The organism is Terrabacter lapilli (genome assembly GCF_039531305.1).
Lineage (GTDB): Bacteria > Actinomycetota > Actinomycetes > Actinomycetales > Dermatophilaceae > Terrabacter > Terrabacter lapilli.
Window position 1 is genome coordinate 1 of the sequence record NZ_BAAAPU010000007.1, and the last position, 113,098, is coordinate 113,098.

At 72.6% G+C, this 113,098-nt stretch carries 104 protein-coding genes (1 of these 104 cut by a window edge); 49 read left to right on the top strand and 55 right to left on the bottom strand.

The features are described from left to right. Positions 1-86 precede the first annotated feature (86 nt). Positions 87-662, bottom strand: coding sequence for a dienelactone hydrolase family protein (locus ABD241_RS07860; protein ID WP_344060210.1), 576 nt, complete (start codon positions 660-662; stop codon positions 87-89). Positions 663-723: 61 nt separating this feature from the next. Between ABD241_RS07860 and ABD241_RS07865 the strand changes: the two genes are divergently transcribed. The 4 genes from ABD241_RS07865 (at position 724) to ABD241_RS07880 (ending at position 3,075) form a co-directional block, all read left to right on the top strand. Beyond that, positions 724-1,353, top strand: a complete 630-nt coding sequence (locus ABD241_RS07865) for an ArsR/SmtB family transcription factor (protein ID WP_344060211.1) — start codon at positions 724-726, stop codon at positions 1,351-1,353. 60 nt (positions 1,354-1,413) lie between these two features. Continuing rightward, positions 1,414-1,704 (top strand): DUF1905 domain-containing protein, encoded by a 291-nt coding sequence (locus ABD241_RS07870; protein ID WP_344060212.1) that lies wholly within the window; start codon positions 1,414-1,416, stop codon positions 1,702-1,704. A gap of 127 nt (positions 1,705-1,831) precedes the next feature. After that, a complete protein-coding gene (locus ABD241_RS07875; protein WP_344060213.1) occupies positions 1,832-2,338 on the top strand; it encodes a hypothetical protein in 507 nt (168 codons plus the stop codon). Next, positions 2,335-3,075 carry a hypothetical protein gene (locus ABD241_RS07880; protein WP_344060215.1) on the top strand — a complete coding sequence of 247 codons (741 nt, stop codon included), beginning with the start codon at positions 2,335-2,337 and terminating at the stop codon, positions 3,073-3,075. The genes ABD241_RS07875 and ABD241_RS07880 overlap by 4 nt, the downstream gene beginning before the upstream one ends. A 15-nt stretch (positions 3,076-3,090) precedes the next feature. On the opposite strand, the gene ABD241_RS07885 is transcribed toward ABD241_RS07880, so the two are convergent. The 4 genes from ABD241_RS07885 to ABD241_RS07900 are packed head-to-tail and all read right to left on the bottom strand — an operon-like array spanning position 3,091 to position 6,780. Beyond that, positions 3,091-3,531: an MOSC domain-containing protein gene (locus ABD241_RS07885; RefSeq protein ID WP_344060217.1), complete on the bottom strand. Its 441-nt coding sequence runs from the start codon at positions 3,529-3,531 to the stop codon at positions 3,091-3,093. Between the two features lie 10 nt (positions 3,532-3,541). Then, complete coding sequence (locus ABD241_RS07890; RefSeq protein WP_344060219.1) at positions 3,542-5,332, bottom strand: SulP family inorganic anion transporter; 1,791 nt, start codon at positions 5,330-5,332, stop codon at positions 3,542-3,544. A gap of 47 nt (positions 5,333-5,379) precedes the next feature. After that, the gene (locus tag ABD241_RS07895) at positions 5,380-6,324 is read right to left on the bottom strand and encodes a MerR family transcriptional regulator (RefSeq protein WP_344060221.1); all 945 of its coding nucleotides are present in this window, start codon (positions 6,322-6,324) and stop codon (positions 5,380-5,382) included. A 3-nt stretch (positions 6,325-6,327) separates the two neighbouring features. Next, entirely contained in the window at positions 6,328-6,780 is a 453-nt protein-coding gene (locus ABD241_RS07900) for an SRPBCC family protein (protein WP_142180277.1), read from the bottom strand. Positions 6,781-6,933: 153 nt separating this feature from the next. Here ABD241_RS07900 and ABD241_RS07905 point away from each other — a divergent pair, with 153 nt between their 5' ends. Genes ABD241_RS07905 through ABD241_RS07930 form a run of 6 tightly spaced genes read left to right on the top strand, consistent with a single transcriptional unit; the run spans position 6,934 to position 13,778 of the window. Further along, entirely contained in the window at positions 6,934-8,217 is a 1,284-nt protein-coding gene (locus ABD241_RS07905; protein WP_344060225.1) for an NAD(P)/FAD-dependent oxidoreductase, read from the top strand. Then, on the top strand, positions 8,214-8,969 hold the full coding sequence (locus ABD241_RS07910; RefSeq protein ID WP_344060227.1) for a DUF1365 domain-containing protein: 756 nt from the start codon (positions 8,214-8,216) through the stop codon (positions 8,967-8,969). Before ABD241_RS07905 ends, ABD241_RS07910 begins: the two co-directional genes overlap by 4 nt. After that, on the top strand, positions 8,966-10,240 hold the full coding sequence (locus tag ABD241_RS07915; RefSeq protein WP_344060229.1) for a class I SAM-dependent methyltransferase: 1,275 nt from the start codon (positions 8,966-8,968) through the stop codon (positions 10,238-10,240). Before ABD241_RS07910 ends, ABD241_RS07915 begins: the two co-directional genes overlap by 4 nt. After that, on the top strand, positions 10,240-11,619 hold the full coding sequence (locus tag ABD241_RS07920; RefSeq protein ID WP_344063447.1) for a cryptochrome/photolyase family protein: 1,380 nt from the start codon (positions 10,240-10,242) through the stop codon (positions 11,617-11,619). The genes ABD241_RS07915 and ABD241_RS07920 overlap by 1 nt, the downstream gene beginning before the upstream one ends. 16 nt (positions 11,620-11,635) lie before the next feature. Beyond that, the gene (locus tag ABD241_RS07925; protein WP_344060231.1) at positions 11,636-12,358 is read left to right on the top strand and encodes a CPBP family intramembrane glutamic endopeptidase; all 723 of its coding nucleotides are present in this window, start codon (positions 11,636-11,638) and stop codon (positions 12,356-12,358) included. Positions 12,359-12,362: 4 nt separating this feature from the next. Further along, positions 12,363-13,778, top strand: a complete 1,416-nt coding sequence (locus ABD241_RS07930) for a tryptophan-rich sensory protein (RefSeq protein ID WP_344060233.1) — start codon at positions 12,363-12,365, stop codon at positions 13,776-13,778. 96 nt (positions 13,779-13,874) lie between these two features. On the opposite strand, the gene ABD241_RS07935 is transcribed toward ABD241_RS07930, so the two are convergent. Continuing rightward, on the bottom strand, positions 13,875-14,837 hold the full coding sequence (locus ABD241_RS07935; RefSeq protein WP_344060235.1) for a GlxA family transcriptional regulator: 963 nt from the start codon (positions 14,835-14,837) through the stop codon (positions 13,875-13,877). A gap of 308 nt (positions 14,838-15,145) precedes the next feature. Here ABD241_RS07935 and ABD241_RS07940 point away from each other — a divergent pair, with 308 nt between their 5' ends. After that, positions 15,146-15,538 carry a VOC family protein gene (locus ABD241_RS07940; protein ID WP_344060237.1) on the top strand — a complete coding sequence of 131 codons (393 nt, stop codon included), beginning with the start codon at positions 15,146-15,148 and terminating at the stop codon, positions 15,536-15,538. Positions 15,539-15,577: 39 nt separating this feature from the next. Here the strand turns inward: ABD241_RS07940 and ABD241_RS07945 are convergent, their stop codons facing one another. Both ABD241_RS07945 and ABD241_RS07950 read right to left on the bottom strand, forming a co-directional pair. Next, entirely contained in the window at positions 15,578-17,131 is a 1,554-nt protein-coding gene (locus ABD241_RS07945) for an HNH endonuclease signature motif containing protein (protein ID WP_344060239.1), read from the bottom strand. Positions 17,132-17,239: 108 nt separating this feature from the next. Then, a complete protein-coding gene (locus ABD241_RS07950; protein WP_344060241.1) occupies positions 17,240-18,169 on the bottom strand; it encodes a DMT family transporter in 930 nt (309 codons plus the stop codon). Positions 18,170-18,403: 234 nt separating this feature from the next. Between ABD241_RS07950 and ABD241_RS07955 the strand changes: the two genes are divergently transcribed. Continuing rightward, entirely contained in the window at positions 18,404-18,901 is a 498-nt protein-coding gene (locus ABD241_RS07955) for a cysteine dioxygenase (RefSeq protein ID WP_344060243.1), read from the top strand. Continuing rightward, positions 18,898-19,284: a rhodanese-like domain-containing protein gene (locus tag ABD241_RS07960; protein ID WP_344060245.1), complete on the top strand. Its 387-nt coding sequence runs from the start codon at positions 18,898-18,900 to the stop codon at positions 19,282-19,284. The genes ABD241_RS07955 and ABD241_RS07960 overlap by 4 nt, the downstream gene beginning before the upstream one ends. A gap of 20 nt (positions 19,285-19,304) precedes the next feature. Here the strand turns inward: ABD241_RS07960 and gad are convergent, their stop codons facing one another. The 4 genes from gad to ABD241_RS07980 form a co-directional block, all read right to left on the bottom strand. Next, on the bottom strand, positions 19,305-20,690 hold the full coding sequence (gene gad, locus ABD241_RS07965; RefSeq protein ID WP_344060247.1) for a glutamate decarboxylase: 1,386 nt from the start codon (positions 20,688-20,690) through the stop codon (positions 19,305-19,307). Between the two features lie 4 nt (positions 20,691-20,694). After that, entirely contained in the window at positions 20,695-21,411 is a 717-nt protein-coding gene (locus ABD241_RS07970; protein ID WP_344060249.1) for a hypothetical protein, read from the bottom strand. A gap of 36 nt (positions 21,412-21,447) precedes the next feature. Next, positions 21,448-22,839 (bottom strand): chloride channel protein, encoded by a 1,392-nt coding sequence (locus ABD241_RS07975; RefSeq protein WP_344060251.1) that lies wholly within the window; start codon positions 22,837-22,839, stop codon positions 21,448-21,450. A 186-nt stretch (positions 22,840-23,025) separates the two neighbouring features. Continuing rightward, the gene (locus ABD241_RS07980) at positions 23,026-23,907 is read right to left on the bottom strand and encodes a LysR family transcriptional regulator ArgP (RefSeq protein WP_344060253.1); all 882 of its coding nucleotides are present in this window, start codon (positions 23,905-23,907) and stop codon (positions 23,026-23,028) included. Between the two features lie 70 nt (positions 23,908-23,977). On the opposite strand from ABD241_RS07980, the gene ABD241_RS07985 reads away from it, so the two are divergent. The 4 genes from ABD241_RS07985 (at position 23,978) to mgtA (ending at position 30,779) form a co-directional block, all read left to right on the top strand. Further along, entirely contained in the window at positions 23,978-24,574 is a 597-nt protein-coding gene (locus ABD241_RS07985) for a LysE family transporter (protein WP_185742391.1), read from the top strand. A 281-nt stretch (positions 24,575-24,855) separates the two neighbouring features. Continuing rightward, positions 24,856-25,014: a hypothetical protein gene (locus ABD241_RS07990; RefSeq protein ID WP_344060257.1), complete on the top strand. Its 159-nt coding sequence runs from the start codon at positions 24,856-24,858 to the stop codon at positions 25,012-25,014. Beyond that, positions 25,011-28,040: a helix-turn-helix transcriptional regulator gene (locus tag ABD241_RS07995; protein WP_344060258.1), complete on the top strand. Its 3,030-nt coding sequence runs from the start codon at positions 25,011-25,013 to the stop codon at positions 28,038-28,040. The genes ABD241_RS07990 and ABD241_RS07995 overlap by 4 nt, the downstream gene beginning before the upstream one ends. Before the next feature lie 60 nt (positions 28,041-28,100). Continuing rightward, on the top strand, positions 28,101-30,779 hold the full coding sequence (gene mgtA, locus ABD241_RS08000; protein WP_344060260.1) for a magnesium-translocating P-type ATPase: 2,679 nt from the start codon (positions 28,101-28,103) through the stop codon (positions 30,777-30,779). Here the strand turns inward: mgtA and ABD241_RS08005 are convergent. Beyond that, positions 30,709-31,926: an MFS transporter gene (locus ABD241_RS08005; protein ID WP_344060262.1), complete on the bottom strand. Its 1,218-nt coding sequence runs from the start codon at positions 31,924-31,926 to the stop codon at positions 30,709-30,711. The two genes, mgtA and ABD241_RS08005, sit on opposite strands and share 71 nt — an antisense overlap. Positions 31,927-31,985: 59 nt before the next feature. On the opposite strand from ABD241_RS08005, the gene ABD241_RS08010 reads away from it, so the two are divergent. The 3 genes from ABD241_RS08010 to ABD241_RS08020 all read left to right on the top strand — a co-directional run bounded on the left by ABD241_RS08010 (position 31,986) and on the right by ABD241_RS08020 (position 34,572). Continuing rightward, a complete protein-coding gene (locus ABD241_RS08010) occupies positions 31,986-32,981 on the top strand; it encodes an ArsR/SmtB family transcription factor (protein WP_344060264.1) in 996 nt (331 codons plus the stop codon). A gap of 104 nt (positions 32,982-33,085) precedes the next feature. Next, on the top strand, positions 33,086-34,138 hold the full coding sequence (locus ABD241_RS08015) for a peptidoglycan-binding protein (protein ID WP_344060266.1): 1,053 nt from the start codon (positions 33,086-33,088) through the stop codon (positions 34,136-34,138). Positions 34,139-34,251: 113 nt separating this feature from the next. Beyond that, on the top strand, positions 34,252-34,572 hold the full coding sequence (locus ABD241_RS08020; protein WP_344060268.1) for a DUF2853 family protein: 321 nt from the start codon (positions 34,252-34,254) through the stop codon (positions 34,570-34,572). Between the two features lie 58 nt (positions 34,573-34,630). Here ABD241_RS08020 and ABD241_RS08025 read toward each other — a convergent pair whose 3' ends face one another. Beyond that, positions 34,631-35,668 carry a DUF3800 domain-containing protein gene (locus ABD241_RS08025; protein WP_344060271.1) on the bottom strand — a complete coding sequence of 346 codons (1,038 nt, stop codon included), beginning with the start codon at positions 35,666-35,668 and terminating at the stop codon, positions 34,631-34,633. A gap of 143 nt (positions 35,669-35,811) precedes the next feature. Between ABD241_RS08025 and ABD241_RS08030 the strand changes: the two genes are divergently transcribed. Beyond that, the gene (locus ABD241_RS08030) at positions 35,812-36,489 is read left to right on the top strand and encodes a cobalamin B12-binding domain-containing protein (protein ID WP_344060274.1); all 678 of its coding nucleotides are present in this window, start codon (positions 35,812-35,814) and stop codon (positions 36,487-36,489) included. A 44-nt stretch (positions 36,490-36,533) separates the two neighbouring features. After that, positions 36,534-37,769: an MFS transporter gene (locus ABD241_RS08035; protein ID WP_344060276.1), complete on the top strand. Its 1,236-nt coding sequence runs from the start codon at positions 36,534-36,536 to the stop codon at positions 37,767-37,769. On the opposite strand, the gene ABD241_RS08040 is transcribed toward ABD241_RS08035, so the two are convergent. Then, complete coding sequence (locus ABD241_RS08040) at positions 37,759-38,463, bottom strand: SDR family NAD(P)-dependent oxidoreductase (protein WP_344060279.1); 705 nt, start codon at positions 38,461-38,463, stop codon at positions 37,759-37,761. The two genes, ABD241_RS08035 and ABD241_RS08040, sit on opposite strands and share 11 nt — an antisense overlap. Positions 38,464-38,585: 122 nt before the next feature. Here ABD241_RS08040 and ABD241_RS08045 point away from each other — a divergent pair, with 122 nt between their 5' ends. From ABD241_RS08045 to ABD241_RS08075, 7 genes are all read left to right on the top strand, one after another. Next, the gene (locus tag ABD241_RS08045; protein ID WP_344060283.1) at positions 38,586-39,902 is read left to right on the top strand and encodes an SWIM zinc finger family protein; all 1,317 of its coding nucleotides are present in this window, start codon (positions 38,586-38,588) and stop codon (positions 39,900-39,902) included. A gap of 41 nt (positions 39,903-39,943) precedes the next feature. Beyond that, a complete protein-coding gene (locus tag ABD241_RS08050; protein ID WP_344060286.1) occupies positions 39,944-41,464 on the top strand; it encodes a DUF5691 domain-containing protein in 1,521 nt (506 codons plus the stop codon). Next, complete coding sequence (locus ABD241_RS08055; protein ID WP_344060289.1) at positions 41,461-42,558, top strand: ATP-binding protein; 1,098 nt, start codon at positions 41,461-41,463, stop codon at positions 42,556-42,558. The genes ABD241_RS08050 and ABD241_RS08055 overlap by 4 nt, the downstream gene beginning before the upstream one ends. 2 nt (positions 42,559-42,560) lie before the next feature. Then, on the top strand, positions 42,561-44,804 hold the full coding sequence (locus ABD241_RS08060) for a DUF5682 family protein (protein ID WP_344060292.1): 2,244 nt from the start codon (positions 42,561-42,563) through the stop codon (positions 44,802-44,804). Further along, complete coding sequence (locus tag ABD241_RS08065; RefSeq protein WP_344060295.1) at positions 44,801-45,961, top strand: VWA domain-containing protein; 1,161 nt, start codon at positions 44,801-44,803, stop codon at positions 45,959-45,961. The genes ABD241_RS08060 and ABD241_RS08065 overlap by 4 nt, the downstream gene beginning before the upstream one ends. A 94-nt stretch (positions 45,962-46,055) precedes the next feature. Next, entirely contained in the window at positions 46,056-46,556 is a 501-nt protein-coding gene (locus ABD241_RS08070) for a SigE family RNA polymerase sigma factor (protein WP_344060298.1), read from the top strand. Further along, positions 46,553-47,767, top strand: a complete 1,215-nt coding sequence (locus ABD241_RS08075) for a hypothetical protein (protein ID WP_344060300.1) — start codon at positions 46,553-46,555, stop codon at positions 47,765-47,767. Before ABD241_RS08070 ends, ABD241_RS08075 begins: the two co-directional genes overlap by 4 nt. A gap of 9 nt (positions 47,768-47,776) precedes the next feature. Here ABD241_RS08075 and ABD241_RS08080 read toward each other — a convergent pair whose 3' ends face one another. Next, positions 47,777-48,385: a peptidoglycan-binding domain-containing protein gene (locus tag ABD241_RS08080; RefSeq protein WP_344060302.1), complete on the bottom strand. Its 609-nt coding sequence runs from the start codon at positions 48,383-48,385 to the stop codon at positions 47,777-47,779. A gap of 147 nt (positions 48,386-48,532) precedes the next feature. Here ABD241_RS08080 and ABD241_RS08085 point away from each other — a divergent pair, with 147 nt between their 5' ends. Next, positions 48,533-49,186 (top strand): uridine kinase family protein, encoded by a 654-nt coding sequence (locus tag ABD241_RS08085; RefSeq protein WP_344060305.1) that lies wholly within the window; start codon positions 48,533-48,535, stop codon positions 49,184-49,186. A gap of 52 nt (positions 49,187-49,238) precedes the next feature. Here ABD241_RS08085 and ABD241_RS08090 read toward each other — a convergent pair whose 3' ends face one another. Together ABD241_RS08090 and ABD241_RS08095 are read right to left on the bottom strand one after the other, a co-directional pair. Beyond that, positions 49,239-49,844, bottom strand: a complete 606-nt coding sequence (locus tag ABD241_RS08090; protein ID WP_344060308.1) for a thymidine kinase — start codon at positions 49,842-49,844, stop codon at positions 49,239-49,241. A 75-nt stretch (positions 49,845-49,919) separates the two neighbouring features. Beyond that, a complete protein-coding gene (locus tag ABD241_RS08095; RefSeq protein WP_344060311.1) occupies positions 49,920-50,261 on the bottom strand; it encodes a hypothetical protein in 342 nt (113 codons plus the stop codon). 113 nt (positions 50,262-50,374) lie between these two features. Between ABD241_RS08095 and ABD241_RS08100 the strand changes: the two genes are divergently transcribed. After that, a complete protein-coding gene (locus ABD241_RS08100) occupies positions 50,375-51,289 on the top strand; it encodes an aminoglycoside phosphotransferase family protein (RefSeq protein ID WP_344063450.1) in 915 nt (304 codons plus the stop codon). A 124-nt stretch (positions 51,290-51,413) separates the two neighbouring features. Next, a complete protein-coding gene (locus tag ABD241_RS08105; protein WP_344060314.1) occupies positions 51,414-56,951 on the top strand; it encodes an ATP-binding protein in 5,538 nt (1,845 codons plus the stop codon). 85 nt (positions 56,952-57,036) lie between these two features. Here the strand turns inward: ABD241_RS08105 and ABD241_RS08110 are convergent, their stop codons facing one another. The 7 genes from ABD241_RS08110 to ABD241_RS08140 form a co-directional block, all read right to left on the bottom strand. Beyond that, positions 57,037-57,819, bottom strand: a complete 783-nt coding sequence (locus tag ABD241_RS08110) for a hypothetical protein (protein WP_344060317.1) — start codon at positions 57,817-57,819, stop codon at positions 57,037-57,039. Positions 57,820-57,979: 160 nt separating this feature from the next. Further along, the gene (locus tag ABD241_RS08115; protein ID WP_344060320.1) at positions 57,980-58,648 is read right to left on the bottom strand and encodes a hypothetical protein; all 669 of its coding nucleotides are present in this window, start codon (positions 58,646-58,648) and stop codon (positions 57,980-57,982) included. Between the two features lie 176 nt (positions 58,649-58,824). Continuing rightward, positions 58,825-59,403: an RNA polymerase sigma factor gene (locus tag ABD241_RS08120; RefSeq protein WP_344060323.1), complete on the bottom strand. Its 579-nt coding sequence runs from the start codon at positions 59,401-59,403 to the stop codon at positions 58,825-58,827. A gap of 60 nt (positions 59,404-59,463) precedes the next feature. Continuing rightward, positions 59,464-59,796 (bottom strand): DUF6510 family protein, encoded by a 333-nt coding sequence (locus ABD241_RS08125; protein WP_344060330.1) that lies wholly within the window; start codon positions 59,794-59,796, stop codon positions 59,464-59,466. A gap of 10 nt (positions 59,797-59,806) precedes the next feature. Then, complete coding sequence (locus tag ABD241_RS08130) at positions 59,807-60,577, bottom strand: ferredoxin reductase (RefSeq protein ID WP_344060333.1); 771 nt, start codon at positions 60,575-60,577, stop codon at positions 59,807-59,809. Then, positions 60,547-61,146 (bottom strand): sulfite oxidase-like oxidoreductase, encoded by a 600-nt coding sequence (locus ABD241_RS08135; protein WP_344060336.1) that lies wholly within the window; start codon positions 61,144-61,146, stop codon positions 60,547-60,549. Before ABD241_RS08135 ends, ABD241_RS08130 begins: the two co-directional genes overlap by 31 nt. Before the next feature lie 26 nt (positions 61,147-61,172). Further along, positions 61,173-62,207, bottom strand: coding sequence for a YdcF family protein (locus ABD241_RS08140; protein ID WP_344060339.1), 1,035 nt, complete (start codon positions 62,205-62,207; stop codon positions 61,173-61,175). Between the two features lie 77 nt (positions 62,208-62,284). Here ABD241_RS08140 and ABD241_RS08145 point away from each other — a divergent pair, with 77 nt between their 5' ends. Then, a complete protein-coding gene (locus ABD241_RS08145) occupies positions 62,285-63,697 on the top strand; it encodes an alanine--tRNA ligase-related protein (RefSeq protein WP_344060342.1) in 1,413 nt (470 codons plus the stop codon). Between the two features lie 90 nt (positions 63,698-63,787). Here ABD241_RS08145 and ABD241_RS08150 read toward each other — a convergent pair whose 3' ends face one another. The 5 genes from ABD241_RS08150 to pdxY form a co-directional block, all read right to left on the bottom strand. Next, on the bottom strand, positions 63,788-64,144 hold the full coding sequence (locus ABD241_RS08150; RefSeq protein WP_344060345.1) for a YciI family protein: 357 nt from the start codon (positions 64,142-64,144) through the stop codon (positions 63,788-63,790). A gap of 98 nt (positions 64,145-64,242) precedes the next feature. Beyond that, positions 64,243-65,007, bottom strand: coding sequence for an HNH endonuclease family protein (locus tag ABD241_RS08155; protein ID WP_344060348.1), 765 nt, complete (start codon positions 65,005-65,007; stop codon positions 64,243-64,245). An 89-nt stretch (positions 65,008-65,096) separates the two neighbouring features. Then, positions 65,097-65,489, bottom strand: a complete 393-nt coding sequence (locus ABD241_RS08160; protein ID WP_344060351.1) for a VOC family protein — start codon at positions 65,487-65,489, stop codon at positions 65,097-65,099. Positions 65,490-65,497: 8 nt separating this feature from the next. Beyond that, complete coding sequence (locus ABD241_RS08165) at positions 65,498-66,766, bottom strand: ATP-binding protein (RefSeq protein ID WP_344060354.1); 1,269 nt, start codon at positions 66,764-66,766, stop codon at positions 65,498-65,500. A 231-nt stretch (positions 66,767-66,997) separates the two neighbouring features. Next, positions 66,998-67,846 (bottom strand): pyridoxal kinase PdxY, encoded by an 849-nt coding sequence (pdxY, locus tag ABD241_RS08170; protein WP_344060357.1) that lies wholly within the window; start codon positions 67,844-67,846, stop codon positions 66,998-67,000. 96 nt (positions 67,847-67,942) lie between these two features. Between pdxY and ABD241_RS08175 the strand changes: the two genes are divergently transcribed. Continuing rightward, positions 67,943-68,266 carry a rhodanese-like domain-containing protein gene (locus ABD241_RS08175; RefSeq protein ID WP_344060360.1) on the top strand — a complete coding sequence of 108 codons (324 nt, stop codon included), beginning with the start codon at positions 67,943-67,945 and terminating at the stop codon, positions 68,264-68,266. 5 nt (positions 68,267-68,271) lie between these two features. Continuing rightward, positions 68,272-68,841, top strand: coding sequence for a CD225/dispanin family protein (locus ABD241_RS08180; protein WP_344060363.1), 570 nt, complete (start codon positions 68,272-68,274; stop codon positions 68,839-68,841). A 19-nt stretch (positions 68,842-68,860) separates the two neighbouring features. On the opposite strand, the gene ABD241_RS08185 is transcribed toward ABD241_RS08180, so the two are convergent. After that, positions 68,861-69,667 carry a hypothetical protein gene (locus tag ABD241_RS08185; RefSeq protein WP_344060366.1) on the bottom strand — a complete coding sequence of 269 codons (807 nt, stop codon included), beginning with the start codon at positions 69,665-69,667 and terminating at the stop codon, positions 68,861-68,863. A 232-nt stretch (positions 69,668-69,899) separates the two neighbouring features. On the opposite strand from ABD241_RS08185, the gene ABD241_RS08190 reads away from it, so the two are divergent. Next, the gene (locus ABD241_RS08190) at positions 69,900-71,573 is read left to right on the top strand and encodes a phospholipase C (protein WP_344060369.1); all 1,674 of its coding nucleotides are present in this window, start codon (positions 69,900-69,902) and stop codon (positions 71,571-71,573) included. A gap of 67 nt (positions 71,574-71,640) precedes the next feature. On the opposite strand, the gene ABD241_RS08195 is transcribed toward ABD241_RS08190, so the two are convergent. After that, entirely contained in the window at positions 71,641-72,501 is an 861-nt protein-coding gene (locus ABD241_RS08195) for an Fpg/Nei family DNA glycosylase (protein ID WP_344060372.1), read from the bottom strand. Between the two features lie 23 nt (positions 72,502-72,524). After that, positions 72,525-73,649 carry an App1 family protein phosphatidate phosphatase gene (locus ABD241_RS08200; protein WP_344060374.1) on the bottom strand — a complete coding sequence of 375 codons (1,125 nt, stop codon included), beginning with the start codon at positions 73,647-73,649 and terminating at the stop codon, positions 72,525-72,527. Between the two features lie 66 nt (positions 73,650-73,715). On the opposite strand from ABD241_RS08200, the gene ABD241_RS08205 reads away from it, so the two are divergent. Together ABD241_RS08205 and ABD241_RS08210 are read left to right on the top strand one after the other, a co-directional pair. Next, entirely contained in the window at positions 73,716-74,396 is a 681-nt protein-coding gene (locus ABD241_RS08205) for an N-acetyltransferase (RefSeq protein WP_344060377.1), read from the top strand. Between the two features lie 94 nt (positions 74,397-74,490). Then, a complete protein-coding gene (locus ABD241_RS08210; protein WP_344060380.1) occupies positions 74,491-76,416 on the top strand; it encodes a penicillin-binding transpeptidase domain-containing protein in 1,926 nt (641 codons plus the stop codon). Positions 76,417-76,620: 204 nt separating this feature from the next. Here the strand turns inward: ABD241_RS08210 and ABD241_RS08215 are convergent, their stop codons facing one another. After that, positions 76,621-78,555: an N-acetylmuramoyl-L-alanine amidase gene (locus ABD241_RS08215; protein WP_344060383.1), complete on the bottom strand. Its 1,935-nt coding sequence runs from the start codon at positions 78,553-78,555 to the stop codon at positions 76,621-76,623. A gap of 275 nt (positions 78,556-78,830) precedes the next feature. Between ABD241_RS08215 and ABD241_RS08220 the strand changes: the two genes are divergently transcribed. Beyond that, a complete protein-coding gene (locus ABD241_RS08220) occupies positions 78,831-79,448 on the top strand; it encodes a hypothetical protein (protein WP_344060386.1) in 618 nt (205 codons plus the stop codon). A 130-nt stretch (positions 79,449-79,578) separates the two neighbouring features. Here the strand turns inward: ABD241_RS08220 and ABD241_RS08225 are convergent, their stop codons facing one another. Next, complete coding sequence (locus ABD241_RS08225) at positions 79,579-81,636, bottom strand: M4 family metallopeptidase (protein WP_344060390.1); 2,058 nt, start codon at positions 81,634-81,636, stop codon at positions 79,579-79,581. A 208-nt stretch (positions 81,637-81,844) separates the two neighbouring features. Continuing rightward, positions 81,845-82,564, bottom strand: coding sequence for a molybdenum cofactor guanylyltransferase (mobA, locus tag ABD241_RS08230; protein WP_344060393.1), 720 nt, complete (start codon positions 82,562-82,564; stop codon positions 81,845-81,847). A 38-nt stretch (positions 82,565-82,602) separates the two neighbouring features. On the opposite strand from mobA, the gene fdhD reads away from it, so the two are divergent. The 3 genes from fdhD to ABD241_RS08245 all read left to right on the top strand — a co-directional run bounded on the left by fdhD (position 82,603) and on the right by ABD241_RS08245 (position 84,293). Next, complete coding sequence (gene fdhD / locus ABD241_RS08235) at positions 82,603-83,451, top strand: formate dehydrogenase accessory sulfurtransferase FdhD (RefSeq protein ID WP_344060396.1); 849 nt, start codon at positions 82,603-82,605, stop codon at positions 83,449-83,451. Positions 83,452-83,526: 75 nt separating this feature from the next. Next, a complete protein-coding gene (locus ABD241_RS08240) occupies positions 83,527-83,865 on the top strand; it encodes a YciI family protein (RefSeq protein ID WP_344060399.1) in 339 nt (112 codons plus the stop codon). A 14-nt stretch (positions 83,866-83,879) separates the two neighbouring features. Further along, positions 83,880-84,293 carry a VOC family protein gene (locus tag ABD241_RS08245; RefSeq protein ID WP_344060402.1) on the top strand — a complete coding sequence of 138 codons (414 nt, stop codon included), beginning with the start codon at positions 83,880-83,882 and terminating at the stop codon, positions 84,291-84,293. A gap of 27 nt (positions 84,294-84,320) precedes the next feature. Here ABD241_RS08245 and ABD241_RS08250 read toward each other — a convergent pair whose 3' ends face one another. Continuing rightward, positions 84,321-85,958 (bottom strand): ABC-F family ATP-binding cassette domain-containing protein, encoded by a 1,638-nt coding sequence (locus ABD241_RS08250; RefSeq protein ID WP_344060405.1) that lies wholly within the window; start codon positions 85,956-85,958, stop codon positions 84,321-84,323. A 35-nt stretch (positions 85,959-85,993) separates the two neighbouring features. After that, positions 85,994-87,187 (bottom strand): molybdopterin molybdotransferase MoeA, encoded by a 1,194-nt coding sequence (locus ABD241_RS08255; RefSeq protein ID WP_344060408.1) that lies wholly within the window; start codon positions 87,185-87,187, stop codon positions 85,994-85,996. A 99-nt stretch (positions 87,188-87,286) separates the two neighbouring features. On the opposite strand from ABD241_RS08255, the gene ABD241_RS08260 reads away from it, so the two are divergent. Beyond that, the gene (locus tag ABD241_RS08260) at positions 87,287-87,712 is read left to right on the top strand and encodes a DUF3237 domain-containing protein (RefSeq protein WP_344060411.1); all 426 of its coding nucleotides are present in this window, start codon (positions 87,287-87,289) and stop codon (positions 87,710-87,712) included. On the opposite strand, the gene ABD241_RS08265 is transcribed toward ABD241_RS08260, so the two are convergent. Further along, positions 87,699-89,072, bottom strand: coding sequence for an L-serine ammonia-lyase (locus tag ABD241_RS08265; RefSeq protein WP_344060414.1), 1,374 nt, complete (start codon positions 89,070-89,072; stop codon positions 87,699-87,701). The genes ABD241_RS08260 and ABD241_RS08265 overlap by 14 nt on opposite strands. A 361-nt stretch (positions 89,073-89,433) precedes the next feature. Here ABD241_RS08265 and ABD241_RS08270 point away from each other — a divergent pair, with 361 nt between their 5' ends. From ABD241_RS08270 to ABD241_RS08285, 4 genes are all read left to right on the top strand, one after another. Next, the gene (locus tag ABD241_RS08270; RefSeq protein WP_344060417.1) at positions 89,434-90,105 is read left to right on the top strand and encodes a hypothetical protein; all 672 of its coding nucleotides are present in this window, start codon (positions 89,434-89,436) and stop codon (positions 90,103-90,105) included. A 102-nt stretch (positions 90,106-90,207) separates the two neighbouring features. Beyond that, positions 90,208-90,897 carry a class F sortase gene (locus tag ABD241_RS08275; protein ID WP_344060420.1) on the top strand — a complete coding sequence of 230 codons (690 nt, stop codon included), beginning with the start codon at positions 90,208-90,210 and terminating at the stop codon, positions 90,895-90,897. 311 nt (positions 90,898-91,208) lie between these two features. Continuing rightward, the gene (locus ABD241_RS08280; protein WP_344060423.1) at positions 91,209-92,021 is read left to right on the top strand and encodes a hypothetical protein; all 813 of its coding nucleotides are present in this window, start codon (positions 91,209-91,211) and stop codon (positions 92,019-92,021) included. Between the two features lie 121 nt (positions 92,022-92,142). Beyond that, entirely contained in the window at positions 92,143-92,910 is a 768-nt protein-coding gene (locus ABD241_RS08285) for a class F sortase (protein ID WP_344060426.1), read from the top strand. On the opposite strand, the gene ABD241_RS08290 is transcribed toward ABD241_RS08285, so the two are convergent. From ABD241_RS08290 to ABD241_RS08310, 5 genes are all read right to left on the bottom strand, one after another. Continuing rightward, complete coding sequence (locus ABD241_RS08290; protein ID WP_344060429.1) at positions 92,897-93,550, bottom strand: NAD(P)H-binding protein; 654 nt, start codon at positions 93,548-93,550, stop codon at positions 92,897-92,899. The two genes, ABD241_RS08285 and ABD241_RS08290, sit on opposite strands and share 14 nt — an antisense overlap. Before the next feature lie 159 nt (positions 93,551-93,709). After that, positions 93,710-94,528: an SRPBCC family protein gene (locus ABD241_RS08295; protein ID WP_344060432.1), complete on the bottom strand. Its 819-nt coding sequence runs from the start codon at positions 94,526-94,528 to the stop codon at positions 93,710-93,712. Positions 94,529-94,535: 7 nt separating this feature from the next. Further along, positions 94,536-95,393 carry an FAD binding domain-containing protein gene (locus ABD241_RS08300; RefSeq protein ID WP_344060435.1) on the bottom strand — a complete coding sequence of 286 codons (858 nt, stop codon included), beginning with the start codon at positions 95,391-95,393 and terminating at the stop codon, positions 94,536-94,538. Then, positions 95,390-97,939, bottom strand: coding sequence for a xanthine dehydrogenase family protein molybdopterin-binding subunit (locus ABD241_RS08305; protein ID WP_344060438.1), 2,550 nt, complete (start codon positions 97,937-97,939; stop codon positions 95,390-95,392). Before ABD241_RS08305 ends, ABD241_RS08300 begins: the two co-directional genes overlap by 4 nt. Then, positions 97,936-98,418 carry a (2Fe-2S)-binding protein gene (locus tag ABD241_RS08310; protein ID WP_344060441.1) on the bottom strand — a complete coding sequence of 161 codons (483 nt, stop codon included), beginning with the start codon at positions 98,416-98,418 and terminating at the stop codon, positions 97,936-97,938. The genes ABD241_RS08305 and ABD241_RS08310 overlap by 4 nt, the downstream gene beginning before the upstream one ends. A 179-nt stretch (positions 98,419-98,597) precedes the next feature. Between ABD241_RS08310 and mgrA the strand changes: the two genes are divergently transcribed. Further along, positions 98,598-99,641 carry an L-glyceraldehyde 3-phosphate reductase gene (gene mgrA, locus ABD241_RS08315; protein ID WP_344060444.1) on the top strand — a complete coding sequence of 348 codons (1,044 nt, stop codon included), beginning with the start codon at positions 98,598-98,600 and terminating at the stop codon, positions 99,639-99,641. Between the two features lie 13 nt (positions 99,642-99,654). Further along, a complete protein-coding gene (locus ABD241_RS08320; RefSeq protein ID WP_344060448.1) occupies positions 99,655-100,284 on the top strand; it encodes a class I SAM-dependent methyltransferase in 630 nt (209 codons plus the stop codon). Between the two features lie 168 nt (positions 100,285-100,452). Here the strand turns inward: ABD241_RS08320 and ABD241_RS08325 are convergent, their stop codons facing one another. From ABD241_RS08325 to ABD241_RS08375, 11 genes are all read right to left on the bottom strand, one after another. Further along, positions 100,453-101,619, bottom strand: a complete 1,167-nt coding sequence (locus ABD241_RS08325) for an XdhC family protein (protein ID WP_344060451.1) — start codon at positions 101,617-101,619, stop codon at positions 100,453-100,455. Continuing rightward, complete coding sequence (locus ABD241_RS08330) at positions 101,612-102,769, bottom strand: vWA domain-containing protein (protein WP_344060454.1); 1,158 nt, start codon at positions 102,767-102,769, stop codon at positions 101,612-101,614. Before ABD241_RS08330 ends, ABD241_RS08325 begins: the two co-directional genes overlap by 8 nt. After that, the gene (locus tag ABD241_RS08335; protein WP_344060457.1) at positions 102,766-103,668 is read right to left on the bottom strand and encodes an AAA family ATPase; all 903 of its coding nucleotides are present in this window, start codon (positions 103,666-103,668) and stop codon (positions 102,766-102,768) included. The genes ABD241_RS08330 and ABD241_RS08335 overlap by 4 nt, the downstream gene beginning before the upstream one ends. A gap of 121 nt (positions 103,669-103,789) precedes the next feature. Then, positions 103,790-104,533, bottom strand: coding sequence for a nucleotidyltransferase family protein (locus ABD241_RS08340; RefSeq protein ID WP_344060460.1), 744 nt, complete (start codon positions 104,531-104,533; stop codon positions 103,790-103,792). 60 nt (positions 104,534-104,593) lie between these two features. Then, the gene (locus ABD241_RS08345; RefSeq protein WP_344060463.1) at positions 104,594-105,526 is read right to left on the bottom strand and encodes an NAD-dependent epimerase/dehydratase family protein; all 933 of its coding nucleotides are present in this window, start codon (positions 105,524-105,526) and stop codon (positions 104,594-104,596) included. 288 nt (positions 105,527-105,814) lie between these two features. Then, on the bottom strand, positions 105,815-109,201 hold the full coding sequence (locus ABD241_RS08350; protein ID WP_344060466.1) for an NACHT domain-containing protein: 3,387 nt from the start codon (positions 109,199-109,201) through the stop codon (positions 105,815-105,817). A 787-nt stretch (positions 109,202-109,988) separates the two neighbouring features. Then, a complete protein-coding gene (locus ABD241_RS08355) occupies positions 109,989-110,414 on the bottom strand; it encodes a hypothetical protein (RefSeq protein WP_344060469.1) in 426 nt (141 codons plus the stop codon). Positions 110,415-110,700: 286 nt separating this feature from the next. Further along, complete coding sequence (locus tag ABD241_RS08360; protein ID WP_344060472.1) at positions 110,701-111,333, bottom strand: hypothetical protein; 633 nt, start codon at positions 111,331-111,333, stop codon at positions 110,701-110,703. 164 nt (positions 111,334-111,497) lie between these two features. After that, on the bottom strand, positions 111,498-111,683 hold the full coding sequence (locus ABD241_RS08365) for a hypothetical protein (RefSeq protein ID WP_344060476.1): 186 nt from the start codon (positions 111,681-111,683) through the stop codon (positions 111,498-111,500). 348 nt (positions 111,684-112,031) lie between these two features. Then, entirely contained in the window at positions 112,032-112,814 is a 783-nt protein-coding gene (locus tag ABD241_RS08370) for an alpha/beta fold hydrolase (RefSeq protein ID WP_344060479.1), read from the bottom strand. Positions 112,815-112,918: 104 nt separating this feature from the next. After that, positions 112,919-113,098 carry the 3' portion of a hypothetical protein gene (locus ABD241_RS08375; protein ID WP_344060482.1) on the bottom strand. Its footprint extends 138 nt past the window's final position, so 180 of the gene's 318 nt are visible here — the last part of the coding sequence; the start codon falls outside the window, past its right edge — the gene reads right to left on this strand; its stop codon occupies positions 112,919-112,921.

The window sequence follows — 113,098 nt, forward strand, 5'->3', positions numbered from 1 at the left end:
AACGCCGCCACAGCGCCCTGCGAGGTCACCCACCCGTCAGCCGACTGCAACCAACCTGATGGCTGGGTACACCTAGGCGCGTCGGCCTACACGCGAGCCAGGAACTCCAGGACGCGCTGCTGCACGAGGCCTGCGGCCTCCGCGTCGTATGCCGCCGTGCTGGCGTCGGTGAACAGGTGTCCACAGCCGGGATAGGTGAAGAGCTCACCGTCGCCCGCGGCTGCCACGATCGCGCGGGCCGCGTCGACGTCGCCCTCGTCCATGAAGAACTCGTCCGCCTCGCCCCCGTGGACCTGGACCGGGACGCCTGCCGGCCAGTCCGGCGCGAACTCGCCGAGCGGGATGGCCGAGTCGAGCAGGATCGCCGCGCGGGCGCCGGGGCGGGTCTGGGCCAGCCGCTGGGCGGCCATGACCCCGAGCGAGAAGCCGGCGTAGACGACGTCTCCCGGGAGTCCGTCGGCTGCCGCGACGCCCTCTTCCAGGAGTGTGTCGAAGCCGATCGACCGCGCCTTGGCCATCCCCTCGTCGAGGGTCGGGAAGCTCTCGCCGCCGTAGAGGTCGGGCGTGTGGACCGTGTGGCCCTCGGCGCGCAAGGCGTCGGCGAAGGCGAGGAAGCCGGGGGTCTGGCCCTGGGCGTGGTGGAAGACGAGGACGTCGGCCATGCTTGCTCCTGTGCTGGACGGGTACCGCGCTGATGATCGAACAATCTAGACTGATCCAATCATGTCGATCAATAGCGCGCAGCAGCCGGACTACGACCTCCCCGACACGGTGGAGCTGACGACGCCTGCCCAGCTGCGCGCCATCGCCGACCCCCTCCGCTCCTCGCTGCTCGACCTCGTGCTCGAGCGGGCGGCCACCGTCTCGGAGCTGGCCACCGCTGTCGGGCGCCCCAAGAGCACCGTGGCGCACCACGTCGGCGTCCTGGTCGACGCCGGCATGCTGCGGGTCGTGCGGACCCGCCGGGTGCGGGCCATCGACGAGCGCTACTACGGGCGCACCGGCCGCACCATCGCCATCGGCGTGGCCCGCAGGCCCGGTGACACGACGACCCCCGTGTGTGTGAACGGCCTCTCGGTGGCCGCCGCCGAGTCGGTCCCGGCCCACGAGGAGGACACGCTCTACAGCACCCTGCGGCACGTGCGGATCCCGAGGGAGGCCGCTTCGCAGTTCTGGCAGCGGGTCGAGGGGCTCGTGCGCGAGTTCACGTCCCTGCCCCGCTCGGGCGACACGGTCTACGGCCTCGCCGTCGGCCTCTACCCCACCGACCAGCCCGTCCTCCCCGAGGCCACGGCGACCGAGGACCGAGGACCGCTGACCGAGGACCGTCGACCGACGACCGACGACCGGTGACCGAGGACCGCCGCCGCGCCGACCCCCCCACCTCGCCGCGCGAGTGCCATGCTTGCGGCCATGGAGCTGGAGTTCAGCGGCGAGGTCTGGCAGTGGCGCGGGCCGGCGCCCTACTACTTCGTCACCGTGCCCGAGGACGAGTCCTTGGCCCTGCACGACGTCGCCCACGTCAGCTACGGCTGGGGGATGATCCCGGTCACCGCCCGCCTGGGTGACACGGAGTGGACCACGTCGCTGTGGCCGAAGGACGGCGGCTACGTCGTGCCGCTCAAGGACGCCGTCCGTCGCGCCGAGGACGTCCAGGAGGGAGACACCGTGTCGGTCGGCCTCGACGTGCGCGCCGACGACTGAGGCGCGCACCTTGAGGAATTCGTTATGACCGTTCCGCTCCGATACGTCCGATTCGGCCCCATGATGTGTATCGCACGCCGTCGGGGGACCGCGGGCGTCAGAGACGCGTACAGGGGAGGAACACCGGATGACTGATGTCTGCGCGCAGGCGGGGCGCGACCCGATGCCCGGCAGCACCACGATGACGGCACACGGCGGCCGCGTGTCGTTCGACGTGCCGGTCGGCTGGAACGCCATCGAGCGCGCCCCCGGCGAGCTGGTCGCGGCGGTCGAGCCGGACGACGCCGATCGCTTCCGCACCAACGTCGTGGTGACCCTGACGCCGGTCGAGGGCTCACTGCTCGACTGGGACCGTGAGACCTCGCTGCGCGACGCGGCGGAGCTCGACGGCTACCTGCTCCTCGACCGCGAGGACGTCGAGGTCGGCGGTCACCCGGGCACGCGCCGGCTCGCCACGCACTCGACCCCCGCCGGCGAGTCGGTGACGACCGAGTGCTGGTCCACCGTCGTCGACGGCACCGCCATCACCCTGGCCCTCCGGGTGGCCACCCTGCGGGTGCCCGAGATGGCCCCCCTCCTGGACGCGCTCGCGGCCAGCCTCGTCGTGCGGACCGAGCGGCTGGTCGCGGCGTGAGCGTCGCGTTCGACGCGACGACCGGCCACCTGCAGCTCGACCCGGAAGCCTTCGTCGGGCTCGTCGACTACGCGAGCGAGCCCGCGAGCGTCGGCGACGACGTCGTGGCGCGGCTCCGGGAGGCCGGAGCCGTCGTCGACGGCGCCCCGCACCCCCGCCTCCGAGGCGCACTGGCCGCGGTGACGAGCTCGGTCGGCTCGCTCCAGGTCCTCCGGAGCGACGCGGTCGACGTGTCGCTGCACCAGACCTGGGTGGCCTTCGTCAGCGCCATGCTCACCGACCTGGGCGACGGCACCTACGACTTCGCCGCGGTGAGCACCGACTTCCTGCCCACCGAGGTGGCCCGGTTCACCGGGCTCGCGCCACGTCCCCGGCTGGAGCCCGCCGAGGCCGTCGTGGACGAGTCGCTGCTCGATGCCCTCTCCGCCGGCTCGGCGCAGACCCGCGGCGCGGGCAGCGCGGCGCTCGCCGACACCCTGGCGCCGTGGCCTGATGCCGCGGCCGCGGTGCGTGCCGGGCGCTGGGGCCTGGCCGTCGTCGACGTCGCCTTCCCCGCCCCGGCCGGCACCGTGGTGCGTCGCCTCGCCTGGGTCGACACCGAGGCCGGCATGCTGCGCGTCGAGGCGGACGACCGCGGTCCCGTGCTCGTGCCCACGACGTCGACGGCCCTGTGGGAGGCCGTCGTCGCGCTGCTGCCGACCGACGCCGAGACGGGGGCCTTCCGCCGGTCGGCGTGAGAGGCCTCTCGGGGCTCAGGCAGGGTCCAGCGTCACCTCGTCGCCGACCCGGATCGTGCCGGAGGTGAGCAGCCGGAAGACCGTGCCGGCCCGCGCGTGCAGCGCCCGGGCCGCCCCCGGCCCGAGCTCGTCGTCGAGCAGGCGGCAGGGCGCTGCGACGCGCACCACTTCGAGCTCGACCTCACCCACCCGTACGCGGGTGCCGGGCCTGGTCGGGATGTCGCCGCCCGAGATGGTGAGGTTCCGACGGGTCAGGCCGGGGTCGACCGGGCGTCCGAGGTCCGCGGCAGCGGCCTCGAGGTCGGGCAGCGACTGGATCGTGACGTGCCGGTGCCTGCTGCCGTGGTAGCGGTCGCCGACCAGGCCCGCTCCCGCTTCGGCCTCGACGCTCTGCACGGAGCGGGTCGGCAGGCGCCGGCCCTTGGCGACGTGGATCGCGACGACGGTCGGCCTCATGCGGCCGAGACTAGGCGTCCGGCTCGGGCTCCGGCTGGGCGGGTACCGGTGGGATGCGCAGCCCGGGAGGGCTGGAGCCGTGCTCGCGCTCGTACCACGCGGCATACGCGGCCACAGCCGTCGGCAGCGTGGGGAAGATGAGGTCGGCGCCGACCTTCTCGACGAAGCCGGCCGCCTCGAGGGAGAGCCGCATGTCCTCCTTGACCCGGGCCAGGGCGAACCGGATGCCCCGGTCGGCGAGGGTGGACCGCAGCGTCTCGAGGGCGTCGACGGCGGTGAGGTCGACCTCGGTGTTGGCCTCCGCGTTGAGCAGGAACCACTCGACGCCCTCCCGCTGCGACGCCTCGCCGACGACCTCCAGCGCCCGCTTGACGAAGTCGTCGGCGTTGGCGAAGAAGAGCGGGGAGTCGTAGCGGTAGACCACCAGCCCGGGCACCTGCACGGCGTTCGGGTGGTCGTCGATGTCGTGCATGCCCGCCATCCCGGGCACGTAGCCGAGGACGCCGTCGTGCGGGTGGACGATCCGCCGGAGCAGGTCCACGAGCGACAGCCCGACGGCGACGCCGATGCCGGGCAGCACGCCGAGCACCAGCACCGCCGTGGTCGTGGCGATCGCGAGGACGAGCTCGCTGCGCCGGAAGGCCGCGATGCGCCGCAGCTCGGCCACGTCGACGAGCCGGACGGCGGCGAAGACGACGACCGCGCCCAGGGCCGCGGTCGGGAAGGCTGCGATGACGGGCCCCAGCCAGAGCAGGGTCGCGACGACGAGCAGCAGCGACACGAGCGAGTGCAGCTGGGTCCGGGCGCCCATGTTGTCGGCGATCACGGTGCGGCTGCCGCTCGAGCTGATCGGGAATCCCTGGAGCAGCCCGGCCCCGACGTTGGCACCGCCGAGCGCGAGGAACTCCTGGTTGCTGTCGATGCGCCCGCCGTGGCGGCCGCTGAAGGCGCGACCGGTGAGGACGTTGTCGGAGTAGCCCACCATGGCCACCCCGAGCGCCGCGGGCAGCAGCGCGCGCAGGTCGACGTCGGCCGGGTTGGGCACCGCCAGCGACGGCAGGCCCTGCGGGACCGGGCCCACCACCGCGACGCCCGCGCGGCCGACCAGGCCGAGCACCCAGACGAGGGCGGTCGCGCCGAGCATCGCGAGCAGGGGGCCGGGCCAGGCGGGCAGCCAGCGGTGGAACCCCACCAGCGCGGCCAGCACTCCGAGGGAGAGCCACAGCGTGGGGAGGTGGACCTCGCCGAGGTGCGTGACGGCATACGCGACCTCCTGGAGGAAGGAGCCGCCCTGCACGCGGACCCCGGTCACCTTCCCGATCTGGCTGACGACCATGAGGACGGCGACGCCGGCCAGGTAGCCGACGAGCACGGGTTTGGAGAGCAGCTCCGCGAGGAAGCCGAGGCGCGCGACGAAGCCGACCAGGCAGATGAGGCCGACGGCGATCGCGAGGAGGGCGGCGACCTCCATGCGCCTCGCCGTGCCACCGGCCGCGGTGACGAGGGCGCCGACACCTGCGGCGGTCATGAGTGCGGTCGTCGACTCCGGACCCACCGACAGCTCGCGTGACGACCCGAGCAGCGCGTAGACGAGCAGCCCGGGCCCGACGGCCCAGAGTCCTGTGACGGCGGGCAGGCCGGCGACCTCGGCGTACGCCATGACCTGGGGCACGAGGTAGGCGGCCACCGTGACGCCGCCGAGGACGTCGCCGCGCAGCCAGACGCGGTCGTAGCGGCGCAGCACGGCGACCCCGGGGAGCAGCCGCTCCCACCTCGCCCGCTCGCGCGGCTCCGCGGTCACGCCACGAACGTACGCGACGGCGTATGCCGTCCGGCCGGTTTTGCGGGTCAGGCGGGGATGCGCAGGCGGCGGGTCATCTCGCCGACGGCGACGGTGATGGAGTGACCGAGGTGGACGCAGGGGCCGTTGATCTCGTTCTGCTGGCTGCCGCCGAGGCCGATGACGACCTCGGGGTGGGTGCGACCGATGGTGTCGACGATGTCCTGGGCGGCGGTGATGTCGATGTCGCGCGGGACGGCCATGACGATCCCGGCGGCGCGGCGCGCCTCGATGGCGCGGACCCAGTCGTCGGCGGGCAGGTCGGCCCCGACGTAGACGGTGGCGAAGCCGGCGCGCCGGGCGGCGACGGCGAAGGCGAGCAGCCCGAGCTCGTGGCGCGAGCCCGGCGGCAGGCCGATGAGCAGGGTGGGGCCGTCGACCCGACCGGAAGCGGCCTCGTAGGCGGCGGCGAGACGGCGCTGGACGGCATACGACACGAGGTGCTCGCCCGCGACGGTGAGGCGGCCGTGGGCCCACTCCTCGCCGACGAGCTTGAGGGTCGGCATGAGCCAGTCGTCGACGACGTGCTCGAAGGTGCCGAGGGCGAAGCGGGCGTCGAGCACCGCGGTGGCCGAGGCGGAGTCGAGCCGCTCGGCCGCGCGGACGAAGGCCTCGGCGTCCTCGGACTGGTAGCGGGCACCGGGGCGCAGTGGCGCGACCCTGCTCCCCCGGCCGTCGCGGCTGTCCCTGCCGTCCCGGCCGAACGACACCTCGCGGCCGCCCGAGTCGCGGCCCGAGAGGCGGCGCAGCGTCTCGGCGGCGGCCTCACGCGCCGACCAGCCCTCGTTGACGAGGGAGTTCATGATGGCGAGCGCCCGCACGTCCTCGGGGCCGTAGAGGCGGTAGCCGCCGTCGGAACGCTGCGGGCTGACGACGCCGTAGCGACGCTCCCAGGCGCGCAGGGTGGCGACGCTGATGCCGGTCAGCTCCGCCGCACGCTTGATCGTGTACATCTCTTACTCCAACTGGCCCAGAGCCTCGCGCATGCCCTGCTCGGCGTCGTCCCCGAGCTTCTTGAAAGCCGGGGACAACAGCGGGGCGACCAGCTTGGCGAGGCCCTTGAACTCGAACTCGGCACGATAGGTGACCGTCGTGCCCTCACCTGCGGTAGTACCCGACCCCGCCCGGCGCACGAACGTCATGGTGTCGTGGGCGACGAGCGTGGCGTTCTCACCGCGGAGCGCGAGCCGCTGGTCCGGCTCGTGCTCGACGACAAGGTAGTCCAGCTCGGTCTCGCGTCCGAGGAACTTCGAGATGTTGCGGTACCGCGTGCCCACGCCGCCCTCGCCCGAGACGCGCTCGGTGCGCACGGTCCCGGGGTCCCAGTCGGTGGTCGTGGTGAAGTCACTGAGGTAGGCGAAGACGCGGTCGACCGGTTGGTCCACCGTGACGGTGCGTTCGATCTCCATGCGCGCTCTCCAAACCTTTGACAGACCTTGGACACGAACTCTACGGTGAGCGCCAGCGAATGGGCAACGTGTCCATCTGCACACCACCTGTCACCAATCCGCCCGGGCCCCGGCCCCGAATCCCACGGGACCACATCAGCCAGGAGGCCCTCGGTGACCCGACCGAACGCGACACCCAGCACGAGCCGTCCCACGGCAGCCGTCATCGGAGCAGGAGTCTCCGGCCTGACCGCCGCGCACGTGCTCAGCCGGACGCACGACGTCACGCTCTTCGAGGGCGACAGCCGCTTCGGCGGCCATGCCCACACCCACGAGGTCGCCGGCCGAACCGGGAGCCTGCGCATCGACAGCGGGTTCATCGTGCACAACGAGCGCACCTACCCCCACCTGCTGCGCCTCTTCCGCGAGCTCGACGTGCCCACGCAGCCCACCGAGATGAGCATGAGCATCACCTGCTCGGGCTGCGGGCTGTCGTACGCCGGTGGGCGCGGCCCCAAGGGCATGTTCGCCCAGCGCCGCCGCCTCGCCGACCCGCGCTTCGTCAAGATGCTCAGCGACGTGCCGCGCTTCCACAAGGCGGCCCGTGCGCTGCTCGCGGACGGCTCGCAGGACCTGACCTGGGGCGAGTTCCTGGCGCAGCAGCGCTTCTCCGACTACTTCGTGCGCCACTTCGCGATCCCGCTCGTGGCCTGCGTCTGGTCGTGCGGCGACCTCGACGCGTCGTCCTACCCGGCGCGTCACCTGTTCCGGTTCCTCGACCACCACGGCATGCTCACCGTGACGGGCTCGCCCACCTGGCGCACCGTCACCGGCGGCTCGGCCACCTACGTCGACCGGCTCGTCGAGCGGCTGCCCGACGTGCGCACGCAGAGCCCGGTGACCGCCGTGACGCGGCACGACGACGGCGTGGACGTGCGGGTGCGCGACGGGCACACGGTGACCTTCGACCGGGCGGTCGTGGCGACCCACGCCGACCAGGCGCTCGACCTGCTCGCCGACGCGACGCCCGACGAGAAGCGTGACCTGGCGGCGATCCGCTACTCCCGCAACGAGACCTGGCTGCACCGCGACTCCTCGGTCCTGCCGAAGCCGCGTGAGGCCAAGGCGTCCTGGAACTACCGGATGCGCGGCTGCGACACCGCCGCGCCCGACGTCACCGTCAGCTACTGGATGAACCGCCTCCACGGGATCGACGACGTCGACGACCACGTCGTGACCCTCAACCCCGCGGGCATCGTGGACGAGTCGCTCGTGACGGCGCGGATGTCCTACGAGCACCCGATCTTCACCGGCGAGGCCGTCGAGGCTGCCGCCCGGCTGCGCGAGGCGGGTGGCGAGCGCCTCGCCTTCGCCGGGGCGCACCTGGGCTGGGGCTTCCACGAGGACGGCTGCCGGTCGGGGGTGGAGGCAGCAGAGTCCTTCGGGGTCCGCTGGTGACGGCCGGCCTGACGCCACCGCCGCTGCCGGCCCTCGTCGACGGCACCGTCTCGCACTCCCGCCGGACGCCGCTGCGCCACAGCTTCACCTACGGCCACTACCAGTGGCTCGTGGACGTGGACGACCTTCCCCGCCTGGCCTGGCCGGCGGGCCTCTTCGCCCGGTTCGACGCGCGGGACCACCTCGACGAGGGCCGCCTGGGCGGCGGCATCCGGGGCGACGTGGAGCGCTTCCTCGCCGCCCGGGGTGTGACGCTCGCGCCCGACGACCGGGTGCTGATGCTCGCCAACGCCCGGGTCCTCGGCCACACGTTCGACCCGCTCTCCGTCTTCTGGTGCCTGCGCCCCGACGGCTCGCTCCTCGCCGTCGTCTTCGAGGTGCACAACACGTACGGCGAGCGGCACGCCTACCTCCTCGACGTCGCCGACGACGGGACCGCGACGGTCGGCAAGGCCTTCTACGTGTCCCCCTTCAACGACACCCGCGGGGAGTATGCCGTCCGCCTCGTCCTGCAGCCCGACGCCGTCGCCGTGACGGTCGCCCTCGAGCGGGACGGTGAGCGCGTCCTGACCGCCGTGACCCGGGGCACGCCCGAGCCGGCGACGAGCCGGGCCCTGCTGCGGCTCGTGCGCCGCCACGGCCTGATGACGCAGCGGGTCACGACCCTCATCCGCGTCCACGGCATACGGCTCTGGCTGCGCCGACTGCCCGTCCTGCCCCGCCCCTCACACCCCAAGGAGGCCGTCCGATGACCGCCCAGCCCTCCATCGCGCAGCCCCTGTGCCTGCGCCGCCCGGCCCTGCGGGCCCTGTGCCTGCGGGCGCGCCTGGCCCGCAGCATCCTCGCGCAGGTCGCCCAGCGGGTACCGGTCGACGTCGTGCTGCCGGACGGCACCCTCCTCGGCGGCGGGGCTCCCGCGGCCGGCCGGCCCGCCCTGGAGATCGTGCGCCCGCACGACCTCTTCGAGCGGCTCGCGCACCACCCGAAGATCGGGATCGGTGAGGCCTACATGGCGGGTGACTGGCGGGCCGCCGAGGGCACCGACCTCGCGGAGCTGCTCGTGCCGTTCGCCGAACGGATGACGACCGCCGTGCCGGCCGGCTGGCTTCGGCTGCGTGGCTTCGTCGACCGGCGCGTCCCGAGCATCCAGAACAACTCCCTGCTCGGGTCGCGGCGCAACATCGAGGCGCACTACGACCTGTCCAACGACCTCTTCGCGACGTTCCTCGACGAGACGATGAGCTACAGCTCGGCCATCTTCGACGAGGACCAGCCGCTGCGCACCCAGTCCTTCGAGCAGGCGCAGCTGCGCAAGGTCCACGCGATCCTCGACCTGGCCAAGGTCGGCCAGGACACGCGGCTGCTCGAGATCGGCACCGGCTGGGGGACGCTCGCCCTCGAGGCGGCGCGGCGCGGCGCCAACGTCACGAGCGTGACGCTCTCGAAGGAGCAGGCCGCGCTGGCGCGCGAGCGGGTGGCGGCCGCCGGGTACGCCGACACCGTGGACATCCGCATCCAGGACTACCGCGAGGTCGAGGGCGTCTACGACGCCGTCGTCAGCGTCGAGATGATCGAGGCGGTCGGCGAGGAGTACTGGCCGGCCTACTTCCGCACCATCGACGAGCGCCTCGCCCCCGGCGGCATCGCGGCGGTGCAGGCCATCCTCATGTCGCACGAGCGGCTCATGGCGACGAAGCACTCCTACGGCTGGATCCAGAAGCACATCTTCCCCGGCGGGCTCATCCCGAGCCTGCAGGCGATGAGCGAGACGGCGGAGGACGCGACGTCGCTGCGCATGACCGCCGTCGAGCCGTTCGGCGCCGACTACGCCGAGACCCTGCGCCGCTGGCGGGAGACCTTCCTCGCGCGCTGGCCCGAGGTGCAGGCGCTCGGGTTCGACGAGACCTTCCGCCGGAAGTGGGAGTTCTACCTCGCCTACTGCGAGGCCGGCTTCGACACCGGCTACCTCGACGTCGCCCAGGTGCGCTTCGAGCGGGAGGGCGCCGCACCCGCGGCCGCGTGATGGCATCGTCGAAGAGCTCGGGGAGCACGTCGGTCCTGTGGTTCCGGCGCGACCTGCGCCTCACCGACCACCCGGCCCTGCTCGCGGCCGTCGAGGCCGGGGCCCACGTGCTGCCGGTCTTCGTGCTCGACCCGAGGCTGCTCGACACCGACACCCCCCGCTCGCGCCGGCTGCTCGCGTCCGTCGCGGCGCTGCAGAAGGACACCCGGGGCGCGCTCGTCATCCGCCACGGCGACCCCGTCGAGGTCATCCCCCGGCTCGCCAAGGAGGTCGGCGCGGAGCAGGTGCACGTCTCGCGCGAGACGACCCCCTACGGGCGCCGCCGCGACGAGGCCGTCGAGAAGGCCCTGGCCGAGGACGGTCGCGAGCTCGTCGCCACCGGGACGCCGTATGCCGTGGGGCCCGGTCGCATCCTCAACGGGTCGGGCGCGCCCTACAAGGTGTTCACGCCGTTCGCCCGGGCGTGGCACCAGCACGGCCGACCCGCCCCGGCGGAGCGGCCGAAGCGGATCCCGTGGCTGCGCGACGACGTGCACAGCGACGACCTGCCGAAGGTCGACGGGCTCGAGGGCATCGAGGCCGGCGAGGCTGCCGCGCGGAAGCGGTGGGAGGCGTTCCTCGAGAGCGGGCTCACGGCATACGACACCGAACGGGACCGGCCCGACCTCGACTCGACGAGCCGGCTGTCGGCGCCGCTGAAGTACGGCGAGATCCACCCGCGCACGATCCTCGCCGACATCGCCGCCCACTCGGCGGGGCGCTCGAAGGCGGCCACGACGTACGTCACCGAGATCGTCTGGCGCGAGTTCTACGCCGACGTCCTGTGGCACAACCCCGAGTCGGCGTGGCACGACCTGCGCCCGGAGCTGTCGAAGCTGCCCTACGACTCGGGACCGGAGACCGACCGGCTGGTCGACGCGTGGCGCGAGGGCCGCACCGGCTACCCGATCGTCGACGCCGGGATGCGGCAGCTGCTCGCCAAGGGCTGGATGCACAACCGGCTGCGGATGATCACGGCGAGCTTCCTCACCAAGGACCTGCACGTCTACTGGACGGTCGGCGCGCGGCACTTCCTCGACCACCTCGTCGACGGCGACATCGCCTCGAACAACCACGGCTGGCAGTGGGTGGCGGGCACCGGCACCGACGCCTCCCCGTACTTCCGCGTCTTCAACCCGGTGACGCAGGGCCGTAAGTTCGACCCCGACGGCGAGTACGTCCGGCGTTGGGTGCCGGAGCTGCGCCACCTCACCGGCGCGGCCGCGCACGAGCCGTGGAAGCACGACAACGGGTACGACCACGACTACGTGCAGCCGATCGTCGACCACGACGAGGAGCGCAAGGAGAGCCTCGCGCGCTACGAGCGGGCGCGTCGCTGAACCGGGAGGAGAGCAGGTGAGAGGGCCGATCGCCGAGCTGCGGGCGTTCCTCGACGCCGCGCTGCTCGAGCCCGTCAAGGGCCAGCACCCCGACCCGCCGCAGGCTCGGACGCGGCGCAGGGTCGTCGTCGCGGTCACCTTCGTCATCGGCTCCGTGGTGCTCGGCTGGGCGCTGCGCATCAAACCGGGCGACCCGCTCTTCTACGCCGGCTCGTTGGCGCTGGCCGCGGTCTGGGCGCTCGGCGCGCTCGCCTCGGGGCCGCTGCACTTCGGGCGCGGGCACACCCGCTCGGGCCAGCGCGAGTCGAGACCGGTCGTGCAGTCGCTCGCCCTCGGCGCCCTCGTGCTCGTCGTCTTCCTCGTCGGCTCGCTGGTCGTGGCGCGCATCCCGTTCCTGCGCGAGCCGGTCGACGCCCTGCTCGACCACGCGCGCTTCGGCTCACTGCCCGCCGTGCTCGCCATCACCGTGCTCAACGGGATCGCCGAGGAGCTCTACTTCCGCGGCGCCCTGTATGCCGCCCTCCCGTCCCACGCTGTCGCCGTCACGACCGTGCTCTACGCCCTGACCACCGTCGGCAGCGGCATCCCCCTGCTCGTGCTCGCCGCGGCCGTCGTCGGGCTCGTCACCGCACTGCAGCGACGGGTCACCGGCGGCATCCTCGGGCCGATCATCACCCACGTGACGTGGTCGACCGGCATGCTCCTGCTCCTCCCGCCCGCCCTCGAGCTCACCAGGTGACCCGATGACCTCTGCGTCCCCTGCACCCGCCGGCCGCACCGCCCTCGTGACGGGCGCCTCCGGCTACATCGGCGGCCACGTCGTGCCCCGGCTGCTCGACGAGGGCTGGGACGTGCGGGTGCTGACCCGCCGCCAGGGATCGCTCGACGACCGCCCGTGGGTCGGCCGCGTCGAGGTCGTCCTGGGCGACGTCGGGTCGGTCGAGGACATGCGCCGGGCCCTCACCGGAGTGGACGCGGCGTGGTACCTCGTGCACTCGATGGACGACAAGCCGGACTTCCAGGAGCGCGACCGGGCCGCGGCCACGCACTTCGCGCAGGCCGCCGAGGAGGCCGGCGTCTCGCGGATCGTCTACCTCGGCGGCCTGCACCCCGACGACGAGGAGCTCTCGCCGCACCTGGCTTCGCGGGTCGAGGTCGGCCGCACCTTCCTCGACTCCGGGGTGCCCACGGCGGTGCTGCAGGCGGCTGTGGTCCTCGGCGACGGGTCGGCCTCGTTCGACATGCTGCGCTACCTGACGACCCGGCTGCCGGCCATGGTCGCCCCGAAGTGGCTCGACAACAAGATCCAGCCGATCGCCATCGACGACGTCGTCACGCTGCTCGTCGGCGCGGGAAGCCTGCCGACCGAGGTGAACCGCACCTTCGACATCGGTGGTCCGGAGGTGCTGACCTACCGCGAGATGATCGGGCGGTTCTCCGACGCCACCGGTCGACGGCGGCCGGTCGTGGTCACCGTCCCCGTGCTGACGCCCCGCCTCGCGAGCCACTGGGTCGGCCTCGTGACCCCCATCTCGGCCGGGCTGGCCAAGCCCCTCGTCGGCAGCCTCGTGCACGAGGTCGTCGCCAAGGAGAGCGACCTGCTCGAGTACGTCGACGTGCCCGGCGGGTTCACCGACTTCGACACGGCAGTGCGCTCGGCGATGCAGACGGCCGAGCCCGACACCGCGATGCGCAACCTGGCCCTGACGAGCGCCGCGACGGTGGCGAGCGTCGTGGTGGGCTCGCTCGCGACCAAGCCCGACTCGCAGTGGTACCGGTCCCTCGACCTGCCCGACTGGCAGCCGCCGCCCGTGGCGTTCCCGGTGGTGTGGACCGCGCTCTACGCGGACATCGCGGGCAGCTCGGCGGCGGTGCTCAACGCCTACGACAAGGCCGGTGACCGCGACGGCCGCCGCCGCTACCTCACGGCCTTCGGCACGAACCTCGCGCTCAACGCCGCGTGGAGCGTCGTCTTCTGGCGCTCCCGCCGGCCGTGGGCGGCGGCAGCCCAGGCGGCCCTGCTGACGGCGAGCTCGGCCGACCTCGCGCGGCGTGCCGGATCGGTCAGCAAGGGGGCCGGCACCGCCCTGTCGCCGTATGCCGCGTGGTGCGGTTTCGCGACCGTCCTGTCCGCCGCGATCGCCCGCCGCAACCGCTGAGGGCCCCGCGTCCCAGGGGGTCTGCGGGAGTCTGTCATTGTCTAGGACGTTTGCGATACAGCGGCAGACAGCGCTCGCGAGTGGCGATCGCGGGACTCAGGCGGACGCCGGCTGCTTCGTGAAGGCGCGGCGGTAGGCGATCGGCGGGACGCCGATCTCCCTCTGGAAGTGGTGGCGCAGGACGGCCGCCGTGCCGAAGCCGCTCTCGCGGGCGATGCGCTCGATGTCGAGGTCGGTCGTCTCGAGCAGGTGTCGGGCTCGCAACACCCGCTGGCTCGTCAGCCACCGGTGCGGGGTCGTGCCGACCTCCGCCGTGAAGCGGCGGGCGAAGGTGCGCTCGGACATGGCAGCGCGCGAAGCCAGGCTCGGGATGGAGTGCTCCTGGTCGAGGTGCTCGGCAACCCATTCGAGGACGTCCTGCAGGCTCTCGCAGGGCTCGGCGGGCAGCGGCGTCTCGACGAACTGCCGCTGTCCGCCGGACCGGTGCGGCGGGACGACCATGCGTCGGGCGATGCGGGTGGCCACCTCGGATCCGAGCTCCGTGCGCACGAGGTGGAGGCACGCGTCGATGCCGGCGGCCGTGCCGGCGCTCGTCAGGACCGGGCCGTCCTCGACATAGAGGACGTCGAGGTCCACGCGGGCGCTCGGGTGGTCGTCGGCGAGCTTGGCGGCATACCTCCAGTGGGTGGCGCAGCGGCGCCCGTCCAGCAGCCCGGCGGCAGCGAGCTGGAAGGCGCCGGAGCAGACGGACAGGACGCGGCCCCCGCTGCTCGCGGTGTCGCGCAGGATGTCGAGCACCTCGCGGTCGTAGGGGCCGTCGACCGGCCCGCCCGGGATGGCGACGAGGTCGGCCCCGCGCGCCGCCTCGAGCGAGAAGGGGGCGACGACGGCCATGCCGCTCGTCGTCCGCAGCACCTCGCCGGGACGGGCGGAGCAGACGCGGAAGTCGAAGGCGGGCACGCCGTCGTCGGTGCGGTCGATGCCGAAGACCTCGCAGAGGACACCGAGCTCGAACATGGCCACCGGCTCCTGGGCGATCACAGCGATGGTGCGCAGCATCGGTCCAGCATGACACCGTTGGCAGGATCTTGTCGAACAACGACAGATCCGCCACTCGTGGCGGGATCATGACGCGCGCAGACTTTCTGCCATGGACATCATCTTCTTCATCGCCATGTTCGTCCTTCTCCTCGCCGCCCTCCGGCCGCACCACCGGCGCACCTTCTCGCTGCCGCGCGCCCCGTTCGGCGCCGACGGTCACGTCGACCGCGACCTCGACCGCGTGCTCCATGACGTTCCGATCTCAGATGTGACGGCGCCCGCCGCGGCGTCGCCCCGGCGTCACCGGCCCATGCCAAGGTGGGCGCGTGACGACCACTCCTCGGACCGCGATCGGTCGACTGGCTTCCATCTCCTTCGACTGCCCTGACCCCTCGGTGCTCGCCGACTTCTACGGGGCGGTCCTCGGGCTACGGCGGGCCTACGAGAGCGCCGACGGTGGCGTCGTCTCCCTGTCCGATGGACGGCTCGCCGTCACGATGATGCGAACGCCGGACCATGTCGCACCGTCGTGGCCGAGCTCGCGCCAGCAGCAGCAGGTGCACCTCGACATCCTGGTCGAGGATCTGGACGAAGCCGTCGCACGCGCAGTGGCCCTCGGCGCATCCGAAGCGGCACACCAGCCCGCACCGAGCGCCTGGCGGGTCCTGCTCGACCCGGCCGGACACCCCTTCTGCCTCACCACCGTCACCGGCGACTGAGGAAGGGCGCGACCGTCCATCGCCGGCCCAGCCGGTCGGTCAGAAGGGCGGCGGGTCGTCGTCCGGGGTCTGCGACGAGCCGTGCGGCGGGTCGCCCACCGACGGCACTGGCCCTGGCGACCGACCCTCCGTCATCACCTCGAGCTCGGGTGACTCGGAGCCGGGGTCACTGAGGGCTTCGCGCCAGTCCTTCGGGTAGGTGACGTAGTCGCGCCCCGCGGGCGTGGTCCAGGAGATGCCCTGGTCGGCCACCCGCTCCACCCGCCAGGCGCCGGCGGTCTTGCCGTTGTGGCAGCCCCGACTGAGGGAGTCGCCGTTGGAGACGCGGGTCGGGCCGTGCGGCCACGGGACCAGGTGGTCCCAGTCGCAGCGTTCGGCAGGCACCTGGCAGCCGGGGGCACGGCAGACGCCGTCGACCGCCCTGACGTGCTCGACCATCTCGGCGGTGGGCCGATAGCGGTCGGTCGACAGCCCGAGGGCGCGGCCCGTCTCCCCGTCGACCGCCAGGCGCTGCCAGACCGACCCCGGGGCGGTCATGATCTGGCGCGCGTGGGCCGCCGTGACCCAGCCGTGGCCGGGCAGCTCGCATGCGGCGTCGGACGAACCGGCCGCCACCTCGAAGGGGACGACGATGCGGACCACGGCCGGCGGCGCGCCGGCCAGGAGGCCGGCAGATGCACTGCCAGGGACGCTGCCAGGGTCACCGCCCGGGGAGGCTGCGGCTGCTCCAGCCGAAGAGGCGACCGGCCCGCGGCCGGCGGGCGGGACGACGCCGAAGAGCACCAGGTCGCACAGGAAGTCGCTGCGGAGCTGGTCGAGGGTGCGCTCGTCGCCGGCGGCGCGAGCGGCTCGGGCCAGCGCGTCCACGCGGTCGAGGACGCCGACCACCCGCTCGGCCGGCGCGACGACCGTGAAGGTGCCCATCCCGTCCTCACAGACCCGGCCATGGACGCCGCGCCGCAGCGCGGCGGACCGGCGTCGCTCCTCGTGCGAGCGCCCCTCCGCCGATCGAACGCACCGCTGCAGGCGCGAGGCGAAGAGGCGCTGGGAGGCGACGGACCCGTCGGGCGCCGGCGCCAGCACGGTGGCCTCGAGGTCCGGGATGACGTCGTCGTCCAGCGTGCGGGTCTCGGCGACGATGCGCAGTGCGCGGTAGAGGCTGACGCCTCCGGCGCGGAGCCGCTCGCGCAGCACGCGGTGGCGCCTGGGCGCGGTGGCGAGCTCGAGCCGGCGGCTGACCTCGCCGGCACCCACCCCGGTGGCCCAGCTGATCTCCTGCGCAGCCACCTGGTCGGCACTCAGAGGCACCGGCGAGCGCGTCGGCGTCTGCGCGAGATGCCGCTCCTCGATCGAGTGGAGGGCCGCGTACGCGTCGACCAGCTCGCCCTCGAGACGCGCCTTGCGGATCTCGAGCCGCTCGATCTGCGACAGCACCGCATCAGCCGCGTCGTGCAGCGACGCGGGCTCCCTGCGACGCCCCTCGGCTGCGGCAGCGCGAGCCCCGTTGGACTCCAGGATCCAGCGGATCCGCTCGAGCGCTCGGTCGTCGGAACCAGACTCCGATGGCGGACGCCCGGTGTCGAGGAATGGCACGAACTCACTCCTCCCACCCGGGTCGTCTCCCCTCAATTAGAACATATGTTCGAACAGGGCGGAAGGGTTCCAGCGCGGGAAGACGGCGCCGGATCAGGGCGCCCCCGGTCAGTCGGAAGGCAGCGGACGCGGCCTGGGCCTCCGCCGCGTCAGGAGGACCCCGGCGATGCACAGGGCGCCGCCGACGTACGTGAGGACGGGCGGCACCTCGGACAGCAGCGCCCAGGCGATCAGCGTCGCGATGAACGGCACGAGGAACGTCGTCAGCGTCAACGTGCCGGCGTCGCTGCGCGCCAGGACGAAGGCCCAGGTCGAGAAGGCGATGGCGGTCGGGAAGACTCCCAGATAGGCGATCCACCCGAGCGTCGCCACGTCGCCGTGTCGGACCACCGAGACGAGCTCACCGGACCAGGGCAGGCAAACGACGGCGCCGATGACGCAGGCCAGCCACGTCACCTCCGGGCCCGGGAGCCGCCCGAGGAGGGGCTTCTGCGCGAGCACGCCGACGGCATACGTCACGGCGGCGAGGATGGCGAGCCACACGCCGACCACGTCTCCCGAGCTGCCGGAGGAGGAGCCGCGGGCGATGACGACCACCCCGGCGAACCCCACGGCCATGCCGATGAGCAGCCAGCGGGTCATCCTCTCGCCGAGGAAGACGGTGGCGAGCATGGCGACGATGATCGGACCGACCTGGACGACCAGCGCGGACGTGCCGGCGTCGATGCGCCGCTCGGCCGCATTGAGGGCCAGGTTGTAGACGCCGAACCAGCCGATACCGCACACCAGCAGGAGGGGCCAGTCGCGCCTGGCGGGCCAGGTGCGAGGGCGCCGGAAGACGAGCACGCCGAGCGCGACCGACGCCACGAGCAGTCGGCCGAGCGAGAGCGCCCCGGGCGGGACGTCACGACCCAGGTGCCGGATGGCGACGAAGGCGGACGCCCACAGCAGGAGCGTCACGGCGACGGCCAGCCCGACGCGCCACCGCGCTCGGCGACCGGTCACGTCCTGGGTTGCCCTACGCGAGTGGACGGCCACCCGACGACCGTACTCGCCGCCCCGGACAGCCCGGCCACCGAGCGCGCCGGCCCTCCGCTTGCCCCTGCTCTAGGCATTAGCTAGTGTTTCTTACATGCAAATGCATGGTTATGTCTCGATGCGGCGGGGAAGCTGTCCCCCGCTCGGGAGTCCGCACGCGCCCTGAGCGCTGAGCCGTACGCCGCGGTCCTCCCGAGCGCCCCAACCCCACTCCTCGGACCGAAAGGCACGACCATGACCCGCGGTGCCCTCCGCACCTCCGTCGACCTCGCCGACACCGCCCGACGCCTCGCCCGGCAGCGGACCATCTGGCAGGGACTCGTCGACTTCGACCCCGTCACCCGCTACTACGCCAGGCTGCTCGCCGACCGCGACCACGAGGCCTGGCTGCTGACGTGGCTACCCGGCCAGGGCACGCCGTGGCACGACCACGGCGGCAGCGCCGGCTCCTTCGTCGTCCTGCAGGGAGTTCTCACCGAGGAGGTGGCGGGCTACCGCAACGCCGTCGAGCTCGGCGACGTGCGACGCGTGGAGGGGCCGGGCGTCCTGCTCAGCCCGGGCGACCAGCGGACCTTCGGCACCCGCCACCTGCACCGGGTGACCAACGCCGGCTCCGACCCGGCCGTGAGCCTGCACGTGTACTCCCCGAGACTGACTGCCATGACGAACTACACGGCCGTCGACGGGCTGCTCGAGGCCGACGCACGAGCCGAGGCCGGGGTGGACTGGTGACCCGGCCCCGCCCCCGGACGATCGACGAGGTGCTGGAGGAGGCCCGGAGCCGCCTCCGCCGCCTCACCCCGGAGCAGGCGCAGGCGGCACACGAGGCCGGTGCGCTGGTCGTCGACATCCGTCCCGAGGCCCAGCGGGCGATCGAGGGCGAGCTCGCGTTCGCGACGCCCATCGAGCGCAACGTCCTCGAGTGGCGTCTCGACCCGTCGAGCGATGCCGCGCTGCCCGTCGCCGACCACGACCTCGAGGTCGTCGTCCTCTGCCAGGAGGGCTACACCTCGAGCCTGGCGGCAGCCGCCCTCCAGGAGCTCGGCATCCACCGCGCCACCGACGTCATCGGGGGGTATGCCGCGTGGCGCGCCTGGCGGGACGGGCGCGCGTAGGCGCGCACACGGCATACGGCTCAGTGACCCGGGCCGGTGACGATCTTCGCCCGCTCGGACTCGTGCGCCCCGCCCTTGGCGTCGAGCGTCCGGCAGGCCTCCTCGATGTCACGGGCCAGCGTGTCGACGTGCTCGCGGCTCATCGTCTCCTTGACGAGGGCCCGCATGATCGTGACGTCCTGCGCGTTGGGGGGCAACGTGTAGGCCGGCACCATCCACCCTCGCTCGGCGGAGAGCTGCCAGGCGAGGTCGAACTCGTCGAAGCCCTGCTCGCCGGAGAGCCGGAAGGCCACGAGCGGGAGCTGCTCCTCGTAGCGGTCGATGAGCTCGAAGCGCCCCATCTTCTCGAGCTCGTCGCCGAGCATCCGGGCGTTCTCCTCCATGTTGCGCATGATGTAGGTGTAGCCCTGCCGGCCGAAGCGCACGAAGTTGTAGTACTGCGCCAGGACCATGGACGAGCCCGTGGAGAAGTTCAGGGTGAAGGTCGAGTCGGTCTTGCCGAGGTAGTTCTCCTCGAAGACGAGGTCGGGGGCGAGGTCGCTGGTCTCACGGAAGACGAGCCAGCCGATGCCGGGGTAGACGAGGCCGAACTTGTGGCCCGAGACGTTGATCGAGCGCACCTGCTCGAGCCGGAAGTCCCACGGCGAGTCCGGGTAGAGGAACGGCCAGACGAAACCGCCGCTCGCGCCGTCGATGTGCAGGGGCACGTCGAGGCCGCGCTCCTGCTTGAGCGCCACCAGCAGGTCGTTGATCCCGACGATGTCGTCCTTGTGCCCGGTGAAGGTGGTGCCCAGGACGGCGGCGACGCCGATCGTGTTCTCGTCGACGTGCGGCGCGACGTCGTCGGGCCCGATCGTGTACTTGCCCGGTTGGAGCGGGACGATCCGCGGCTCGACGTCGAAGTAGCGGCAGAACTTCTCCCACACGACGTGCACGTCGCCGCCGAAGACGAGGTTCGGCCGTTCCGTGGAGCCGCCCTCCTGCTGGCGACGGGTGCGCCAGTTCCACTTCAGCGACAGCGCGCCCAGCATGATCGCCTCGGACGAGCCCTGGGTCCGCGCCCCGGTGGTCGGCCCGGGCGCGTGGAAGAGGTCGGCGAGCATCCGGATGCAGCGCTGCTCGATCTCGGCCGTGCGCGGGTACTCCGCGTGGTCGATGAAGTTGCGGTGCAGGTTCGCTGCGATGATCCGCTGCGCCTCCGGCTCCATCCACGTGGTCACGAACGTCGCGAGGTTGCGTGCCGGGTCACCCTCGATGGCCAGGTCCTCGGCGACGAGCCGCATGGCGTCGACCGCGCTCATGCCCCCGGTCGGGAACTCGCGGCTCGGCACCTCCTGGGTGAGGAAACGGTTGCCGTAGAGCGCCGCGACCGCGTCGAGCTCGGATGGTGGGGTCTGTGAGGCCATGCTTCTACTCCTTGAACTGGTGTGGCGTGGAGCCACGGGGACGCGTCGGCACGGCACGTCGCCAGGCCGGCAGCATGAGGGCGGCGCCCACGAGGAAGCACAGGGCGCCGAGGAACGTCCCGGCCACGGCGACGCGCGTGTTCAGCGCGGCGTCTGTGCTCGGGACGACGTAGCTGGCGAGCGCGGAGGCCATGAAGAGGACCGAGCCGACCAGGTTGAGCCAGGCGATCCGCCAGGGGAACGACCGGGGACGGAAGGCGAGGAAGCGCTGCGAGACGGCGAGGACGGCATACGTGCTCGAGGCGAGGAAGAGCACCGAGCCGTACAGGTCAGGGCGCCACACGTAGCGGTTGGCCTCGGCGGCCGTCGCGTTGTGGGTCAGGGCGGCGACGGTGCTGACGTTGAAGCAGAGGGTGCCGGGGAACTGCAGGGCCGCGGCGAGCCAGTTGCGGTCGTGCGGTGCCCACCCCAGCAGGCGCACCGGAGCCCGCCGGTGCTGGCTGTCCGCGTCGACCGCCGTCATCGCCGGCGTCTGCGCCTGGACGAGCTGGCCGAAGGAGGCGCTCGTGAAGAAGATCGACCCGATGACGTAGGTGACGCCATCGACGGGGCCGCCCACGGCGTCGAGGTAGGCGGGCACCGAGCCCAGCACGAAGCAGGCGGACCCGAGCATGAAGAGCCACGCGACGGTCGCGTTGAGCCGTTCCGGTCGGGCCTCCATGGGGCTGGCCTCCTCGCTCGAAGCTCGGTGCCTCGACTATCGACCAGCAGAGGGTCTCGGCGACTCCCCCTTTTCGGGTGAGTGCGCGCTCCCGGCCGGCTCCGCCGCGGGCGCGACCGTCGGCAGCGGCAGCACCGCCGAGACGACGAACGAGACCACCACGGCGACCACCACCTGCGGGATCACCGTCAACCCGTCGGTGCCCATGAGCAGCGTGGCGAGCAGCACGGAGGTCAGCGGCAGCCGGAGCATGGCGCAGCACACTGCCCCGATCCCGGTCCCGATGCCGGCGGCCAGCTCCATGCCCGGCAGGGGGCTGAGGGCGATGCCCAGCACCGCACCGATGAACATCGCGGGGAACACGGGGCCGCCGCGGAAGGCCGAGAGCGAGACGCCGTAGGCGACCGACTTGAGCAGCCCGAGCAGCACGAGCACCCAGACGGAGTAGCCGGCCGCGCCCGCCACGAGCCCGGGCAGCGCGCTCTGCCCCGAGAACAGCACCTCGTCGAAGGGGCGCCCGGTGGTGAGCTGGTAGACGGTCGCGCACAGGCCGACGACCAGGCCCAGGCCCACGGTGACGGTCACGCGGTTGCGGTGCACGTGGGGCCGCAGGCCGAGCCCGAGCCGGCGGACGGCCCAGCCGAGGAGGGCGCCCAGGACGCCGACCGGAACCGACCACAGCAGGGACGCGACCGTGGGCTGCACCCCGGGCGGGACGGAGGTCAGGGCGAGCGAGAAGGTGCCGAGACCGGTCCAGTTGTCGAGGCCCACGAAGACGAGGGCGCCGATGCCCGAGGCGAGCAGGCCCGGCAGCGCGACGAGGCTGAGGGTCGCCCCCGCGATGCCGGCCGCCTCCATGATGAGGAAGGCACCGAGCAGCGGCGAGCCCAGGAGCGTGCTCACTGCGGCGAAGCTGCCGGCGGACGCCATCATCGTCGCGGCCATGGGTGGAGCGTCGCGCTTGGCGAGCCGCACGGTCAGGGCCCCGAGGCCCCCACCGATCGCGATGAGCGGCGCCTCCGGTCCCAGGACCGCCCCGAGGCCGAGGGTGAGGAGGGCGGCGATCACGATGCCGGGCAGGTCGCGCCCGGCCGGGGGACCGCCACCGGCGTTGAAGCCCAAGGCCGGCGAGTGCCCGGCGGTCCCGGGCAGGTGACGGATCGTGAGGGCGACGAGCAGCCCGCACAGCATCAGCCACGGGAGCGGCCACCAGGCGGGCCGGGACCCGTCGAAGAGGTGCGAGGGCAGGTCGGTGAAGAGGTACTTCTGCATGGCGGACACGAGCGCCAGGAAGCCGTACGCGATCGCCGACACGGGGATGCCGAGCAGCGCGGCGAGCACGAGCGCCGAGAGGTAGGACCGGGAGCGCACGGTGCGCGCGACGTCGAGCGGGGCCGTGGCCCCGGGCGGAGCGGCTGCGTCGGTCACCTCGGTCTGCCTCCTCGGGAGAGCGAGGGCATTCGCGCTCCGAGCGGGAGATGCTTGCCAGCCCAACGTAGCCGCGCCGCCCGGCGTCCCGTGGACGATTCGCGAGTCCGGTCGTCTTGTCGGGATTGTCGGCGGGCAGTCCGCATGCCGTCCCGTATGCCGTCCCGAATGCCGTCCGAGACGTCCTCAGGAGCGGCGCCCGGCTCGCCCCGCTTCCCGTCGGACCAGCTCGCTGAGACGGTCGAGGTGGGCCGACGGGAGCCGCCACCGCTGCCAGTAGAGGGGCACGTCGACGTGGTCGCGCGACCCGAGGCGCACGAGCTCGCCCGACTCGAGGAGCGGGGCGAGCTGGCTGGTCAGCACGGCTCCCCAGCCCAGCCCGGCTCGCACGGCGGTGACGAAGCCGGCGCCGTCGGGCACCTCGTGGATCGGCGGGTCGCTCGTGACGGCGTGCCGGGCGAGGATGCGGTGCTGGAGGTCGTCCTTGTCGTTGAAGCGCACCAGCGGCATGGCACTCCAGTCGATCCGGCGCCCGAGCCGATGGCGCTCGACGAGGGCGGGCGCGGCTGCGGGCACGTAGCGCAGCGTCACCAGCGGCTCGGTCGAGCACCCCTGCACCGGGGTGGAGTCGGACGTCACGGCCGCGAGCACCTCCCCGGCCCGCAGCAGCCGGGCCGAGTGGTCCTGGTCCTCCACCCGCAGCCGCAGGGTCACCCCGTCCCATGCCGAGACCTCGCGGAGCACGCCCCCGAACCACGTCGACAGGGAGTCGGCATTGACGACGACGGGTAGGTCGGTGCGCCCCCGGTCGCCGGGTGCGAGCGCGGCCAGGGTCTCCGACTCGAGCAGGCTCTGCTGGCGAGCCAGCCTCAGCAGCGTCTCGCCCGCCGGGGTGGCGTGGCACGGCGCGGTCCGGACGAGGAGCACCTGTCCCACCTCGGCCTCGAGCGCCTTGACGCGCTGGCTCACGGCCGAGGGCGTCACCCGCAGCCGTCGGGCGGCAGCCTCGAACGTCCCCGTGTCGACGATGGCGAGCAGCGTGGCGAGGTGCTCGGGTGGCAGACGCATGAAGCAATGCTAATGATGCTGCAGATTCCTTCGCTTCACTGAAGACCGCCGTCCACGTACGGTCGAGTGCGTGACCTCGTTCCTGCCCGGCTTCCTCACCATGGCGTCCCTCATCGTGGCGATCGGCGCCCAGAACGCCTACGTGCTCCGCACCGGCCTGGCTCGCCACCATGTCGGACTGGTCGTCGCGGTGTGCGCGGTCAGCGACGCGGTCCTCGTGCTGGCGGGTGTCCTCGGCATCGGTGGTCTGGTCACGGCCCACCCGGGACTGCTGACGGTCGTGCGGTGGGTGGGGGCGGCATACCTCGTCGGTTTCGGCGTGCTCAGCCTGCGCAACGCGCGCCACCCGAAGGCGCTCGACGCGGACGAGGCCGTGCCGTCGCGCAACGGCGTCCTCGCCACCGTGCTGGCGCTCACGTGGCTGAACCCGCACGTCTACCTCGACACGGTGCTCCTCGTCGGGTCGCTCGCCAATCAGCACGGTCCCGGCGGACGCTGGTGGTTCGCCGGCGGCGCCGCCGCGGCGAGCCTCGCCTGGTTCACGGCCCTCGGCTACGGCGCACGCCTGGTCGCGCCGCTCTTCGCCCGGCCGGCGACGTGGCGCGTGCTCGACGTCGCCATCGCGCTGGTCATGTTCACCATCGCCGCCACTCTCGTCCTGGGCTGAACCGGACTGCGCCCCAACGACTTCAGCAGCTCGTCTCCGAGCCGACCACCCGCGCGGTCGAACCGCCTGTCGTCGACGTGGCGTCGGTGCGCGCCCGGCTGTCGCGGGCCTTCCCGCCCGCCTGACGCGAGGCGTAGGGGTACCTCAGGCGCCCCCACCCGGCACACGCCCTCGGATCTGAGGTAGCGCGCGCTCCGGGATAGGGAGGTCGTCCGATGTGGGCGTCTACCTCAGCCGCCGAGTCTGGAGATGTCCAGAAAGGCACCAGCAGAGGAAAGACCATGAACACCCAGTACGCCGACTTCCGCACCATCCAGTACGCGATCGAGTCCCGCTACCCGCAGCGTCACCGCACTCGTCGCGACTCGTCGCTCGAGATCATCCGCCGCACCATGGCGCGGCGCTCGCACCAGGAGAACAACCCGGTCCGCGACCGGTGACCACGGCAACGGACGCCGTGACGGCAAGCACGCCGCCGCTGTCGGCGGAGTACGCGATGATGCCGCGTATGCCGATGCGCACCGGCCCGCTGATCGGGCGGGACACCGACCTGTCCCGGCTCGCCGACGCCGTCGGGCTGCACCCCGATGGGGGTGCCGGGCCCGGCGGTGTCGTCGTGCTGTCCGGCGACGCGGGCATCGGCAAGTCGCGGATCGTGAGCCGGCTCGTCGCCGATGCGACCGATTCCGGCTGGTTCACCGCAGTCGGGCACTGCGTGGGCCAGGCCGGCAGCAACCTCGCCTACCTGCCCTTCGTCGAGCTCGTGGGTGCCGTCGACGCGGGGCACCCGGAGGTCGTCGAGCGGGTGCTCGCCGGGCACCCTGCCCTCGGGCACCTGCTGCCGGGACGCGTCGACGCCCCCGGTGCCGTGCCCACACCAGCCCCGGCGCAGGCCACGGACCCCGGCCAGGTCGCCGAGGCCGTCCACGCGCTGCTGAGTGCGCTCGGCGCCGAGCAGCCGTCGCTCGTGGTCGTCGAGGACGTCCACTGGGCCGACCACTCCTCCCGCGACCTCGTCACCCTCCTGCTCACGCGCGGCTTCCCCACTGCCGTGGGCCTCGTCGTCACCTACCGCTCCGACGACCTCCACCGCCGCCACCCCCTGCACGACACGCTCGCCGTCTGGGCGCGCATCGCGGGGCTCGAGCACGTCGAGCTCGCCCCGCTGCCCGACGCCGCGGTCCGCGAGCTGGTGGCCGCCCTCGACGGCCCGTCCGCCGACGGCCCGTCCCTCGACGCCGAGACGGCCGGCGAGATCGCCCGCCGCTCCGAGGGCAACCCGTTCTTCGCCGAGGAGCTCGTCGCCAGCGCCGCGGCCGGCCAGTCGCTGACCGGCGGCCTGGGGCGCGTGCTCCGGGCGCGCGTGGAGCAGCTCGACGACACCGCGCAGCGCGTGCTCCACGCCGCCGCCCTCAAGGGCGGCCAGCTCATCGGCCACGAGCTGCTCTCCCGCGTCACCGGACTGCCCGACGAGACCCTCGAGGCCGCGCTCGCCGCGGCCGTCGAGCACCACGTCCTCGAGGCGTGCTGGCCACCTGCCTACACCTTCCGCCACGCCCTGCTCGGCGAGGCGGTCGCCGACGGCCTCCTCCCCGGCGAGCGCCTGCGCCTGCACCGGGCGTATGCCGCCGTGCTGGCCGAGCATCCCGACCTGGCCCCCGCGTCCGAGCTCGCGCGCCACGCCGCCGCCGTGGGCGACCTGCAGACGGCGGTCCGGGCCAGCCGGGCCGCAGCCGAGGCCGCGATGACGGTCGGTGGACCGCAGGAGGCGCTGCTGCACCTCGAGCGGGCCCTCTCGTGGCTCGGCGAGGACGACCCCCAGCGCGACGAGGTCACCCTCCTCGCCTCCCGCGCCGCCATGGTCGCCGGCGAGCCGATCCGCGCCGTGGACCTGCTGCGCGACCGCCTCGACCACCCCGGGTCGGGCCAGCAGCCGGGCGCACGCGCCGACCTGCTCGCCACCCTCGTCATCCGCTCGCGCATGCTCGACCTGCCGGTCGACTCGATCGCGCTCACCGACGAGGCGCTCTCGCTGCTCGGCGACGAGGCCGAAGAACGCCGCGTCCGCGTGCTCGTCGCCCGGGTCCAGGCCCTCGTCGACACCGGCTCGTTCTTGGAGGCTGCCGTCGTCGGCAACGAGGCGTCGATGCTCGCCGAGCGTCTCGGGCTGACCGCCACCCTCGCCGAGCTGCGCACCATCCTGGCCCGCGTCCTCGAGGCGCAGCAGGACCTCGACGCCGTGGAGGCGCACCTCAGGTCCGTCGTGCGAGACCTCGCCCCCGACGACCCGCTGCTGCTGCGCGCCCTGCACCAGCTGGCCTCGCTGGCGCACCGCCGCGGCGACCTGCCGGGGTCGCTGGCGCTCTACGACCAGGGCGCGGAGGCAGCCCGTCGCCTGCATCGCGAGTGGGCACCCTGGGGACAGGAGTGCCGCCTCCTCGGCGGCCTCACGGCATACGAGCTCGGCGACTGGGACGGTTCGGCCCGCCGTCTCGACCTCACGGGGCGGCCCGCGCCCCAGCCCGGTCGCGCGATCTTCACCGCAGCCGCCCTCTCGGTCAGGGCCGGGCGCGGCGAGCCGGTCGGGAGCGAGGTCATCGAGGAGCTGCGGCGGTGGTGGGCGGTCGACAGCCTGTGCGTCGTGCAGACGGTCATGCCGGCGATCGACCTGCTCGGTCAGGCGGGCGACCTCGAGGGCCTGCTCGACCTGGTCGAGGCCGGGGTGCGGGTGCTCGACGCCGCGTGGGGCGACTACCACGCCCTCGCCCGCATGGCCGCGCTCGTCGCGGGGCAGGCGGCCGCGCTCGCGCCGCCCGCCGACCCGGCGCTGCGCAGCCGCGCGCTGTCCCTCGTCGACGAGCTCGCCGACCGAGCCCGACTGATCGGCGGGCTCCGCCCGGCGGTGGAGAAGGCCAGCCGACCTGTGTTCGAGCGCTCGACGCCCGGCCCGCTGGAGGACACCAGCCGGGAGACCTGGGCGTGGCTGGTTCGCCTGGAGGCCGAGCTCCTGCGGCTCCAGCGCGTCGCGGGCACGGTGGACCCTCCGCCCGTCGAGGAGCTCGTCGACGCGTGGCGCGGGAGCGTCGCGGCCTTCGAGCGCTACGGCCACGTCTTCGAGGTCGCGCGTTCCCGCGCACGGCTCGCGGAGGCCCTGCGGGCCGCCGGCGACGACGCCGGGTCGCGGCAGGTGGCCGAGCAGGCCCGTGCGGTCGCCGAACGGCTCGGGGCCCGGCCGCTGCTCGGCGAGCTCGACCTGCTCGGCGGAGTGCGCCAGGCGGAGCTGACGCCGCGCGAGCTCGAGGTGCTTCGGCTGCTCGCCGAGGGCCGCACCAACGGCCAGATCGGCCGGCAGCTCTACATCAGCACCAAGACCGTCAGCGTGCACGTCTCCAACCTGCTCGCCAAGCTCGGCGCCTCCGGTCGCACCGAGGCGGCGGCCATCGCCCGGCGACGCGGGCTCGCGTGACGTCCCGCCGGTTCGTCACGAAGCGGTCGTCGCAGGTCGCGTGAGGAGCACGATGAGGGTGTGACCTCCGGGGTGCTGGCACCCAGCGATGCGGCCGCGTCGATCCGCGCAGCCGCGGGCCGAGCCACACCCGAGGTGCTCGGGTCCCTCGGCGTGGACGTCAGGACCGGTCTCGACCCGGACGAGGTCGAGCGCCGGCGCGCCGCCTTCGGGCCCAACGCGATCGCGACGCACCACGCGCGCGTCCTCACCGTCCTGTGGCACCAGCTCGACTCGCCCCTGCTCGGACTGCTCCTCGTCGCGGCGACCGCGTCCTACTTCGTCGGGGAACGGAGCGATGCCGTCATCATCGGCATCATCGTCGTCGTCTCCGTGGGCCTCGGGTTCGTCAACGAGTACCGCGCCGAGCAGGCCGCCGCATCGCTGCACTCCCAGGTCAGCCACGAGGCAGTCGTCCTGCGCGGCGGTGCGTTCGGCCGCGTCGACGTGACCTCGCTCGTGCCGGGCGACGTCGTCGAGCTCGGTCTCGGCGAGATCGTGCCGGCCGACCTCCGCCTCGTCTCTGCGGTCCGGCTCGAGTGCGACGAGTCGGTGCTCACCGGCGAGTCGCAGCCGGTGGAGAAGACCACGGACACGGTGGACAGGACGGCCACGCTCGCCGAGCTCTCCGGCTGCGCCCTCATGGGAACCGTCGTGCACGCCGGCAGCGGGCGCGGGGTCGTCGTCGCCACGGGCCCCAGGACCGAGTTCGGGGCCATCGCCACCGGCCTCAGCACCCACCAGGCCGACACGGAGTTCCAGGTGGGCCTGCGGCAGTTCTCGATGCTGCTCGTCAAGGTCGCCGGCGCCCTGACCACGTCGATCTTCGTCATCAACGTCCTGCTCCACAAGCCGTTCCTCGACGCCCTGCTCTTCTCGCTCGCCATCGCCGTCGGCATCACCCCGCAGCTGCTGCCGGCCGTCGTCTCGACGAGCCTGGCCGCCGGGTCACGCCAGCTGAGCCGGCGCAAGGTGCTGGTCAAGCGCCTCGTCTGCATCGAGGACCTCGGCGACATCGACCTGCTCTTCACCGACAAGACCGGGACCCTCACCGCCGGCCGGATCGACTACGCGCGAGCCGTCCCCGTGGACGGGCAACGCTCCGAGGACGTCCTGCGGTGGGGGCTGCTCTGCACCGAGAACGCGCCGGGCGGAGCCGCCGCCGTCGGCACCAACCCGCTCGACCAGGCCCTCTGGGACACGCCCGCCACCGAACCCATGCGGGAGAGGCTGACCGGCCACGAGGTGGTCGGCGTCCTGCCCTTCGACCACGAGCGCCGGATGCTGTCGGTGACGATCCGCGACCACGACGGCGCGCTGCACCTCGTCACGAAGGGTGCCCCCGAGACCGTCCTCGAACGCTGCGCCGACGTGGCGCCTGCGACGCGCGCGGCCCTGGACGCCGAGTTCGCCGCGGGGAACCGGGTGGTGGCCGTCGCCACCCGTCCCGTCGTCGAGGCGCGTGCGCCGGTACCGGCCGACGAGCACGACCTGCGGCTGCGCGGCCTGCTCGTCTTCCTCGACCCGCCGAAGCCCGATGCGGCGACCGCCCTCGGCCGGCTCGCGCAGCTGGGCATCAGCGTCAAGGTGGTCACGGGCGACAACGCCGTCGTGGCGGCCAAGGTGTGCCGCGACCTCGGGCTGCCGGGCGACGCCGTGCTCACCGGCGCCGACCTCGATGCCCTCGACGACGAGCACCTCATCGACGCCGTCACGGCCACGACCGTCTTCGCCCGGGTCAGCCCGGAGCACAAGGCCCGGATCGTGCGGGCCCACCGGCACGGGGGCGGTGGCGTCGCCTTCCTCGGTGACGGCGTCAACGACGCCCTGGCCCTGCACGCGGCCGACGTCGGGATCTCCGTCGACTCGGGCACCGACGTCGCCAAGGACGCCGCCGACGTGATCCTCCTCGAGAAGAGCCTGGACGTGCTCGCCGACGGGGTCGTCGAGGGGCGCCGCATCTTCGCCAACACCCTCAAGTACGTCCTCATGGGGACGTCGAGCAACTTCGGCAACATGGCCTCCGCCGCCGGGGCCTCGCTCTTCCTGCCGTTCCTGCCGATGCTGCCGTCGCAGATCCTGCTCAACAACCTGCTCTACGACACCAGCCAGCTGGCGATCCCGACCGACAACGTCGACCCGGAGCAGCTGAGACGTCCCTCGCACTGGGACATCGCCTTCATCCGGCGCTTCATGCTGCTGTTCGGTCCCCTCAGCTCGGTCTTCGACTTCGTCACCTTCGGCGTCATGCTGTGGGGCTTCCACGCGGGACCGGACCTCTTCCGCTCGGGGTGGTTCGTCGAGTCGCTCGCCACGCAGACGCTCGTCATCTTCGCGATCCGTACGCGCAAGGTGCCCTTCTTCCGCAGCCGCCCGAGCCTGCCGCTGGCGCTCGCAGCCCTCGCCGTCGTCACCGTCGCCGCGGTCCTCCCGGCCACTCCCCTGGCCGCGCCACTCGGCTTCGCGCCGCTGCCCGGGGCCTTCTACGCCGCCCTTGCCGTGATGGTCCTCGCCTACCTCGCGCTCGTCGAGGCCGGGAAGCTGTGGTTCTACCGTGCGGCCGGGGCGCAGCCCGAGGGCGGCCCCACCGATCTCGGCAACCGCTACGTCCGGCGGCGGGCCGCCCGCTTCAGCGTGCCGCGGCTGTCGCGGCCTCGCACACCTCGGCGCCCGGGCGCGACCGGCGCAGACCGGGCGTGAGGGCGAGCGAGACGAGCACCGACCCGACGGCCATGACACCCATCGCCTGCGCGGCCCCGGCCGGTCCCACGCCCAGGGCGCTGGCGACCGTGCCGCCGAGCAGCGCACCCACGGCCTGGCCGGCCATCAGGCCGGTGCCCTGCAGGCCGAAGACCTGACCGCGCGCCTGGCCGTCCGTGTGGGTCACGAGCCGTTCCTGCAGGGGCAGCCCCGACGAGTAGCCCACGGACGCCACGAAGGCCAGCGCGGCGGCATACGGCAGCGACGGGACGAGGAAGAAGGCGAGGTAGGGCACGGCGAGCAGGAGGCGCAGCGGGGTGATGAGCCGGTCGCGGACCGGGACGGCGAGGAAGCGGCCCACGACGACGTCACCGAGGAGCATCCCGGCCGCGGTCACGGCGAAGAGGTAGCCGGCGCGTGCGCCGGCGAACGGCACGAACAGCGCCTCGCAGCCGACGATGAGGCCGTTGGGCACCCACAGCGTCAGGTAGATCGGCCGCGTGACGCGTGAGCCGAGCAGCGCCCGGTTGACCTCACGGGTCCGCTTCACGACGGACTCGCCGGTGTGGCGCGGCGGGTGGTCGGAGAGGCCGAGTCGCAGCAGGAGCACGGCGACGACAAGGGCTGCGGCGGCGCCGAGGAAGAGCTGGGTCGTCGTGAACGTGACGAGCAGCAGGCCGCCGATGCCGTAGCCGACGATCTGCATGCCACCGACCGCGATGTTCATCGTGGCGCGGCCGAGGATGAAGCCGTCGGGCGGCAGGATGTCGGAGACCAGCGCGATCATGCTGCCACCGAGCGCCGAGGTGACGAGCGGTCCGACCGCCAGCAGCACGAAGCGCCAGCCCCACGCGAGGCCCGGTAGCGCCTGCAGCAGGTCGGTGACCATCGTCGTCGTCGCGACGAGAACGAGAGCGGTGCGGGGGCGCACGAGGTCCGAGCCCGAGCCGAAGAGCGCCTGGCCGACGATCCGCATCAGCGGCGCCCCGAACATCGCGAGCGCCGTCAGCACCGGGGACCCGGTCGCCGTGAACGTGATCGTCCCGAGCGCGAGGGACGCGACGGCATACGACCCGATGTTGAGGCACTGGACCAGGAAGAGCACCCGGAACTCGGGGACGGCGAAGAGCTGGCGGTAGGTCGTCACGCTGTCCACCCTGACCACCGCAGGCCGCCCGGCGCTAATGTTTCGGCAGGAGGCGAAACATGGGAACGTGGCAGATCTCCGCCGACCTGCTCGCCCGGAGCCGCTTCGTCGTCTCCCCGCGCATCGAGACGGCCGGCGCCCTCAACGACCTCGTACGCCCGTCGGACCCCGAGGGGCGCGCCCTCGCCGCCGCCCACGGCGAGGCGTTTCGGGGGATGCTCGAGGCCCACCCGGTGCGCCGGGCGGTGCTCGACCACAGCTGGCGCAAGGGCTGGATCTCCGACTGGCTGTGCCTGCCGCCCGCGGCGGGCGGGCGCACCTTCGAGGAGGAGCTCGGCGACGTGCGTGCGCTCGGCGACGACCTCGTGCGCGTGCAGCTCGCGGAGAGCTCGTCGACCGGCCGCCTCCCCGAGGTGCTGGGCAGGGACGGCGTCGCCGAGGAGGCCGCGCAGCTGCTGCAGTGGGTGTGGACGCACGTGCTCGCGACCGACTGGGCCCGACGCGAACGCATCCTGCGCGCCGACGTCGTGTCGCGGACCTCCCGGCTCGCCACGCACGGCTGGGCCGCCGTGCTGCGCGACCTCGGCCGCGACCGCGAGTGGGTCGGCAAGGGGCACCTGCGGATCAACAACTACGACCTGCCCTCCCGCGTGCTCCCTGACGACGCCGACCTGCTCTTCGTGCCCGTCAACCACCGGGCCCGCTGGGTGGGCTGGCTGCTCCCGAGCAGGTATGCCGTCTACTACCCCGTCGCCGGAGCGCTGGCTCCCGTCTCCGGCGGCGCCGCAGACGGGCTCGAGCGCCTGGTCGGCCGGTCCCGTGCCCGCCTCCTCTCAGCCCTCGAGACCCCTTGCAGCACAAGCGGGCTCGTCGCCACGACGGGTATGCCGCTGGGCTCGGTCGGGGACCACCTGAAGGTCCTGCTCGCGGCCGGTGTGGTGCTGCGCCGCCGGTCGGGGCGCGAGGTGCTCTACTGGCGCACCGCGCTCGGGGACGCCCTCGTCGCGTCGGGGACGGGCGCGGGTTCGGGCACCGAGCCGCGCTCGTCGGGGTGAGCCGCTGGGGAGTGCTCCCCATGTACGGCAACGCTGCTCGCCCCTAGCGTCGGCGCTGCCGACGCGCCCGCGCCGGAGCACCGCCACTCACCACAGGGGTCAGCATGTGTGAGCTCCACGAAACCGCCAGCACCGTCAGCACCGGCAGCACCGCCAGCACTGCCAGCACGGCGAACACCACCGTCGGCCGCCGCACCCTGCTCCGCGGCGCGGGCGGCCTCCTCCTCACGGGCGGCGTCGTCGCCGCGACGGCGACGGCCGCGCAGGCCGCCACCTCGCAGAACGGATGGCCCGCGGGCTCGTCGTCGGCCGTCCCGCTCAGCCCGCTCGCCGTGGGCGCCGCGACCTTCCCGGCCGGCGTGCGCCGCGGCGACGTGCACGTGGTCCTCGGCTACGTCGCCCGCCGCTTCGACCGCGAGGTCGAGGCGCTCGTCAAGGGCTGGTGCTGGGGGCACAGCTACCGCGCGATCTCGGGCAGCACCACGTTGTCGAACCACTCGAGCGGCACCGCGATCGACCTCAATGCCCCGCGGCACCCGCTCGGGAGGTCGGGCACCTTCACGGCGACGCAGCGCTCGCACATCCGCTCGATCCTCGACGCGTGCAACGGTGTCGTGCGCTGGGGCGGCGACTACTCGGGGCGCAAGGACGAGATGCACTTCGAGATCAACGTCCGTCCCGGTGACGCACGCCTCGCCGCCCTGGCGAAGCGGCTCGGCGGGGGCGGTGGCGGTGGCGGAACACCGGCGCCCGCGCCGGTCACGTGGACGACGGTCCGTCGCGGCGCGACCGGCTTCCGGGTCAGGGCGGTCCAGCACCTGCTGCGCCGGCACGGGCTCAGCCTCACGGTCGACGGCTCGTTCGGGCCCACGACGCAGAGCCGCGTCGTCTCCTTCCAGCGGTCCGAGGACCTCGTGGCCGACGGGATCGTCGGCCCGAGGACGTGGTCGGCGCTGGTCGTCACGGTCCGGCGCGGCTCTCGCGGACAGGCCGTCGTGGCCGCGCAGGAGCTGCTGACCCACCGCGGCTACCGGCTCACGGCGGACGGGGTCTTCGGTTCGATGACGGCCACGAAGACGCAGGCATTCCAGCAGTCGATCGGGCTCACGGCCGACGGCGTCGTCGGCGCTCGCACCTGGGCTGCACTGACCGCATGAGGGCACCGGTCGAGCGGCACTGAACCTGCTCGGCCGCTTCCCCACACGGGCTGGGTCGTTTGCGTCTAGCGTCCGTCGTGTTCCATCCGACCGGAAGTAGAGGGGCACGACGCATGGCAGAAGACTGGGCAGCAGACGTCCGCACGTACTCGCCAGACGCCGACGACGCCGCCATCAAAGGCATCGTCCGGCACTGCGGGATCGCACTGCAGAAGCGTGACTCGGCTCTCGTGTCGTTCAGCGACAAGAGCGAGCTCGACCGGGTGCGAGACGGTTTTATGAAGAAGAAGCTCGGGCTCACCGAGTCGGACGCCGAGCTGGACGCCTCGCTGGCCGAGGTCGGGCAGACCCTGAAGGGGGATCGGACCAAGAACCGCGTCACGGTCTACTACCTGCTCGCGGAGAAGTACGGCAAGCTCGACCTCTTCCGCTGACCCCCGGCATCGACCCGCCAGACGCCCCGGCCCGGACCCCACGCGGGTCCGGGCCGGGTCACGTGCGGGCCGCGGCACTCTCCCCTTCCGACCCGTGTCGCCGAGCGGCACCCCCGGCGCGTGAGCCCGGGTCCCGGAGCCACGGTCCGAGCCAGGTCGAGCGCTCACTCACGTAGGGGGCGACGAGCTCGACGAGCCCCGCGTCGGCCTCACCGGCGAGCACCTGCGAGGCGATGCGCCGCACGGCCCCGGCAAGGAAGTCGGCGAGCTGGACCCGCGGGTCGTCGTGCGAGTCGACGAAGCTGACACCACGGAGGACGGCGGAGGTCACGCTGCCGCTGCGGGCGACGGCCCGCTCGACGGCCGCATCGGTCAGGGCGGACTGCACGTCGTGGACGACCCAGAGCGGGCGGCCGGCCGCCGACCAGTGGCGCAGGGCGTCCGCCAGCGCCGGGACGATCGGGTCGAGCGTGCCCCGCCCGCGGGCCACGAGCCGCAGCACCCCGTCGGGATCGACCGGCACCTGGAGGAGACCGGCAGGCAGCAGGCCGTCGAGCCCGGACAGCCTGCACGCCAGGCTCGACGCGCCGGCCGCCGCCTGCGCCGGGGACGCGGCTCGCACCAGGTCGTTGAACTCGGAGAGCACCGAGAGCCAGCCCTCCCGCCCGAGCCGCTCCGACGCCGCCCGGTGCACCGTGCACGCCCGTGCGAGGGCGTCCGGGCCGGCCACCTCCGGCTCCCCCTCCGGCTCCGGCTCCGGCAGCAGGTGCAGCATGCGCTCCGTCAGGTGCAGGGCCTTGTCGGTGAGGTGGACGTGCGCGTGCCCGAGCAGCGGACCGTCGTCGCCGAGCAGCCACTCGAGCAGCCTTCGGTTCTGCGGCCGCAGCACGACGCCGGCCTTGACCTCGGTGGCCGGCGACCGCGCCTGCACCCGGACCCGCTCGATCGTGGCGACGGCCGCGGCCGGTGCCACCTCGACGCTGGCGTGCGCGAACGTGTCGGTGCTGCCGCGGACGAGCTTCTCCCCCTCCGAGCCGGACTCGTCGCACGCCACCTCGAGGAGGGGGCCGGCGAGCGGCGCGGCAGCGGACGGCATACGCCCATCCTGTTCGCGGCACCGCCGGACGCAACCGACTTTTCCCGCAGTGGGTGTTCGCAAACGCGACCGAGCGGGTACGTGGCGCTAGTTCGGGCTAGGGACGCTCCCCGCCCGCCGGCGCAGACGTGAGGAGCTCACCCATGACCAGCCCAGGCCGCACCAGCCCGCTCGAGTGGCGCGCACGCCTGCAGGACACGCTCGAGGTCTTCGACGAGACCGGTGGCCACCGGGTCCTCGGCGAGGTCTTCGACACCCTCGGCGTCGAGGACGCGCTGTCCCTCGTCGTGCTGCCCTACCTCCACGACGTCGGCGAACGCTGGTCCAACGGCTCCATCGGGGTCGGCCAGGAACACTTCGCGAGCAACGTCATCCGGCTGCGACTGTCGGTCCTCATGGGAGCCGACGAAGCGACCGACGGCCCGCTCGCGGTCCTCGCCTGCCTGCCCGGCGAGCGCCACGAGTTCGGGCTCATGGCCACGAGCATCGCGCTCTCGCGCCTCGGCTGGCGCACCTGCTACCTCGGCGCGAGCACCCCGACGAGCGAGCTCGTCCACACCTGCCGGACCCTCGAGCCCGAGGTGCTCGTGCTCTCCGCCCACCGAAGTACCGCCTTCGCGGCGCAGGCCCCGGCCCTGCGGCGCCTCGCCGAGACGACTACCGTCCTCCTCGCAGCCCGAGGAGCGACGGAGGAGGTGGCCGACCTGTGCCACGCCTCGGTCCTGCGCGGCGACCCGGTCGAGGCCGCCCGGACGCTCGAGGCCCAGCTCGGCCACTCCGGCCGGTCGAGCGGGGCCGCCGACGAGTCGACCGCCGTCTGAGCGCCGCAACCGACGACCGCGTCGAGTCGGGTGCGGGTGAGTCGATGACCTGGGACGGCCACCTCCCCGCGAGCCGGGAGTACCGCCGCATCCTCGTGGGCCTCGGCGCCGCGGGGCTCGCGACCTTCGCGCAGCTCTACTCCCCGCAGGGCCTGCTGCCGACCCTGGCCCGCGGCCTGCACGTCAGTCCCGCCGACGCCGCCCTGTCCGTCTCGCTCGCGACGCTCGGCGTGGCCCTCGCCGTGCTCCCGTGGTCGTGGGTGGCCGACCGGGTCGGCCGGCTGCGGGCCATGCAGGTCGCGATCGTGACCTCCGCCGTGCTGGGCGTCCTCGTCGCCCTGTCACCGAACCTCGGGGTGCTGCTCGGGCTGCGGCTCGTCGAGGGGATGGCCCTCGGCGGGATCCCGGCGCTCGCCGTGACCTACCTCCACGACGAGGTGCACGCCGGCCACACCGCCGCGGCTGCGGCCGCCTACATCTCGGGCACGACCATCGGCGGCGCCGCCGGGCGCCTCATCGCCGGGCCGCTCGCCGGGCTCGTCGGCTGGCGGCCCGCGCTGCTCACGGTGGCAGCCGTCTGCGCCGCCGCGTCCGTCGTCTTCCTGCGGCTCATGCCCCGGCCGCGCGGCTACCGGCCCACGAGCGCGGCGAGCGCACGGACCGTCGCGGACGGCATACGCACCAGCCTCCGGGACCCCGCGCTGCTGGCGCTCTACGCGCAGGGCGCGCTGCTCATGGGCGGCTTCGTCGCGGTCTACAACTACCTCGCCTTCCGGCTCGAGGGCCCCGAGTTCGCGCTGCCCGCCACGGTCGGGTCGCTCATCTTCGCCGCGTATGCCGCCGGCACCGTCAGCTCGCGGCTGACCGGCCGATGGGTGCCGCGCTTCGGGCGGCGCCGGGTGCTGCTCGCGGGGACGGTGACGATGGCGGCCGGGGCGCTCCTGACACTCGCCTCCGCGCTGGCGGTCGTCGTACTCGGGCTGCTCGTGCTGACGGCCGGCTTCTTCGCCGCGCACGCCACGGCCTCGGCATGTGTCGGCGCCCGGGCGACGACGGGGCGGGCGCAGGCCACCGCGCTCTACAACGTCGCCTACTACGGCGGGTCGGCCCTCGTGGGCTGGCTGCTCGGGTATGCGTGGTCGGGGCCCGGGTGGGCGGCGGTCGTCGGCGCCGTGGTGGCCCTGGCCACCGTGGCGCTGGTCCTGGCGCTCGCGGCGCTGCCCGGCCGGCGCCATCCCGCCGCCGCCCCCGAGCGGTCCGCGCGCGACGTCAGGCGGTGAAGGCCGACGACGGGAGGTCGCGCTCGTCGCCGGCGAGGGCCTGCACGACGCGGGCCGCGACCGCATCGGGGTCGAGGCCCTGCGGCAGCCGGGGCGCCTCCCCGGCGACCGGACGCGCGGCCAGACCGGTCTCGGTGTGCGGCGGGCGCGCGTCGAGCACGCGGATGCGGCGGCGACGCAGCTCGGTCGCGAGCGCGGCGTCGAAGGCCGTCAGCCCGGCCTTCGCCGCGCTGTAGGCGGCCATGCCCGGCATCGCCTTCTCGGCGACGACCGCGCTGACCTGCGCCAGGAAGCCGCCCTCGGGGAGGACGCCGATTGCGGCGCGGGCGAGGCGGATCGGGGCGACGAGGTCGAGCAGGAGCACCTCGTCGAGCGTGTCGTCGTCGAGGTCCTCGACCGTGCCGAACGCGACGACGCCGGCCGCGTTAACCACCCCGGTCAGCGGCGCGGCGTCGTGGGCGGCGCGCACGACAGAGCTGGGGCCGTCGGGCCTCGTGAGGTCGGCAGCCACCGTCGTGACCACCGCGTCGGGGCCCACCTCACCGAGCTGGGCAGCGAGCGACCGCAGGCGGTCCTCGTCCCGGCCCGACAGCGTCAGCCGGGCGCCCGACGCCGCGAGCCTCCTGGCGATGGCACCCCCGAGGCCTCCGGTGGCTCCGAGGACGAGGACGTGGGCAGAGCCGAGGTCGGTCACCGCGCCATCATCACCCGGCCGGGCGGGCCCCGGAAGGGGCGCCCTGTCCGGGCGCTCCGTCCGCTACCTGCAGCGCGCGATCGGCCCCCGCTGTGGGAGGTGTCGGTCATGATGTGCGAGTCATGACGCGAGCGACCCGATGGACCGCAGCCCAGGTGGCCGGCCTGGCCCCCGACGCCTCGTCGCTGGCCGCTGCCCGGAGGCTGGCTCGTCCCGGCCCGTGGTCCGACACCGGCTCGACCGACACCCTGCTCTGGGGCAAGTGCCAGGGCTCCGGCAAGACGCCCTACCAGGTGAGCATCGACCTGACCGGGCCGGCGTTCCGCTGCACGTGCCCGAGCCGCAAGTTCCCCTGCAAGCACGGCCTCGCCCTGCTGCTGCTCTGGGTGGAGGGGTCCGGCGCGGTGGCCGACGCCGCCGAGGCCGCCGGCTTCGCGCAGGACTGGGCGGCCGAGCGCTCGGCCCGGGCGGAGGCGAGGGCTGCGGGCGAGGCGGCCCGCCCGACGCGTACCCCCGACCCCGCCGCGGCGGCGAAGCGCCTGGAGGAGCGGCTCGCCCTCATGGACGGCGGGATGGACGACTTCGCCCGCTGGCTCACCGACCTCGTGCGCAGCGGCACGGCGTCGGCGCGGCAGCAGTCCTACGCGTGGTGGGACGGCACGGCGGCGCGGCTCGTCGACGCGCAGCTGCCCGGGCTCGCCGATGACGTGCGCTCGGTCGGCGGCGCGGTGAGCGGCCGGCCCGACTGGGCGGAGCGGCTGCTGGTGGCGGTCGGGCGCTGGTGGACCGCGACGCGAGCGTGGGCGGCGCGCGAGTCGCTCGACGAGGCGCAGCTCGGCGACCTGCGGGCCTATCTCGGCTGGGCCACGAGCAGCGAGTCGGTCCGGCGCACCGACGCGGTCACCGACCGCTGGCTCGTCCTCGGCGCGCACCGCACCGACGACGGGCGGCTGCAGCAGCAGCGGACCTGGCTGCGCGGCGCCGCCACCGGCGAGACCGTGCAGGTGCTCGACTTCGCCGCCGGCGGGCAGGTGCTGCCCGTCGCCCGGGTCGTCGGCTCCGCCCTCGACGCCACGATCGCCCGCTACCCCGGCGCCGCGGTGAGGCGGGCGCTCTTCGTCGACGAGCCCACCGTCGCCGACGACAGCGTGCGTATGCCGTCCGGATCCACCCTCGAGGACGCCCGGTCGGCGGCCGCCGAGGCGTGGGGGCTCAACCCCTGGGCGCGTCGCGTGCCGGTGGTCGTGGCCGATGCCCGGGTCGGGACCGACCGGGTCGTCGACGCCGAGGGCGCCACCGTGTCGTTGACCGACGACGCCGCGGTGTGGCCGCTGCTGGCGCTGACCGGTGGTCGTCCGGCCCGGCTCTTCGGCGAGCTCGAGGAGTCGCGCCTGCGACCGCTGTCGGTCGTCGTGGGTGACGAGGTGATGGCCCTGTGAGCTCCGGGAGCGCTGCGGGGGCAGTGGCCACCGAGAGAGCCGTGAGCGACGTCGACGCGTGGTGGCGCGAGGTCGGCAACGCCGCGCTCGTCGGCACGGCGCGACGGCCGGTGCCGCCCCTGCCCGACCTGGGCCCGGCAGGGGTGCGACCGCGCGCGGAGGGGGCGCCCCGTGAGGAGGCGCTGCTCGACGCGGCGGCGCTCGGTAGTGCCGCGCTGCGAGCCGGCCGGCTCCTGGACCGGGCCGAGGCTCCCGAGGCAGCCGCCGACGACCGCCGGCCGGTCGCCCCACGGCGCGCCGTCCAGCTGCTCGAGCTCGTCCTGACGCAGCCCCCGGCCGGTGCCGCGCAGCGGACCGGCCTGCTCGTCCACTGGCTCCGTGCCGCCGACGACGCCGCCCGCCGGGTGCCGCACGCGCTGCTGCCCACCCTCCTCGAGCTCGCCACCGGCAACCGCGAGCTGCGCCGCCCGACAGCCGCCGTGGTCGACGAGCGGGGACGGTGGCTCGCCGGGCTGCGGCCGGACTGGTCGTGGGTCGCCGAGGCCGCCGCCGGGGCCGAGGCCCACACGGCCTCGCGGGTCTCCGAGGCGGTCCCGCAGTCGGACGACTGGGCCCGGCTGCCGTCCGCCGACCGCGTGGGCGTGCTGGCCGCCGTCCGCGCGCACCACCCCGCCGAGGGGCGAACCCTCGTCGCTTCGACGTGGGACACCGACTCCGCCCGCGACCGGCGTGCCCACCTCGACGCCCTGCGCATCGGCCTCGGGCCGGACGACGAGGCCCTGCTCGAGACCGCCTTGGACGACCGTGCCGGCACCGTGCGCGAGGCCGCCGCCGAGCTGCTCGACGCCCTGCCTACCTCCGCTCGCGCCGCCCGGATGGCGCAGCGGCTCCGGCCCCTCGTGCGCCGCACCGGCCTGCTCGGCCGGGGCCTGGAGGTCCTGCTGCCCGACGAGCCCGATGCCGCCGGCGTGCGCGACGGCCTCGGCAAGCCGCCGCCCCGGCGCTCGGCGCGCGGGTGGTGGCTCGAGCAGATCTGTGCCGGCGCCCCGCTCGAGGTCTGGGCCGAGCTGACCGGGGCCGCGCCGGCCGTGGCGGTGGGGCGCCTCACCGACGCGCAGGCGACGGACGTCCTTGCCGGCATACGCCGTGCCGTGCTCGCCCGACGCCAACTCGACTGGGCGACAGTGCTGCTCGAGCGGGGCTGGGACCCGGCGCTCGTGCCCCTCCTCCCCCGCGAGCTCCGCGAGCGCGCCGTCCTGGCCCGCGTCGACGCCACGAGCAGCAAGCCGCACCATGCCGCCTCGGTCATCGCGGCCGTCGAGGCGCCGTGGTCGCCGGACTTCAGCGTCGCGCTGGTGTCGCGACTGCGGGCCGCACAGCTCGGCTCCGCGATCGTCGTCGCGACGATGCCGCACCTGCTCGCCGGGCTGCACCCTGCCGCCCTGGACCCGCTCGAGCGCTGGCTCGAGTCCACCGGCGCCGACCAGACCCTGACGACCAACCTGCGCAACCTGCTCCAGTTCCACTCCGTCAAGCGATCGATCACCGAGGCCTTCAGATGAGCGAGTCCCCCTCTCCCACCACGGTCCTGCGCGCCCATGCCGAGGACGCGTATGCCGCCGAGCTCGTCGCGCTCCAGGCCACCGACGACCGCCCCAGACCGCCGCGGTGGCGGCTCTCGCCGTGGGCCGTGACGACCTACCTGCTGGGCGGCACGCTCGAGGACGGCACCGAGATCACGCCGAAGTACCTCGGGTCCCGCCGGCTCATGGAGGTCGCGGTCGCTTCGCTCGCGACCGACCGGGCCCTGCTGCTCCTCGGCGTCCCCGGCACCGCGAAGACCTGGGTCAGCGAGCACCTCGCCGCGGCGATCAGCGGCTCGTCGACGCTCGTCGTCCAGGGGACGGCCGGCACGCCGGAGGAGTCGCTGCGCTACGGCTGGAACTACGCCCGGCTGCTCGCCGAGGGACCCACCCGTGCTGCGCTCGTGCCGAGCCCGGTCATGCGGGCGATGGAGACGGGTGCGCTCGTCCGCGTGGAGGAGCTGACCCGCATCCCCGCCGACGTGCAGGACGCGCTCATCACGATCCTGTCGGAGAAGCACCTGCCGATCCCCGAGCTGGACTCGGAGGTGCAGGCGCAGCAGGGCTTCAACGTCATCGCCACCGCCAACAACCGCGACAAGGGCGTCAACGACCTGTCCTCGGCGCTCAAGCGCCGTTTCAACACCGTCGTGCTGCCGCTGCCCGACTCGCTCGACCGGGAGGTCGAGATCGTCCGCACGCGCGTCGACTCCCTCGGGAAGTCGCTCGAGCTGCCGCCGGGCCTGGAGTCGCTGGCCGAGATCGAGCGCGTCGTCACGATCTTCCGCGAGCTGCGCTCCGGGGTCACCGCCGACCAGCGCACGACGGTGAAGTCCCCGTCGGCGACGCTGTCGACGGCCGAGGCGATCTCGGTCATGACGAACGGCCTGTCCCTGGCCGCGCACTTCGGCGACGGCGTCGTCCGCGCCGACGACGTCGCCGCCGGGCTGGTCGGGGCCGTGGTCAAGGACCCGGTGCAGGACCGGATCGTGTGGCAGGAGTACCTCGAGACGGTCGTCAAGGACCGCAGCGAGTGGACCGACCTCTACCGCGCGTGCCGGGAGCTGGGCTGAGCATGACCGGCCCCCGCGTCGAGGCGCGTGTCGAGGTCCTCGGTGTCCGGCACCACGGACCCGGCTCGGCGCGCTCGGTGGAGCACGCCCTCGAGGAGCTGCGGCCCGACGTCGTGGTCATCGAGGGGCCGCCCGAGCTCGACGCGCTCGTGCCCCTGGCTGCCGACCCCGACCTCGTGCCGCCCGTGGCGGGGCTCGTCTACGTCGCCGACGAGCCGCGACGGGCGGCCTTCTACCCGTTCGCCTCCTTCTCCCCCGAGTGGGTCGCGCTGCGGTGGGCCCTCGCCCACGGCGTCGACGTCCGCTTCGCCGACCTGCCGGCCACCCACGCCCTCGCGGGCGCCGAGGACGCCCCGGGCGCTGCGGGCGCCGAGGCCCCGCGCCGCCGCCCGAGGGAGCGGGTCGACCCCCTCACCGCGCTGGCCCGCGCCGCCGGCTACGACGACCCGGAGCGCTGGTGGGAGGACGCCGTCGAGCACCGGCGCACCTCGTCGCTCGCCCACTTCGCCGCGCTGCGCGAGGCGATGGAAGGCGTCCGAGGCACGCTCGAGGGCGACGACGACGAGCGGCGGGAAGCCTTCATGCGCAAGGTGATCCGCACCGAGATGCGTGCCGGTCGCGAGCGCATCGCGGTCGTCTGCGGCGCCTACCACGCCCCCGTCCTGGACCCGTCCTCCTTCCCGCCGGCCAGCCACGACAACGCCCTGCTGAGCAAGCTGCCCAAGGTCAAGGTCGCGGCCACATGGGCGCCGTGGAGCTCGCAGCGGCTGTCGTACGCCAGTGGCTACGGCGCCGGCGTCCGGTCGCCGGGCTGGTACCACCACCTCTTCGTCACCCCGGACGACGAGGTCGTGCCGTCGTGGTTCGTCCGCGTCGCCCGGACCCTGCGCGACGAGAACCTCGACGCGTCGACCGCGTCCGTCGTCGAGGCGACGCGCCTGGCCGGGGCCCTGGCCGCGGTGCGCGGGCGGCCTTCGGTCGGCCTCGCCGAGCTGACCGACGCGGCCCGGGCGGTGCTCACCGAGGGCGCCGACCAGCCGCTGCAGCTCATCGACCGCACCCTCGTCATCGGCGACGAGCTCGGCCACGTCCCTGAGTCGACGCCGACGGTGCCGCTCGCGAGCGACCTCGCGAGGCAGCAGAAGTCGTTGCGGCTCAAAGCCTCTGCGTCCTCGACGGTCGTGCAGCTCGACCTGCGCCGCGAGTCCCAGCTCGCGCGCTCGGTGCTGCTGCACCGCCTGCGCGTCCTCGACGTGCCGTGGGGCACCCCGGTCGAGGCCGGGCGCACCATGGGCACCTTCAAGGAGGCCTGGGAGCTCGAGTGGACGCCGGAGCTGGCGGTCGCCGTCATCGAGGCGAGCCTCTACGGCACCACCGTCCGCAGCGCGGCCGAGTCCCGCATCGCGGAGGCGGCCCGAGACGCCCCCGACCTCGGCGTCCTCGGCCGGCTCATCGAGGAGTGTCTGCTCGCCGACCTCCCGGAGGGGCTGCGGGCCGTGGTCGCGGCGCTCGCCGAGCGCACGGCCCGGCAGCACGACACCCGCGCCCTCCTCGAGACCATCGAGCCGCTCGCCCGCACCTGCCGCTACGGCGACGTGCGAGGGGTCGACGTCGCCGACGTCACGCACGTGCTCCAGACCGTCGTCGTCCGCGCGTCCGTCGGGCTGCGCGCGGCCTGCTCGAGCCTCGACGACGACGGCGCCGCGGCCATGCGCACGGCCGTCGAGGCGGCGCACCGCGGCATCGCCCTCGTCGACCGCAACGACCTGCGCGACCCGTGGACCGAGGCCCTCGTGGCCGTCGGACGCGACGAGAACATCCACGGCGCCGTCGCCGGCCGCGTCAACCGGCTGCTGCTCGACGGCGCGCTGCTCACCCACGCGGACGCCGCCGCGCGCCTGAGCCGCCGCCTCTCGCCGGGCACCCCGGCGCCCGCGGCAGCCGCCTGGCTCGACGGGTTCCTGACCGGTGAGGCCCTCCTGCTCATCCACGGCGACGACCTGCTCACCATCGTCGACGAGTGGCTGGCCGGAGCGACCGAGGAGACGTTCGAGGACCTGCTGCCGCTCGTGCGCCGCACGTTCTCGCGCTACCAGCCGGCGGAACGGCGCCTCATCGGGACGCACCTGCGCGACCTCGCGAGCGGCACGCGTACGCAGGCGACGACGGCGTCGATCGACCTCGACCGTGCGGCACCGGCGATCGCTGCCGTCGCCCGGCTGCTGGGGCTGGAGGTGGCCTCGTGACCGACCGCGACCGGCTGACCCGCTGGCGGCTCGTCCTCGGCGGTGAGCAGTCCGACGGCATCGGCGACGCCGCGAGCCTCGACGCCGACGACCTCAAGCGCGACGAGGCGCTGCGCGACCTCTACGACGGCGAGCGCCGCAGCGGCCTCGGCGCCTCCGCCCCGCGGGTCGCCCGCTGGCTCGGCGACATCCGCGGCTACTTCCCCTCCTCGGTCGTGCAGGTCATGCAGCACGACGCGATGGACCGGCTCGGCCTGACCCAGCTGCTCCTCGAGCCCGAGCTGATGGAGGCGGTGCAGCCCGACGTCGGCCTCGTCGCGACGCTCGTCGGCCTGAACCGCGTGATCCCCGAGCGGTCACGCCAGACCGCGCGGGCGGTGGTCCGCACGGTCACCGACGAGCTCGAGGAGCGCCTGCGCGCCGAGACCGTGCAGGCCGTCACCGGGGCGCTCAACCGGGCGGCTCGCACGCGACGGCCCAAGGCGGCCGACATCGACTGGCACCGCACCATCGCCGCCAACCTCAAGCACTACCAGCCCGAGCACCGCACCGTCGTGCCCGAGCGGCTCGTCGGCTACGCCCGGCGTGCCCGCCGGGTCGAGCGGCGGATCATCCTCTGCATCGACCAGTCCGGCTCGATGGCCGAGTCGGTCGTCTACTCCAGCGTCTTCGGTGCCGTGCTGGCCTCGCTGCGCTCGGTCGAGACCAGGCTCGTCGTCTTCGACACCGCTGTCGTCGACCTCACCGACGAGCTCGACGACCCCGTCGACGTGCTCTTCGGCGTGCAGCTCGGCGGCGGCACCGACATCAACTCGGCCCTGGCCTACTGCGAGGGGCTCATCGATCAGCCGGGCGAGACGATCCTCGTGCTCATCAGCGACCTCTACGAGGGTGGCATCGCCGAGGAGATGGTGCGCCGCGCCTCGTCGATCGTCGCCTCGGGCGCCACCATGGTGGCCCTGCTGGCGCTCAGCGACTCGGGACGCCCGAGCTTCGACGCCGACCACGCGGCCGCCCTCGCGGCGGTGGGCGTGCCGGCCTTCGCCTGCACCCCGAACCGTTTCCCCGACCTCATGGCCACCGCGATCGAGAAGCGCGACATCACCGCCTGGGCGGCCGCCAACGACATCGTCACGACCCACGAGGCCGACCCGTAGCGCCGAGGTCCGAAGAACCACGAGCACGCCCAGAGGCAACCTTCTGCCACCCTCGTGCGTCTGGAAGCGTCGACGCAGTCTCGGAAGGACAGGTGTGGACGACTCGGAGGACGACTTCGTGACGTGGGTGACCGCCCGCCAGGGCGGGCTGCTCCGTTTCGCCTACCTGCTCACGGGCGACCCCCACGCCACCGAGGACCTCGTGCAGACCGCCTTGGCCAAGGCCTACCTGCGCTGGGCCACGGTGCGCACGCAGGGCTCGAGGGGCGCGTGGCTTCGACGCATCATCGTCAACGAGCACGTCAGCGCCTGGCGCCGGCCGTGGCGGCGTCACGAGCTCGCCAGCACGCCGTACGTCGACCTGGCCGCCGACGCGGTGGGCGACGGCGGCCCGGAGGCGTTCGACCGCCACCTGTGGTCGATCGTGTGCGCCCTCCCACCGCGGCAGCGCGCCGCCGTGGTGCTCCGCTACTACGAGGAGCTCACCGAGCGCGAGACGGCCGAGATCCTCGGCTGCTCGGTGGGCACGGTCAAGAGCCAGACCCACCGGGCGCTGGCTGCGCTGCGCGTCAAGCTCGAGGAGGTGTCGGCATGAGCCCGGCCGAGGTCACACACCCCGACGACGGCGAGGACCGGGACGACCGGCTCGCCGAGCAGGTGACGCAGTCGTTCGCGCGGATCGCTCGAACCATGCCCGTCGAGGGTGGCGGCGTCGCCCTCGCAGCCGTCCGTGAGGCGCGCACGATCCGCCGACGCCGGTCGGTGGGCACCGTGGCGGCCGCGGCCGCGCTCGTCGCCGTCGCGGTACCGGTGTCGCTGCGCCTGGCTGCATCCCCGGCGCCGCCCGTCAGGCCGGCTGGGTCGAACACCGCGCCTGCTCGCCCGTCCCTCCCGAGCGCCGAGCACACGGCCACGCTCCCCACCAACGGTTCCCCCACCGGGCGGGTCGTGCGGCCGTATGCCGTCGACGGGACCTATCACGGCGCGTCCGGGTCTGCCCGGCTCGCCGCCACGGACGGCCTCTCCGCGGTGCTCAACCTCGACGGTGGGGCCAAGGTGCTTCTGCTGCGACCGAGCTCGGGGAAGGGCGAGGTCGTCCTGCAGGCACCGGACGGGGCGATCGCCCTGACCCTGCCGGGTGTCGACGGGCAGGCGGTGGCCGACGCCACCGGTAGGCGGTGGGCCCTGCTCGACGTGCGGACCGGCGTCCTCACCGTCCGCGACGCCCAGGGGACGGTCCGCGGGTCGACCGAGTCGGCCGGCCCCTCACCGATCCGGTCGGTCGTGGGGTTCAGCGGTGACCGCGTGCTCATGACCACGTCCACCGGAACGTCGTTGTGGGATCCCGCGACACGTCACCTGGACCAGGTGTCCGGGGATGCCGCGCTCGATGCGTCCGACGCGGCCCGGCGCGCGGTCTACGCAACGACCGACACGACGCTGGAACGAGCGGGCTCCATCTGCTGGCAGGTGCGGTCGACGACCGACCAGCGACCCGTGGCGGCACCGACCTGCGGCCCGGCCGGCACGGTGACCATGAGCGCCGACGGGCGCTACGTCGTCGTGCGGCAGGCATCCGGCGCAGCCGTCTGGGTCTATCGGGCCACCGGTGGCCGACCGGTTCTCCGGGTGGCGGTGCCTGCGGGGGTGACCGTCGAGGACACCAGCCTGCGGATCGGACTCGACGAGCTCGTCCTGGCGGCGAGCGATCGCGTCGGGCACCGGCTCGCGGGGTGCACGACGGAGGGCGTGTGCGAGGTGCTCACCACCACCTCGCCAACGCCCTACCTGCTCATCCGGGACTGAGGCGGTCGTTCAGTTGGCAAGGCGACCCGAGCCGCCGGAGTGCAGCGCGAAGAGGGTCGACGGACCGACGACCCCGTCAGGCGTGTTGCCGGTGGCCCGCTGGAAGGCCCGCACCACGGTCTGCGTCTGTGCGCCGAACCGGCCGTCGACGGTGATGGCCAAGCCTTGGGCGCGCAGGGCCCGCTGGAGGATCACGACGTCCGCACCGGTGGAGCCCTTGCGCAGCGTCCGGTCACTGAGGGCGGCGCTGATGAGCGTGACCCACATCGAGTTGTTCACCCGGCCGGAGGTGTCCGGCGCCCCCTCGGTCCCCTTGGCAGCGGCCACCACGGCGCGCTTCGTCTGCGGGCCGTAGGACCCGTCGACCGCGACGGGCCCGAGACCGGCGTCGTTGATCGTGCACTGGAGTGCGCCGACCGCCGGCCCCCTGTCGCCGGGCCTGAGGACCGGGTAGGCCGAGAGCGTGCGTTCGCAGGCGGCTGCCGCACGAGTCGGGGTGGCTGCCGCGCGAGCCGAGGTGGCCGGGCGGGCGCCGACGGGCGCGCCGCCCGTTCCGGCCGCGCACGCGGCCGGAACGGCGAGCCCGATGCCGACGGCGGCGACTCCGACTGAGGCCATGAAGCTCCTGCGCATGATGATCGTCCTTCCCCTGCGATGGACCAGAGGTCCGTTGGCCGCCACGACTGGCGGCACCGGCCGACGGCCGGCGACCCAAGACGCAGGGGTCGCTCGATAGGTTGCACGGCCGGACGGCATACTCCCCGCATGCGACTGCACCCCGAGGAGACCGAGGCGGGCCCGTGGCGCCACGTCGACGACGCCGAGCTGGCCGAGCTCCTGCGCCAGGTCCTCGGGGACGGGCGCAGCGTGCTGCTCGTCGACGGCCGCTCGGGCGGCGGCAAGACGACCTTCGCGGAGCGCGCGGCGCGGTTGCTCGACGGCGCCGTCGTGCACAGCGATGACCTGGCGTGGAACCACGACGCCGTCGCGTGGGACGAGCTCGCGATCACGCACGTCCTCGAGCCGTGGCGCCGTGGCGAGGACGTCGACTTCCGCCCGCCGGCGTGGGTCACGCACGGACGCGACGGTGCCGTGGCGGTGCCCGAGGGCGTACGCGTCCTCGTCCTCGAGGGGGTCGGCGCGGGACGCGCGTCGCTGGCGTCTCGGGCCGACGCGGTCGTGTGGGTGCAGTCGGACCGGCTCGAGGCGCGGGAACGCGGCCTGCGCCGGGACGTCGAGCTGGGCCGGACCCCCGAGGAGGCGAAGGAGTTCTGGGACGGCTGGATGGGCGCCGAGGAGCCGTTCCTCGCAGCGGACCGCCCGTGGGAGCGGGCTTCGCTGGTCGTCCGGACGCTCGAGGCGGACCGAGCGCGCGGGTGCACGACCGTGGCGACCGGGCCCCGCGCCGCGTCGTGGTGACCCGACGCGGCCCCGGTGCGTCGGGTCGCCAGGTGACCCGGACCGGGGCGCCTTACCGGGCGGGGCGGACGAAGCAGGAGCGGCAGCGCGCCTCGTAGCTGAAGGTGCCGTCGTCGGGCAGCGCCTCCGAGCCGCCCAGGTGCTCGAGGAACGGCTCACCCGAGCGGAGCACCTGGGTGTGCGTGGCGCTGAAGTCGCGGCACCGGTCGCAGACCGCGCGACGGTAGGAGACGGTGTCGGGCCCGAGCTCGAGCAGGGCACGCACGGTGGCGAAGAGCTCGCCACGGTGGTCGAGGTCGATCCCGGCCACCACCACGCGGGTGCCGCGCGCCAGCAGCTGCTCGATGACGGCCACGTCGTCGACGTCGAACATGTGCACCTCGTCGACCGCCACCACCTCGAGCGGCTCGGCCAGCGCCTCACGCAGCGAGGTGACCTTGGTCGTCACCAGCGCCCCACCGCTGCGCGAGGTGACGCCGGTGTCACGCACGTGCCGCTCGGACTGGTAGACCCGATGCCGCACCCGGGTGAACTGCAGCGGCGAGAGCATCGAGATCAGCGACAGGCTCTTGCCCGACTTCATCGGGCCGAGCACGACGTCGAGCGACACCCCCGGCACGGTGCGGACGGGCTGGCTCACGGCGTCGATCGTGGTCACGGGCGAGAACGCTATCGGGCGGTGGCGACAGTCCCGAGCAGGCGGGGGCGGCGCCGGTCGGCTGGTCCGGACCGGTCAGGGCCCGTCGCCGTTGACGCCCCGGATGGCGGCCTCGCTGCAGGTGTCGAGAACGCCCGAGGCGGACAGCTGTCCCGCCAGTGCCGCGCCGCGACCCGCGGCACGCGCCGAGGCGCCGATGAGCCAGCACAGCGCCGGGTCGCTCGTCGGCGTGGGCACCTGCGCGCTCGCCTGCGACACCTCGGACCGCAGCTGCTCCAGCTGGTCGTCCTGGTGCTGCACGAACCAGGCCCAGATCACGACGTTGACGAGGATGAGCAGTGCCAGCAAACCGGCCGTCGCGGGCCGACGCATCGCCCGCTCCGCCGCCGCGAGCGGTGACTCCGGCCCCTCGTCCATGACGGCTCCCCTGTCGTCGGGCACGCCCTTGCACGCGCCGGTGCCGCGACCGTACTGCGCGACAAAAGGGTTCGCGCGGCAAACGCACCGACTTCTAGCGTGACGGGGTGCCGATGCATGACGACGAGGTCCGCGCCACGCCCGAGCTGGTCCGCCGGCTGGTCGACGACCAGTGCCCGCAGTGGACCGACCTGCCGGTCACCGCGCTGCCCGACGACGTCGAGGGCACGGACAACGTGCTCTTCCGGCTCGGCGACGACCTCGTCGTCCGCATGCCGAAGATCGGGTGGGCCGCCGGACAGGCCGAGTCGGACGCCCGCTGGCTCCCGCGGCTCGCACCCCACGTGCCCGCAGCCGTCCCGGTGCCGGCGCACGTCGGCGAGCCGTCCGAGGCCTACCCGTGGCGCTGGTCCGTGGTGCCGTGGGTCGAGGGCACGACGCCGCCGCGGCTCGGCTCCGACGACGTGGCCCTGGCCCGCGACCTGGCCGCCTTCACGCTCTCCCTGCAGTCGGTCGACCCGGAGGGTGGACCCACGAAGCCTCCGGGGTCACGTGGCACGCCCCTGCACCACGTCGACCACCACGTCCGCGCCGCCCTCGAGAGCCTGCGCGGCCACGACGACGGCGTCGACCTCGACGCGGCCGAGCGCGCGTGGGAGATCTGCCTGGCCGCACCCGAGTGGGACCGCGCCCCCGTCTGGTTCCACGGCGACCTGCAGCCCGGCAACCTCGTCGTCGACGACGCGGGCCACCTCGCGGGCGTCATCGACTGGGGCGCCGTCGGCGTCGGCGACCCGGCCCCCGACCTCGCACCGGCCCTGTGGACCTTCACCGGCACCGCGCGCACGCTCTACCGCGAGGCCGTCGCGCCGGACGACGCCACCTGGGTGCGGGCGTGCGGCTGGGCCCTCGCGCCGTCGCTGACCGGGATCGGGTACTACCGCCACACGTTCCCCCGCATGGCCGAGCACGGCCGTCGCATGGTGCGCGCCGCTGTCGCCGAGCTGCTCGGCCGCGACGACGCCTGAGGCAGCCGCGGAGCCGGCCGAAAAGCAAGCCGGTCAGCGACTCGGCGCCTGTCTACTCGCCGGTCACCTCGACGGCGTGGAAGGCTGCGGGGTGCGACACCACCCCTCGTCGATAGGAGCCCCGATGATCTCTCGCATCGCCATCGTGAACCGCGGCGAGGCCGCCATGCGGCTCATCCACGCGGTGCGGGACCTCAACGCGGCAGCGGGGCCGGACGGCCACCGCATCGAGACGATCGCCCTGCACACCGAGGGCGAGCGGCGCGCGATGTTCGTCCGGGAGGCCGACCACGCGTACGACCTCGGGCCGGCGTCCGCGCGTCCCTACCTCGACTACGCCGTCCTCGAGCGCGCGCTGCGCGAGACGGGCGCCGACGCCGCGTGGGTCGGTTGGGGCTTCGTCGCCGAGCACCCCGCGTTCGCCGAGCTGTGCGAGCGCCTCGGCGTCACGTTCATCGGCCCGAGCGCCGAGGCGATGGTCAAGCTCGGCGACAAGATCGGCAGCAAGCTCATCGCCGAGGAGGTCGGCGTGCCCGTCGCGCCGTGGAGCCGAGGCGGCGTCGACACGCTCGAGGACGCCAAGGCAGCGGCCGCGCGCATCGGCTACCCCCTCATGCTCAAGGCCACGGCCGGCGGTGGTGGCCGCGGCATCCGCCGTGTCGACTCCGACGCCGACCTCACCGAGGCCTACGAGCGCACCCGGGACGAGGCGCAGCGCGCGTTCGGCTCCGGCGTCGTCTTCCTCGAGAAGCTCGTCACCGGGGCCCGGCACATCGAGGTGCAGGTCATCGCCGACACCCACGGCACGGCCTGGGCCGTCGGCGTGCGCGACTGCTCGGTGCAGCGCCGCAACCAGAAGGTCATCGAGGAGTCGGCCTCCCCGGTCCTGACCACCGAGCAGGCCGACGAGGTGCGCGTGAGCGCCGAGCGGCTCGCGGTCGCGGTCGGCTACGCCGGTGCCGGCACCGTGGAGTTCCTCTACCACCCGGGCGAGAAGTTCTTCGCCTTCCTCGAGGTCAACACCCGCCTGCAGGTCGAGCACCCCATCACCGAGGCCGTCACCGACACCGACCTCGTCAAGCTGCAGATCCACGTGGCCAACGGCGGCCGGCTCGACGAGCTCCCCGAGGGCCGGCCCACGCAGCGCGGCCACGCCGTCGAGGCGCGTCTCAACGCCGAGGACCCCGACCGCGACTTCGCCCCGTCCCCCGGCCGCATCAGCCTGCTCAACTTCCCCGCCGGCCCCGGCATCCGCGTGGACACCGGTGTGGGAGAAGGCGACTCGATCCCGGCTGACTTCGACTCGATGATCGCCAAGATCATCGCCTACGGCCGCGACCGCGACGAGGCCCTCGCCCGTCTGCGCCGCGCCATGTCCGAGACGACCGTCGTCATCGACGGCGGCGCGACGAACAAGAGCTTCATCCTCGAGCTGCTCGACCAGCCCGAGGTCATCGACGGTTCCGCCGACACCGGGTGGATCGACCGGGTGCGGGCCGAGGGCCGGCTCGTCTCCCACCGACACTCCGGCATCGCCCTCGTGGCCGCCGGCATCGAGGCCTACGAGGACGCCGAGGCCATCGAGCGCGCCCGCCTGCTCGAGTCCGCCCGCGGCGGGCGCCCGCAGGTGCAGCACACCGTCGGCCGCGCGATCGACCTCAAGCTGCGCGGGACGGCATACAAGGTCATGGTGCTGCGCACCGCGTCGCACCGCTACCGCGTCTCCGTCGTCAACGGCGGCGCCGAGCACGTCGTCGACGCGACGCTCGACCGGATCGACGAGTATGCCGGCCGCATCGTCGTCGAGGGACGCTCGCACCGCCTCGTCACCGCCACCCACGGACCCGTGCACCTCGTCGAGGTCGACGGCGTCACGCACCGCGTCACCCGCGACGAGGGCGGCGTCGTCCGCTCCCCCGCGCCCGCGCTCGTCGTCGCGACTCCGCTGCAGCCGGGCGACGAGGTCGCGGCCGGTGCACCGGTGCTCGTCCTCGAGTCGATGAAGATGGAGACGGTGCTGCCGGCGCCCTTCGCGGCCCGCGTGCGCGAGCTGCTCGTCTCGGTCGGCAGCCAGGTCGAGACCGGCGCGCCGCTCGTGCGCCTCGAGCCCACCGGTGACGAGGCCGAGGTGGTCGAGGCCGCGGGCGCCGACGTCGACCTCGACCTGCCCGACTCGAGCGCCGGGCAGGCGAGCCCGCGCGAGCGCGTCGACCGCGGCATCGAGGACCTCTCGGCGAGCCTCCTCGGCTTCGACGTCGAGCCCAACGGCGACAGCCGCACCCTGGGCGGCTACCTCGCGGCCCGCGAGGAGCTGGCCGCCGCCGGCACCGTCCCGCTCCCCGAGGAGATCGCCCTCCTCGAGCTGGTCACCGACGTCGCGGAGCTGAGCCGCAACCGCCCCGCGGCCGAGGAGCGCCACACCGAGCTGCTGGTCCACAGCCCCCGCGAGCACTTCCACTCCTACCTGCAGAGCCTCGACGTCGACCGGGCCGGCCTGTCGGCCGACTTCCGCGACAAGCTCGCCCGCGTGCTGCGGCACTACGGCATCACGGACTTCGAGCGCACGCCCGACCTGGAGGAGGCGGTCTTCCGCATCTTCCTCGCCCAGCAGCGCTCGGCCCCCGAGGTGCACCTGGCCACCTCGATCCTCCAGCGCTGGCTGGGCGAGCCGATCCCCGAGCCGCCGCTCGACGTCACCGTCCGCGACGCGCTCGACCGGCTCGTCGTGGCGACCCAGCTGCGCTTCCCGGTCATCGGCGACCTGGCGCGCAGCGTCCGCTTCCGCTGGTTCGACCAGCCGCTCGTCGACGAGGAGCGCGCGAGCGTCCTGGCCGGGGTGCGCGACAAGCTGGCCACCCTTGCGGCACAGCCGGACTCGCCCGACCACACGGCACGCGTCGACGAGCTGGCTGCCATCCCCGAGCAGATCGTGCGGTTCCTCGCCGAACGGCTGCACGACGGCGACACCCTGGCCCTCCCCGAGCACGAGCCGATGCTCGAGGTGCTGATCAAGCGGCACTACCGCGAGCACGAGCTGCACGGCCTGCACACCTTCACCGAGGGCGGCCGTCCCTTCGCCACCGCCGACTACACGCTCGACGGCCGTCACACGCACCTGACCTCGACAATCGGCAGCGTCGACGAGCTGGCCCCCGACAGCGCCCTCGACGCTGCCATCTCGAACGACGTGTGGGCCCGGCCCGAGGAACACCAGGCGGTCGTCGACCTCTACCTGCGCTGGGCCGAGGAGCCCGAGTCGCCCGACGAGGCCAGCGACCAGCTGGCCGAGCGGCTGCAGGGACTGCCCTTCGCCCAGGACGTACGCCGCGTGGCCGTCGCCGTGAGCGCCGGGCACGGTCGTGCCGTCGACTACTTCACCTTCCGCCCGGTCGAGGGCAGGCTCGTGGAGGACCGTCTCGTGCGCGGCGTGCACCCCATGGTCGGGCGCCGCCTCAACCTGTGGCGCCTCACCGCCTTCGACCTGACCCGCCTCGACGCCCCCGAGGACGTGCTGCTCTACGAGTGCGTTGCCCGCGACAACCCCGACGACCGCCGGCTGGTCGCGCTGGCCCAGGTGCGCCAGCTCGTCGTCGTGCGTGACGAGTCGGGGCAGGTGACCGGCCTGCCGCATGTCGAGCGTGCGATCACCAACTGCCTCGAGGCGATCCGCCGGGTCCGCACGAGCCGCGGCGCCAAGGGCTCCCGCCTCGACATGAACCACGTGTGGGTCCAGATCTGGCCGACCATCGACGCCGACCCCGGTCAGCTGACGACACTGCAGTCCAAGATCGCCCCGGTCACGGCAGGCGCCGGGATCGAGGAGGTGCTGATCCAGGCCACCGTCGCCGGCGCACCCGGCGAGGCCCCGCAGCCGATGGCGGGCCGCTTCTACTTCCAGCCCGGCTCCGGCGTCACCGGCACGCTCGGGGCCCCGCCCACCGAGCCGCTCAAGCCGCTCGACGACTACGCCTCCAAGGTCGTGCGGGCCCGCCGCCGCGGCCTCGTCTACCCCTACGAGCTGCAGTCGATGATCGCCGGCGAGGGCGGCTCGGTCGTCGAGCACGACCTCGACGACACCGGCGCCCTCGTCCCGGTCGACCGGCCGCAGGGCCTCAACAAGGCCGGCATCATCGTGGCCGTCGTCAGCTCGCCGACGGCCCGCCACCCCGAGGGCGTGACCCGGGTCGTGCTCTCCGGCGACCCGCTGCGCTCGCTCGGGTCAGTCGCTGAGGCCGAGTGCGCGCGCATCATCGCCGCGATCGACCTCGCCGAGCAGCTGCGCGTGCCGGTCGAGTGGTACTCCCTGTCCGCCGGCGCCCGCATCTCGATGGACTCCGGCACCGAGAACATGGACTGGGTGGCCCGCGCCCTCAAGCGCATCATCCAGTTCACCCAGGCCGGCGGCGAGATCAACATCGTCGTCGCCGGCATCAACGTCGGCGCCCAGCCCTACTGGAACGCCGAGGCGACGATGCTCATGCACACCAAGGGCATCCTCGTCATGACGCCCGACAGCGCCATGGTCCTGACCGGCAAGCAGTCGCTCGACTTCTCCGGTGGCGTCTCGGCCGAGGACAACTTCGGCATCGGCGGCTACGACCGCGTCATGGGCCCCAACGGCCAGGCGCAGTACTGGGCCAAGGACCTCGCCGGCGCCCGCGACATCCTCATGGCGCACTACGAGCACGCGTACATCCGCCCGGGCGAGGCCGGCCCGCGCCGCGTCTCGACGAGCGACCCGTCCGACCGTGACGTCACGGTCTACCCGCACGACCTGCCCGACTCCGGCTTCACGACGGTCGGCGACATCTTCAGCCCGCTGACCAACCCCGACCGCAAGAAGCCCTTCGACATCCGCACCCTGATGCGCGCGGTGTCCGACCAGGACCGTGAGCCGCTCGAGCGCTGGGCCGGCATGGCCGACGCCGAGACGGCGGTGGTCCAGGACGCGCACCTCGGCGGCATCCCGGTGTGCCTCATCGGCATCGAGTCCAAGTCGGTGCCACGCCGGGGCTTCCCGCCCACCGACGGCCCCGACACCTACACGGCCGGCACGCTCTTCCCGCGCTCGAGCAAGAAGGTGGCCCGCGCCATCAACGCGGCGAGCGGCAACCGGCCCGTCGTGGTCCTGGCCAACCTGTCCGGCTTCGACGGCTCACCCGAGTCGATGCGCAGCCTCCAGCTCGAGTACGGCGCCGAGATCGGCCGGGCCATCGTCAACTTCGACGGCCCGATCGTCTTCACCGTCGTCTCGCGCTACCACGGCGGCGCGTTCGTCGTCTTCTCCAAGACGCTCAACCCGCGCATGACGGTGCTCGCCATCGAGGGCTCGTTCGCGTCGGTCCTCGGCGGCGCGCCCGCCGCGGCCGTCGTCTTCTCGCGCGACGTCGACGCCCGCACCGCCTCCGACCCGCGCATCACCGACCTCGAGGCGCGCCTCGCCGCCGCCTCCGGTGTCGAGCGGGCCCGTCTCGTCACCGAGCTCGACGACCTCCGCACGTCGGTGCGTGCCGAGAAGCTCGGGCAGGTGGCCTCCGAGTTCGACACGGTGCACAGCATCCACCGGGCCGTCTCGGTCGGCTCGGTCGACGCCGTCATCGGCGCCGCCGAGATGCGCCCCCGCATCATCGCCGCCCTCGAGGAGGGCCTGACCGCCCGCTGACCACCCGCACCACACGAAGAGGGCGTATGCCGCCGGACCCGCCCCGCGGCATACGCCCTCTGGGTGGTGGCTGAAGGGTGGTGGCTCAGGGGATGGTCGTCGGGACCGGGGTGCCGGTGGACGAGTGGGGCGCGGTACCGGGCGTCCCGTGCGGCGCGGTGCCGGTCGCGTCGTCGGTCGGCCGCTCGCTCGGCTCCGCCGTCTCGCTGGGCTCGGTGGTCGAGTCGTCGGCGGCCTTGTCGGTGCCCTTGCCGGCCTTGGACTTCGTGGGCTCGTCGCTGGGCTTGCCGGTTCCCTTGCCCGTCGGCCTTCCCGCGCCGTTGCCGCCCTTCGTGCCCGAGGCTCCCGGAGCCGTGACGTCGGCGCAGAACGCGGCGAGCTTGCCGGCGCCACCGGCGGCCTCGACGAGGTTCTGGTACGCCACCGAGCCCTCGGCACCGGCCGACTGGTTGCCGTGCTTCGACCTGGCCTTCCAGGCGGTGCACAGCCCGTGCTTCGCGGGCCCGTTCGCGTCGGGACCCTTCGCCGTCGCCGTGGCGGTGGCGCCGGGCGTCGTCGTGCTGACGGCAGCGGGGCGCGCGGCGGGTGGCGCCGGTGCCCCTCCGGGGGTCGGCGGGCCACTCGCGGCGTGGGTCGACACGAGCACGACGGTCGTGACGCCGGCCAGCCCGGCCGCCACTCCACCCAGGGTGGCACCCAGCTTGGCGCCCAACGCCGTCGCGAACATCGTCTGCCTCCTCGGTCCGTTCCGCTGCTGGCCGACCTGGGCCCGGAAGGCGGCGAGAGCCGGTCCGATCCCGTCGAGCTCGCGCGCGGTCGGGGCCGCCCGCAGGGCGAGCACCACCCGGGCGAGGGACGGGTCGCGCATCGGGTCGCTCCCCGGCTCGCCCCGGTGGGTGCGACGCGATGAGCCGGGAGCGGCGTGACCGCGCTCCCGGCTCCTCTCGTCCCGCCGGTTCGTGCCCATGTCAGTCCCGAAGCGCTGCAACCTCACCCAGCGTTACAGCGCGAAGGCCGACGGCGGTGGCTCAGTGGCGCCCGGCGGGGTGGGACGTGTGGGTCGGCACGGCCTTCGGCCGGCCGGTCGAAGCGGTGTGCGGCCGCTTGGTCGTGGCGGTCTGCGGTCGTCCGGTCGACGCGGCGGCCGGCTTGCCGGAGGCCGTGGCGGGCTTGCCGGTGGCGCGCTGGCCGGAGCTGCCCGGCGCCGGCACCGTCGCGCAGTACGCCGCGACCTTGTCGGCACCGCCCGCCGCCTTCGCGAGGTTGGTGAAGGCGATGGAGTCCAGGGCCTTGCCCGTTCCGGCGCCGCGGCTCGTGAGGTTCTTCCACGCCGTGCAGAGGCCGTGGGCGGCGGGACCGGTGGCGTCGGGACCGACGGCGGTCGCGGTCGCGTCGGGGGTCTTGGTCGCGTCGGGGGTCTTGGTCGCGGCGGGGGTCTCCGTGGCGTCCGGCGTTTCGGTCTCCGTGGCGTCCGCCGTCTCGGTCTCGGTCGCCTCCGCGGTCTCGCTCGGGCCCGCGGTCTCGGCGGCGTCGGTGGTAGCCGAGGCGGCCGGGACCGTGGTGGGGCTCGCCGTGGAGTGCGTGCCGGACAGGGGGACGTTCGCTGACACGTAGACGACCGTGGCGGTGCCGCCGAGTCCTACGGCGATGCCGGCGATGGTGGCGCCGAGCTTGGCGCCTGCGAGGGTCGTGATCATGGATGGTCTCCGTCGTGGTGAGGGTGAGGGAACGGACGTGACCTGAGCGGTGCGCAGGGCCGCCAACGTGGGCGCGATCCCGTCCAGCTCCGAGGGGGTGGGCGGCGCTGTCAGCGCCGCCAGGAGCGGGGCGGGTGCGGCGTGGTCGGCCGGCGAGGGGTCTGGCGGTCGTGTGCTCATGTCACTTCACGAAGCGTCCGAAATGTCCCAGTCGTTACACCCGTCTCAGCGAGCATCGCGGACAGCGCCCGCAACCCGCGGTGGGCGGCCACGCGGACTGCGCCCGGACTGCGCCCGAGCAGGCCGGCCACCTCCTCGACGGAGAGCTCCGCGACGACGCGCAGCAGCACGACCTCGGCCTGCAGCGGCGGCAGGCGCCGCACCAGGGCGATGGCCTCGGCCGTGGTCAGCACCTGCTCGACCTCCTCGGCGCAGTCGGGCGCGAGCGGCGCGACCCAGGTCGTGGTCCGGATGCCGAGGCGAGACTCCCGGGCCCGCTTGCGGGCCGCGTCGACCGCGCGACGCCGGGCGGTGGTGAAGACCCAGGCGCGCCACGCCATCTCGTCACCCCTGAACGTGCGCAGGCCCTTGACGACGCCGAGCCACGTCTCGGCGGCCACCTCCTCGGGCGCCTGCTCCCCGAGGGCCAGGTAGCGCAGCAGCGCCGGGTTGAGGTCGCGCCACAGGCGCGCGAACGCGGCCTCGTCGCCCGCCCGCGCGTCGGCCAGGAGCGTCTCGAACTCCTGACCGATCACCGCACCAGTGTGGGCTCGGGGTCGTCGACCTGTCCGGGTTTCGCCCGGATGTGAGGTTGGTCAGGCCGGTGCGTCCGACGAGGCCGCCGGCACCGGCACCCGGAGCGAGACCGCCCCGCCGAGGTCCAGCCAGACCGCGTCGGGCGTGCGGACGACCCGCAGCAGCACGTCGTCGCAGCCCGGGCACCGACCGACGAGACCCGGCTCCGGGCCGTAGACCCGGAGCCGGGCCACCTCGTTGGCAGCGCCGCAGCCGCGGCAGCGCACGACAGCCGTCGTGACGTCGAGCGCGAACAGCTCGGAGAGTGGACCGGCCATGAGGTTGCCGTCCCAGTCCGCCGGCCGGCCTGGCGTCTCCGGATGCTGCTGCGGGTGCTGCTGTGGGTCGGTCATGGCTGCCTCCTCACGGGCCGCTGGGCCCGAATCTCTCCGTGCGGATGCGGTCGGGGGCGTGGCCCAGCCCGACGAGCAGGTTCGCCGCGCTCTCGACGAAGCCGGTCGGCCCGCAGACGTAGCAGGTGGGCTCCGCGGGTGCTCCCGCCGCACCGTCGCGGGACGGTGCGTCCAGGTCGGCGGCCCCCAGCCGCCCGGCCGGCCGGACCTCACCCTCGGGAGCCTTCCTGGTGTGCACGAGGTGGACCTCGACCCCGGGCGTCCCTGCCAGCGTCGCCAGATCCTCGCGGTAGAGCACGTCGTCGGAGCTGCGGACGGAGTAGACGAGCCGGAAGGGCGGCCCACCGGCAGCCGCTCGGGCGCGCAGCATCGACATCAGGGGGACGACCCCGGAGCCGCCGGCCACGAGCAGCACCGGGTCGGGCTGCCCGGGGCGCCAGACGAACCAGCCACCCACCGGGCCCCGCAGCCGCACGCCGTCGCCGACGGCGAGACCGTCGGCGAGGAACGGCGACACCTCGCCGTCCGGCACGCGCTGGACGGTGAGCTCGATCCGGTCGCCGTCCTGGGGCGCGGCGACCGAGTAGCTGCGCGTGGCGGTGTAGCCGTCCGCGGCCGTGAGCCGGACGTCGACGTGCTGGCCGGGCAGGTGGCCGGGCCAGTCGTCGACCTCGAGGACGAGGGTCACGGCGCTCGGGCTCTCGGGACGTCGCTCGACGAGCCTGGCCTCGCGCCAGGCTCGCCGGGCGCTCAGTCCCCCTGGTACCGCTGCTCGCGCCATGGGTCGCCGTAGTCGTGGTAGCCGAGCTGCTCCCAGAAGCCGGGCGAGTCCTCGAGCATCAGCTCGATGCCGCGGACCCACTTGGCCGACTTCCAGAAGTAGAGGTGCGGCACGAGCAGCCGCGCGGGGCCACCGTGCTCGGCGGGCAGGTCGTCGCCGTCGTAGCCGAACGCCACCCACGCCTGCCCGTCGAGCAGGTCCTCGAGGGGCAGGTTCGTCGTGTAGCCGCCGTAGCTGTGCACCAGGGCGAAGTCGGCGGCCGTCTCGACGTCGGCGAGCAGCGTGTCGAGCGAGACCCCGCGCCACTCGGTGTCGAGCTTGGACCAGCTCGTCACGCAGTGGATGTCGACGGTCACCGTCTCGGCCGGCAGCGCCATGAGCTCGTCCCACGACCAGGCGTGGCGGGTGCCGTCCTCGGTGGCCACCCACAGCTCCCACTCGGCGCGGTCGACGCCGGGGGTGGGTCCTGCGGACAGGACCGGGAAGTCGCCGGTGAGGTACTGCCCCGGCGGCAGCCGGTCGTCACTGCTCCTGCGCCGACCCTCGAAACCTCGCGTGACGAAGTCCATGTCGAGTCACTGTACGGCGCCCGGGCTCAGCGGGCCATGACGGCATACGCCAGGGCCGCCGTGCAGGCGGCCCACACAGCGAGGCCGGTGAGGTTGGTGCGCGGGCGCAGCGTGAGCGCGGCGACGTACTCCCGGAGGAAGGCGCTCGGGAGGAAGTACCACGCGGTCGGGGCGCCGGTGACGTCGGCGTCGATGCCGAGCCGCCGGGTGAGCAGCGCGGCGCGGCCGACGTGGAAGCTGCTCGTCACGACCCGCAGGTGACCGCCCGCCATCCCGCGCGCCCGCAGGATCTCCCGCGAGAGCAGCAGGTTCTCGTCGGTCGTGGTCGCCCGGTCCTCCGTCGCGACGCACTCGGGCGGCACGCCGTGGGCGACGAGGTATGCCGTCATGGCCAGTCCCTCGGACGTCGGCTCGTCCGGGCCCTGACCGCCGGTCGGGACGACGAGCGGGTCGCGGCCGTGCTCGTACGCGTCGCGCTCGTCGCGCCACGCAGCCAAGGCGGCGTCGAGCCGGTGCGCGAGCAGGCGCGGCACGGTGCCGTCGACGAGCCCCGAGCCGAGCACGACGATCGCCGTCGGGCCCGGTCGGGGACGGTGCCGGAGGTAGGTGAGGCAGTAGAGGACGTACGACAGCAGTGCGAGGCCGGCGTAGCACGGGAGCAGCAGGACGACGGCGCCCGCCAGCGCCGGCGCCGACGCGGTCGAGCCGGACAGGTAGAGCGCGATTCCGGCCGCCGTCGCGGCCAGCACGACGAGCCCCGCGGCGAGCGCCACGAGGGCGAGCCGGCCGCGGGTCGCGGGTCGGACGACCTGGCTGCCGAAACCGAGGAGCAGCAGGCCGAGCACCGCGGCCCCGAGCCACGGCAGCGCCAGCACGAGCGCCCCGCGGTCGAGCTGCACGCCGGCCCAGCCCCCGAGCGCGGACCCGACGGCCACCACGAGCGCCCAGAGCGCGCCGAGGAGGAGGACCCCCACGCGCCACCGCCTCGGCTCCACGCGTACGGCCCGGGCGTGGAGGACGAGGAACGCCGCTGCGAGGACGAGGGCGGCGAGCGGGCGCATGCGACGAGCATGCCTCCCCGCACCGTCTGCCACGAAACCCGCTGGTGGACGGACCCCTCCGGGTGTCGAATCGAGTCATGGATGCCGACGAGATCCGAAGCGCGTTCCTGGACCACATGGCCGCCCGCGGCCACACCGTCATCCCGCGCGCCTCGCTCGTCCCGGACGACGACCCGACCACCCTCTTCACCGGCAGCGGGATGCAGCCGCTGCTGCCCTACCTCCTCGGCGAGGACCACCCCGCCGGGCGCCGGCTCGTCGACAGCCAGACCTGCCTGCGCGTCCAGGACATCGAGGAGGTCGGCGACAACCGGCACACGACCTTCTTCGAGATGCTCGGCAGCTGGAGCCTCGGCGACTACTTCAAGGACGAGCAGCTGCCGCAGTTCTGGGCCTTCCTCACCGAGACGGTCGGTCTGGACCCGGCCCGGCTCTACGTGTCGTGCTTCATCGGGGACGAGGCACACGGCATACCCAAGGACGAGGAGTCGGCGCGGATCTGGACGCGGCTCTTCGACGAGGCGGGGATCCACGCCGACCAGGTCGAGCTGGGCAGTGAGGAGCGCGCCTCCGAGGTGGGCACCGGCGGCGCGCGAATCGCCTTCTACGGCAACAAGAACTGGTGGTGCCGGGAGGGCACGGCCGAGCGTATGCCGGTCGGCGAGCCGGGCGGTCCGGACACGGAGGTCTTCTACCTCTTCCCGCACGTGGAGCACGACCCGGCGTACGGCGCCCACTGCCACCAGAACTGCGACTGCGGCCGCTTCATCGAGCTGGGCAACTCGGTGTTCATGGAGTACCGCCGCACCGAGACGGGGTTCGAGCCGCTGCCGCGCCGCAACGTCGACTACGGCGGTGGCCTCGAGCGGATCGCCGCCGCAGCGCTCGACACCTCCGACGTGTTCCGCATCAGCCTGCTGTGGCCGGTGGTCGAGCGGCTGCAGGAGCTGTCGGGCCGCACCTACGAGCGGGAGCGGCTCGCGATGCGCGTCATCGCCGACCACCTGCGCGGGGCGACGTTCCTGGCCGTCGACGGGGTGCGGCCGAGCAACAAGACGCAGGGCTACGTCCTGCGGCGCCTGGTCCGGCGGGCCGTGCGCTTCGCCGTCGACCTGGGCATCGAGGACAACTTCTTCCCGCACGTCGTCCCGACCGTGGCCGGCGTCTACGCGCGCGCCTACCCGGAGGTGGCAGCGGCTGCCGACCGCGTCGTCGAGGTCCTGTCCCGCGAGGAGGACGTCTTCCGCCGGACGCTGCGCCGAGGCCTCGAGCGGCTGGAGGGCCACCGCGGGACGGTGGTGACCGGCGCGGACCTCTTCGTCCTCTACGACACGTACGGCTTCCCGGTCGAGCTGTCCACCGAGGTCGCCGTCACGGACGGCATCGCCGTCAGCCCCGAGTGGCGGCGCGAGTTCGACGAGCACATGGCGGCCCAACGAGCTCGGTCGAGGTCTGCGAAGTCACCTCGGGCGGCACGCTCGGTCCCGTAGTCTGAAGCCGGAAGGGCCGGGGCCGACTGCCACACCAATCCCTCCCTCACGGCTTGGCAGTCGCGTGGGGACCGGCCCTTCCGCCTTGCCTCAGAACTCGGTCACCGGCCGGATCTCGACGACCGGGTGGACCCGGACGAGCACCTCTGCCGCCTCGACGAGCGCCTCGTAGTCGTCGCAGGTGACGAGGAAGAAGCCGGTCAGCTGCTCGTCACCCTCCCGCCACGGGCCGTCGGCGACGACGGCCTCGGACCTCGGGCCGCGCGTGAGGGTGCGGGCGTGCCTGCTGTCCTGCAGCCCCGCGCCCCCGGTGACGGCGCCGCCGCGGGCGGCGAGCCGCTGCCCGAACTCGTAGTCGGTGTCGAAGGTGACCTGGCGTTCAGCCTCGGAGGCGGCCCCCCACTCCGCCTCGTTGTCGGCGGGGAACATGACGGCGTACTGCGGCATGGGCGTCCTTCGGCTCGGGTGATCTGTATGCCGTCGACAATGGCGGGTGGCAGCGCCGAATGGTGGCTTGGGACGTGGGCTCTTGCGTCGGCGCACCCCTAGCCGCAGGTGGCGAGCACGCGCCCGATGCTCGCCTTCTCGGCAGCCGTCACCCACAGGTGGTAGCGCGCCTTCACCGCGACCTGGCGGGCGACGTACGCGCACCGGAAGGCCTTGTTCGGCGGCAGCCAGCTCGCCGCGTCGGCGTCGCGCTTGGCGCTGTTGGTGCGCCCGTCCACGGCCAGCAGCTCCAGCGGATCGTTGGCGAGCGCCACGCGCCGGCTCGCTGACAGCTGCTGGGCCCCGGTGACCCAGGCATCCCCGAGGGCGACCACGTGGTCGATCTGGACCTGGGCGGAGCTGGACCTGCCGCGCACGAAGTCGAGCGTGCGGCCGGTGTAGGGGTCGGCGAGGATCCCGGCGAGGACCACGCAGCCGTGGGTCCCGGTCTTGAGTCGCGTGCCGGTGAGGTCGCGCCGCAGCACGTCGTTGCGGGTGTCGCAGCCGTTGTGGCCGCCGGCGACGTCGACGTCGTCGGTCCAGGGCGCCCCGAACGCGCTGCGGTCGTAGCCCGTCATGGGCGCACGGCCTTTGACTTGCAGCCGACCGAGAGCGAGCGAGGCTGCGCGCACGTCAGCCGGGGCGAGGCGCCAGGACGCCTGCGACGCAGCGGGGCTCGATGTCGTGGCGCCGCTCCCGGCGCTGGGCTCGACCCGCGTGGCACCGTGGCTCGCGCCCGCACCGGGCGATGCCAGCGGGAGCCCACAGCCACCGGCGAGGGTCGTGACGACGGCCGCGAGGGCGGCCGCGTGGAGGGCTCGCATGGTGCCTGCCTTCTGGGTGAGGGATGAGGTGGGAGCCGGCGTCGACCCGCCGGCCGGCCGCCTGTCGAGGGGCCGAGGGTGCGGGCCGCTCAGTACTGCGGCCCCGTGCGCCAGGCCATCTCCTGCAGCTCGAAGGTGTTGCCGTCCGGGTCCGAGAAGCTCGCACCGCGCACGCCGCCACCGAAGTCGTGGACCTCGCCTACGTCCACGCCCGCCCGGACCAGCTCGTCACGGGTCGCGTCGATGTCCTCGACGACGAGGTGCAGCCCCCTGATGCTGCCCGGCTCTCCGCGGTAGACGTCCAGGCCCGTTCCGAAGCCGACGGAGCAGCCGGAGCCCTCGGGCGTCAGCTGGACGACGCGGACCCCCTCGGCGGGCTGCACGTCGACGTCCTTGGTGAACCCCAGCTTGTTCGCATAGAAGTCGATGGCCCGCTCGACGTCCGAGACGGGCAACGGGACCAGCTCGAGCTTCATCTTCATGGTTCTCCTCAGGACTGGGTGCGCAGGTAGCGGCCGAAGTGGGGCACCGTGAAGGCGATCAGGCCGCGCTCCCCGGAGTAGATCAGGCCCTTCTTGATCAGGGCGTCGCGGGCGGGCGACAGCGACTGCGGCTTGCGGCCGAGCACGTCGGCTACGGCGGAGGTCGGCACCGCCTCGCGCTCGGTGACCCCGTCGCGGACGTATGCCGCCGCCTCGCCCTCCGCTGCAGCGTCGCCCTCTCCTGCGCCCTCCTTCTCGGACGCGCCGACGAGCGCAGCGTCCGCCATGGCGCGGAGGTACTCGCGCTCGGCCGGGGTCGCCCGCTCGAACCGCGAGCCGAAGAAGCCCACGGCGAGCTCGGCCTCGGCCTCGGGCACGGCCACCCGGATGTCCTCGGCGGTGATGGGCGAGGTCGGCGCGACGTCCCAGACGACCTTGCCGTAGGCCTGGATGAAGTAGGGGTAGCCGGCGGTGACGGCATACATCTCGTCGAGGGCCTCGGGGGTGAACTCGCACCCCTCCTCGGCGGCCGGGCCGACGAGGGCCCGGTCGGCGGAGTCGCGCGGCAGGCGGTCGATGCGTGAGTAGCGGAAGAGCCTCTCCGAGTAGGACTTCGAGGCGGAGAGGACCGCGGGCAGGTGCGGCAGGCCGGCGCCGACGACGATCACGGGCAGGCCCGACTGCGAGATCTCGTGGCAGGCCGCGCACAGGGCCGAGACGTCGTCGGGGTCGAGGTCCTGCATCTCGTCGATGAAGAAGGCGACTCCCTTGCCGACGTCGGCGGCGAGTCCCCCGATGTCGGTGAAGAGCTCGACGAGGTCGATCTCGATGTCACCGGAGTCGGCGCGGCCGGTCGAGGCCGGGACGTCGATGCCGGGCTGCCACCGGTCGCGCAGCTTGGCGCCGGTGGGCGCGTCGCGCAGCACGAACGCCTTGATGATGCCGAGCACCTGGTCGACCTCGTCGCTGCGCGGGTGGCCGAGCTCGCGCACCGCCTGGTGGGCGGCCGCCGCGAGCGGGCGGCGCAGCCGCTGGTCCGGCCGGGCCTCGAACTTGCCGGTGCCCCAGTCGGCCCGCACCGCCGAGCTGCGCAGGGCGTTGAGCAGGACGGTCTTGCCGACACCGCGCAGTCCGGTCAGGACGATGGACCGCTCCGAGCGACCGCGCGCGATCCGCTCGAGCACGACGTCGAAGGTGCGCAGCTGCTCGTCACGACCAGCCAGCTCGGGCGGGCGCTGACCGGCCCCGGGGGCGTACGGGTTGGTGATCGGGTCCACGATCGGAGGCTATACGCCTGTCTACCGCAAACCCGAGACGTCGCGATAAGCCGCGATCGGCGCGTCGCGGTGTGCCGAGGGAGCACCCTTGCGATCCGGTTGCACGGGGATGTGCAGTCGCTGGATCCGGATTCCATCGAAACCTGGCATGAAAAAGCGCCGTTCCGCACGGTCAGGGGTGGTCATGCGGAACGGCGCGCAGCGACTATAACGCCCCGGGGGGTACGCCGGTCAAGAGATCGCGGCGATCTCGAACTTCTCGTCGGGGTTGGCGATGGCGTCCTGCTCGGCCACGAGCAGCATCTCCTCCGACCCCTTGGCGTGCGTGCGCTCCAGGACGGCATACATGGTCGCCGCCGTGCGGCGCAGGGCGACCTCCGGGCCGTCGGTCAGGTGGTGCGCGAGGAAGAGGGCGGCCGTCACGTCACCGCCGCCACGGACGGTCATCGGCAGCATCGGCGTCGTGACGACCCACGCGTCGTCGGCGGTGACGCACGCCATCTGGATCGCCCCGTCCGGGGTGTCGGAGGTGACGGCGCTCGTCACGAGCACGACCGACGGGCCCCGCGCGATGAGCTCGCGCGCGGCAGCCACGAGGTCGGCCTGCGTCGTCACCTCGCGCCCGACGAGGAACTCGAGCTCGAACTGGTTCGGCGTGACGATGTCGGCCTTGGGAACGACGTGGTCGCGCATGTACTCGGGGATGCCGTCGCGCACGAAGAACCCGCGACCGACGTCGCCCATGACGGGGTCGCAGCAGTAGACGGCGGCGCGGTTGACGTCCTTGACGCGGGCGACGGCATCGAGGACGACCTCGCCGACGGCCTCGGCACCCTGGTAGCCGGAGAGCACGGCATCGATCGTCGGGAACGCGCCGCGCTCCTCGACCCCGTCGATGACGGCGGCGACGTCGGCCGGCGCGATGAGCGGCCCGCGCGTGGAGCCGTAGCCGGTGTGGTTGGAGAAGGTGACCGTGAGGACGGGGTAGACCTCGTGGCCGAGCCGCTGCAGGGGGAAGACCGCCGCGGAGTTGCCGGCGTGGCCGTAGGCGACGTGGGACTGGATCGACAGGATCTTCACCTTCCTCACGATAGTGGCCGCACCGCCCGCCACCGGGCGCCGGGAGCTCCCCTCGACGCCACGGGTTGGCGGGTGCGCGCGTGTCAGGATGGGGGTATGAGCGCGATCCCCACGACGACCGTGACCCAGCTGCCTGACGACGCCGTGCTCGTCGACGTCCGCGAGCCGCACGAGTGGGAGGCCGGCCACGCGCCCGGCGCCATCCACATCCCCCTCGGCGAGCTGCCGAGCCGCATAGGGGAGCTGCCCGAGACCGACGACGCCGTGGCCATCGTGTGCCGTTCGGGCGGCCGGTCGGCCCGTGCCGTCCAGTGGCTCGCGCAGCAGGGCTACGACGTCGTCAACGTCGAGGGCGGCATGCTCGAGTGGCACCGCACCGGCAAGCAGCTCGCGGGCGACGGCGACCCGACCATCCTCTGACCGCCATGGACGACAGGCAGCGCGACCGCGAGGCGGGTCAGCCCGACCCCACGCACGACACCTGGTCGGCGTGGTTGCCGCAGCTCGACCCACCGACGTCTCCGCTCCCGCAGGAGCCGGGACAGCCCGAGCCAGAGTCGGCCGTGCCGCCGGTGCCGCCGGTGGCGACAGCGCCTCCCGGGCCGACGAAGAGCGCGCCGCGGCTCCCGCAGGCGTCGCTGCCGCCGCCGACCACCCGTCCGACCGCGATCCCCGCGCCGACACCGCGGACGTATGCCGCCCGCTCGGCTGGGCGAGCGCAGCCCGACCCGTTGGGCTTCGCGCCACCCCCGGCGAACCACCTGGGCGCCGCGATCCTGTGCACCATCGTGTGCTTCATGCCCTTCGGCATCGTGGCCCTCGTCAAGGCGGTGTCGGTCAACAGCCTTTGGGCCCTGGGCCGCGTCGACGCCGCCCACCGTGCCTCTCGGTCGGCCCGGAACTGGTGCCTGCTCGCCGCCCTGGTGTGGCCCGTCGTGCCGGTCCTCGCCTTCGGCCTCTTCATCGTCGTCGGCATGGCCCTGTCCATGCGCTGAGCGACCCATCGGCTCCGGCTCAGGGAGCCGGGATCGCCGCCGGCGGGGTGCACACCAGCTCGTCGCCCTGCGGTGCGGCCACCGGCACCTGGACGACCCCCTTCACGGCCGAGGGGCGGCCCGGCGCCGTCCGCCCGTCCGCCTGGAGGCAGAACTGCCACGTCGCCACGGCCGGGTCGACGGGCTGCCGTGGAGCCGAGAAGGACTCGCCCGGCACGTCGAGCGTTGGCGGCCACACGGCATACGCCCTGCCGGTGAGGGACACGCCGGGGGCGACGGTGTGCGCACCGATGACGGGAGCGGCCATGAAGCGGACGTTCGGCGCGGTGGCGAACCCCTGCTTGCTGAGGCGCAGCACCCCCGACTGCTCGTAGACCCAGGCGTGCTGCAGGTCGACGCCCGCGGGCAGGGTGGCGCTGCCGAGGTCCTGCGGCACGACGTCGTAGGCCAGGACGGGTGTGGAGCCGGTGTTGGTCAGCCGGTAGTCGACGACGAGTCCGGGCCGCACGGACATGCCGGCCGACGTGCCGGACGCTGTGCCGGACGCTGTGCCGGACGCCGTGCCGCCGCCCTGCACCTGGCCCTCGTGGGACATCGTGGCCTCGAGGCGCAGGCCGCCGACGACAGCGGTCCGCGTGGGGGCCGACCCGGTCGACGACGCGGCGCCCGGCGCCGGCGTCGTGCTGCGCGACGACGAGCTCGCCTGACCGCACGCGCTCGTGGCGAGGACGGCTCCGAGCGCGAGGCTGGCCAGCGGCCGGGCCCCGCGCGCGAGGCCGTGTCGGGTGGGTCGGGTGTGGGGCTCCATGACGGTGAAGACAACCACGGGGGCCCGACCGTTGCACCCCGGCCGGAAAGTCCTTGTCTGGACACAACCTGCGTGCCGCCCCGACGTGGGCTGGGTGAACGGCGACGCCACGGCACATCTTCGGCAAACAGTGCTTAAAGGGCTGCTCCGTAGGGGCTCACGAGGCCTCGCGCGGGCGTACGGTCACCCCGGCCCTGCAGGCGGCGCGCCCAGCCCCGCCCGGCCGAACCAGCCGCCCAGAGGAGATCCCATGAAACGCTCCGTCCGCCTCGCGCTCGCCGGCGTCGGCGCTGCCGCGCTCGTCGTGCCGGCCGTGGCCGCCGCCGGCGCCGTCAGTGCCCAGCCGGCCCCGGCACGCGCGTCGGCGTCGTCCACCACCACGACGCCCATCAAGCACGTCGTCGTCATCTTCGGCGAGAACGTGTCGTTCGACCACTACTTCGCCACCTACCCCAAGGCGGCGAACCTGCCCGGTGAGACCCAGCAGGGCTCGGCCACGCCCGCCCCGACGTTCCGCGCGGCGCCCGGCACGCCCGGCGGCATCGCGACGCTCGCCCACGACCGACTGCTCGCTCCGAACAACCCCAACTCCGTCCAGCCGCAGCGCCTCACGCCCGGCCAGGCCGTCACCTGCGACCAGGACCACACGTACACCAACGAGCAGAAGGCCTACGACGCCGGCGCGATGGACAAGTTCGTGGAGTTCACGAGCAAGGACGCGTGCGCCGCGCCCACCTTCGGGCGCGAGGGCCTGACGATGGACTACTACGACGGCAACACGGTCACGGCCATGTGGAACTACGCCCAGCACTACGCGATGAGCGACCACGCCTTCAGCACGACCTTCGGCCCGTCGAGCCCGGGCGCGATCAACCTCGTCTCCGGGAACACCCACGGCGTCAAGGAGTTCAACGCCGACGGCACCCCGGCGACGACCCCCGCCACCGGCGACTACACGGTGCGCTTCCCCGACGCGAACGGCGTGGGCACCATGACCGGTGACCCCGACCCCGTCTACGACGACTGCTCCAACAACAGCCACGCGAGGAGCTACACGCTCGCGGCGATGACCGGTCGCAACGTCGGCGACCTGCTGAACGCCAAGAAGGTGTCGTGGGGCTGGTTCCAGGGCGGCTTCACGCCGACCACCCCGGCAGCCGGTGGCGCCCCCGCAGCGTGCCTCACCACGCACACCAACGTCGCCGGCGTGAGCTCGACCGACTACAACCCGCACCACGAGCCGTTCCAGTACTACGCGTCGACGGCCAACCCGCACCACCTGCCCCCGGCGAGCGCTGCGGAGATCGGCCACGACGGCCAGGCCAACCACCAGTACGACATGACGGCGTTCGACCAGGTCGTCGGCACCGACAACCTGCCGGCCGTCAGCTTCCTCAAGGCCCCGAACTACCAGGACGGCCACGCCGGCTACTCCGACCCCCTCGACGAGCAGCACTTCGTCGTCAAGGAGGTCAACGCCATCCAGAAGTCGAAGAACTGGAAGGACACCGCGATCGTCCTGGCCTACGACGACTCGGACGGCTGGTACGACCACGTCGCCGCCCAGGTGAAGAACGCCTCCGACACCACGGACGACGCCGCGTTCTGCACGCGGGCCGCCGCCTCCGGCGTGCCGATCGCGCAGGGCTACCAGGACCGCTGCGGCCCCGGCCCGCGCCAGCCGCTCGTGGTCATCTCGCCCTTCTCCAAGGCGAACTTCGTCGACCACCACCAGACCGACCAGGCCTCGATCCTGCGCCTCATCGAGGACAACTGGGGCGTCGGCCGCATCGGTGACGGCTCGGCCGACGCCTGGGCCGGTTCGATGCGTGGCCTCTTCTCGTTCGACGCCTCGCCCGCACCGCAGGTGATCCTCGACGAGACGCGCGGCACCGTCGTCTCGGTCACCCGCAAGCACCACTGAGCCGCACGGGAAGGGCGCGCCGGGTCACCCGGCGCGCCCTTCCTGCGTGCGCCTGCGTGACGCGGGCCTACTTGAGCAGCCGCGACAGGCGCCGGTCGGCGAGCGGCTTGCCGCCGGTCTGGCAGGTCGCGCAGTACTGCAGGGAGGTGTCGGCGAAGGACACCTCACGCACGATGTCGCCGCACACCGGGCACGCCTCGCCGGTGCGCGCGTGGACCCGCATGCCTGCGCGCTTGGCGTCCTTCAGCTCCTTGGCCGGCTTGCCCGACGCCGTCGAGACCGCGCTCTTCAACGTGTCGCGCAGGGCGGCATACAACCGGTCGACGACCTCGGGGGCGAGCGACCCGGCGATCGCGAAGGGACTGAGCTTGGCGACGTGCAGGATCTCGTCGGAGTAGGCGTTGCCGACGCCGGCGATGAACTCCTGGTCGCGCAGCAGGCCCTTGATCTGGGTGCGGCGCCCCTCGAGCATCGAGCGGAACCGTTCGAGCGTGAAGTCGTCGGCCATCGGGTCGGGCCCGAGCCGGGCGATGCCGGGCACCTCGGCCGGGTCCTTGACGATGTAGGCGGCCAGCGACTTCTTCGTGCCCGCCTCGGTCAGGTCGAAGCCGGAGCCGTCGGACAGGCGTACGCGCAGGGCGATCGTCGACTTGCCGGGGCGCACGACGGTGGTGGGCAGCTGGTCGGACCAGCGCAGCCAGCCGGCGCGGGCGAGGTGGAAGACGAGGTGCGTGCCGTCGGCGTCGATGTCGAGGAACTTGCCGTGGCGGTGGACGCCGTCGATCGGGGCTCCCTCGAGCGCCTGCGGCGGCGGGTTGAAGGTCTTGAGCACGCTGAACGACGCGAGCTCGACCGCCGTGATGGCAAGTCCTTGCGTCCGCTCGGCGAGGAAGTCGACGAGCGCCTGCACCTCCGGCAGCTCAGGCATGGGCCCAGTCTGTCATCCGGCGGTCACCCGGCAGCTCCGGAAGCACGGACCGAACGGCCCGGCCGCGAGGGCTGCTCGTCGGAGGCGACGGGCTCGCCGACCTTGCCCACGGAGTCGAGGACTCGCAGGAGGCCGTGCCCGTCGACCGCCGAGAAGGTCGGCACCGACCGCGAGACCCACGGGCGGGTGGGCGAGTCGATCTTGATCGGGTTGGCGAGCACCTGCTCCTTGGCCGACAGGTGCCGGATGCAGATGGCGTCGACGCGCTCGGGGCGCGCCTCGGCGAAGTCGGCGTAGAGCTGCGGGTCGTGCTGGCCGTCGTCGCCGACGAGCAGCCACTTGATGTCGGGGAAGTCACGGGCGAGCCGGTCGAGGCTCGTGCGCTTGTGCGCCTGGCCGCTGCGGAACCAGCCGGTGTTGGTCGGGCCCCAGTCGGTGAGCATGAGCGGCCCGAGCGGGAAGCCGTTCTCGACGAGGAACCGGTTGAGGGTCGCGGCGGTGTTCCACGCGCCGGTCGAGACGTAGACGATCGGGGCACCGGGGTGCGCCGCGAGCAGGCGGCGGTACATCGGGGCCATGCCCCAGACCGCGTGGCGCGCCTTGCCCTTGCGCACGAAGGTGTTGAAGGCCGCGATCATCGGGCGCGGCAGCATCGTCGTGATGACGGTGTCGTCGATGTCGCTGACGATCCCGAAGGTCACGTCGTCGGCGACGATGAAGACGTCGGCCGCGACCGGGTCGGTGCCCTGCACCTCGACGACGACCTGCTGCCAGCCGGGCTGGAGACCGTGGTCGCGGGCGACGATGTCGACGTGGCCGCCACGGTCGGACCGGCCGTAGACCTCGCGCTCGCCCACCGTCACCTTGACGGGTACGCCGGTGGCGGGCGAGGTGATGAAGGCGCGCCAGCCGCGGTCGTAGTGCGCGGGGCTCAGGGCACCGGTCGCGTCCTGCCGGGCCTCGGGGCCCTCGGTCTGCTCGCGGCCCTTGCGGCCCAGGACGACTCGCGCGAACACGCGCACGAAGGAGGACGAGCCGTAGCCGACGTGGGTGATGACGCGGTTGCCCCAGCCGCGGCTGCGCAGCACGCGTTCGACCTGCTCGTGGACGGCGTCCTCGACGATGGCGGCCGCGTGCGGTCGTGACATGGCCTCAACCTACCTGCGCCCACCGTCAACCGGGACGTACGGACGGTTACCAGCAGGTACCACCAGATGGACCCCATCGGGCGCGCCGGCGCCGTGCCGGGTTTGATGGGCGACGTGCACCCCATCGGCGAAGTACTCAGCAGGGCCGTCGACGGCGACTTCCCCGCCGTCGACGGCGGGTGGCGACGCGTGGAGCCGTGGCGCTCCGGCGTCGAGGGCGTCGTCGCCTTCACCGGTCACGCGTACCTGGCCGTCGACGACGAGATCTCCGACGGCACCCTGAGCGGCCTCGGCCCCGACGGCTTCGGGGGCGCCAGCAACCCGCGCCTGGTCTCCCGGCTCGCGGGCAGCGGCTGGATCGACGCGCTGGACATCGTCCTCGTCGCGCGGGGGGCGGGCGGCGAGCCGGCCCTCGTGCCGCGCAGCGACCTGCGCAACCACCCGCGCGCCCAGCACGCGACGTCGGTGCGCAGCGACGTCGCGACGTACGGGTATGCCGCCCCCGACGACCACACCCTCGTGACCCTCTCGACGGGGCTGGGTGGGCTGCTCGAGGTGGGGCTCGAGACCGACCCGGCCAAGGACCACGTGGGGGCGCAGGTCGTGCGCGACGCGCTGACCCTGGTCCCCGAGGACGAGGTGGTCGTGGCCGCATGTGCTCCCGGCAACGCCCGCGCGCTGCGCGCCTTCATGGCCGCCGGGTTCGAGCCGGTCGCCTCGGTCCAGCTCTGGCGGCCCGAGCGCTGAGTCTTCGCAGGCTGACCGCATCCTGAGCGTCCGGTACTGCGCTTCGGGGCTGGGCCTCCGAGGGCTGTCCCGGGCCGGCACTACCGTGGTGCCCATGCTCAGGGCATCTCGGGTCAAACCTGTCGTCGCCGTCGCGCTGGCGGCTCTCGTCGTCGGCACCTCCAGCGCCGGCTGTTCGCTCTTCTCCTCGCCGCCCGAGCCGGGTGACGCCGCCCGCGCCCTGGCCGGCGGCCTCTCGACGGGCAACCTCGGCGCCGTGGAGTTCGCGAACACGACGCCGGCGAAGGCGACCGCGTTCGTCGCGAAGGCGTACAAGGGCCTGGGCACCCTGCGCCCGCAGGTGTCGCTCAGCAAGCTCAGCCACAACGAGGGGTCCGACCACGCCACCGCGACGCTCTCAACCCGCTGGGACGTCTCGGCGTCGCCCACCGACTGGACCTACGAGACGAAGGTCGACATGGCCCTCGTCGACGACCGGTGGAAGGTGAGGTGGAGCCCCGACGTGGTGGCGCCCGACCTCGCCCCGGACGAGAGCCTCTCCATCACCCGCAAGTGGCCGCGTCGGGCCGACATCGTCGACTCGGCGGGCGGGAAGATCATGACCGAGCGCGAGGTCGCCGTCGTCGGCATCGACAAGACCAAGGTCTCCGGGGCGCAGGCGACCGCCTCGGCGCGGACGCTGGCCGAGCTGCTCGGCATCGACGCCGGCCGGTTCGCCGCGAAGGTCGGTGCCGCCGGGGCCAAGGCCTTCGTGCAGGGCCTGACCGAGCGGGCGACGGACCCCCTGCTGACGAAGAACGGACCGGCCATCCAGAAGATCAAGGGGGCCCTGACCGTCCCCACGATGCAGGTCCTCGGCCCGAGCCGCACCTGGGCCGCACCGATCCTCGGGAGCGTCGGCGAGGCCACGGCCGAGCAGGTCGCCAAGTCGAAGGGGACCCTCGAGGCCGGCGACATGGTGGGGGTCAGCGGGCTGCAGTACCGCTACGACGCGCAGCTGCGCGGCACGCCCGGCCTCGCCGTGCTGGCGGTCAAGCGCGGCGCCGACGGCAGCGTCCTCGACAAGCGCGAGCTCTTCGCCGAGCTGTCCAAGGAGGGCGAGCCGCTCAGGCTCAGCCTCGACCAGAAGGCGCAGAGCGCCGCCGAGGCGGCCCTGGCCGGCCAGACGGCGCGCCCCACCGCCCTCGTTGCCGTACGCGTGTCGACCGGTGAGGTGCTCGCCGCGGCCGTCGGGCCCGGTGCCGCCGGTGCCCCGCTCGCGCTGGCGGGGAAGGAGGCGCCCGGGTCGACCTTCAAGATCGCCAGCTCGCTCGCCCTCGTGCGCAAGGGCGCGACGGCGGCCACGAAGCTGCCCTGCACCGACACCCTCACGGTCGACGGGCGCCAGTTCGGCAACTACACCGGCTACCCCCAGGACAAGCTCGGCGACATCCCGATGCAGACGGCGCTCGCGTTCTCGTGCAACACCGCCTTCATCAGCCAGCACGCCAAGGTGAGCCAGGACGACCTCGCGCAGGCGGCGCAGTCGCTCGGCATGGGCGAGAAGCTCGACCTGCCGTTCACCGGCTTCCTCGGGTCGGTGCCCGCGACCGACAACGAGGTGGAGCACGCCGCCTCGTTCATCGGCCAAGGACGGGTCGAGGCCTCACCACTGACGATGGCCCTGGTCGTCGCCTCGGTGATGAAGGGCCAGACGGTGCGGCCCGTGCTGGTGGAGGGCGCCCCGGCGCTGCCCCCGCCCGCGAAGCCGCTCGACCCGGCCGAGGCAGAGGTCCTGCGCCAGGAGATGAGCGCGGTCGTCAAGGAGGGGTCGGGCAAGGTGCTGGCCCCGCTCGGCGTGCAGTACGCCAAGACCGGTACCGCCGAGTTCGGCACGAAGAACCCGCCCGACACGCACACGTGGATGGTGGCCGGCCGCGGCGACATCGCCATCGCCGCCTACAACGAGGTGGGCGACAACGGCGTCACCGGCTCCGCGCCCTTCATCGTCAGCTTCCTCAAGGCCTACAACCCCGGCTGACCCGCCCCTCCCACGGCCCTTCCTCCTACCCGTCGAGTGGGCACTTCGACACCACTTGTGCACAGGTGCAACGGCGACGAAGTGCCCACTCGACGTAGGGGCCTGTGGACAAACGCGCGAAAGTGCCCACTCGACGGGGTCCCGTCGAGTGGGCACTTTGCTGCGTGCGAGGAGGTGCCTAACGGGGCCTCTCGACGGGTGGAGCTACTGGGCCGGGACGACGTCGACGTCCGCGGCGCGCACGAACGCGAAGCGGTGGCCGAGCGAGATCTGGTAGTAGCGGTCCTGCCCGACGACGTCGACGTGGTCGTTCGGGGTGTCGGGTGAGAAGGTCACGGCCCGGTAGTAGTCGGTCGGGACGGTGAGGTCGCCGACGGCATACCGCTGGCCCGGGGCGAAGGTGTACTGCAGCGGGGCGAGCGCCTGGACCGGGATGCCGGCCGGGTAGGCGGACGCCTCGGGGTAGGCGCGGCCGTAGACGGGGGCCTTGGCCAGGCCGGCCTTCGGCACGACGTACCAGCCCTTGACCGGGACGGCCGTCGGGTCGGCGGCCGGGTTGAGGAACCAGCCCTTGACGCCGTTGAACCAGATCGCCGTCCAGTCACCCTGGCGGTCGGCGACCGCGAAGGTCAGGCCGGCCTGGGCGCGAGCGCCGATGTCGGAGACCGACGTCGTCGACGGGGCGCCGTTGGCCTTGCGGCCGATGTCGCCCACGAGCGGGGCCGATTCGGACGGGGAGGTGTGCAGGTAGACGAAGTTCGTCGGCTGCGAGCCGCAGCTGTCGGCCGTCTTGCCGTCGCAGAAGGTCACCGTCTGCCGGTTGTCCTCGAAGCCCGGCAGGATGCGGACGAGGTCCTTGGCGGCGCCGGAGGTGTGGGCCTGCAGCGGTGCGCCGAGGAGCTGGAAGTAGTGCTCCCAGTTCCAGTAGGGCCCCGGGTCCCAGTGCATGCCGGCGACGTTGGCCGGCGTCACGCCGGGGATCTGGTCGTGGCCGAAGATGTGCTGCATGTCGAGCGGGATGTCGTACTTGTCGGCGAGGTAGCGCACCAGGCGCGCCGACGAGCGGTACATCGGCTCGCTGAACCACTGGGCGCCGGTCGCGGCGAAGCCCTCGTGCTCGAGGCCGATCGAGTGGCCGTTGATGTACCAGTTGCCGGCGTGCCAGCCCACGTCCTTGGGGTCGAGGTGCTGGGCGATGTGGCCGTCGGAGCTGCGCAGGGTGTAGTTCCAGGCGAGGTAGTCCGGGTCGGACACGAGCTTGAGCGTCGTGTCGTAGGTCGCCTCGGTGTTGTGGATGACGATGTTGGTGATCTTCGGCGCCACCGGGCGGTTGGCGAGGTCGTGGTTGCCGTAGTCACCGGCTCCCGGGCCGGTCTTGGCGTAGGGCGCCGGCACCCACTCGCAGTCGAGCCCGGGCGGGCAGTCGACGTCGCCGCGGTTCTGCTTCTTGAGCAGGCCCAGCTTGTCGACCTGCGCGGCCTGCGGCGTCACGGCCGAGGGCAGCAGCGAGACCTGCTTGCCGTCGACGGTCGTGCGGGAGGCGCCGGCCCGGATGACGGAGTACGTGTCGTCGGCGAACGCCACGGCGACGTCCTGCTCGGCCGACCCCGAGGCGTCGGCCACGGCGGCGTACCACTGGCCCGCGTCGGTACCCTCGCCGGTCGGCAGGCCGAGGCGCTTCTGCGTGGCCGCGAGCAGCGCCGCGCCGCCACGGATGTTGGCCAGCTCGTCGGTGCGCAGGGCGTCCTCGGACAGGCCTGTGAGCGTCGCGGCCCGGCCGAGGGTGTCGGCGGCAGGTGCGGGGGCTGGAGCGGGGGCCTCACCGAGGCCACGGCCCTCGGCGGCCGAACCGAGGTTCGCGTCGACGAGGTGCATCGGGCCGTAGCCGCCGGAGCTGCTGTGGCCGGGGTTGAAGTCCCAGCGGGTCTGCGCGTAGGACACGGCCTCGAGGACCGTGCGGGGCACACCGAACTCGGCCGAGGCGGCGGTGAAGGCGCGCTCACGGCTGGCCGGGTCACTGCCCGCAGCGCTGCCCGCCGTGCCGGCCGACGGGTCCGCAGCCTGCGCCGCCGGCGAGCTCAGGGCCATCCCCGCGGAGACCGCCGCGACGGCACCGAGCGTCACCAGGGACTGGCGCACCCTGCGCCTCCCTGGTGTTCGGCGTGCTGGAGAGGTGGGTATCACTCGATCGTCCCTTTCGTGTCGTGGCTCCAGGATGCTGAGCGCCGGTGTGGGTCCACCGGTTGCGAGGTCCTGGGGTGGTGGAGAGTCCGGCCTGAGTCCGGGACAAACCTCCGATACCGAGCATTCCCGCGCACTCCGAGGCCCGCCACTTGAAACTCCCCGCGACTCGCCCGACCGTTACCGCCGGGTCGTCCCTGCGCCGCCCCCTCCGAGGCCGCATCATGGGAGGCATGGGTCGCGCGGACCTGGGTGTGGGCCTGGCCGTTGCAGCACTGCTTCTGGGTGGATGTGGCGGTGGTGCGTCGTCGACCCCCCTCGACCCGAACACCGGCCGGACCACCGGGTCGGCGCCGGCGGGCACGTCGCCGCCCCCGCGCTCCGGTGCCGGTAGCGGCGTCGGCAGCGAGGCGTCCTACGGCCCGCAGTTCCCGCTGACGCTGCGCCGCACGGGTGGCAGCGCCGGCTTCGACGACAGCGTCGTGCTCGATGCCAACGGCCGCGTGCGCGTCGATACGCGCTCGGTCCACGGGCGCGTCTGCCGGCTGGAGCCCGGCCTGAAGAGCCAGCTGCTCTCGCTCCTGGCGACCCTCCGCCTCGGGACGGGCACCACCTCGGCCACCGACCCTCCGGCCGAGCAGACCACGCCGGTCGACGGCGGCGTCGCCGAGAGCGACCCCATCACCATCTCCGTCACCGACGACCGCGCACGCTCCATCGACCTCAGCGACCCCTCACTGGGCGAGATCTCCGGCCTGGTCGGGACGCTCGTCGGCGACGTGACCCTCTCCGTCCCGGCGGTGACGCGCTGCACGACCCCGACGGCGACCTCGGTCGCGCCCGCCCCCTGAGCGGCGCGCGACACCCGCACGACGCACGACACCCCCCCCACGACGCACGAGGTCGGTATGCCGCCAGGGTGACCCGGCGGCATACCGACCTCTCGGTGTGGTGCGTCTCAGGCGAGCGCGCCCGTCAGCCTCAGAAGTTCGTCGAGACGTCGTCGACGACGAAGCTCGTCTGGAGCGACGAGTCCTCGGTGTCGGCGAACTTCAGGGTGACGTTCGTGCCCTTGTAGGCGGTCAGGTCGATGGTCTTCTGCGACCACGTGGCCTTGGGAGTGGACAGGTTGGAGTAGCTCTGCTTCGTGACGCCGTTGATCTGGACGGTGGCGGTGTCGTAGGCCGAGCTGGTCGACGTCTCCGCGGTGTCGATGCGGATCCAGTAGGTCAGCGTCGGCGAGGTGGCGGTCGACGGGACGGCGAAGGTCTGCGACTCGCTCTCCGAGCCCGAGGTGCCGTTGCCGCCGAGCCACAGCTTCCAGGTGCCGCTGTGCGCCGGGCGGCCCGTGTTGTTGGTGATCGGGCCGTTGGTGCCGGTCCAGCCGGTCTGGCCGGACTCGAAGCCGCCGTTGGTCAGCGAGCCGCCGGTCGGCGGGGGCGTCGTGCCACCGCACGTCTCGGTGCTGGCCGGGGCCGAGATGGCGCCCATCGCCTTGTCGACCGCGGTGCACTCGGCCGAGCCGGCGCCGTAGAGGTCCTTGGCGGCCTTGATGACGCCGGTCCGGGCGGCGGCGTAGTTGCTCGAGGAGGTCAGGTACGTCGAGAGCGTGCGGTACCAGATCTTCTCGGCCTTGACGTGCCCGATGCCGGTCACGGTCGAGCCGTCACACGTGGGGCTGTTGTAGCTGACGCCGTTGACCGTCTTGGCGCCGGAGCCCTCGGAGGCGAGGTAGTACCAGTGGTTCAGCGGGCCCGAGGAGTAGTGCGGGTCGAGGCTGCCGAGGGTCGAGCTCCAGCAGTCCTTGGACGCGCCGTCCTTGCTCGGCTTGTCCATGTAGCGCAGCGGGGTGCCGTTGCCGTTGAGGTTGAGCTTCTCGCCGATGAGGTAGTCGGGCACGTCGTTGGGGTTGTTGGCGTACCACTCGACGGCCGTGCCGAAGATGTCGGAGGTGGACTCGTTGAGGCCGCCGGCGTCGCCGGTGTAGGCCAGGCCCGCGGTGTTCTCGGTGACGCCGTGGCTCATCTCGTGGCCGGCGACGTCGATCTCGACGAGCGGGGCGGCGTTGTTGGCGCCGTCGCCGTAGGTCATCTGCGTGCCGTCCCAGAAGGCGTTCTGGTAGCTCTGGCCGTAGTGGACGCGGCTGCGGGCGCCGGTGCCGTTGTTCCAGATGCCGGCGCGGCCGAGCTGGGTGTTGTAGTAGTCGTAGGTCTTGCCGGCGCCGTAGTGCGCGTCGACGGCGGCCGACTGGCGGTTGCTCTGCGAGCCGGTGCCCCAGACGTCGTCGGCGTCGGTGAAGGTCGTGCCGTTGCCCGACGTGGCCTGGTTGAGGTCGGTCGTGTAGTTCCCGTGCGTGTCCTGCATCTTGTAGGCGCCGGAGCTTCCGGAGGTCGCGAGGGAGACGCTGCCGACGAAGATGCCGTTGCCCGTGCCCTCCTTGACGTCGTCCCAGCTCGTGAGGGTCTTGCCGGTGTCGGCGTCAACGATGGTGTGCAGGCGGGTCGGCGTCTGGTCGGCCTTGATCCCCTCGGTGACGACCTCGTAGGCCAGCTTGGGGCCGGTGGCCGACTGGAACACGACGAGCTCGCCGGCCGAGGCCTTCTCGTTCTTCGCCTGCGCGGCGGCGAGGCCCGCGGACTGCGCGGCAGCGCGGCTGATCCTCGGCGTGAACGAGGCGGGCGTGGCGTCCTTGCGGATGTTCCACGTGACGCTCCTGACCGTGCCGGAGGCGTCCTTGTGGCTGATGAAGTCGCCGCCGACGACGCGCAGGCCGTTGACCGAGCGCTCGTAGCGCACGTGCGTGCTGCCGTCGGGGTCCGCGATGACGGACTTCACCGTGAGCGTCTCGCCGGTCAGGCCGAGGGCACTCGCGGAGGACGCCGCGCGGGACTGCTCCGTCGCCTTGAGGCTCTGCGACTCGGGAGCGGGCGCCGTGTCGCGCCCCGCACCGGCCGCTGCGCCCGCCGGGATCGCCGGCGAGATGGCGAGGGCGAGGGCCAGCAGCCCTCCGGTCGCCAGCCCAGACTTCAGTCGATTCACTGTTGACTCCTTGTGGGGGATGCGGCACGCGGGCCGCCTCGAAGGTGTGCCGCCATCTCACGAGACTCTGAGAGCTGGCTGGACGAGCGCGACGCTGGCAGCAGGCCGGAAGGGCGGTCAACGGGCGATACGAAGTCTTTGCCGATTGCGCGCCAACTCCTGAGTAGCGCTTGGCGGCAAGGCGATCCGCGCGAGAGTGCGGCTTGGGCTAGCTCCCAGACTCCGCCGGTCCGCCGGCGCCACCCTCGGCACCACCCTCGGCGCGCCCCCGCGCCCGGTCGAGGTCGGCAGGGGTGTCGACGTCGAGCGTGAGGTCGTCGGGGTCGTCGACGGTGACCGTGGGCACGTCGGAGCACAGCTCGCGCATGCTCCTGCCGTATGCGTCGCCGACCTCGTCGAGGCGCGCGCGCAGGGCGGTGAGCCGCCAGGCGGCGCAGAGCCAGTTGGTGCGACCGTCGGCGGTCACCGTGACGGCGAGGTCGGCGGGCTCGCCGAGGTCGGCATCCTGGGGACGGGTGCGGGCGGCATACGCCCTCGGGGGCTCGTCGAGCGCGGCGACGAGGCGGGCGACGTGGTCGTGCGTGACGAAGGGGAGGTCGGCGGCGAGGACGACGACCACGTCCGGTCCCTCCGGTCCCCGGGCGGGCAGCGCCCCGACCGCGGCCGCGAGCCCGGCCACCGGACCGCCACCGGGCACGGGCTCGAGCACGGAGCGTGTGCCGTCCGGGACGCCCTGCGTCGGGCCGACCACCAGCGCCGGCCAGTCTCCGGCGGCCTCGAGCACGCGGGTGACGAGGGGCCGGCCGCCCACCTCGAGCAGCGGCTTGTGCGAGCCCATCCGGCGCGAGGCGCCCCCGGTCAGCACGACGACGACGGGGTCGGCTCGCCCCGCGTCGGGCAGGTCGCTGGGACGTTCGGGGGACGGCACCCTCGGAGTCTGGCACGGTCACGTGGCAGGCTGGCCCCATGGGACGGGTCACCGTGCGGCGCAAGGTCACGACGATCGATCTCGCGACGCCCGCGACCAGCACCCGCCCGGACACCCTGACCGTCGAGGAGCCGCTCGAGCTGCGGGTCAACGGGTCGCCGCTCACGGTGACGATGCGCACTCCCGGCCACGACATCGAGCTGGTCCACGGCTTCCTCATGTCCGAGGGGCTGATCCGCTCCGCCGACGACATCGCGCTCGCCCGCTACTGCGAGGGCGCGGTCGTGTCGGGTGAGAGCGGCTTCGACGAGAACACCTACAACGTCATCGACGTGACCCTCGCTCCCGGGGTGGCCGCGCCGGCCGCGTCCGCGACCCGCTCGTTCTTCACCAACTCCTCGTGCGGCGTGTGCGGCAAGGCGAGCATCGAGCAGCTGCGCGCGCAGTCGGCGTTCGACGTGCGCTCGGACGCCACGGAGTTCGCCGCCAAGGTCCTGGCCGAGCTGCCCGAGGCCCTCCGCGCCGAGCAGAAGTCGTTCGACAAGACCGGCGGGCTGCACGCGGCCGCGCTCGCCACCGCCGACGGACAGCTGCTCGTCGTGCGCGAGGACGTGGGGCGGCACAACGCCGTCGACAAGGTCGTCGGGTGGGCGCTGCAGAACGGCCGGGTGCCCGGCGCCGGCTGCGTCCTCGTCGTCTCGGGTCGAGCGTCGTTCGAGCTGACCCAGAAGGCGATCATGGCCGGGATCCCCTGTCTCGCAGCTGTCTCCGCACCCTCGTCACTGGCCGTCGAGTGCGCGGAGGACGCCGGGATGAGCCTGCTCGGCTTCGTCCGGGGCACCCGCCTCAACGTGTATGCCGGAGCGCACCGGATCACGACCACCTGACTGTCGCGGACCGTCGCGGTTCTGTCGCGTCCCGGCCGCTCCCCCGACCCGCACCCGAGTGACTGGAGGCCCACCGTGGCGATCTTCGCGATCCACTACACCTATCCCGACGACGCGACCGAGATGCTGACGATCCGGCCCGAGCACCGGGAGTGGCTGACCGGGCTGCCGGGCCTGCTCGTCGCGGGGATGTACCAGGACGGGATCGACGAGGTGAGCGAGGCCGAGCCGACCGACCAGGAGCCGGTCAACGCGGCGCTCATCGTCTACTCGGCCGAGTCGCTCGAGGAGGTCACCGCGACGTTCGACCAGGACCCCTACTGGCTCGGTGGCCACATCCTGCGGCGCGTCGTCCGACGCTGGGACCCGCCGCTCGGGCCGTGGGTGGCCGACCCGACGAACTCCCCCGGCTGAGGTCGGGGGCAACCGTGGGCGACCACCCCACCCTGCTGCACACCGTTCTCGACACCACCGACGTCCGCGGCCTGGCGGAGTTCTACCGAGAGCTGCTGGGCCTGAGGTACCGCCACGGCGACGAGCCGCCGGCCGAGGGCGAGCCGGACGACGCCGACTGGCTCGTCCTCGTCGACGGGAACGACACCCGCAAGCTGGCCTTCCAGCAGGTCGAGCGCCTCGAACGGACCACGTGGCCGGAGCCGGACGTCCCCATGCAGCTGCACCTCGACCTCACGGTGCCGAGCATCGCCGACCTCGAGCGGCAGCGTGACCGGGCCGAGGCGCTCGGGGCCGCCCTGCTGCTGGACCGGACCGACGACCCCGACGAGCCGCTCTACGTCTTCGCCGACCCCTCCGGCCACCCCTTCTGCATCTTCGTGGCGTGAGGCGCCGGTGGACGGTCCCGCCGGGTGCTAGAGGCGGGTGACCTGGCCGGCCTCGACGTGCCAGCGCTCGTCGAGGCGGACGTTCTCGAGCAGCCGCCGGTCGTGGGAGACGAGCAGCAGCGCGCCGTCGTAGGACTCGAGCGCCTGCTCGAGCTGCTCGATGGCGGGCAGGTCGAGGTGGTTGGTCGGCTCGTCGAGCACGAGCAGGTTGACGCCTCGCGCCTGCAGCAGCGCCATCGCCGCGCGCGTGCGCTCGCCGGGTGAGAGCCGGGCGACGGTGCTGCCGACCTGGTCGGCCTTGAGCCCGAACTTGGCGAGCAGGGTGCGCCGGTCGGCCGGGCCCAGGTCCGGGACCGCCTCCCCGAAGGCGTCGCCGAGGGTCAGGTCGTCGCGCAGCCCGGTGCGCGCCTGGTCGATCTCGCCGACGGCGACGCTGGCGCCGAGCGACGCGCTCCCCGCGCTGGGCTGGACCCGCCCGAGCAGCAGCGACAGCAGCGTCGTCTTGCCGGCGCCGTTGGGCCCGGTGATGCCGATGCGGCGCCGGGCCTCGACGTGCAGCGACGCGGGCCCGAGCGCCCAGTCGCCGCGGCGCACGACAGCCTCGTTGAGGGTCGCCACGACCGAGCTCGACCGGGGCGCCGCGGCGATGGAGAACTGCAGCACCCACTCCTTGCGCGGCTCCGCCACCTCGTCCAGGCGCGCGATCCGCGACTCCATCTGCCGGACCTTGCGCGCCTGCTTCTCGGCCGAGTCCTGCTGGGCGGCGCGCCGGATCTTGTCGTTGTCGGGGCTCTTCTTCATCGCGTTGCGCACGCCCTTGGACGACCACTCCCGCTGCGTGCGGGCGCGCGCCTCGAGGTCGGCCTTCGTGCCGGCATACGCCTCGTACGCCTCGCGCGCGTGCCGCCGGGCCACCTCGCGCTCCTCGAGGTAGGAGTCGTAGCCGCCGTCGTGGACGGAGACGAGGTTCTGCGCGAGGTCGAGCTCGACGATGCGAGTCACGCAGCGGGCGAGGAACTCGCGGTCGTGCGAGACGAGCACCACGCCGCCGCGCTGGCCGTGCACGAAGCTCTCGAGGCGGTCGAGCCCGGCGAGGTCGAGGTCGTTGGTCGGCTCGTCGAGGAGCACGAGGTCGAAGCGGCTGAGCAGCAGGGCCGCGAGCGCCGCCCGGGCGGCCTGCCCACCCGACAGGGACGTCATCAGGGCGTCGGGGCCGACGTCGAGGCCGAGCTCGGCGAGCATCGGCGGGATGCGCTCGTCGAGGTCGGCGGCGCCGCTCGCGAGCCAGTGGTCGAGGGCGACGGCATACGTCTCGTCGGCCCCGGGGTCGTCGCCACCCAGCGCGGCGGCGGCCTGCTCCATCGCGACGGTGGCGGCGGTGGCGCCGGTGCGGCGGCCGATGTGGTCGGCGACGGTCTCGCCCGGAACGCGTTCGTGCTCCTGGGGCAGCCACCCGACGAACGCGTCGGTGGGCGCTGTGGTCACCGTGCCGGCGAGCGGCTGGTCGACCCCGGCGAGCAGTCGCAGGAGCGTGGACTTGCCGGCACCGTTGGCGCCGACGACGCCCACGACGTCACCGGGGGCGACCGTGAGGTCGAGGTGCTCGAAGAGGGTCCGGTGGGCGTGGCCCCCGGCGAGGTCCTTGGCCACCAGGGTCGCGCTCACCTGCCAAGCCTAGGGGCGCGGCGCAGGTGCCTCGTTCACACCGGGTGCACGACGACGAGGTCGCCCTCGACCAGCTCGTCGACGCCCTCGGGCACCTCGATGAGGCAGTTCGCGGCCGCGAGCGCGGTGAGGTGCCGGGCGTCCGGCGAGGTCACGGTGCCGTCGTCGTGGAGCACGCTCGTCACGAACTGCACTCGGCCCGGGCGGGTGTGCCGGGTCTTGCCGACGTATGCCGCCCGGCCGGCCGGCGCTGCCGGCGCACCGTGACGCCGGTCGAGGGCCGGGCGCACCAGCACGTGGAAGGCGACGAAGGCCCCGACGGGAGTGCCGGGGAGGCAGACGACCGGAGTGGAGCCGTAGCGGCCGAGCCCCTGTGGCCCGCCGGGCTGCATGGCCAGGTGGACGAAGTCGAAGGTCGGCAGGGGCGAGCACACCTGGCGGACCACCTCGTAAGCGCCGGCGCTGACGCCGCCGGTCGTGACCACGAGGTCGACGTGCGGGTCGGCGTCGAGCTCGTCGAGCAGGGCACGCAGCTCGTCGGGCTCGTCGGAGCAGACGGCCACGCGGCGCACGTCGCAGCCGGCGGCCTCGGCGAGCGCGGCGACCATGTCGGAGTTGGACTCGTGGATGCCGCCCGCGCCCGGGTCGGCGTCAGGCGGTGCCAGCTCGGCGCCGGTCGCGACCACGGCGACCCTCGTGGGCACGTGCACCGAGGCGGTCGTGCAACCGGCGGAGCGGGCCAGGGCCAGCAGGGCCGGCGTCACCTCGGAGCCGGCCGCGGCCAGGACCGCGCCGGCCGCCACGTCCTCGCCGCGCAACCGCACGTGCCGCCCGGGCAGCGGGTCCTGCCGCAGCGTGACGCACTCGGGGGCCGGCCCGGTCGGCCGCGCGTCGGTGAGCTCGACCGGGACGACGCCGACCGTGCCCTCGGGCACCCGGGCGCCGGTCATGACCCGGGCGGCCTGCCCCGGGGCGAGCGTGAAGGCCGGAGCCGAGCCGGCCGGCACGTCGCCGACCACGAGGTAGGTGCGCTGGTCCGGCGCACCGGGGCACACGGCATACCCGTCCATGGCGGAGTTGTCGAAGCGCGGGAGGTCGTCGGCGGCGACGAGGTCGGCGGCCAGACGGCGCCAGGCGGTGTGGCGGTCGAGGGGCACCTGCTCGCGCGACCCGTCGCCGAGGAGCCGCTCGACCGCGGCACGGTGCTCGACGACGGAGCGATGACCCATGTGCGCCAGTCTGTCGCATCGGCAGGGGCCCGAGGCGACCCGGTGCACGTCGAGCCGGCGTACCGTCGAAGCAGACGGCCTCTCTCGGAGGAGGACCCCATGCGACTGCAGCACCTGTGCGACGCGAGCTGGACCTACGAGCTGTACGAGGAGGTGCCCGCCTCCGCGGGGCGGGACGGGCGCGTCTACGGGCAGGGCACCGGGACGCTGACGGGCCGGCTGTCCGGGACCGCGACGTGGTCGAACTTCCCGCGCATCCGTCCGGGCTACGCCTCCCCGGACGCACGCGGCGTCATCCACGTGCCGGACGGCGCCGTGCTCTTCACACTGACCGGGCTGTCGTCGCTCACGGACGGCCGCGGTCTCCACGTGCTGACCTTCCAGACCGACGCGCCGTCGCACCTCTGGCTCAATGACGTGCTGGCCCTGGGTGAGGGAGCCATCGACGTGGAGCACCGGCAGCTCGCCATGCGCTACTACGAGTGCCAGGTGGAGCTGCCGTTGCCCGACCTCAGCACTCGATGACGTTGACGGCGAGGCCGCCGCGGGCGGTCTCCTTGTACTTCACCTTCATGTCGCGGCCGGTCTCGCGCATCGTCTTGATGACCTTGTCGAGACTGACGACGTGCGAGCCGTCGCCCCGCAGGGCGGTACGCGCGGCGGTGATCGCCTTGACCGAGGCGATGGCGTTGCGCTCGATGCACGGGATCTGCACCAGGCCGCCGACCGGGTCGCAGGTCAGGCCGAGGTTGTGCTCCATGCCGATCTCGGCGGCGTTCTCGACCTGCTCGGGGGTGCCGCCCATGACCGCGGCCATGGCGCCGGCCGCCATCGAGCAGGCCGAGCCGACCTCGCCCTGGCAGCCGACCTCGGCGCCGGAGATCGAGGCGGTCTCCTTGTAGATGACCCCGATCGCGCCGGCGGTCAGCAGGAAGCGGACGATGCCGTCGCGGTCGGCGCCGTTGACGAAGTTGGCGTAGTAGTGGAGCACGGCGGGGATGATGCCGGCAGCGCCGTTGGTCGGTGCGGTGACGACGCGTCCGCCCGAGGCGTTCTCCTCGTTGACGGCGAGCGCGTAGAGGGTGATCCAGTCCATGCCGCGCAGCGGGTCGTCGCTGCTGCCCTCGAGGCGCAGGCGCCGGGCCAGCTCGGGCGCGCGGCGCCGGACGCGGAGGCCGCCGGGCAGCACGCCCTCGGTCTCGATGCCGTTGCGGACGCACTCCTTCATGACGCGCCAGATCTCGAGGAGCCCGTCGCGCACCTCCTGCTCGGTGCGCCAGGAGAGCTCGTTCTCGAGCATGAGCCGGGCGATCGACTTGCCGGTCTCCTTGCAGTGGGCGAGCAGCTCGTCGCCGGTGCGGAACGGGTGCGCGACCGGCGTCGAGTCCTCGACGATGCGCGTCTCCCCGTCGGCGTCGCCGCCGACGACGAAACCGCCGCCGACGGAGTAGTAGGTGCGCTGCGCGATCGTGGCGCCGTCGGCGTCGAGCGCGGTGAAGGTCATGCCGTTCGGGTGCACCGGGAGGGTCTTGCGGCGGTGCAGCACGAGGTCCTCGTCCTCGATGAAGTCGATGGCGTGCACCCCGAGGAGCGGCAGCCGCTTGGCGGCGCGGATGTGGGCCAGGCGGCTCTCGACCGCCCGCGGGTCGCACAGCTCGGGTCGCTCGCCCGTCAGGCCGAGGATGACGGCCTTGTCGCTGCCGTGTCCGTGGCCGGTGGCGCCGAGGGACCCGAAGAGCTCGGAGCGCACTCGCGCGACCTGCCGCAGCATGCCGTCCTCGCGCAGCCGCTCGGCGAACAGCACGGCGGCCCGCATCGGCCCGACGGTGTGCGAGCTCGAGGGCCCGATGCCGATGGAGAAGAGGTCGAAAACGCTGAGCGCCATGATGTCCTGACTGTGTGTCGTCGTTGACGGCTGCCGCCCGGGGTGGTGGGCGACCGCACGAGCGTACGTCTCCTTGCGGCGGTCATGCACACGTGCGGCGAACTGCGGCGAGACCGCCGCGAACTCGGTGTGCCGGGAGCAAACGCGCACACCTCGCGGCATCCCACCGCATACGGCCGGGAGCAATTCGGCCATAGCGGTCTTATGCCGCGAAACCCCTTGCCCCATAAGCGAATTCGGTTGGAACTCGTCCCAAAGAACGTGCAATTCCCTGTGCTCAGAGGGGTATGTCCGGACTACTCGGGGTTCGAGGCGCCCGGGGGAAACAGGCGCCGACCACGACAAAAGGGGGAAACACAACATGACGCAGTTGACCATCCACATCCCACGCCGGGCTGTGACACTCGTTGCTGCCGGCAGCCTGGCCCTCAGCGGGGCCGCAGCCCTTGCCACGGGGTGGAGCGCCTCCGCGGCCCAGGGCAACGACACGGTGCACCAGGTCTGGGTGTGCAAGTACGTCCAGAAGCCAGGTGTCCGCGAAGTGCTCAAGGGAGGCAAGAACCCGATCTACGTCGACTGGCACTCGCTGACCGGCAGGACGACCGCACCAGAGGTCGGCGACACCTTCTCGGACGCCCAGCTCAAGTCCGTCGTCGTCCAAATCGGCGGCAGCAGTCCTGGAGCACAGGCGTGCGGCGCCGTCACCACGGAGGGCTCGACCACGCCCACGACGTCGAAGCCGACGAAGACGACGCCCACCACCACCACCACGCCTGCGGGCGGAGGTGGCGGTAGCACCGGCGGCAGCATGGGCGGTGGCGCGGGGGGTGCCGGTGGCGTCGGCGGAGGCGCCGGGGGCGCCGGGGGCGTCGGGGGCGTGACGGGGCCGGTACCCGGCGTGGTCGCGCCACACACCGGCGGAGAGGGCGACACCTCCTCGAACGAGGTGCTCGGATCCGGCCTGCTGGCAAGCGGACTCGCACTTGCGGTGGTCGAGGCGATCCGTCGTCGCCGGGAGAACGCCACCCGCTGACGCCTGACGGCTCCCGGCCATCGCGCATCGCGGTGGCCGGTGGCCGGGCGCCCGGGCAACCTGGAGGGCAGAAGGATGCGGCGAGGCCGGGTCACGGTGGGGGTGTCGGCAGCACTGGTCGTAGCCGGCCTGTGGTTCCTGCTGCCGCACCCGGAGGTCGGACCCGCGCCGCTGAGCGCCACCGGCCCCTCGTGGAGCACCCCGGCATCGACGGGCGCCGGCCCCGTTGCCGCCACCCCCTCGCCGCGGACGCGGACATCCCAGACCGCCCAGTCCAGCCCTCGCGGGTCGTGCCGGGTCGGCGCGCCGGCACGGCTGCGCATCCCGACCCTGGGGGTCGACGCGCCCTTCGAACGGATCGGACTCGACCCCAAGGGGCGCCGTGACGCCAGCGGGCAGCTGCCGCTCGGCACGCCGACCGACCGCACCAAGGCAGGCTGGTATGCCGCCGGGCCGCGTCCCGGCTCCGGCACCGGGACGGTGCTCATCGACGGTCACACCTATCGCGACGGGTCGGCGATCTTCCAGGAGGACTTCGCCGGCCGGATCGCCACCGGGCAGCTCATCCAGCTGCGCCAGGACAACGGCTCGACGTGCTCGTACCGCATCACGAGAGTGTGGCGGACGATCAGCTCGGCACGCGCATACCCGCAGCTCGTCGCGAGCCAGCACCTCTACGACTTCGCCGGCCCCGAGCGCCTGCTCCTGGCGACGTGCGGCGGCAGCTGGAACGCCGCCGCCGGCAACTACGACGACATCAGCGTCGTCCTCGCCGTTCCGGCCGAGGCGTGAGCTGCCGGCCCGGCACTCGGGCTGCCCGGGCACTCGGGACGTGCGCAACTCGGCCGAGGACAGGCGGCTCGCCGTGGACACCTCATCGTGGACCGATCGGCGACGGCGCGAACCCCGGATGGCGTCTCCCACCGATTCGGTCAATTACGACAAGTGCGGCCAAATGCTTACGGACACTTGGGAATTTCTTTAACTTTCTCTCCGATATGGCTCGTTTCTTTACTAAACCGGGATAGAAAGACCCTGTTCGGGTTTCAGGCGCGGGGGGACAAACGAAGCGCCGCCACGACTTTCTAGGGGACAGCTACATCATGAATCAGAGAACCCTGCGACTTCCGCGTCGCGTCCTGACCCTTGTCGCCGCTGGAGGGCTCGCGACCGCGGGGGCTGCGGCGCTCGCGACAGGCTGGACCGCCTCGGCCACCCCGGGCGATGCCCACCAGGTGTGGGTGTGCGCCTACATCGGCCCGCAGAGCGACCAGGTGCTCAAGCCGGGCAAGAACCCGCTCCTCGTCGACGAGGCGAGCCTGCAGGGCGGCAAGTTCCGAGGTTCGGACGACGCCGCCGTCATCGTCGACAGCGGCGACGCGGTCTGCACGGGCAAGACGCCCGAGCCGACCAGCAGCACGACCACGACGGCGGCCACCACCGAGCCCACCGTCACGGAGACCACCACCACGGCGGAGCCGACGAAGAGCGAGCCGACCCAGCCGACCACCGAACCGACCACCACGCAGCCCACCACCACGCAGCCCACCACGGCGGAGCCGACCAAGAGCGAGCCGACGAAGAGCGAGCCGACGACCACGGCCCCGACGACCACGGCGCCCACCACGAACGTCCCGACGAGCACCGTCCCGACGACCACCGTCCCGACGACGGCCGTCACGACCGCTCCGGTCCCGACCAAGAGCACGAGCACGACGCCGGTCGTTCCCGCCACCACGCCTGCCAGCGGCAACGGCGGGACCGGTGTGGTGCCGGGCGTCGGAGCTCCGCACACCGGCGGTGAGGGCGAGATGTCGTCGAGCAACCGCCTCCTCGGGTCGAGCCTGCTCGCCGGCGGCCTGGCACTCGCCGCGGGCGAAGCACTCCGCCGCCGCCGCGAGAACGCCTCCCGCTGAGACCTGACGGCACCCGGCCACCACGTACGTCAGTGGCCGGGTGCCGGACGCCCATTCACGGGAGGGGGTCTGTCCGATGGGTCGTCGCGCATCAGCTCGCACACGTCGAGCTGCACGTTGGATGGTCGTGCTGCTGTCGGTGGCCCTGGTCGCCGCCGGCCTCTGGTACCTCGTGCCGCGTCCGGGCGGGGGCCCCGCCGCGGCTGCGTCCACGGTGTCGGCCTGGCCCGACCCGCCGGTGAGCCAAGGGCAAGGCCCCGGCACCACCACTCCCATCACCGGGCAGCCTTCCGGCACAGTGCAGTCCGTTCCCGCGACACCGCGCACCCCGCGCACGCCGGGCACACCGGCGCCACGTGCCACCCAGCCCAAGCCGGCACCGTCGTGCCGCGTCGGGGCCCCCGAGCGCCTGCGCATTCCGGCTCTGGGCGTCGACGCCCCCTTCGAACGGATCGGGCTCGACCAGGGCGGACGGCGCGACGCCAACGGCCAGGCACCGCTCGGCACGCCGACCGACCGCACCAAGGCAGGCTGGTACGCCGCCGGGCCTCGTCCCGGGTCCGGGAAGGGCACCGTCCTCATCGACGGTCACACCTACCGGGACGGCTCGGCGATCTTCACGGAGGACTTCGCCCGCCGCATCGCCACCGGTCAGCTCATCCAGCTGCGCCAGGACAACGGCTCGGTCTGCTCCTACCGCATCACGAAGGTGTGGCGGACGATCAGCTCGGCACACGCGTACCCGCAGCTGATCGCGAGCCAGCACCTCTACGACTTCGCCGGCCCCGAACGCCTGCTCCTCGCGACGTGCGGCGGCACCTGGGACCCGGCCATCGGCAACTACGACGACATCAACGTCGTCCTCGCCGTGCCCGTCACCCCGCGCTGACGACCTCGTCGATGGGCGAGGCGCCGTCGTTGAACGCGATGATCCGCCGGGCGGTGCTGTCGGGGTGCCCGACGACGGAACGGATGACGTGCGCGACGTTGTCGCGGGAGACGTGCCCGGCCGAGACACCGTCGCCCGACGCGATGTGCCCGGTGGCCGCCTCGAGCGTCAGGCCGCTCGGCCGCAGGATCGTCCACGCGAGGTCGGTCCCCTGGAGGTGCTCGTCGGCGGCGGACTTCGCGTCGGCGTACGCGTAGAAGGAGCTGTCCTCGGGGGTGCCGTGGTCGGGCCCGGCGCCGAAGTACGACACCATCACGTAGCGCCCGACGCCGGCCTGGGCGGCCGCGTCCATGGAGCGGATCGCGGCGTCGCGGTCCACGGCATACGTCCGCTGCGGGCTGCCGCCGCCGGCCCCCGCGGACCACACGACGACGTCACTGCCGCGCACCAGCTCGGCGATCTGCTCGGTCGACGAGCTCTCGACGTCGAGGACCGCTGCGGTGGCGCCGGTCTGCTCCACGTCGGCGACGTGCTCGGGGTTCCGGACGACCGACGTGACGTCGTGGCCGTCGGCGACGAGCAGTGGGGCTGCGAGCAGGGCGACCTTGCCGTGACCGCCGATGATCGTGACGCGGGACATGACTCTCCTGGGGCTCGGGAACGGCTGTCCCCCGGTCCAACGTCACCGCCGCGCCCGGGTCTTCCCGATCCCGAGGACGTATGCCGGAAGGCCCGGTCCGCGAGGGACCGGGCCTTCCGGGTGCGACCGTCCAAGACAGGCCGCGCGGGCTGGGACTGCTCAGTCGCCGCGACGCCCGATGAGCCAGCCGATGAGAACGCCGATGGCGGCGGCGGCCGCATAGCCGGCATACCGCTGGATCAGCACGGGCATGACCGCGGAGCCGAGGTCGAGCGCCTCCTCCTCGACGTCACTGGTGACGCGCCGCGGCACAGCCGCGACCGGGGCCGCGGACGACGCGGCAGCACCGGCGGCCGTGGCCGTGTCGGCCGCCAGCACGTCCGACCCCGTCTCGACGAAGCCCGCCGGCGCGGCGGCCGCCGCCTTCCCGTCGGGCGCTGCGGCAGCCGCTCCGGAAGCCACTCCGGAAGCTGCTCCGGCAGCGGCTCCGGCCGGGGCCGGCGCCTCCTCGGCTCCACCTTCCGGCGCTGCCTCCGGCCCGGTCAGCTGCTTCTCGATGCAGGCGACGAACTGCTGCAGCAGCTTGTCGGAGACGTCCTGCATGACGCCGCGGCCGAACTGCGCCGGCTTGCCCGTGACGGCCAGGTCGGTGACGACGTCGGCCTTGGTGCCGCCCTCGGCGTCGGTGAGCTGGATCGTCACGGTGGCGCCGGCCGTGCCGTTGCCCCGCTTGTCCTTGCCCTTGGCCTCGATGACCGCACTGTGGGCTGCGTCGTCGCGCTGCACGAACGAGCCGGACCCGGTGTAGACGAGGGCGATCGGGCCGAGCTTGACCTTGACCGTGCCCGAGAAGCCGTCGTCGCTGACCTCCGTGACGGTCGCCCCGGGGAAGCAGCTGCCGACGCGCTCGAGGTCCATGAACAGGTCCCAGGCGTCGTCGACCGAGGTCGGCACGGTGAAGGTGTGGGTCAGCTCCATCCGGCGATCACGCTCCTGCCGCGGCGAGGACCGCGCGTCGGGTCAGCACCGTGGCCAGGTGCTTGCGGTAGTCGGAGTCGCCGTTGAGGTCCGACGGCGGGTTGGTGCCGTCGGCCACGGACGCGACCGCGGCACGGACCGCCTCGTCGGTCGCGGGCTGCCCGACGAGGGCCTCCTCGACCGAACGCGCCCGCAGCGGAGTGGAGCCCATGTTGGTGAGGCCCACCCGGGCCTCGGCGATCGAGCCGCCCTCGCTGCGCACCGTCGCCGCGACCCCGACGATCGACCACTGGTGGCTGACGCGGACGAACTTCTCGTAGTGCGCTCCCCAGCCCGTGTGCTTGGGGATGCGGATGTGCGTCAGCAGCTCGCCCTCGCCGACGGCGGTGGTGAAGAGGTCCTCGAAGAAGTCCTCCGCTGCGACCGTGCGGGTGGCGCCGTCGGCACCGGCGATGACGAGCTCTGCCTCGAGCGCGAGCGCCGGCGCGCCGACGTCACCGGCCGGGTCGGCGTGCACGAGTGCGCCGCCGACCGTGCCCCGGTGCCGGATCTGGGGGTCCGCCACGGTGTGGATCGCCTTGGACAGCACCGCCGCATGCGTCGCGACGGCCTCGGAGGCCAGCACGGCGGCATACGTGGTCATGGCACCGATGACGAGGTGGTCACCCTCCTCCGAGACGCCCTGGAGCTCGGGGATCTTCCCGAGGTCGATGACGATCCCCGGTGCGTTGAGCCGCATCCGCAGGATCGGCAGCAGCGACTGTCCGCCGGCGAGCACCTTGGCGTCGTCGCCGTGCTCCGCGAGCGCCGCGATCGCCTCGTGGACCGACGTGGGGGCGAGGTAGTCGAACTGTGCGGGGATCACGACCGGCTCCCTTCGCTCGCGGAGCCGGTATCGCCGGAGTCCGCATCGGCCGACCACGAGCTCGTCGACTCCGGGGTGCCCGCTCCCGGGTCCTGGTTGGGCGTGGCCTCGTCGAAGTGGGCCTGCGCGTCCCGCTCGCCCTCGGTGGTGACCGGGTGGCCGGCCTGGATCGCCTTCCACACCCGCTCCGGCGTGCACGGCATGACGACGTCGTCCACCCCGAACGGGCGCAGCGCGTCGACGATCGCGTTGACCACCGCGGGCGTCGAGGCGATGGCGCCGGCCTCGCCGACTCCCTTGGTGCCGAGCTTTGTGTAGGTGGCGGGCGAGGTCGTGTGGTCGGTGACGAAGCTGATCGTGTCGGCCGACGTCGGCAGGGTGTAGTCGACGAACGAGCCGGTCACGAGGGTGCCCTGGTCGTCGTACTCGGCCCCCTCCCAGAGGGCCTGCGCGATGCCCTGGACGAGGCCGCCGTGCACCTGGCCCTCGACGATGAGCGGGTTGATGATCGTGCCGATGTCGTCGACGCAGACGTACTTGCGCATCTTCGTCCCGCCCGTCTCGGTGTCCACCTCGATGGCGCAGAGGTGGGTGCCGTGCGGGAAGGAGAAGTTCTCCGGGTCGAAGGTGGCGTCGGCGTCGATGCTCGGCTCGGCCCCGTCGGGCAGGTTGTGGCCGGTCCAGCTGGCCATCGCCACCTCGCCCATGCTGATGCCCTTGTCGGTGCCCTTGACCCCGAACCGGCCGCCGGTGAACTCGATGTCCTCGACGCTGGCCTCGAGCAGGTGGGCCGCGATCGGCTTGGCCTTGTCGATGACCTTGTCGGCGGCGCGGACGACGGCCTCGGCGCCGACGACGAGCGAGCGGGAGCCGTAGGTGTCCATGCCGCGGTGGGCGATCTGCGTGTCGCCGTGGAGCACCTCGACGTCCTCGAAGGGCACGCCGAGCCGGTCGGCGACGATCTGGCTCCAAGCCGTCTCGTGGCCCTGGCCGTGCGGTGAGACACCGGTGATGACCTCGACCTTGCCGGTGGCCAGCATGCGGATGCTGGCGCTCTCCCAACCGCCGGCGCCGTAGTTCAGCGAGCCGAGGATGCGGGACGGGGCGAGCCCGCACATCTCCGTGAAGGTCGAGATGCCGATGCCGAGCTGCACCGGGTCGTTGCTCTCGCGGCGCCGCTTCTGCTCGGCGCGCAGCTCGTCGTAGCCGAAGAGCTCCTTGGCCTTGGCGGTGGCCGCCTCGTAGTTGCCCGAGTCGTACGTCATCCCGGCCACCGTCGTGAACGGGAACTCCTCGTGCTTGATCCAGTTCTTCTCGCGGATCTCGAGGGGGTCGACGCCCACCTCGACGGCGAGCTCGTCCATGAGTCGCTCGATCGCGTAGGTCGCCTCCGGGCGCCCGGCCCCGCGGTAGGCGTCGACCCACGTCTTGTTGGTCAGCAGCGTCCGCACGGTGAAGTGGTAGGCGTCGAACTTGTAGATGGAGTTGAACATCCACGCGCCGAGCACCGGCACGCCGCCGCCGACGACGCCGACGTACGCGCCGAGGTCGGCGAGCAGCTCGACCTTGAGGCCCGTGACCTTCCCGTCCCTGTCGGCGGCGAGGGTCAGCTTCTGGATCTGGTCGCGCCCGTGGTGCCCCGAGAGGATCGACTCGCTGCGAGTCTCGGTGTACTTGCAGGGCTTGCCGAGCCGGCGGGCGACGGCGATGGTCGCGAACTCCTCCGGCGTCGTCTGCAGCTTGCCGCCGAAGCCGCCGCCCACGTCGGGGGCGATGATGCGGATCTTGGACTCCGGCATACCCGTCGTGGCGGCGAGGAGGAAGCGCAGGATGTGCGGCACCTGCGTCGAGGTCCAGACGGTCAGCTGCTCCCCGGTCGGGTCGCACACAGTCGAGCGCGGCTCCATGAACGCGGGGATGAGCCGCTGCTGGCGGTACTCGCGCTCGAGGACGATCCCGTTCTCACGGGCCTTGGCGATCTCCTGCTCGACGTCGGTGCCCGACCCCTGCGCTGCGGAGTCGAGCGTCCACACGGCCGAGGTGTTGGTGCCGAGGTCGGGGTGGGCGAGCACCTCGTCGGTGGCGGCCTGCTTGAGGTCGAGCACCGCCGGGAGCTCGTCGTAGTCGACGTCGACGAGCTCGGCGGCGTCACGGGCCTCGGCGGCCGAGCGGGCCGCGACGACGGCGACGATCTCGCCCGCGCAGGCGACGCGGTCGACCGCGACGGGCAGGTGGTTCGGCGTCTTCTGCTCGCCGTTGAGCGGCCAGGCGTTGGCGATCAGGCCCTGCCCGTCCGCCACGTCGCGGCCGGTGAAGACCCCGACGACACCGGGCGACTTCCGGGCCTCCTCGACGTCGATGTTCGTGATCGTCGCGTGCGCGAACGGGCTGCGCACCATCGCGAGGTGCAGCATCCCGGGAAGCTGGATGTTGTCGGTCCAGCGGGTACGGCCGGTGATGAGGCGCTGGTCCTCCTTGCGGGTGCGGGCCTTGCCGATCTCGCCGGCCGGGCCCGACTCGGCGGGCCGGTCCTCGGTGATCGTCATGACGACACCGCCTGCGAGCTGAGGTCCTTGGCCGCCTGCTGCACGGCCTTGACGATGTTGTGGTAGCCGGTGCAGCGGCAGAGGTTGCCCTCGAGACCCTCGCGGATCTCCTGCTCGCTCGGGTCGGGGTTCTCCTTCAGCAGGTCACACGCCTGCATGATCATCCCCGGGGTGCAGTAGCCGCACTGCAGGGCGTGGCACTCGTGGAAGGCCTGCTGCATCGGGTGCAGCCGGCCGTCGGTGGCCAGCCCCTCGATGGTGCTCACCTCGTGACCGTCGGCCTGGACTGCGAGGACGTTGCACGACTTCACGCTCGTGCCGTCGAGGTGGACGGTGCAGGCACCGCAGTTGCTGGTGTCGCAGCCGATGACGGTGCCTGTCTTGCCGAGGGTCTCGCGAAGGTACTGGACCAGTAGGGTCCTGGGCTCGACCTCGTCGGAGTAGCTCACCCCGTCGACGGTCACATTGATTCGGGTCATGCTTGTCGGTCCTCCTGCCACGCTGCAGTTGAGATCTCTGACTTCCCCGAGGCGAGTGTTACTCGGGTTCAGAGACTCCACAAGGGCAACGGCAAGAACGTGTGACACCGGGGCCTGACACCGGGCCTGACACCGGGGCCCCCGTTGGTCTCGCCCCGGGAACGGGCAAGACTGTCGGCATGACTCTTCACGCCGACGACTACCAGGCCTCCCGCAGCCGCTACGACTCGATGACCTACCGCCGGACCGGCCGCTCCGGGCTCGACCTGCCGGCCGTGTCGCTCGGCCTGTGGCACAACTTCGGCGACGACGTGCCGCTCGACCGCCAGCGCGCGACGCTGCGCCGCGCGTTCGACCTCGGGGTCACGCACTTCGACCTCGCCAACAACTACGGCCCGCCCTACGGCTCGGCGGAGCGCAACTTCGGCGCCATCTACGCGCAGGACTTCAAGCCCTACCGCGACGAGCTGATCCTGTCCACGAAGGCCGGCTACGACATGTGGCCGGGCCCGTACGGCCAGGGCGGAGGCAGCCGCAAGTACGTCCTGGCCTCGCTCGACCAGTCGCTGAAGCGCATGGGGGTCGACTACGTCGACATCTTCTACTCCCACCGTTTCGACGAGACGACGCCGCTCGAGGAGACGATGGGCGCCCTTGACACGGCGGTCCGCTCGGGTCGGGCGCTGTATGCCGGCATCTCGAGCTACTCGGGTCCGCGCACGCGCGAGGCGGTCGAGATCCTGCGCTCGATGGGCACGCCGCTGCTCATCCACCAGCCGAGCTACTCGATGCTCAACCGCTGGGTCGAGGAGGACCTGCTCGACGTCCTCGGCGAGGAGGGCGTCGGCTGCATCGCCTTCTCCCCGCTCGCGCAGGGCATGCTGACCGACAAGTACCTCGACGGCATCCCGGAGGGCTCGCGCGCCTCGCAGGGCAAGTCCCTGTCGACCGACCTGCTGACCGAGCAGAACCTCAAGCACATCCGCGCCCTGAACGAGATGGCCAAGGAGCGCGGGCAGTCGCTGGCGCAGATGGCGCTGGCCTGGGTGCTGCGCGACTCGCGCGTCACCTCGGTGCTCATCGGCGCCTCGTCCGTCGGCCAGCTCGAGGACAGCCTCGGGTCGCTCGACCGCCTCGACTTCACCGACGAGGAGCTCGAGAAGATCGATGAGTATGCCGTCGAGGGCGGCATCAACCTGTGGAAGACCTCGAGCGCCCACTGACGGTGACGGCCCGATGACACGCGACCAGTTCGACCGGCAGACGTGGGAGCGGCGCTGGACCGAGGCGCTGCGCGAGCACGGTGACGCGGTCGCGCAGCGCCCGCCCAACGCGTACGCCCTCGACGTGGCGGCGGGCCTCGCGCCCGGGCGGGCGCTCGACGCGGGCTGTGGGCACGGCGCGGAGGCGATCTGGCTCGCGGCGGCCGGGTGGACGGTGGCGGCGGTCGACTTCTCGGCGACGGCGCTGGGCCTCGCCCGGTCGACGGCGGAGTCGATGGGGGCGGAGGTGGCCGGGCGCATCGACTGGGTCGAGGGCGACCTCGGCTCGTGGGCGCCCGAGCCGGGCGGCTTCGACCTCGTCACCTGCCTCTACGTCCACGTCGCCGGGTCGGTGCCGGAGTTCGTGGCCCGGATGGCCGGAGGCGTCGCGCGTGGAGGCACGCTGCTCATGGTCGGCCACCAGCCGGTCGACCCCGAGACCGGCGAGCCGACGCCCGCCGCAGGACAGGTGCAGGTCGGCGTGGAGGACGTCGTCGGGGTGCTGGACGCCTCGACGTGGCGGCTGGTCGTCGCGGAGGAGCGCCGCCGCGCGCAGGCGGGGTCGGGCGTCGACGCCGTCGTCCAGGCCGTACGCGTGGGCTGACGGCCGCCGGTCGCGCTCGGGCTCGGGCTCGGGCTCGTCGTGAGGGGACCTGAGAGTGCGTCATGGCGCAGTTCCGTGCCCGGCCGCGGCCTCCTCGACCCTGAAAGTGCGCCACGGCGCGGTTGCGTGCCCCGGCGGCGCGTGGGAGGGCGCGCCTCTCCTCCTCCGTCAGGCGGGCTCGGACTCGTGCGCGGGATGGTGGTGGTGGATCGGGCCCTCGGTCACAGCGAGGCGCTCCCCCGCGCCTCCCCAACGCAGCGCGATGATCTCGGCGGCGATCGAGATCGCCGTCTCCTCGGGCGTGCGGGCGCCGAGGTCGAGGCCGATCGGCGAGCTCATCCGGGCCAGCTCGGGCTCGGTGAGGCCGGCCTCGCGCAGGCGGGCGAGCCGGTCCTCGTGGGTGCGCCGCGAGCCCATGGCGCCGATGTAGGCGACCTCGGGCAGGCGCAGGGCCACCTCGAGCAGCGGCACGTCGAACTTCGGGTCGTGGGTCAGCACGGCGAGCACCGTGCGGCTGTCGATGCGGCCGGCGTCGACCTCGCCCTGGAGGTAGTCGTGCGGCCACTTCACGACCACCTCGTCGGCGCCGGGGAAGCGGGTCTTCGTGGCGAAGACGGGCCGGGCGTCGCACACCGTCACGTGGTAGCCGAGGAAGCTGCCGACCTTCGCGACGGCGGCGGCGAAGTCGATGGCGCCGAAGACGAGCATCCGGGGCTTGGGCGCGTGGGCGGCGACGAAGACGCGCATCCCCTCGCCGCGTCGCTCACCGTCGGGGCCGTAGGTGAGGATCGCCGAGCGGCCCTGCGCGAGAAGCCCTCTGGCGTCGTCGCGTACGGCGTCGTCGGCGCGTCCGCTGCCGAGGGACCCGAGGACGGATGCCGTGTCGTCGCCGTCGTCCTCCGGGTGCACGACGACGCGGCGGCCCACCCACGCGGGGTCGGGGTGCTCGATGACGGTGACGACCGCGACGGGCCGGCCCGCCTCGATGTCGGCGGCGACGTCGCCGAGCTCGGGGAACGTCTCGCGGGAGACCTTCTCGACGAAGACGTCGAGGATGCCGCCGCAGGTCAGCCCGACGGCATACGCGTCGTCGTCGCTGACGCCGTAGCGCTGGAGCACGGGGGTGCCGGACTCGACGACCTCCTGGGACAGCTCGTAGACGGCGCCCTCGACGCAGCCCCCGGAGACCGAGCCGACGGCCTCGCCGCCGGGGCCGACGAGCATCGACGCGCCGGGCTGGCGCGGCGCAGATCGCCACGTGCCGACGACGGTGCCGACGCCCACGGTCTCGCCGGCTGACCACCACCGCATCAGCTCGTCCATCACCTCACGCATTGGCGACCACCTCGATCAGCTCCTCGAACGCCGCGAGCGAGTGCCCCGCGACGAAGTCGTCGATGTGCGGCAGGGCGGCGACGATGCCCTGCTGCACGGGCTCGTAGCCGGTCTTGCCGCGGTGCGGGTTGACCCACACGACGCGGTGCGAGAGCGCGGCGAGCCGGCGCATCTGCTCGCCGAGCAGCTCGGGGCCCTCGCGCTCCCAGCCGTCGGAGAAGACGACGACGACCGAGCCGCGGGCCATCCCCCGGCGGCCCCAGCGGTCGAGGAAGGCGCCGATCGCCTCGCCGAGGCGCGTGCCGCCCGACCAGTCGGGGACGACGCGACCGGCGGCGGCGAGGGCCCGGTCGGGGTCGCGCTCGGTGAGGGCGCGGGTCACGTGGGTCAGGCGGGTGCCCATGGTGAAGACCTCCACGTGCGGCACCGTGCGCACGAAGACGTGGGCGAGGCGAAGGAGGCTGTCGGCATACGGGCTCATCGAGCCGGAGACGTCGATGAGCAGGACGATACGGCGCGGGCGGGTGGCGCGGCGACGGTGGTGGATGCGGCCGGGCTCGCCGACCCAGCGCAGCTGCTCGCGCAGGGTGGCGGGGCCGTCGATGGTGCCGCTCGTGGCGCGCACGTGGCGGCGGGCGCGGCGCTTCGGGGCGCGCGGGTCGAGGCGGGCGAAGAGCCTTGCCGCTGCGGCGCGGTCGGCGGCGCTGAGGGTCGCAACGTCGCGGTGGCGCAGGACCTCCTGGGCGCTGGCGCGGGCCGTGATCGTCTCGCCGTCGCTCTCGCCGGCCTCGCCCTCGCCGCTGTCGAGCGGGGCCTGGTGCACGGGTGGCCGGACGATGTCGACGCGCTGGCCCCTGGGGAGGGACTCGCCGCCGAACCAGCGCTCGAAGACCTCGTCGTAGATCGGGAAGTCGGCGGGGACGCTCGTCAGGGTCGCGCGCCCGGCCCAGTAGACGCCGGTGCGCTCGCCCATGCCGACGGTGGCGGCGGCGAGGAGGAAGGTGCGTTCGCGGTCGGCGGTGACGTGGACGCCGGCGGCGCGCAGGGCGCGGGCGAAGCCGAGGAGCAGCTCGTCGGGCTGGGGCTCGGCGTCCGCTGGGGCGTCGGGCCGCGGGGGCTCGGCTGGGAGTGGCGGGGTGGGCAGGGTCATACGGTCAGCAGCTTGTCGAGGGAGGCGCGGATCCGTTCGGAGTCCTCGCGGTACTTCAGGGCGGCGCCGAGGGTGGCGGCGGCGACCTCGGGGTCGAGGCGGGTGGCGCCGACGGTCTCGAGGGCGCGCGCCCAGTCGAGGGTCTCGGCGACGCCGGGCGGCTTGATGAGCTCGCCCGAGCCGCGGAGGCGCTGGACGAGGGTGACGACCTGCTCCGCGAGCGCGGCGGAGACCTCGGGCAGACGCGTGCGGACGATCTCGAGCTCGCGGGCCAGGCCCGGGTGGTCGATCCAGTGGTAGAGGCAGCGGCGCTTGAGCGCGTCGTGCAGCTCGCGGGTGCGGTTGGAGGTCAGGACGACGATCGGCGGGGTGGCGGCGCCGACGGTGCCGAGCTCGGGGATCGTCACCTGCCACGTGGAGAGGACCTCGAGGAGGAAGGCCTCGAACTCGTCGTCGGCGCGGTCGATCTCGTCGATGAGCAGGACGCAGGGCGCTTCGCGCAGGGCCTGGAGCACCGGGCGGGCGAGGAGGAAGCGCTCGTCGAAGAGCTCGGCCTCGAGGGCCGCGGTGTTGAGCGCGTGCGAGTCGTGGTCCTCGTCGCGGCTGATCGCCTCGACGGTGCGCAGGTGCAGGATCTGGCGCGGGAAGTCCCAGTCGTAGAGGGCCTGGGTCGCGTCGATGCCCTCGTAGCACTGGAGGCGGATCAGCTTGAGGTCGAGCGCCTGGGCGAGGGCCTCGGCGAGGGCGGTCTTGCCGGTGCCCGGCTCGCCCTCGAGCAGGATGGGCCGGTTGAGCCGAGTCGCGAGGAACGTCACGGTGGCGAGCGCCTCGTCGGCGAGGTAGCCCGTGCGCCCGAGGGCGGTCGTGACGTCGGCGGCAGTGTCGAACACGTGGTCCATTCCCCGAGCATCACCCATGAACGGCTCGTTCGGAAGCGAAGGGCCTCCCGGGGTGCCGGCGCGGCGTCCGGGCCGGCGAGGCGTCCGGGCCGCCCCGGCGCCGGGGCGGCGGCGGCGCGCCTCAGCGGAGGCGGTCGAGCTCGTCCCGGGTGTCGGCGTCGCGGCCGGTGGCGAGGTCGCCGCACTCGACGAGCTCGTGCGGGGTGATCCGGTAGTAGCTGCGGGCGCCGTGGTCGCCGACGGCCGTGGCCACGACCGCCTCCCAGTGGTCGCGGCCGATGAGCGCGGGGTGACCGGGGACGCCGTCGTATGCCGCCCGCCTCAGGGTCGCGCGCAGCTCCTTGGGCGTGGGGCCGGCGGGCTCGTGCACGTCCACGGCGTGCTCGTCGGGGTCGGGGTGTGCCGAGTGGGCGTTGTCGACGTGGCCGGGGGCGTCGAGCACCCGGGCGACGACGTCGGGGGTGAGGTCGGGCAGGTCGACGAGGGTGACGAGGACGGCGTCGACGCAGCCCTCGCCCTCGTGGGTCGTGCGGGCCATGGCGGTGAGGCCGGCTCGCAGCGAGGCGCCCATGCCCTCCTCCCAGTCGGGGCACCAGACCACGTCGACGTCGCGGCCCAGGGCGGTGACGATGGAGGTGACCTCCTCGGCGGCGGCACCGACGACGACGGTGGTGCCGGAGCAGCCGCCGGCGTGCAGCAGCTGGACCGAGCGCTCGACGAGGGTGGGGTCGTCGGGGCGGTGGCGCAGGAGGGCCTTGGGTCCGCCCATGCGCCGGCCGGCGCCGGCGGCGAGCACGAGGCCGCGGACGTGCGCGGCCCGGCCGTGGACGGCGGCCGGTGGCGGTGCGCTCTCGGGGTCACTCACATGCGGAACGTACCCGCCGTGGTGGGGTGATGGGCCGTGGGGCGCGGGTTCTGCTGGCGGTCAGTTGTCCTGGGCGGCGACCCACGCGTCGATGGCTTCGAGGACGGTGTCCGTGACGCCGTGTCTCGGCTCGAAGCCGAGGACAGCGCGCGCCTTCTCCATCGAGAACATCGGTGCCCGGCCGATGTGGTCGAGGGTGATCTCGACCTGCTCGGCATCGGTCCGGGCCTGGAACTCGGCCCACGGGACGAACTCGAGCTTCGGCTCGTGGCCGAAGTGGTGCGCGACGAGCTCGGCGTAGCCGCGGAGCGTGAGGGCCTGGGTGCACACGCTGTTGAAGCTCTCACCGGCTGCGGCGTCGGGCTGCTCGAGGCAGGCCTGGTGCAGGGCTGCGACGTCCTCGGCGTGGACGTGGTGGACGGTCTCGCCGCCGCGGTCGGGGAGGGTGCACGAGCCGTCCCGCCTCAGGGACTCGATCACGGCCGGGTCGAGGTTGCCGGCCGGGCCGATGGGCATCCAGCCGGGGCCGCTGATGTGGCCGGGGTGCACGACGCTGGCGCGAACCCGGTCCTGGCTCATGAGGTACCGCTCGATGGCGAGCTTGTTCACGCCGTAGTAGCCGTAGGGGCGCTTCGGTGCATCCTCGGTGGTGGGAACGACGGTGCTGGGACCGTAGGACCAGATGCTGCCGGTGTGGACGAGGTGCTGGCCGTCGAGTGCGTCGACGAGCTGCTCGGCCTGGGCGGTGGTGAAGCAGGTCAGGTCGACGACGGCGTCGGGTTTCAGCTTGGCGACAGTCGCACCGAATTCGCCGTCCTGCTCGGCGGCGTCGCGGTCGCAGGTCACCGTCTCGACCTCGCGCCAGGCCGGGTCGTCGCGGTAGGGCCGCCGCGATCCTCGACTGATGACGACGGTCTCGTGCCCGGCTTTGACGAGGCTGGGCACGAGGTAGGTGCCGATGTGTCCGGTGCCCCCGATGACGACTACGCGCATGACTCCGACGTACCCACCGGCTCTATGTCCGTCGTTCACCCAGCTCCTACGAGTGGACCGCAAACGCACCGCCGCCGTGAGACCCGCAACGCAGTCTCTGCTCCTGCGTTGCGGAGCCCATCCCGCCCACTATGGGTCGGCACACCGCCCATGAAGGGCAAGAGGCAGAACGCACATGGAGCCAGCGCCAGGGCATCGACCGTACAGGCGCTGGTTTTCATCCGCGAAGACCCAGGACTATGCGTCGCTGGTGTGCGGGGGCGCCCGTTATTGGGATCGGCTCCGCTCCTAAAGCCAGATGGCGCGCGAGAAGCCGCTCACCTCACGTTGGAATAGCGCGCGAGTCTCATCGCTCATCCGGCGATCCATGAGTCGGTAATTCATGCTTCTTTCGCCACCAACGGCGTGAACGAGCCTCAACCGCTTGGTAGCCAAGTATCGGTCGACGAGGTCGCGACGCATGTAGAGAAAATGGGAACCGAATCCGGGGCCGGGCGTTTCTCGATAGATGGTGGCCAGCCTGCCGTCTGCATCCAACATGTCCGAGGAGCCGCCGACGACTCTCAGGTCGAGGAACTCTGCGATCGGCGGCGCCGGAAACACGACCTGTGTTTGGTTCATGTCACTGTGGTGCGGCTCCCACGAGAAGCTCCGTGCCGAATTCTCCACGGCGATTCCTGTCCGCCAGCCGGACGAGAAGTAGTCGAAGGCTCGATCATTCAGGCGACTCGCTTTTCCGGACGCAGTGCGGACGTCGCTGCCGTAGGCCCTGGACCATGGGACCTCGCCATGGAACGTGTAGTGATCCGCGCTGAGGTCGACGAAACCGTTGTCGAACAGACTTCGCCCCGCGGCGATCTCGGCCTGGACCCTTGACACAGAGCGGATTGGCACAAACATGGAGCGAACCTCTCCCCGGATCTCCCGACCATCTGGAACCCCTTCGTGGATGTTGGCGTCGAGCAGGATCCAGTCGCCACGTTCACCGTCGACACTCCTCAGGTTCACGAGGCGCTCAAAGCCGGGATCGCCACCGTTCGGCAGCCACTCCTCCATAGTCGTAGGTGAGGATTCGAACGTCTGGTGCTCGGCGCCGTGCCAGACCTTCGGGACGGCGGGGAAGCTGGGGTCGATGTCGCAGTCGGCACTGCGCGGCTCGTTCTCCCGGCTATCGGAAAGGTGGCCGGAGGCGGCTCTGAGGCCGTACATCTCGAAGTAGGCGATCCAGGAGTACTTCTTCCCGTAGCGATCGACTTTCCCACCATCTCGCCGGAACTCGGCCATACGTGCAATCTGGCGGTCCAGGTCGGAGAATCGCTCAGGCGTGTACCCGAGCCTGCGCATCCGGTCGGCGATCTGCTTGCGGACGTCTTTGTAGCCAGGATGACTGTCGTCGTAGTTCCTACGGTTCCTGAAGAGGCTGCCCATCGTGTAGTTGCCGAAGTCCATATGGATGGCTCCGTCAGCATCCTGGTGGTCCTTCTTGCGGATATTCCTTGCACGTCTGAACGGAGATGGGCTGCGAGCAGGGTCAGGGGTGAGGAGTTTCCGGTCTGTTGCACTGACGGCGCGGGGTCGCACCTTGATAAAGAGCTCGAGGATTCCTTCGGCATATCCGCGCGTGAGGGCGTGCCAAGTGCTGTGAGGAGCGTTCGGTCGTAAGACGAGCTCAAGGACTGTTTTTGAAAGGGTGGCCATGTGGTCCGGCATTGAGGTTGCCATGGCGGGATCCGCCCAGCGTCGCATGCAGATGCCGTAGGCGGCCGCTAGAACCCTCTCGCCAACATAGGGGTCATTGAACGCGAGTGCGTTGCCGACGAGGTCGAAGAGCACCTGTGGGCGTCGTTCTCCGATAAGAACCAACGCACGAGTCGCCCGGTCGCGAAGGTGGCGGTCGGTCGTTGTCAGCGTTAGCGTGATGAGGCGGCACGCGTTGGAGGCAAAGTCTGCTGGGATACGCGTGCAATCAGCTCGTTCGGTCCATGCGAATACTCGTTGCGGGTTGGCGTCGTCTGCGAGTCTGCGCAAATACTCAGACCAGTCCAGATCCCTCTCCGGCATGGTGGGGGCGGCAAGGCGCGACCAGAGCCACTCGGCGTTCCATGGGTGATCGGGCCTCGCTGCGATGCCGAACAAGACGTCCTGTATGCGATGACGCTCGTAGTCGTTTGCCACATTAAGGAGCTGATTCAGGATCTTCTCCGTGTCCTGGCTGAAGGAACCCGAGCCGCGCCAGTGCAATCCGTCGACGAACGGCTCGACGAGCGGGTTTACGAGTCGGCGCTTCTTCGGCAGGTAGTAGGCGAGTTCCAGCGGGGCGGAACTCGCCTCCGCCAGACGTTTCACGCGTTCTGGAAACTCGATCATCAGTGCTGACGCGATTCCAGGCTCGGCGTAGTAGTTGCCCCACTGGTCAACGACGAACACTGCACCGAGCCGGCGATTCGCGTGGAAGGACCGGTACAGACCTTCAACTGTTCTCAGATCTAGGTGGCCCTCGAGAAGATGGCGGGCCACGATGTGGTCGGAGAAGCGCTGGTACGAGAGGGAGAAGGCATCGACGTAACGGGACCCGTCAAAGCGTGAGTGCTCGATCAGGAGACCTGCTGACGCCATGTCCCGAACGACAAGGGCGCTGGCCTCGTCGTCGAGTCCAGTTCGGAGTGTGACCTGTTGAACTACTTCGGCGGGCTCGAGCCACTCCCGCCTGTTGGCCGCCAGAACGCCAGCTAGCCCCAAGCGGCCCTTGTTCGGGTGTCCTTTGATGATGTCCCAGCAGGCCTTCGTTTCGAGGCCGTGTCGCCTCTCGACCTCGGCACCGACGTGCTTGATGAAGTTCTCAAGGACGTAGGTCATGCCCTTCTGACCCGACGCGATGTCCTTGAGTTGACGGCGCTGCGAGCTTCGACTCAGTTTTGCCATGCCCTCACACATCAACCTCAGGAAGAGCGGGCGGGAGAACTCTTCGGCGAGAAGAGGCACATGCAACGCTGGCAGGTCGTAGTGGTTGAAGTACTCGATTTGCGCGTCGAACTGCTGCCCTTCGAAGCCAGGGTGTCGCATATGTACCAAGTATTTGGAGGTGCTCGGTGTGAGGAGAGCCTGCTCGAACGGGGTCCGGCAACTGAGGATTAAGCCCACATCACGCTGCCGCGCCAATCGCTTGAGTAGCGGTTCGAAGCGCAGGCGCCAAGCGTCCCGATCAGCTTCATTGACGGCGTCGATGAGGATGAGGGCGCGTCGGTCGTTGGCTCGACCAGCTGTGGTGAGTTGGGCGAGAAGGTCTGCGCCGCTTGACGCGAGCCCGGTGGCTTCGGCGACTGCATCGATCGGGTCGAGGTCGTCTCGAAGTTCGTTTGCCAACACGACGACGGCAGGCGTGCGGTCCGTTAGGCACTCCAAGGCGAAGTCGCAGAGGAAGTGTGTTTTGCCGGTCCCCCACTCGCCCGTGAGGAACATGGTGCGCTGTTCGGATGCGAGCGTGCCTTCGGCGCCCTCGAGGACTTCCTGCAACTCGTACAGCGGTTGGAGGCTCCTGCGCAGGGAGCTGACTCGACTTCGAAACCGATCCTTCTCCTGGGTTTGCGCGCGCGTCGCATCGGCGTCAGCGGCGTCCTGCCCGCGACCAATATCTTCAAGTCGAGCCTCCGCGGCCTCGATCGCTTTCTCCAGCATTCCCCTAACTTGCCCCTCCTGACGCCGCACCTTGCGGACCGCGGCCTGCAGCTCGTCGAGGGGCCTCTTGCTCGCCGTATTTGCTTCCGCTGCGAGCGAAGTAAGGGTGATTCGCCGTCGCGCGAAGAGAGTGCTTGCCGTCGACCCAACAGAGTCGTCGCTCGCTACGGCGGCACCCAAGGTCGCCAGCCGACTTCGAAAGGTCGATCCGAGCGCGAGAGCGCTTGCGGCGCGATGCACGGGGACAATTTCCAAGTTGGGAGCGTCCGCATTCAACGACGGGGAGTAACGGGGACCCGCCGCGCGCAGCGTCTTTCGGGCAACACGGTCGAGAGCGACGAACAGTTGGTCGATGACATCCGTGGACTGAGTAGACGTACACGAGGAAGGGCCGCCCGGCGCTGATACACATGCCACAGCGGAACCGTAGGACATGCGGCGGCTGAAAAGATGCAGCGAATCGTCGAATGGCCAGAACGACTAATGACTGCAGGGGCGGGCATTCGGCCCGCGCCAGCAGGACGCGGCCAAACCTGCGAGCGATACCAGCGGTTCCACACGAAACTCAGAAGGGAGGGCGCGGAAGATGACCTGCGTCGTCACGCCACCAAACGGCTCGACGCCGATTGACGCACGTACCCGCCGTAGGCGCCAAGCAGAGGCACGCTAAAGAGCCGCGTCTTTCCGCCGCGATGCGCGCGCGTTCTTGAGATCAGGGCGCCCAGCGGCGCGAGCCGGCGGTCCCGCGGCGCAGCAAGCGCAGGGACGGGCGCGCCCAGCGATCTTGCTACGCAGCTTGGTCAGCGTTGCGGAAGAGGTAGATGCCGACGAGCTCTCCACTCACCGCCGTCTGCTGTCCACTCGACATGAACTTGTCACGGCTGCTTTCACCGGTGACCATGAAGACGTATCCAACGTGCTCAAGGCGCCAGCCGACTGCTTCGATGCCCGCGAGCGTGCCCGCGTGGCTTTGAGTCTTTACCTTGGACAGCGCAAAGTTATTGCCGCCCCAGACGGTGCTGTCGCGCTGCGACGAGCCCACTCTGAGTTGAATCTCGAAGAAGCCTTGGCCCTGCTCCTTCGCGGTGGTCGCTTCGCCAATGGGGCTACGCAAGAAGGCATCGCGCTCACGCTTCGCTCGATTGGCCTCTTCTCGCTGGGCCCTCTCCCTGGCCTCGATTTCTTTCTGCTCTTGCGTCTTTCCAAACGGCACGACTTACCTCCTTGGGCGCGTGGACTGCGTACTGGCCATAGGGTGCCGCGCCACGACGGAGATGTCTGGCGTTTCGCGTCATCGCGCGCCGCGCTTTGCCTACCCCCGTTGCAAGTCTGGGCGTCGAACAGCCGGAGTACACCCCTGCGGCACCCCTCGACCGAAGGCCGGACAGCAACCGAGCTGGCCCAGCCCGGACACTGGAGGGCAGGAGCGAGCCGCGTCCTATCGCCGCGTCATTCCCCGGGCGAGCTTCGCAACCGGTTAGGTGCTTAGGAAGGGATGGTCACCCCTCGCCGTCGACGAACCGAACCCCTTCTCCCTCACCAACCGTGGGCTTCAGAAGGCGAGTCCGCTCCCAGAGTTTCCACAGAAGCCACTCTGCTGCCCGTACCGCCTCACTGAGGTCGAGCACGTACTTGTTGGCCACCGTCACGATTGGACGGGTCATGTCACGGTCGGCATAGTCGGGAATGATCGTCCACTCCTCAGAGAGTGCCGCACTCATAGTCCGCTGCCACGGCTTCACTTCCGGCTGCTGGAGGTTGCCCTTCCCGAGAGCATAGCCATCCTCGTAGTGCTCGAAAACGTCCCTTATCGTCTTCAGGTGTGGCACTTCCTCGTCGAAAACCTGGAGGTATCGCTCAATGTCCGTCTTGACGTTCTCTCCCACGTTGGCCATAGACATTGCGACGCATTTGCGCACATGGTGCAGGCTTTGGACGCACTGAAGAACGCCGAGCCAAAGGCCCCACATCTCGCCCCCGCGGCGCGCCTGCTCAAGCCCGACAACAGCGCCCTTTAACCACATGTGTCCGCGGGAGAGGCCAGCCGCATGCGTGTGGTCGATTAGCCGCCACGAACTGCCATCCTCCGCCGCTGGCGTAGTCTCAGCCTCAGGCGTCTCCTCGATGCTCATAACGCGATCATCGCGTCAGCGCGCCACGAGTTCCACTAGGCGTTCCGAGTGACCGGGGCTTAGAGGCGGACCGTGCTGCGTCTTTTCGCCGCCTGCCGGGCGCTCGATGTCTACGCGATCCCGCCAAAGGGTGAATGGCCCTCTGAGTCACCTAGCCCGGGCGGTCAGGCCTCGTCCGGCGTCTGGGTGGACTCGTCCCGAGTGCGCTCCGGGTTCTCGGTGCGCTCCTCTGACTCGGCGAGCATCGCGCTGGCCTGCATCTCGGGGTCATCGCTGCCTGCCGCCTGTTCCTCCGGCAAGAGCTCAGCACGCGTCTGAATGTGGTCCTCAGAATGATGTCCTTGGCTCATCGCCCGACGATACCCGCGCACACGCCGTCGATGCGGCGGTCGCCTGTGGGGGCACCGCGCCTGACGGAACACGGTCCGCCTCCGGGAACGGGTTCAGCCTCGCCGGGGAGGTCCGCCTGACGCGGCACCGCGGCAGCTTCCGCCTTGCCGCCACTCGAACGCACGGTCCCGCTGCGTTCCACTCGAGCAAGCAAGGGGTCGCCGGAGGGGTGGCTACCCGCCGCCAGTCGGCGCACCCGAGATGCGGGTCATGGGTACTCGCGAACGTCGCCGCGATCGCAGCCTGATGCCGCCTCAGCCCTTCCGCCCGAGACGAGTGCTGTTGTCGACCGGGGGGAGGCGCGAACCTCAGTCGGTGTTCTCCAGGATCAGTCGGATCGCCTCGTTCGGTGCGTCCCACTGCGGAAAGTGGCCACACCGCTCGAACCAGTGCAGCTCCGCGTCGGGAAACAGCTCTGTGGCACGTGCGGCCTGTTTCGGCAGTGTCACCCGGTCACGCCGCCCCCACCCGATCGTGACCCGGCCAGGCACGGTGCCCACGGGGGCGCCTTGTTGCTTGGGCCCCTTGGTCAGAGCGTCCATCGCGGCGCCAGTCGACGGGGCGTCGGCCAGGCCGGCCACGTCGGGCAGGCAGGTCTCACGCGAGAGCGCCCATGGTCGCGCCGACAACTGTGCCAGCAGCAACGTCCGCCCCGCGGGCGTGCCGAGCAGCGAGGGCAACATGCCGCGCAGCGCTCGGACCAGAGTGATCGAAGGCCGCAGCGTGGCGCCGAACACGGCGAGCTCGCGGTCGCTCCAGAAACCGCCCGGGTCCAGAGCCACGGTGTCGCCGCCGACTCCCCGCCGGGCGAGCTCGAGCACGATCCGTCCACCCATCGACTGCCCGGCAGTCGCGACCCCGTCCAAACCCTGTTCACAAATGAAGTCCGCGACGGAGTCGGTCAGGGACGCGATCGAGACCTCGCCCGTCAACGAAGGGGTATCACCGAATCCCGGCAGGTCGACAGCGATGACCTCCCGGCGCTCCGCAAGTTGCTCGATGATCGGGGCCCACGACCGCCATCCCGCGCCCAGACCGTGCACGAGCAACAGCGGCCTGCCGCGTCCCCGTCGAATGTAGTTGAGCGTCACACTCGCGACGCTATCTCACGCGGATCCCCGCGTTGCCGAGGCAGTCGCGCCCCTGGTGAGCACCGCTCGCATCCAGCCGCAGCCCACCGCGCTGGCCGGGAGTGTCAGTCGGCAGCTTCGGAGTTGAAGGCGCGTGGTGTCATGACCGCGGCTGGCTCGAACTCGACCGGCGTGGGTTGAGGGCCGTCCATGGTCAGGCCGGCCCGTGACATGGCCTTCGGGAACACGTCGCGGTTGAAGGCATCCAGCTGGTCCTTTGACTCCCACACCTCGGTCAGGTCGAA

Excerpts from the sequence above, each read along its gene's own strand:
- ABD241_RS07860 (WP_344060210.1), bottom strand. The coding sequence starts at position 662 with ATGGCCGACGTCCTCGTCTTCCACCACGCCCAGGGCCAGACCCCCGGC.
- ABD241_RS07865 (WP_344060211.1), top strand. The coding sequence starts at position 724 with ATGTCGATCAATAGCGCGCAGCAGCCGGACTACGACCTCCCCGACACG.
- ABD241_RS07870 (WP_344060212.1), top strand. The coding sequence starts at position 1,414 with ATGGAGCTGGAGTTCAGCGGCGAGGTCTGGCAGTGGCGCGGGCCGGCG.
- ABD241_RS07875 (WP_344060213.1), top strand. The coding sequence starts at position 1,832 with ATGACTGATGTCTGCGCGCAGGCGGGGCGCGACCCGATGCCCGGCAGC.
- ABD241_RS07885 (WP_344060217.1), bottom strand. The coding sequence starts at position 3,531 with ATGAGGCCGACCGTCGTCGCGATCCACGTCGCCAAGGGCCGGCGCCTG.
- ABD241_RS07895 (WP_344060221.1), bottom strand. The coding sequence starts at position 6,324 with ATGTACACGATCAAGCGTGCGGCGGAGCTGACCGGCATCAGCGTCGCC.
- ABD241_RS07900 (WP_142180277.1), bottom strand. The coding sequence starts at position 6,780 with ATGGAGATCGAACGCACCGTCACGGTGGACCAACCGGTCGACCGCGTC.
- ABD241_RS07915 (WP_344060229.1), top strand. The coding sequence starts at position 8,966 with ATGACCGCCCAGCCCTCCATCGCGCAGCCCCTGTGCCTGCGCCGCCCG.
- ABD241_RS07920 (WP_344063447.1), top strand. The coding sequence starts at position 10,240 with ATGGCATCGTCGAAGAGCTCGGGGAGCACGTCGGTCCTGTGGTTCCGG.
- ABD241_RS07930 (WP_344060233.1), top strand. The coding sequence starts at position 12,363 with ATGACCTCTGCGTCCCCTGCACCCGCCGGCCGCACCGCCCTCGTGACG.
- ABD241_RS07935 (WP_344060235.1), bottom strand. The coding sequence starts at position 14,837 with ATGCTGCGCACCATCGCTGTGATCGCCCAGGAGCCGGTGGCCATGTTC.
- ABD241_RS07955 (WP_344060243.1), top strand. The coding sequence starts at position 18,404 with ATGACCCGCGGTGCCCTCCGCACCTCCGTCGACCTCGCCGACACCGCC.
- gad (WP_344060247.1), bottom strand. The coding sequence starts at position 20,690 with ATGGCCTCACAGACCCCACCATCCGAGCTCGACGCGGTCGCGGCGCTC.
- ABD241_RS07970 (WP_344060249.1), bottom strand. The coding sequence starts at position 21,411 with ATGGAGGCCCGACCGGAACGGCTCAACGCGACCGTCGCGTGGCTCTTC.
- ABD241_RS07980 (WP_344060253.1), bottom strand. The coding sequence starts at position 23,907 with ATGCGTCTGCCACCCGAGCACCTCGCCACGCTGCTCGCCATCGTCGAC.
- ABD241_RS07990 (WP_344060257.1), top strand. The coding sequence starts at position 24,856 with ATGAACACCCAGTACGCCGACTTCCGCACCATCCAGTACGCGATCGAG.
- ABD241_RS08010 (WP_344060264.1), top strand. The coding sequence starts at position 31,986 with ATGGGAACGTGGCAGATCTCCGCCGACCTGCTCGCCCGGAGCCGCTTC.
- ABD241_RS08015 (WP_344060266.1), top strand. The coding sequence starts at position 33,086 with ATGTGTGAGCTCCACGAAACCGCCAGCACCGTCAGCACCGGCAGCACC.
- ABD241_RS08020 (WP_344060268.1), top strand. The coding sequence starts at position 34,252 with ATGGCAGAAGACTGGGCAGCAGACGTCCGCACGTACTCGCCAGACGCC.
- ABD241_RS08025 (WP_344060271.1), bottom strand. The coding sequence starts at position 35,668 with ATGCCGTCCGCTGCCGCGCCGCTCGCCGGCCCCCTCCTCGAGGTGGCG.
- ABD241_RS08030 (WP_344060274.1), top strand. The coding sequence starts at position 35,812 with ATGACCAGCCCAGGCCGCACCAGCCCGCTCGAGTGGCGCGCACGCCTG.
- ABD241_RS08035 (WP_344060276.1), top strand. The coding sequence starts at position 36,534 with ATGACCTGGGACGGCCACCTCCCCGCGAGCCGGGAGTACCGCCGCATC.
- ABD241_RS08045 (WP_344060283.1), top strand. The coding sequence starts at position 38,586 with ATGACGCGAGCGACCCGATGGACCGCAGCCCAGGTGGCCGGCCTGGCC.
- ABD241_RS08055 (WP_344060289.1), top strand. The coding sequence starts at position 41,461 with ATGAGCGAGTCCCCCTCTCCCACCACGGTCCTGCGCGCCCATGCCGAG.
- ABD241_RS08060 (WP_344060292.1), top strand. The coding sequence starts at position 42,561 with ATGACCGGCCCCCGCGTCGAGGCGCGTGTCGAGGTCCTCGGTGTCCGG.
- ABD241_RS08075 (WP_344060300.1), top strand. The coding sequence starts at position 46,553 with ATGAGCCCGGCCGAGGTCACACACCCCGACGACGGCGAGGACCGGGAC.
- ABD241_RS08080 (WP_344060302.1), bottom strand. The coding sequence starts at position 48,385 with ATGGCCTCAGTCGGAGTCGCCGCCGTCGGCATCGGGCTCGCCGTTCCG.
- ABD241_RS08085 (WP_344060305.1), top strand. The coding sequence starts at position 48,533 with ATGCGACTGCACCCCGAGGAGACCGAGGCGGGCCCGTGGCGCCACGTC.
- ABD241_RS08095 (WP_344060311.1), bottom strand. The coding sequence starts at position 50,261 with ATGGACGAGGGGCCGGAGTCACCGCTCGCGGCGGCGGAGCGGGCGATG.
- ABD241_RS08100 (WP_344063450.1), top strand. The coding sequence starts at position 50,375 with ATGCATGACGACGAGGTCCGCGCCACGCCCGAGCTGGTCCGCCGGCTG.
- ABD241_RS08105 (WP_344060314.1), top strand. The coding sequence starts at position 51,414 with ATGATCTCTCGCATCGCCATCGTGAACCGCGGCGAGGCCGCCATGCGG.
- ABD241_RS08110 (WP_344060317.1), bottom strand. The coding sequence starts at position 57,819 with ATGCGCGACCCGTCCCTCGCCCGGGTGGTGCTCGCCCTGCGGGCGGCC.
- ABD241_RS08115 (WP_344060320.1), bottom strand. The coding sequence starts at position 58,648 with ATGATCACGACCCTCGCAGGCGCCAAGCTCGGCGCCACCATCGCCGGC.
- ABD241_RS08125 (WP_344060330.1), bottom strand. The coding sequence starts at position 59,796 with ATGACCGACCCACAGCAGCACCCGCAGCAGCATCCGGAGACGCCAGGC.
- ABD241_RS08130 (WP_344060333.1), bottom strand. The coding sequence starts at position 60,577 with ATGGCGCGAGCAGCGGTACCAGGGGGACTGAGCGCCCGGCGAGCCTGG.
- ABD241_RS08135 (WP_344060336.1), bottom strand. The coding sequence starts at position 61,146 with ATGGACTTCGTCACGCGAGGTTTCGAGGGTCGGCGCAGGAGCAGTGAC.
- ABD241_RS08140 (WP_344060339.1), bottom strand. The coding sequence starts at position 62,207 with ATGCGCCCGCTCGCCGCCCTCGTCCTCGCAGCGGCGTTCCTCGTCCTC.
- ABD241_RS08145 (WP_344060342.1), top strand. The coding sequence starts at position 62,285 with ATGGATGCCGACGAGATCCGAAGCGCGTTCCTGGACCACATGGCCGCC.
- ABD241_RS08150 (WP_344060345.1), bottom strand. The coding sequence starts at position 64,144 with ATGCCGCAGTACGCCGTCATGTTCCCCGCCGACAACGAGGCGGAGTGG.
- ABD241_RS08155 (WP_344060348.1), bottom strand. The coding sequence starts at position 65,007 with ATGCGAGCCCTCCACGCGGCCGCCCTCGCGGCCGTCGTCACGACCCTC.
- ABD241_RS08160 (WP_344060351.1), bottom strand. The coding sequence starts at position 65,489 with ATGAAGATGAAGCTCGAGCTGGTCCCGTTGCCCGTCTCGGACGTCGAG.
- ABD241_RS08175 (WP_344060360.1), top strand. The coding sequence starts at position 67,943 with ATGAGCGCGATCCCCACGACGACCGTGACCCAGCTGCCTGACGACGCC.
- ABD241_RS08180 (WP_344060363.1), top strand. The coding sequence starts at position 68,272 with ATGGACGACAGGCAGCGCGACCGCGAGGCGGGTCAGCCCGACCCCACG.
- ABD241_RS08190 (WP_344060369.1), top strand. The coding sequence starts at position 69,900 with ATGAAACGCTCCGTCCGCCTCGCGCTCGCCGGCGTCGGCGCTGCCGCG.
- ABD241_RS08195 (WP_344060372.1), bottom strand. The coding sequence starts at position 72,501 with ATGCCTGAGCTGCCGGAGGTGCAGGCGCTCGTCGACTTCCTCGCCGAG.
- ABD241_RS08200 (WP_344060374.1), bottom strand. The coding sequence starts at position 73,649 with ATGTCACGACCGCACGCGGCCGCCATCGTCGAGGACGCCGTCCACGAG.
- ABD241_RS08205 (WP_344060377.1), top strand. The coding sequence starts at position 73,716 with ATGGACCCCATCGGGCGCGCCGGCGCCGTGCCGGGTTTGATGGGCGAC.
- ABD241_RS08210 (WP_344060380.1), top strand. The coding sequence starts at position 74,491 with ATGCTCAGGGCATCTCGGGTCAAACCTGTCGTCGCCGTCGCGCTGGCG.
- ABD241_RS08220 (WP_344060386.1), top strand. The coding sequence starts at position 78,831 with ATGGGTCGCGCGGACCTGGGTGTGGGCCTGGCCGTTGCAGCACTGCTT.
- fdhD (WP_344060396.1), top strand. The coding sequence starts at position 82,603 with ATGGGACGGGTCACCGTGCGGCGCAAGGTCACGACGATCGATCTCGCG.
- ABD241_RS08255 (WP_344060408.1), bottom strand. The coding sequence starts at position 87,187 with ATGGGTCATCGCTCCGTCGTCGAGCACCGTGCCGCGGTCGAGCGGCTC.
- ABD241_RS08260 (WP_344060411.1), top strand. The coding sequence starts at position 87,287 with ATGCGACTGCAGCACCTGTGCGACGCGAGCTGGACCTACGAGCTGTAC.
- ABD241_RS08265 (WP_344060414.1), bottom strand. The coding sequence starts at position 89,072 with ATGGCGCTCAGCGTTTTCGACCTCTTCTCCATCGGCATCGGGCCCTCG.
- ABD241_RS08270 (WP_344060417.1), top strand. The coding sequence starts at position 89,434 with ATGACGCAGTTGACCATCCACATCCCACGCCGGGCTGTGACACTCGTT.
- ABD241_RS08280 (WP_344060423.1), top strand. The coding sequence starts at position 91,209 with ATGAATCAGAGAACCCTGCGACTTCCGCGTCGCGTCCTGACCCTTGTC.
- ABD241_RS08285 (WP_344060426.1), top strand. The coding sequence starts at position 92,143 with ATGGTCGTGCTGCTGTCGGTGGCCCTGGTCGCCGCCGGCCTCTGGTAC.
- ABD241_RS08290 (WP_344060429.1), bottom strand. The coding sequence starts at position 93,550 with ATGTCCCGCGTCACGATCATCGGCGGTCACGGCAAGGTCGCCCTGCTC.
- ABD241_RS08295 (WP_344060432.1), bottom strand. The coding sequence starts at position 94,528 with ATGGAGCTGACCCACACCTTCACCGTGCCGACCTCGGTCGACGACGCC.
- ABD241_RS08305 (WP_344060438.1), bottom strand. The coding sequence starts at position 97,939 with ATGACGATCACCGAGGACCGGCCCGCCGAGTCGGGCCCGGCCGGCGAG.
- ABD241_RS08310 (WP_344060441.1), bottom strand. The coding sequence starts at position 98,418 with ATGACCCGAATCAATGTGACCGTCGACGGGGTGAGCTACTCCGACGAG.
- mgrA (WP_344060444.1), top strand. The coding sequence starts at position 98,598 with ATGACTCTTCACGCCGACGACTACCAGGCCTCCCGCAGCCGCTACGAC.
- ABD241_RS08320 (WP_344060448.1), top strand. The coding sequence starts at position 99,655 with ATGACACGCGACCAGTTCGACCGGCAGACGTGGGAGCGGCGCTGGACC.
- ABD241_RS08325 (WP_344060451.1), bottom strand. The coding sequence starts at position 101,619 with ATGCGTGAGGTGATGGACGAGCTGATGCGGTGGTGGTCAGCCGGCGAG.
- ABD241_RS08330 (WP_344060454.1), bottom strand. The coding sequence starts at position 102,769 with ATGACCCTGCCCACCCCGCCACTCCCAGCCGAGCCCCCGCGGCCCGAC.
- ABD241_RS08335 (WP_344060457.1), bottom strand. The coding sequence starts at position 103,668 with ATGGACCACGTGTTCGACACTGCCGCCGACGTCACGACCGCCCTCGGG.
- ABD241_RS08345 (WP_344060463.1), bottom strand. The coding sequence starts at position 105,526 with ATGCGCGTAGTCGTCATCGGGGGCACCGGACACATCGGCACCTACCTC.
- ABD241_RS08350 (WP_344060466.1), bottom strand. The coding sequence starts at position 109,201 with ATGCTGGAGAAAGCGATCGAGGCCGCGGAGGCTCGACTTGAAGATATT.
- ABD241_RS08360 (WP_344060472.1), bottom strand. The coding sequence starts at position 111,333 with ATGAGCATCGAGGAGACGCCTGAGGCTGAGACTACGCCAGCGGCGGAG.
- ABD241_RS08365 (WP_344060476.1), bottom strand. The coding sequence starts at position 111,683 with ATGAGCCAAGGACATCATTCTGAGGACCACATTCAGACGCGTGCTGAG.